Here is a 115,343-nt window from a genome sequence, read left to right on the forward strand (position 1 = left end):
GCGCCGAGATGGTCCATCCGGTCTACAAGATCGTCAACGAGGGCGCACCGCTGCCGAATGCCCTCACGCCGGTGTACCCGGCTGGCGAAGGCCTGTCGCAGACCGTGCTGCGGCGCGCGATCGCCGACGCCATGCGCCGCGTCGACTGGACCGATACGGTGCCGCAATCGGTGCGCACGCGCTTGAACCTGGCCGAGTTCCAGCCGGCGGTGCGCCTGCTGCACTACCCGCCGCCGGACGTCGACGAGCACGCGCTGACCGAGCGCACCCATCCGGCCTGGAACCGCGTCAAATTCGACGAGCTGCTGGCCCAGCAGCTGTCCCTGAAACGGGCGCAGCAGGCGCGCCGCGAAAAAGGCGCCCCTAGCCTGGCTGCGGTCGGTCAACTGTCGGAAGCGTTCCTGAAAGTGCTGCCGTTCGCGCTGACCGGCGCCCAGCAGCGCGTGGTCAAGGAAATCCGCGCCGACCTGGTCGAAGACTATCCGATGCAGCGCCTGCTGCAGGGCGACGTCGGCAGCGGCAAGACCGTGGTCGCCGCGCTGGCGGCCGCCCAGGCGATCGACAGCGGCTACCAGGCCGCGCTGATGGCGCCGACCGAGATCCTGGCCGAGCAGCACTTCCGCAAGATCGCCGCGTGGATGGAGCCGCTCGGCGTGAAGGTCGCCTGGCTGACCGGCAGCCTGAAGAAAAAGGAAAAGCAGGCCGCCAGCGAACTGGTCGAATCGGGCCAGGCCCAGCTGGTGGTCGGCACCCACGCGCTCATTCAAGACACCGTGCAGTTCGCGAAGCTCGGCATCGTCATCGTCGACGAGCAGCACCGCTTCGGCGTCGGCCAGCGCCTCCTGCTGCGCAACAAGGGCAGCGACGGCCTGGTGCCGCACCAGCTGATGATGTCGGCCACGCCGATCCCGCGCACGCTGGCGATGACCTACTACGCCGACCTGGAAGTGTCGATCATCGACGAGCTGCCGCCGGGACGCAGCCCGATCGTCACGCGCGCGATCGACCAGAACCGGCGCGACGAGGTGATCGAACGCGTGCACGCGGCCGCGCTCGAAGGTCGGCAGGCGTACTGGGTCTGTCCGCTGATCGAGGAATCGGAAGCGCTGCAGCTGCAGACCGCCACCGAGACCTTCGAGACGCTGGCGGCCTCGCTGCCCGACCTGGTGGTCGGCCTGGTGCACGGCCGCATGAAGCCGGCCGAGAAGCAGGCGATCATGGACGGCTTCTCGGCCGGCGAGGTGCACGTGCTGGTGGCGACCACCGTGATCGAAGTCGGCGTCGACGTGCCCAACGCTTCGCTGATGGTGATCGAGCATGCCGAGCGCTTCGGCCTGTCGCAGCTGCACCAGCTGCGCGGGCGCGTCGGGCGCGGCTCGGCGGCCAGCGTCTGCCTGCTGCTGTACCAGAGCCCGCTCGGTCCGGTGGCCAAGCAGCGCCTGATGACGATGCGCGAGACCACCGACGGCTTCGAGATCGCACGGCGCGACCTAGAAATCCGCGGCCCCGGCGAATTCCTCGGCGCGCGCCAGTCGGGCCAGGCGATGCTGCGCTTCGCCAATCTCGAGACCGACCAGTGGATCGTCGAGCAGGCGCGCGACGTCGCGGCCTGGCTGCTGGATGCCGGCACGCCCGAGTTCGATGCGATCGTCGATGCGCACCTGCAGCGCTGGCTGGGCGGGCGCGAGGAGTTCCTCAAGGTCTGATCGAGCGCCCCGGACGTGAAAAAGCCCGCATCGATGTGCGGGCTTTTTTATTACTGGCGCTGCCGGGCTTACTTGGCGGCGGTGGTGGTGCTGGTCGTGCTGGTGCTGGTGGCGACGCTGGCGTCCTTGGTTTCGCTGTTGGTCTCGGCCTTCACCTTGGCGCGGGTAGCCTTCTTGGCTTTGTGCTCGGCCTTGGCGTGCTTGACGTCGGCTTTCACTTCCTGGCCGGCGGCTTTCGCATCGGCTGCCACGACGGCGGTGTCGTGCTTGGCTGTGGCTTTCACGCCGGTCGGGGCAGCGACCGTGGTCGAGGTGGTGGTCGTGGTCGATGCCGGTGCGGTCGTGGTCTGGGCGAAGGCTGCGGTGGCGAACAGGGTAGCGATCAGGGTGGCGACGGTGCGTTTCATGGTGGTGTCCTCGAATTGGTCTGGGTAAGGTTGCTGCTTGTTTTGGATGGCGGCTTATTTGCTGCCCGCGCTGGCGCCGGCGCTGGTGCCGGTTTCGGCGACCGTGCTTTGCTCGCTGGTCTTGGTGGTGTCGCTGGCCGGCTTGGCTTTGGCTTTGGCCTTGTGCTTGCTCTTGGCTTTGGCCGGCTTGGTGTCGGTGGTGGTCTTGGCGTCGCTGCCGGCGTTGGAACCGGTGTTGTTGGCGTCGGTTTGTGCAGCTTGCTTATCGTGCTGGGCGGCGGCCTTGCCGACGGCCGGCGACATGGTGGATGCGGGCGCGGCGGTCGGCGCCGGGCTGGTCGGTGCGGGAGTCTGTGCAAACGCAGCGGTGGCGAACAGGCCGGCGATCAGGGTGGCGATGGTGCGTTTCATGATGAAGGGTCCTCGTTAGTTTTGGGGTTCAGTGCACATTCCCGTGTCACTTGATCCTAAAACGAGGCTCCCCTCTGCCCTGTTGACGGCCTTTACAATCGCTTACACCGCAGACAACTGCTTACAACTGGGCCGTATCCGGGGTCACTGGGTCCTGGTCAGCTCGACCCCGTCGACCGTCATCTTCCACTTGCCGCCCTCGCGGTGCGGCGGCTTGCTGACCACGAAGGTCGAGCGGAAGAAACTGGTGCCGACGTCGAAATTGTCGCCCGCGAAGCCTTGCAGGTCGACGTTCAGGTCGAGCTTCTTGCCGGGCCGGTCGCGCTTGTAGTCGACGTGGCCGTCCTGGCGGATGTTCAGGCGCATCTTGTCGCCCAGCCACTCGCCGGCATAGGCGGCCTTGTCGGCCGGGACCGGCACCGGATCGGCGTGGCTGGCTTGTGCGGCGAGCAGGCCGGCGGCCAGCAGAAAGGCGCGAAACACGGAGCGGAACGGTAGGGTGCGCGGCATGGCGGATCCTTTCGACGATGGACGTTCTGACCCGTCAAGTATCGAACGCCGCCGTCGCCGGCGTCAAACAAAAACGGATATGCATGCGCGGCGCAGAAACGACAAAGCCCGCAGGGCGCGGGCTTGTCGGGATGCCCGCGGCTGCGGGCCGGCGAAGACGATTACTTGGCGGCGGTGGCCGGCGCCACGGTGGTCGTGGTCGTGCTGGCGACGGTGGCGTCGTTCTTCACCATCGGGTTGTGGTGAGCGGCTTTCTTCTGCTCCTTGGCGTCGGCCTTGGCTTCCTTGACTTCGGCTTTTGCCTCTTTCTTGGCTTCCTTCGCGTCTGCCTTGGCTGCCTTCACCTCGGCCTTGCCTTCGGCCTTGACTTCCTTCTCGTTGGCCTTGGCAGCAGCCGGCGTGACGGTCGTGGTCTTGGCGGTGGTTGCGGTCGTGGTCGATGCCGGCGCCGGGGTCTGGGCGAAAGCTGCGGTAGCGAACAGGCCGGCGATCAGGGTGGCGATGGTACGTTTCATGATGAAGGGTCCTCAGTGAGTTTCGGGTTGTGGTACACGTCGTTTGCGTGTCACTCCCTCCCTTAACGAGGCCCCTGGCCCGGCTGTTGACGGGCTTTACAATCGCTTACGCGGCTGACACCCGCTTACATGGCCACCGAAGGCTCATAGCCGTGCCAGGCGTCGACCAGATGGCCGGCCTTGGCATCCCGCACATCCGGACGCGCACGTAGCCACTCGACGAGAGCGGCTACATCTTCCTCAGTGGCCGAGCCGCGCCCATCGCGGGTGACATAACCACCGGTCTCGAGCAGCGGCATCTTGCCACCGAAGCCGCCGCCCATCAGGTTGTGTGAGTCGAGGAACTCATAGAGAGCGTCAATAAAATCGTCATACGGCTCGCCATCCATTGGCGTGTTGAACACCAGGTCGACCTCGAAACCCAGTTCCTGGAACTCGCCGACGCGCTGCTTCTTGCGCTGGCGCGGCTTCAAACGCTTGATACGTCCCGCCGAACGCGGATCCTTCTTGTTGACTGCCATGCTCACTCCTCGGTCTTGGCCTGGTCGGCCGAATAGGTCACGCCGATCTGGCGCCGCACCTCGTCCATCACGCCCATCAGGGCCAGCGTATCGTCGTGGCTCATGCCCGGGCTTTCGATCAGGCCCGCGCGCCAGCAGCGCCCGGCCTCGATCGCCTCGTGCACGTAGCCGTTGCCGAGAAAGGGCGTCGGCACGGTGCGCGCGATGCCGGCGGCATGCACCACGGTCAGCGTATCCGTGTGGTGGAACTTGGTGTTCATGCGCACGTGCCCGCGCTCGCCGGCGATGGTCAGTTCGCTCGGCAGGTTGGCGCGCAGCGAGCAGCTGCACACCGACATGCCGCCGCCCGCGTGACGCAGCAGGAAGCCGGTCTGCTCGTCGACGCCGGTGGCGCCCAGTTCGGCCTGCGCCGTCACCTTTTCCACCGGACCGAGCAGCGCCACCGCGATCGACAGCGGATAGATGCCGATGTCGAGCAGCGCGCCGCCGCCCAGCTCGGGGTTGAACAGGCGATGCTCGGGGCCGGCGTCGGACTTGAAGCCGAGTTCCGCGCTGACGTGATGCACGGCGCCGATCTCGCCGGACGCGACGATGCGGCGCACCTCGGCCAGCGCCGGCATGAAGCGCGTCCACATCGCCTCCATCAGGAACAGCTGTTGCGCGCGCGCCAGCGCGACCAGTTCTTCCGCTTCCGCGCGGTTCATGGTGAACGGCTTCTCGCACAGCACGCCCTTGCCGGCTTCGAGCGCCATGCGCACGTTCGCCGCGTGCATCGGGTGCGGCGTGCCGACGTAGATCAGGTCGACGTCATCGGCGGACGCCAGTTCCTCGTACGAGCCATAGGCCTTGCCGCCGAACTCGTCCGCGAACGCCTGCGCATCCGCGAGCGCGCGCGAGCCGACGCCCGTCAGCACCGCACCCGGCGTGTCGCGCAATGCCGTCGCAAAGGTCTTGGCGATCCTGCCGGTACTCAGGATGCCCCAACGAACCACATCAGTCATGCTCCCTCCTTCGGGTTTGGGTGTTTGTCCGGCCGCTTCGGCCGGAATACGCTCTGATCCAGGTAAAACGCTTCATCCTGCCCGGGCCACCAGCCCGGCACGCCCAGCACCTGCAACGGCGTGAAGCCGGCCGTGCTCAAGCCTTCCCGCGCCAGCGTGGCGGCCACCTGCGCATCGATCCAGGCGCGGCGGGCGTCCCAGTCCAGGCCGAACCAGGCCGCGGGCGCGAACAGCACGCGCACGTGCGCCGTGATTGCCTTGCGCGGGGCCACCAGCTTTTCCATCAGCGCGTGGCCGAACAGCCAGCATTGGGCGTCGCGCAGGAAAGCGTCGCGCCGTAAGAATAATGTGTCGTGCCATTCATGGGCGCGCAGACCGTCGACCAGCGCCCGGCCGGCCTCGTCGTCGCGCGCCACCAGCAGCGCGGCGTTCTCATCGAAGATGGTGGCGGCGTCGCGCGCGGGCCCGCGCGCCTGCGTGACGCCCGCGCGCGCGATTTGGGCGGCCTGCAGGGCGTTCAGCTCGCGCTTGATGAGCGGGAAGGTCTGCCAGACCAGGCCGTTGAAGAAGTCGTGCAGGTTGTCGCGCGTGGGCACGCAGCCGGTGGCGCCGATGTGCGCTTCGTAGGCGACCCCTGGCGGCAGATCGTCCTGCGGGATGAAGCGGATCGGCTGGCCGGCCTGGTTATGCAGCGCCAGCCGGGCCGCGTTGATATTGAAGGCGTCGATGAAGAAGCCGTCCGCGCTCGCTTCCAGGCCGAGGCTGTCGAAGCTAGGGCGCACCGCGTCGTACCACGGGCGCGCCCAATCGATCTGCGCGAACGCCTCGAACATCGGCGCTTACAGCATCTTCCAGCCGAGCTGTTCGCCGCCGTTGAGCGGCACCAGCTGGTCCTCGCCCATCGGCACGCTCGGCGGGATGGTCCAGGCTTCGCGCTTGAGGGTGATCGTGTCCTGGTTGACCGGCAGGTCGTAGAAGCTCGGACCGTTCAGGCTGGCGAACGCTTCCAGCTTGTCCAGCGCGCCGGCCTGCTCGAAGGCGGTGGCGTACAGCTCCATCGCGTGCAGCGCGGTGTAGCAGCCGGCGCAGCCGCATGCCGATTCCTTGGCGTGCACGGCGTGCGGGGCCGAGTCGGTGCCGAGGAAGAACCGCTCGTCGCCGCTGGTCGCAGCGGTCACCAGCGCCAGGCGGTGCACCTCGCGCTTGAGGACCGGCAGGCAGTAGTAATGCGGGTTGATGCCGCCCTTGAAGATCGCGTTGCGGTTGTACAGCAGGTGGTGCGCGGTGATGGTCGCGGCGATCGGGCCTTCGGCCTCGGCCACGTACTCGGCCGCATCCTTGGTCGTGATGTGCTCGAACACGATCTTCAATTCCGGGAAGTCGCGGCGCAGCGGACGCATCACGCGCTCGATGAACACGGCTTCGCGGTCGAACAGGTCGATCTCGTGATCGGTCACTTCGCCGTGCACCAGCAGCGGCATGTCGAGTTCCTGCATCACCTCGAGCGTCTTGTAGCACTTGCGCAGGTCGGTCACGCCGGCCGCCGAGTTGGTGGTGGCGCCGGCCGGGTACAGTTTCACGGCGTGGATGAAGCCGGTGTCGACGGCGCGGCGGATCTCGTCCGGCTCCGTGTTGTCGGTCAGGTACAGCGTCATCAGCGGCTCGAAACGCATCCCCTCCGGCAGCGCGGCCAGGATGCGCTCGCGGTAGCCGATGGCGGCGGCGGCGGTGGTGACCGGCGGCTTGAGGTTCGGCATGACGATCGCGCGCGCGAACTGGCGCGCGGTGTGCGGCAGCACGCTGGCCAGCGTCGCGCCGTCGCGCAGGTGCAGGTGCCAGTCGTCGGGGCGGATGAGGGTGAGGGTGTCGGGGGATTCGATGGTGGACATGGCGGCTCTCGGATTGCGAACCCCGGCATTTTACCCGTGTCGCCCGGTGGCGGCACGCGTTACGAGCGCGTTTTGCCCTGGCTTGTCAGAGTGCTCAGTGAATGCTCAGTGAATGATTCGCGCCAAAAACTCGCGCGCCCGCTCCGACTGCGGCGCCGTGAAGAACGCCTCCTTGGCGCTGTCCTCGACGATGTGGCCGCGGTCCATGAACACCACGCGGCCGGCGACCTTGCGCGCGAAGCCCATCTCGTGGGTCACTACCATCATCGTCATGCCTTCCTGGGCCAGGCCGACCATCACGTCCAGCACCTCGCCGACCATCTCCGGGTCGAGCGCGGAGGTGGGTTCGTCGAACAGCATCGCCACCGGGTCCATCGCCAGCGCGCGCGCGATCGCCACGCGCTGCTGCTGGCCGCCCGAAAGCTGGGACGCGAATTTGTCCTGGTGCGCCAGCAGGCCGACCCGGTCCAGGTATTTGAGGCCGTTGGCGAGCGCCTCCTCGCGCGAGCGTTTCAATACCTTGACCTGGGCCAGCGTCAGATTGTCGCGCACCGACAAGTGCGGGAACAGCTCGAAATTCTGGAACACCATGCCGATGCGCGCGCGCAGCGCCGGCAGGTCCGTCCCGGGCGCGCCGACCGGGACGCCGTCGACGCGGATCGCGCCCTGCTGGAACGGCTCGAGGCCGTTGACGGTCTTGATCAGTGTCGACTTGCCCGAGCCGGACGGCCCGCACACGACGACCACCTCGCCGCGCGCCACCCGGGTGCTGCAATCCTGGAGCACTTGGAAGGTGCCGTACCATTTGCTGACATTGTCGATTTCGATCATTCGCGCACCGTTCCGTAAAACTGTATTGTCGTGTATTTGTAAGGACTTGAGCGTGCTTGACAGCACAATCGGCCCCTAGGATACTGCGGAACTTGTCAATATCTTCAGCATCGACCGGCGCCGCGAGTCAAACAACCCCTGTCTCGCGATTGTGCCCGAAGTCGGGGGCGAAAAGCTGGACGATCCCGGCCGCCGCCCTGCGGTCACCACAGAGGAACCCTATGAACAATCGAAACCGCCTGACCACCTGGATCCTCGTGGGCCTGGTGCTCGGCATCGCCGTGGGCTATGTGGCCAACGTCAGCATGAAGGACACGGCCGGCTTCGCCGATACGCTGTCGCTGGTGACGCAGTTGTTCCTCCGCCTGATCAAGATGATCATCGCGCCGCTGGTGTTCACCACGCTGGTGGTCGGCATCGCCAAGATGGGCGATGCGAAGGAAGTCGGCCGCATCGGCGTCAAGGCCCTCGGCTGGTTCGTGATCGCCTCGCTGCTGTCGCTGACCCTGGGCCTGATCCTGGTGAACCTGTTCCGCCCCGGCGACGCGATGGCGCTGGCCGGCCACCTGCCGGACGCCGGCGCCTCCTCGGGCGTGACCGCCTCCGGCCTGACGCTGAAGGACTTCATCACCCACCTGGTGCCGACCTCGATCATCGACGGCATGGCCAAGAACGAGATCCTGCAGATCGTGATCTTCGCGATCTTCTTCGGCACCGGCGCTGCCGCGGTCGGCGCGCGCGCCAATCCGATGATCGACGTGATCGACGGCGCCGCCCACGTGATGCTGAAGGTGACCGGCTACGTGATGAACTTCGCACCGTTCGCCGTGTTCGCGGCGGTGGCCGGCGTGGTCGCCACCAGCGGCGTCGGCGTGCTGAGCACCTACGGCAAGTTCATGGGCGAGTTCTACCTCGGCATCGCGCTGCTGTGGTGCGTGCTGATCGCGATCGGCGTGCTGTTCGTCGGCCCGCGCATCCTGAAACTCCTCGGCCTGCTGCGCGAGCCGGCCATCCTGGCCTTCACCTGCGCCTCGTCGGAAGCGGCTTACCCGAAGACGCTGGAAGGCCTGGAGCGCTTCGGCGTCAAGAACCGCCTGGCCGCCTTCGTGCTGCCGATCGGTTACTCGTTCAACCTGGACGGGTCGATGATGTACTGCACCTTCGCGACGCTGTTCATCGCCCAGGCCTACGGCATCGAGGTGCCGCTGTCGACCCAGATGACGATGATGCTGGTGCTGATGCTGACCTCGAAGGGCATGGCAGGCGTGCCACGCGCCTCGCTGGTCGTGATCGCCGCCACGCTGAACCAGTTCCACATCCCTGAAGCGGGCCTGCTGCTCCTGCTCGGCATCGACCACTTCCTCGACATGGGCCGCTCGGCCACCAACGTGATCGGCAACGGCATTGCCACCGCCGTGGTCGCGAAGTGGGAAGGGGATCTGTCAAATCCGACAGATCCGGTCGATCCGGCCAACGCCGACAAGGACGTGGCCACCGCGCCGCTGCGCTGAACCGATATTCCGTATCACAAGGCTTTCCGTCTCAGGAAAGCCTTTTTTGTTTGCCTTCCAATCGTTAGGAGATCGCATGTACCTGAAGTCCGCACGCGCGCTGGCCGCGCTGTTCCTGTGCGTGTTCGCCCTCGGCTCCCAAGCCCAGAACACCGCGCCTAAACTCCCGAACGTGGTGATCCTGGCCACCGGCGGCACCATCGCCGGCACCGGGGCCACCAGCACCACCACGGTCGGCTACACCGCCGCCACGGTCGGCGTCGACGCACTGATCAAGGCCGTGCCCGAGCTGCAGAAGGTCGCCCACGTGAGCGGCGAGCAGACCATGCAGATCGCCAGCGAGAACATGGGCGACGCCCAGTGGCTGCTGCTGGCCAAGCGCGTCAACACCCTGCTCGCGCGCGCGGACGTGGACGGCGTCGTGATCACCCACGGCACCGACACCATCGAAGAAACCGCCTACTTCCTCGACCTGGTGGTCAAGAGCAAGAAGCCCGTGGTGGTGGTCGGCGCGATGCGTCCGTCGACCGCGATGTCGGCCGACGGCCCGATCAACCTGTACAACGCGGTGATCACGGCCGGCAGCCAGGAAGCCGTCGGCAAGGGCGTGCTGGTGGTGATGAACGACCAGATCAACGCCGCGCGCGAAGTCACCAAGACCAACACCACGACGCTGGACACCTTCAAGACGCCGGAATTGGGCATGCTGGGCTACGTGATCGGCGGCCAGCCGCACTTCTACCGCGCCTCGACCCGCAAGAACACGGTCGACACCGAGTTCGACGTCACGAACCTGAACGCGCTGCCGCGCGTGGACATCGCCTACACCTACGCCAACGTCGACCCGACCGCGGTCAACGCCTTCGTGGCAGCCGGCGCCAAGGGCATCGTGCACGCGGGCGTGGGCGACGGCAGCCTGCCGATCAAGGTGCGTCCGGCCCTCTCCGCCGCGCACGACAAGGGCATCGTGATCGTGCGCTCGAGCCGCGTGGGCCAGGGCATCGTCGCGCGCAACGGCGAGGCCAACGACGACCAGCTGGACTTCGTGGTGGCCGATACGCTCAATCCGCAGAAGGCGCGCATCCTCCTGATGCTGGCGCTGACCAAGACCAGCAATACCAAAGAGATTCAGCGGATGTTCTACACCTACTGATCTGCGTTTCCGCGCACGAAAAAGCCGCCCGAGGGCGGCTTTTTTTTATCGGCTCATGCTGCCGCCATCAGATCAACGCATGCCCCTGCAGCCGCGTCAGGATCGCCAGCGGGCTCGCATCCTTGTCGTACTGCTGCATCGGCGACAGCTGCAGCGTGTGCTCCATCATGTACTGGCCCGCCATGACGCCGTGCGAGGCCTGGTCCGAGAAGCACACCCAGGCGCAGCCCGGCGGGAAGTTGAAGGTCACCTGCGGCGCGTTCTTTTGATAATCGAGATCGGCCTTCATGGCGTCGTGCAGCTGCAGCATCAGGTGATCGTACTCGCTGCGCAGCGACTTGGTCACGCCCAGTGCGTTGAGCGCCTTGGCCTGCCACGGCACGTATTTTTTCACGCGCGGCAGGAAGCGCTTGGCGACATCCTCGAACGGCTCGCCGACGCGCCACACGCGCGGCGCGCCTTCCAGGTTGACGTTGGTGAACACGCGCAGCAGGCGCTCGCCGCGGTTCGGACGCGACGGGAAAGCGTCGACGTGCATGCGGCGGTCGTCGGCGCGCCAGGACTGCACGCGCGTCTCGACCTTGGATGGGCGGAAGCTCACGGCGCCGCGGCGCAGGTGCTCGCCGTAGCGCGGCACCAGGTTGCCCAGCAGGCCCTCGGCCTCGGCGCGGAAGCGCCCGATCATCCCGGCCATCATCGTCTGCACGTCGTCGCCGCCGACCGCGCCTTTCAATTTGCCGCTCGAATCGAGGCTGATGTTGCGGCTTTTCGGGTCGCGGATATCTTCGCGAAACAGCGCCAGCTCTTCCTTCTGCGGCTTGAAGCCGTGCTCGGCGAAGTTCGGGAAGTACAGCACCTTGCCCGCTTCCAGAGCGGCGATCCAGGCCGGGTTGCCGTGCCCCACGTTCGCCATGTCGATCTCGACGATCTGGTTTTCCATCTTGTTTATGTCCTAGTCTTGTTCGAGTTCGACCGACGGCGACGCCAGCGCTTCGTCCTGCCTTGCCTGCTGCCGGTCCCACATCTGCTTGTAGAGCCCATCTGCCGCGAGCAGCGCCGCGTGCGTGCCGCGCTCGACGATGCGGCCGTGGTCCAGCACCAGGATCTGGCCGGCATCGGCGATGGTCGACAGGCGGTGCGCGATCACCAGCGTGGTGCGCTGCTTCGCGATTTCCTTGAGCTCGGCCTGGATCGCCTGCTCCGACTTCGAGTCCAGGGCGGACGTCGCTTCGTCGAAGATCAGGATCGCGGGATTCTTGAGCAGCGTGCGCGCGATCGCCACGCGCTGCTTTTCGCCGCCGGACAGCTTCAGGCCGCGCTCACCCACCATTGTCGCATAGCCATCGGGCAGGCTTTCGATGAACTCGTGGATCGAGGCTGCGCGCGCCGCCGCGACGATATCCGCGCGCGAGGCGCCCGGGCGGCCGTAGGCGATGTTGTATTCGATGGTGTCGTTGAACAGCACCGTGTCCTGCGGGACGATGCCGATCGCGTGGCGCAGCGAGTCCTGGGTCACGTGGCGCAGGTCCTGGCCATCGATGCGGATCGAGCCCTGCTGCACGTCGTAGAAGCGGTACAGCAGGCGCGACAAGGTCGACTTGCCCGAGCCGCTGTGGCCGACCACGGCGGTGGTGGTGCCGGCCGGGATGGTGAAGTCGACGTCGAACAGGATCTGGCGCTTCGGGTCGTAGCTGAATTCGACGTGCGAGAACTCGACCTGGGCGCCGTGCGTGACCAGCGGTTTCGCGTCCTTCGAGTCGGCCACTTCGCGGTTCTGCTCGAGCAGTGCGAACAGGCGCTCCATGTCGGCCAGGCTCTGCTTGATCTCGCGGTAGATCACGCCCAGGAAGTTCAGCGGGATGTACAGCTGCAGCATGAACGAGTTCACCAGCACCAGGTCGCCCAGGGTCATGGTCCCGTCGATCACGCCGGAGGTGGCGCGCCACAGGATCGCGGTGACGGCCGCCGCGATGATCAGGGACTGGCCGCTGTTGAGCATCGACAGCGACGTCTGCGAGCGCACCGCGGCCGCTTCGTAGTTCTGCAGGCCTTCGTCGTAGCGCTTGGCTTCGTAGTCTTCGTTGCTGAAGTACTTGACCGTCTCGTAGTTGATCAGCGAATCGACCGCGCGCGTGTTGGCCTTGGAATCGAGCTCGTTCATCGTGCGCCGGAAGTGGGTGCGCCACTCGGTCACGACGATGGTGAAGACGATGTAGGTGGCCAGCGCCGCCAGGGTGATCAGCGCGAACGATTTATCGTAGTGCAGCGCCAGGTAGCCCAGCACCAGGCTGATCTCGACCAGCGTCGGCAGGATCGAGAACAGCGAATACGACACCAGCGAGCTGACGCCGCGCGTGCCGCGCTCGATGTCGCGCGTCATGCCCCCGGTCTGGCGGTTCAAGTGAAAACGCAGCGACAGCGCGTGCAGGTGGCGGAACACGCGTAGCGCGATCGTGCGCACCGCGCGCTGCGTCACGCGCGCGAACAGGAACTCGCGCAGCTCGGTGAACAGCGTGGTCGAAAAGCGCAGCAGGCCGTAGGCGACCAGCGCCGCGAGCGGCAGCACCAGCAGCGCGCGCGGGTGCGTCGGCGTGATGCTGAGCTGGTCGATGATCTTCTTCATCACCAGCGGCACGCCGATGTTGGCGACCTTGGCGCCGACCAGGCAGACCAGCGCGGCGATGGCGCGCCATTTGTAGACCCACAGGTAGGGCAGCAGCGTGCGGATGGTGGCCCAGTCGTTGCGCTGGGCGTTGGGGTCGTTCGGGGGCGGGGTGGAACTAGGAGATGAGCGTCGCATGACAAGATTTCAAAATGTATGGTTCAATCCACGGTTGATTGTAGCTTTTAACGAGATTTCAAGATGACTCAGCCAGAAAACCAGACCCCATCCACTGTTCGCCTGCCCGAAGGAAAAATGCCGGTGCTGCGGATGATGCCCTCCCCGGCCGACGCCAACGTCTACGGGGATGTGTTCGGGGGCTGGATCATGGCCCAGGTCGACGTCGCCGGCTCGCTGCCGGCCGTACGCCGCGCCAATGGCCGCGTGGCCACCATCGCCGTCAATTCCTTCCTGTTCAAGAATCCGGTGTTCGTCGGCGACCTGCTTTCCTTCTACGCCGACGTCGTCAAGGTCGGCAACACCTCGATCACCGTCTACGTCGAAGTCTACGCCGAACGCAACCGCCTGCAGACCCACGTGGTAAAAGTCACCGAGGCGACGTTGACCTATGTCGCCACCGGCGAGGACCGCAAGCCGCGCCAGCTGCCGCCGCTGGATTCGCTGATCGTCGAATAAGCCGCGCCCGCAGACGATCGAGCGCCGTCTTTTCCTGTTGAACGCGGCGCGCACCTCGGCTGCGTTTGCGGCCGCCGGCGCCGCCTCGATCGTCCGTGCGGCGCCTTCCTCCGGCGCCCCGCTGCAGCGCACGCGCGAGTACGTGGCGATGAACCCGCACATCAAGTACGGGCGCAGCGACAAGCGTGGCTACATGTTTTTGGAGATCACGCCCAGGGAAACGCGGGCGCGCTTCATGGGGCTGGACGAAGTGCACGACCCGCACACCGCGCAGCGCGAGCTGGCGGCATTCCGGGTCGCGGATGGGAAGCCGGGCGTGGAGGTCTAAGCCGTCTGCTTCTCATCCCGCAGCTCGCGCCGCAGGATCTTGCCGACGTTGGTCTTGGGCAGGGTCTCGCGGAACTCGATGTACTTCGGCCGCTTGTAGCCGGTCAGCTGCTCGCGGCAGTATTCGACCAGCACGTCCTTGTTCAGGCCCTTGTCGCGCTTGACCACGTACAGCTTGACCGCCTCGCCCGAATGCTCGTCCGGCACGCCGACGCAGGCCACTTCCAGCACGCCCGGGTGCGCCGCGACCACGTCCTCGACTTCGTTCGGGTACACGTTGAAGCCGGAGACCAGGATCATGTCCTTCTTGCGGTCGACGATCTTGACGTAGCCCTGCTCGTTCATCACGCCGATGTCGCCGGTCTTGAAGTAGCCGTCCGCGGTCATGACCTTGGCGGTTTCGTCCGGGCGGTTCCAGTAGCCGGCCATCACCTGCGGGCCGCGCACCGCAATTTCTCCCGGCGTGCCGAACGGGACGTCCTGGCTGGCTTCGTCGAGGATGCGCACCTCGGTCGAGGGCAGAGGCAGGCCGATGGTGCCGGTGAAGTCGGTGATGTCGCAGCGGTTCGCGGTCACCACCGGCGAGGTCTCGGACAAGCCGTAGCCTTCGACGATCGGGATGCCGGTGAGTTTCAGCCACTTGTCGGCCACCGCCTTCTGCACCGCCATGCCGCCGCCCGGGCACACCGCCAGGCCGGAAAAGTCCAGGTTGGCGAAGTCGGGGTTGTTCAGCAGGCCGTTGTACAGCGTGTTCACGGCCGGGAAAATGTTGATGCGGTAGTTTTTCAGCTCCTTGATGAAGCCGGGGATGTCGCGCGGGTTCGGGACCAGCAAATTCATGCCGCCCACGCGCAGGCCGAGCAGCGCGCACACGGTCAGGGCGTAGATGTGGTACAGCGGCAGCGCGCACACGAACTGCGGCGGATGACCGGCCGGCAGCTTCGCCAGCGTCGGGCCGAACCAGGCTTCGTTCTGCAGCACGTTGGCGATCACCTGCTTGTGCTTGAGCACCGCCCCCTTCGACACGCCGGTGGTGCCGCCGGTGTACTGCAAGAAGGCGACATCCTCATGGCCGACCTCGACCGGCTTGAGCTGCAGGCGCGCACCTTCGGCCAGCATGCGCTTGAACGGCACCGCGCCCGGCATCGACCAGGCCGGCACCATCTTCTTCACGCGGCGCACGACGAAGTTGACGATCGCGCCCTTGGCGCCCAGCAGGTCGCCCATGCTGGCCACGATCACCTGCTTGACCTGGGTGTGGCCCAGCACCTCGGCCGCGACGTGGGCGAAGTTTTCCAGCACCACCAGCGCCTCGGCGCCCGAGTCGGCCAGCTGGTGCTGCAGCTCGCGCGGCGTGTACAGCGGATTGACGTTGACGATGGTGTAGCCGGCGCGCAGCACGGCGGCCATCGCCACCGGATACTGCAGCACGTTCGGCAGCATGATCGCCACGCGCGCGCCTGGCTGCAAACCGCGCGATTGCAGCCAGGCGCCCATCTGCCCGGACAGGCGATCGAGTTCGGCGAACGTCATGGACTTGCCCATGCAGGCGTACGCCTTGCGATCGGCGTATTTGTGGAAGGCTTCTTCCAGCAGGTGCGTCAGCGAGCGGTATTGCGTCCAGTCGATCTCCGTCGGCACGCCCGCCTCGTACGACTTCAGCCAGAATTTGTCCATTGTTTTGCCTCGTTTCTTGTCTTGTCTTGATGTGTCGTTCGACGAAAAAACCGCCCGGCTTGGCGGGCGGTCCTTGTCGTCGCATTGCCGTTACGTTTTATGCCGCCTGCTTTTCCTCGCGCAGCGCGCGGCGCAGGATCTTGCCGACGTTGGTCTTCGGCAGCTCGTCGCGGAATTCGATGTACTTCGGTCTCTTGTAGCCGGTGAACTCCTGCTTGCAGTAGTCCATCAGCTGTTCGGCCGTGAGGTCCGGGTCCTTCTTGACCACGAACACCTTGACCGCCTCGCCGGAATGCTCGTCCGGCACGCCGATCGCCGCGCATTCGAGCACGCCCTCATGCTGCGCGATCACCGCTTCCAGTTCGTTCGGATAGACGTTGAAGCCGGAAACCAGAATCATGTCCTTCTTGCGGTCGACGATCTTGACGTAGCCCTGCTCGTCCATGATGCCGACGTCGCCCGACTTGAAGAAACCATCGAAGGTCATGACCTTGGCGGTTTCGTCCGGGCGGTTCCAGTAGCCCGTCATCACCTGCGGGCCACGGATCGCGATCTCGCCGACGCTGCCGACCGGCAGCGGCTTGCCGTCGTCGTCGACGATGGCGATGTCGGTCGACGGCACCGGCAGGCCGATGGTGCCGGTAAAGCCGGGCGCGTCGCAGCGGTTGCAGGTCGCCACCGGCGCGGTCTCGGACAGGCCGTAGCCCTCGATGATGTGGGTGCCGGTGATCTCGTGCCACTTGTCGTCGACCGCCTTCTGCACCGCCATGCCGCCGCCGTTGCTGACCTTCAGCCCGGAAAAGTCGACGTGGCGGAAGCCGGGGTGGTTGACCAGCGCGTTGTACAGCGTGTTTACCGCCGGCAGCATGTTGATCTTGTACTTGGCCAGCTCCTTGACGAAGCCGCCGATGTCGCGCGGATTCGGGATCAGGATGTTCAGCGCCCCCACGCGCATGCCCCACAGCGCGCAGGCCGTCAGCGCGAAGATGTGGTACAGCGGCAGCGCGCAGACGATGGTCGGGAAGTCGACGATCGGCGGCTGGCCCATCGCCGGGGCGGACCAGGCTTCGGTCTGCAGCACGTTGGCGATCACGTTCCGGTGCGTCAGCGTGGCGCCTTTCGACACGCCGGTGGTGCCGCCGGTGTACTGCAGGAAGGCGACGTCGGCGCCGCTCAAGGCCACCGGCTTGAACGGCATCTTCGCGCCCTGCGCCAGCGCATCCTTGAAGCGCACCATGTGCGGGATCGTGAAGTCCGGCACCATCTTCTTGACGTTGCGGACCACGAAGTCGACCAGCATGCCCTTCACGCCGCCCAGCAGCTCGCCCATGCTGGCCACGACCACGTGGCGCACCGGCGTCTTGCCGAGCACCTGCTGCACCGTGTGCGCGAAGTTCTCGAGCACGATGATGGCTTCGCTGCCCGAATCCTTGAGCTGGTGCTCGAGCTCGCGCGGCGTGTACAGCGGATTGACGTTGACGACCGTGTAGCCGGCGCGCAGGATCGCGGCCAGCGCCACCGGGTATTGCAGCACGTTCGGGATCATCACCGCGACACGCGCGCCCTTGGCCATGCCGCGGCTTTGCAGCCAGGCCGCCAGGCGCTTCGACATGGCGTCCAGTTCCGCATAGGTCAGGAACTTGTCCATGCAGACGAAGGCATTGTTGGCGGCGTACTTCTGGAACGACTCTTCCAGAATCTGCACCAGCGAACCGTATTGATCGGGATCGATGTCGGCGGGAACGCCGGGTGGGTACGACTTCAGCCAGATCTTGTCCATCGGGTGCCTGTCTCGAGTGTCTTTATCTTCTGTATTGGCTGCCCGACCGAAAAAAAACGCACGGTCGTGCTGTGCTGCTAATTATGATGCTATCGGGCACGGCTCCCGATAGCAAGCATTTTCAGAGCGATTCGAACACGAATTCTAGCGCCCGACAGGTAGCGGCGTTTCGCTGCGCTGCACCATCAGCGGCGCGTTCAGCATCGGCCTGGACATTGCCTTCAGGATGCGGTGCCGGTCGGCGCGATCCAGTTCGGACAGGCGCTTGACCTCCTTGTAGAAGCGCGGGAAGCTGCCTTCCCTCTGCAGCAGCGTGCGGAAGGCCGGCACGAAGTCTTCGTAGGTCGCGATCGAAGCCAGGTGGGCGTTCGACAGCGGCTGCTCGAAGAAGCGGTCGTAGCCGACGTAGCCGCCCCAATTGCCTTTCAGGACCTGGTACTCGTCCTTCAGCTCCTGGAACAGGCGCGCCTTGACCACGCGCTTTTCGGCGTCGCTGCGGTCGATCAGCGCATAGTTCTGCTCGAGCGCCTTGCGGTACTTCATCAGCAAGGCGAGAAAATCCTTCTTGCGGCTCTGGTAGCGCGCGTAGGCGTCGCGCATCTGCTGGTTGCCGAAGCGCTCCATCCAGCGCTCGACGCCGACCTCTTCCACCGTCGAGGCGAACGATTCGTTGAACTGCGAGTCACCCGGCGCGTACACGACCTGGTGCGCCAGTTCATGAAAGATCATGCGCGCCAGTTCGCCGTCCGGGTAGTTGATGAAGGTGGAGATGAGCGGGTCGCTGAACCAGCCGAGCGTCGAATACGCGGCCACGCCGCCGACTTCGACGTCGTCGCCCTCGGCGCGCAATTGCTTGGCGTACGCCATCGCGGCGTCCTTGCTGTAGTAGCCGCGGTAGTCGACGCAGCCGGCCACCGGGAAGCACCATTCGAGCGGACGCAGCGACAGCTCGGGCGTGGCGACCACGTTCCACAGCACATAAGGCCGTTTGAGCGCGGTGTAGGTCTTGTAGCTGTTGTTATCCGGTAAAGCCATTTCGCTAACGGCGAAGCGGCGGATCTGGCGCGCCGTCTCGAGCCGATGGCGCAGTTTGGTACTGGTGCCGGGGTCGGCGATCCAGTCGTCGATCGGACGTGAGTCCGACAGGAGTTCAAGCTGGCCTTGCGCCGCCTGGGTGTAGTAGCCCAGCGTCGAGCAGCTGGCCAGCAGCCCCGCCGCCGTGCCTGCAAGCAGCACGGTGCGGAACCACGGGGTGATTCGCATAAGTTTCATTTGTCGGGTTCATGGTGCAGCCTTTTCGACTTGCACCAGGGTGTCGTAGAAAGTGGGCGCCCGCCCCATGTCGGTCAGGCGCTGGCTGGTGACTTCGTTGGCGTTCTTGCCGTCGCTGGCGAGCTTCTTCCACCAGATCGACAGGCCGACCACCAGGCCGGCCCGCGCTCTGGCGGTGACGCGGGCGCGCGCGACGAACGAGCCCCGGTCGTTGAAGATGCGTACCATCTCCTTGTCCTGAATGCCGCGTTCTGCGGCGTCGAGGGGATGGATGTCCAGGTGCGGCTCGCCTTCCGTTGCACGAAGGCTCTGGACATTGACAAAAGTTGAGTTGAGGAAGTTCCGTGCCGGCGGCGAAATCATCGCCAACGGGTACCTGGCCGCCAGTTCGGGATTCGAGGCCACGGATTCGTAATTCGCGATGTAGGCCGGCAGCGGGTCGAGGCCATCGGCCAGCATCGACGCCGAGTAAAACTCGCACTTGCCCGACGGCGTCGGGAAACCGCCTTCGGCAAACGGCGCCGCCGGCATGTTCAGCTTTTCCCAGCCCTTCTGCTTGAGCGATTCCCAGTCGAAGTGCACGGCGCGCTGGTGCTTCTTGTCGAAGGCTTGCGCGGCCAGCTGGTCATCCGTCTCGAGGAAAGCCGGATCGGTAAAGCCCATGCGCTGCGCGAGCAGACGGAAGATCTCGGTATTCGGCTTCGATTCGCCCAGCGGCGCAATCGCTGCGTTATTCGCCATCATGTACAGGTGGCCGTAGGCCAGGTGCGCATCGACGTGCTCGAGCTGGGTGGTGGCCGGCAGCAGGATGTCGGCGTAGTCGGCGCTGTCGGTCTGGAAGTGTTCCAGCACCACGGTAAACAAATCTTCGCGCTCGAAGCCGCGCTGCACCTTGTTCGAATCCGGCGCGATCGCCAGCGGGTTGGCGTTGTAGACGATCACGGCTTCGACCTTCGGGCCGAATTCGGGCGAGGCTTCCTTGAGCAGGTCGTCGCCGATGGTCGTCATGTTGATCGTGCGTGGCAGGCGCCCGCGCAGCAGGTCCGGGCGCTGCAGCGCCAGCTTGTTCGACGGGAACGAACCCGAGGTCGACAGCTGGATGCCGCCGGCCGCATGGCGCCAGGCGCCGACCAGCGCCGGCAGGCAGGCGATGTTACGCACCGCCATGCCGCCGCCGCGCACGCGCTGCAAGCCGTAGTTGACGCGGATCGCCACCGGTTCATTGCGCCGCGCCGTTTCGCCATATTCGCGCGCCAGGTTGACGACTTCGTCGACGCTGATGCCGCAGGTTTCGGCGGTGCGCTCCGGCGTCCATTCGGCGATGCGGTCCTTGAGCTGGCCGAAACCGAGCGTGTGGCGTTCGATGTAGTCGTGGTCGACCAGGTTTTCCTTGACCAGCACGTGCATCATGCCCAGCGCCAGCGCGCTGTCGGTGCCGGGCAGCACGGCGATGTGCTGGTGGCACTTCTCGGCGGTTAGCGAGCGGTACGGGTCGATCGCGATCAGCTTGGCGCCGCGGCGCTTGGCTTCCTGCGCGCGCATCCAGAAGTGCAGGTTCGAGGCGATCGGGTTGCCGCCCCAGATCAGGATCAGCTTGGCGTCCTGGAAGTGTTCGAGGTCGGTGCCGATCGAGCCGCCGATCGTGTATTTGTAGCCGGTAAAGCCGGCGGTGGCGCACACGGTGCGGTCCAGGAAGGAAGCGCCGAGCTGGTTGAAGAAGCGCATCGCCATCGCCTCGCCCTGCACCAGGCCCATGGTGCCGCAATAGCTGTAGGGCAGGATGGCTTGCGGATCGCGTTCGGCGATCGGCTTCAGGCGCGCGGCGATCTCATCCAGTGCCTGGTCCCACGTGATGCGTTCGAATTTTCCTTCCCCCTTCTTGCCGACGCGGCGCATCGGGTGCAGCAGGCGGTCGGGGTGATAGGTGCGGTCGACGTAGCGCGACACCTTGGTGCACAGCACGCCGGCCGTGGTCGGGTGGTCCGGATCGCCCTTGACCTCGGTCGCCACGCCATCCTCCACGGTGACGAGGATGGCGCAGGTATCGGGGCAGTCATGCGGGCAGGTGGCCCTGACGAGGGTCTTGGTCATTAAATCAATCCGGGAAAAAACGTCGAGAAACCAATACTTTATACGATTCCTGAGACTGCCGTGAGGGGTCTGGTCAGCGCCCTGGCGGAAGGACTACAATAGTTCCAAACATGCATTGCCAGGTCGGCAAAGCGCCAACAGGGAGAACATGAATGAGAATCGTCGAACCCATTCTCGCATTCCAGTCCGAGCTCGAAGCGATCCGGCGCGACATCCACGCCCATCCCGAACTCTGCTACGAAGAACAACGCACGGCCGACGTCGTCGCCGCCCGCCTGACCGAATGGGGCATCCCGGTCGTGCGCGGCCTGGGCGTCACCGGCGTGGTCGGCATCATCAAGAATGGCACATCCGGCAAGGCCATCGGCTTGCGCGCCGACATGGATGCGCTGCCCATGCAGGAACTCAACACATTTGAGCATGCGTCGCGCCATGCGGGCAAGATGCATGCATGCGGCCACGACGGTCATACGGCAATGCTGTTGGGCGCAGCCCACTATTTGTCGCGTCATCGCAACTTCGACGGCACCGTGTATCTCATCTTTCAACCCGCCGAGGAAGGCGGCGCCGGCGCGCGCCGCATGATCGAAGATGGGTTGTTCGACAAGTTCCCGATGGACGCGGTGTACGGCATGCACAACTGGCCGGGCCTGCGCGCCGGCAGCTTCGGCGTGGTCGAAGGGCCGATGATGGCATCCAGTAACGAGTTCCGCCTGGTCGTGAAAGGCAAGGGCGCGCACGCGGCCCAGCCGCACCGCGGCATCGACCCGGTGATGACGGCGGTGCAGATCGCGCAGAGCTGGCAGACCATCGTCTCGCGCGAAAAGAACCCGCTCGACACCGCCGTGCTGTCGATCACGCAGATCCACGCCGGCAGCGCCACCAACGTCATCCCCGACGAAGCCGTCATGATCGGCACCGTGCGCACCTTCTCGACCGTCGTACTCGACCTGATCGAGCGCCGCATGGGCGAGATCGCAAGCGGCGTGGCGAGCGGCTTCAACGCCAGCGTCGACTTCACGTTCAAGCGCAATTACCCGCCGCTGATCAACCACCCGGCCGAGACGGCGTTCGCGGTCGAGGCGATGCGCGCGACCGTCGGCGCGGACAACGTCGACACGGATGTCGAGCCGACCATGGGCGCCGAAGACTTCGCGTTCATGCTGCAAGCCAAGCCGGGCTGCTACGTCTTCCTCGGCAACGGCGACGGCGAGCACCGCATGGGCGGCCACGGTCTCGGGCCTTGCCAGCTGCATAACGGCAGCTACGACTTCAACGACCAGTTGCTGCCGATCGGGGCCAGCTTCTGGGCGCGGCTGGTGGAGATGAGCCTGCCGGCGGCTTAAGTTTCGGCGCCGGGCAGGCGGTCGGGCGCATCGCCGACCCGCTTGCCCGGATTCAGGCGCTCCAGCCCGATCAGGGCGGCCGCATGGTCGGCCTGCGGCAGGTCGCCGACGATCGTTGCATAGTGTCGCGTCACCAGCTCGGTCACCGGCAGCGTCACGCCGGCGCCCTCGGCGGCAGCGAGGATGTTGCGCTGGTCCTTCAGCTGCGTCTTGACCTGCCCGCCCGGCACGAAATTCCTTTCCAGCATGCGCTGGCCATGCACCTCCAGCACGCGGCTGCCGGCGAAGCCGCCACGGATCGCCTCGCGCACCGCGGCCGGGTCGGCGCCGGCCGCCTGGGCCAGCAGCAGCGCCTCGGCCACCACGTTGATGGTCGCGCCGACGATCAGCTGATTGCACAGCTTGGCAACCTGCCCGCTGCCGACCGGCCCCACGCGCACCGGCGTACCCAGCGCGCGCAACACCGGCTCGGCCTGCGCAAAGTCTTCCGGTGCGCCCCCGGCCATGATCGCCAGCGTGCCGGCTTCGGCGCCGAGCACGCCGCCCGACACCGGCGCGTCGACGAAGCGGCAGCCGCGCGCGTGCAGGCGCGCGGCAAAATCCAGCGCCTCGTCCTGGCGCGTCGAACTCATGTCGATCCACAGCGTATCGGGCTGCAGCGCCGGCAGCGCCGCGTCGATGACGGCGCCGACCGTCGGCCCGTCCTGCAGCATCGAGATGACGATGCCGGCGCCGCGTACGGCATCGGGCAGGCCGGCACAGGGCCGGGCGCCGCTTGCCCGCAGCGCCTCGGCTTTTTCATGGGTACGGTTCCAGGCGTTCAAGGCCAGGCCGGCCTCGGCCAGCCGGATCGCCATCGGCCGGCCCATCAGGCCGATGCCGAGGAATGCGAGCCTCGGTGCGTTCATGATCTGTCCATTTAATCCAACACCGGGCCATTTTAGCAATTAGCGGACTGACCACCCGATTGCTCCGACCTCGCTACAATAGCGGCTTGGCCGCGATGCTTACTCATTTCCGCGGCCTTAATTCCAACACTAAAGGCGTCTCATGAAGAAAATCCTCAGTTCCCTCGCAGCCGCAGCCGCGCTGTTCGCCGCACAAGCCGGTCACGCGCAGACCACCGGCCTGGTCGATTCCGTGTCCGTGGAAGGCGGCGGCGGCGAGCACATGCAGCTGGTCCGCTTCGCGGCCCAGAAAGACTGGAACCAGAACTGGCTTCCGTACGGCGGCTACCACCTGTCGGGCTATTGGGACGCCAACGTCGCCTACTGGCGCGCCAACCAGTGGCTGGACGTCAAGGGCAACCACAAGAACCTGGCCGTGATCGGCATCACCCCGGTGTTCCGCTGGGAAGCCGACGACAAGCTTGGCTTCTACGCCGACGCCGGCATCGGCGCCGCCCTGTTCTCGAGCGTCTACCGCAACACCCACCGCCAGCTGTCGACCGCCTACGAGTTCGCGGACCACGTCGGCGTCGGTTACGTGTTCGCCAACAAGTGGGAAGTCGGTGCGCGCATCCAGCACTACTCGAACGGCGGCATCAAGCACCCGAACGGCGGCGTCAACCTGGCCGTGCTGAAGGTCGCGTACCACTTCTGAATCGCCTCGGCGCCGCGTGCGTGCGCGTACGCGGGACGGTTGAAGTCGGGCTCACGTGATTTATGTAACAATCGGGGCGGGCGGCGCCTGCCCCGAGCGTCGCGAACGATGGATCAGCGATGGATCACCGATGAGCGATAACCCCTCCGTCAAGAGCTACCTGCCGTGGCTGGTGGCGACTGCCCTGTTCATGGAGCAGCTCGACGCCACCATCGTCAACACGGCCGTCCCCAGCATCGCGGCCAGCTTGAACGTCACGCCGCTGTCCCTCAAATCGGTCGTCACCAGCTACATCCTGAGCCTTGCTGTCGGCATTCCGGTCAGCGGCTGGATGGCCGACCGCTTCGGCACGCGGCGCGTGTTCGCCAGCGCCATCGCGGTGTTCACCCTGGCCTCGGTACTGTGCGGCCTGTCGGTCAGCGCCCCGATGATGGTGTTCGCGCGCCTGCTGCAAGGCCTGGGCGGCGCGATGATGATGCCGGTCGGGCGCCTCGCCATCATCCGCACCTTTCCGAAAAACGAACTGCTGGGCGCGATGAATTTCGTGATCCTGCCGGCGCTGATCGGGCCCCTGCTCGGACCGACCGTCGGTGGCCTGATCGTGCACTGGCTGTCGTGGCGCGTGATCTTCTTCGTCAACGTGCCGGTCGGCCTGACCGCGCTTTACCTGGTGCTGCGCCACATGCCGGACTACCACGGCGCCGAACAGCGCCCGCTCGACGTCATCGGCCTGATCCTGTTCAGTTCCGGCACCGCCATCCTGTCCTGGTTGCTGGAGATCTTCGGCGAGCACACGCTCGACGGCGTCACCGCGCTGCTGATGCTGGGCATGTCGGTGGCGCTGCTGACGGCCTACGTCTGGCACGCGCGCTCGAACACCTATCCGCTGCTGCGCCTGTCGCTGTTCAAGGTGCGCACCTTCCGCATTTCGGTGCTGGGCGGCTTCATCACGCGCCTGGGGATCGGCGGCCTGCCCTTCCTGCTGCCGCTGCTGTACCAGCTCGGGCTGAAGCTGCTGCCGTGGCAATCGGGCCTGTTGATGATGCCGACCGCCGCCGCGGCAATGGGCATGAAGCTGATCGCGCCCAAGGTGCTGGCGCGCTTCGGCTACCGCTCGGTGCTGCTGGTGAACACGATCTGCATCGGCATCACGATCGCACTGTTCTCGCTGGTCGGGCCGAGCACGCCGTGGTACCTGATCGCCGGCATCGGCCTGCTGCAGGGCTTCTTCAATTCCCTGCAATTTTCCAGCATGAACACGCTTGCCTACTCGGACATCGAACCGCGCGACTCGAGCATGGCCAGCACGATCGCCAGCTCGTTCCAGCAGCTGTCGATGAGCTTCGGCCTCGCGGCCGGCACCCTGGTCACCGCCTGGTTCCTTGGGCGCGTGCCGCAAACCAACCAGGCGATGGTGACGGCCGCCCTGCACCATGGCTTCCAGTTCCTGGCCGTGATGACGGTGCTGTCCTCTCTCGTATTCTGGCGCCTGCGGCGCGGCGATGGCGAAAGCATCAGCAAGGGCAAGACCGCGACGGCGGTGGCGCAGGATCCGACGCCGTTGTCTCAGGCTTGAGTACGCAGGCCGATTCGACCTATTTCAACGATGGGAACAACCATGCGATTGCCTGGCGTATCGATGGCAGCGAGTTCGGCGACACCGCCGCGGCGATCCATATCGCGCATAACGCCTGGAGCGCTCAAGTCAACTTCACGTTGCCCTGGCCGGGCAATGGCAAGAGCTGGTATCGCGTGACCGATACCAGCAGCTGGGCGGAGGGTGTAAATCAGGTGCGCTCACCAGTATCCGAAGACGCGTTTGGCGGCGAGAACAGCAGTTATGGGGTGTGCGGACGCGGGACGATGGTTTTGATCCCCAAATAAAAGGGTCCGCTGGCGGCGGCGCAGCCGCCGCCAGCGTATTGGCGCCGTCGAGGCGTATTTTCCGGTCGCGGCATTCCGGCTTTGGAAAAGCAAAAAGCCCGCCCAGTATCAACTGGACGGGCTTCTGCGAATAATTAGCCTGACGATAACCTACTTTCACACTGGTTGCAGCACTATCATCGGCGCAAAGTCGTTTCACGGTCCTGTTCGGGATGGGAAGGGGTGGTACCGACTTGCTATGGTCATCAGGCATGACTTGTACGGGCGTCGCGTTTGCGTTGGCTTGGCGCCGCCCTGAATCTGGAAGAAGTAGTTTTATCTGTTGTATCGAACTGCTGAACTCGTTGGCATGACTGCCAAGGTTATAGGGACAAGCCGTACGGGCAATTAGTATCGGTTAGCTTAATGCATTACTGCACTTCCACACCCGACCTATCAACGTCCTGGTCTCGAACGACCCTTCAAGGAGCTCAAGGCTCCGGGAAATCTCATCTCAAGGCGAGTTTCCCGCTTAGATGCTTTCAGCGGTTATCTCTTCCGAACTTAGCTACCCGGCAATGCCACTGGCGTGACAACCGGTACACCAGAGGTTCGTCCACTCCGGTCCTCTCGTACTAGGAGCAGCCCCCTTCAAATTTCCAACGCCCACGGCAGATAGGGACCAAACTGTCTCACGACGTTTTAAACCCAGCTCACGTACCACTTTAAATGGCGAACAGCCATACCCTTGGGACCGGCTACAGCCCCAGGATGTGATGAGCCGACATCGAGGTGCCAAACTCCCCCGTCGATATGAACTCTTGGGAGGAATCAGCCTGTTATCCCCAGAGTACCTTTTATCCGTTGAGCGATGGCCCTTCCATACAGAACCACCGGATCACTATGTCCTACTTTCGTACCTGCTCGACTTGTCGGTCTCGCAGTTAAGCACGCTTATGCCATTGCACTATTAGCACGATGTCCGACCGTACCTAGCGTACCTTCGAACTCCTCCGTTACACTTTAGGAGGAGACCGCCCCAGTCAAACTGCCTACCATGCACTGTCCCCGATCCGGATCACGGACCAAGGTTAGAACCTCAAACGAACCAGGGTGGTATTTCAAGGTTGGCTCCACGGGAACTGGCGTCCCCGCTTCAAAGCCTCCCACCTATCCTACACAGATTGGTTCAAAGTCCAATGCAAAGCTACAGTAAAGGTTCATGGGGTCTTTCCGTCTAGCCGCGGGTAGATTGCATCATCACAAACATTTCAACTTCGCTGAGTCTCGGGAGGAGACAGTGTGGCCATCGTTACGCCATTCGTGCAGGTCGGAACTTACCCGACAAGGAATTTCGCTACCTTAGGACCGTTATAGTTACGGCCGCCGTTTACTGGGACTTCAATCAAGAGCTTGCACCCCATCATTTAATCTTCCAGCACCGGGCAGGCGTCACACCCTATACGTCCACTTTCGTGTTTGCAGAGTGCTGTGTTTTTATTAAACAGTCGCAGCCACCAGTTTATTGCAACCCTTTCGCCCTCACACAGTAAAGTGATCAAGCTACCGGGGCGTACCTTTTCCCGAAGTTACGGTACCAATTTGCCGAGTTCCTTCTCCCGAGTTCTCTCAAGCGCCTTAGAATACTCATCTCGCCCACCTGTGTCGGTTTGCGGTACGGTCTCGTATGACTGAAGCTTAGAGGCTTTTCTTGGAACCACTTCCGATTGCTTCGCAGCTTAAAGCCGCTCGTCTCGACCCCTTGAATTACGTGCCCGGATTTGCCTAAGCACCTTCTATGAGTCAAAAACCAACTATTCCAACAGTTGGACAACCTTCCGCGATCCGTCCCCCCATCGCATCATACGACGGTGCAGGAATATTAACCTGCTTCCCATCAGCTACGCATCTCTGCCTCGCCTTAGGGGCCGACTCACCCTGCTCCGATGAACGTTGAACAGGAAACCTTGGGCTTTCGGCGAGAGGGCTTTTCACCCTCTTTATCGCTACTCATGTCAGCATTCGCACTTCTGATACCTCCAGCATCCTTTACAAGACACCTTCGCAGGCTTACAGAACGCTCTCCTACCATATAGATCAAGTGATAAATCACGAGAAATATATCCGCAGCTTCGGTGACTGGCTTAGCCCCGTTACATCTTCCGCGCAGGACGACTCGATCAGTGAGCTATTACGCTTTCTTTAAATGATGGCTGCTTCTAAGCCAACATCCTGACTGTTTTAGCCTTCCCACTTCGTTTTCCACTTAGCCAATCTTTGGGACCTTAGCTGGCGGTCTGGGTTGTTTCCCTCTTGACGCCGGACGTTAGCACCCGACGTCTGTCTCCCAAGCTCGCACTCATCGGTATTCGGAGTTTGCAATGGTTTGGTAAGTCGCAATGACCCCCTAGCCATAACAGTGCTCTACCCCCGATGGTGATACTTGAGGCACTACCTAAATAGTTTTCGGAGAGAACCAGCTATTTCCAGGTTTGTTTAGCCTTTCACCCCTACCCACAGCTCATCCCCTAATTTTTCAACATTAGTGGGTTCGGACCTCCAGGGCGTGTTACCGCACCTTCATCCTGGCCATGGGTAGATCACCTGGTTTCGGGTCTACACCCAGCGACTGTCGCCCTATTCGGACTCGATTTCTCTACGGCTCCCCTACTTGGTTAACCTCGCCACTGAATGTAAGTCGCTGACCCATTATACAAAAGGTACGCCGTCACCCCACGAAGAGGCTCCGACTGTTTGTATGCACACGGTTTCAGGATCTATTTCACTCCCCTCCCGGGGTTCTTTTCGCCTTTCCCTCACGGTACTGGTTCACTATCGGTCGATTACGAGTATTTAGCCTTGGAGGATGGTCCCCCCATCTTCAGACAGGATTTCACGTGTCCCGCCCTACTTATCGTACGCTTAGTACCACCGATCAGATTTCGCATACGGGACTATCACCCACTATGGTTCCTATTTCCAGAGGACTTTGCTATCTGTTCGACTATCACGTACAGGCTCATCCCATTTCGCTCGCCACTACTTTGGGAATCTCGGTTGATTTCTTTTCCTGCAGCTACTTAGATGTTTCAGTTCGCCGCGTTCGCTTCGCATACCTATGTATTCAGCATGCGATGACCTAAAAGGCCGGGTTTCCCCATTCAGACATCTACGGATCAAAGCTCGTTTGCCAGCTCCCCGTAGCTTATCGCAGGCTACAACGTCTTTCATCGCCTGTAATCGCCAAGGCATCCACCATGTGCACTTATTCACTTGTCCCTATAACGTTGGCCCCTGCATGAGTGTCAGGGAACGTCATAGTTAAAGTTCAGCTTACTTTGTTTGATACATACAGATTTTCTACCCTAAGTGTGCATTTGATCGTTGGATCAACTACACGCTTAAAGAAAACTTTACTTCTTCCAGATTGTTAAAGAACGAGAACTACACTTATCAAAAGATAGCGACGCTATGTTTTGATAAGGATAGTCTGAACAGTCGATGGTGGAGGATGACGGGATCGAACCGACGACCCCCTGCTTGCAAAGCAGGTGCTCTCCCAGCTGAGCTAATCCCCCAAACTTCATCACAAAAAAGTACAAACCTACTTTTTTGTGGGTCGAGGTAAAAATCCCTGGCAGAGCCAGATGATTTTTACGGATCAAACACGATGAAGGCAACGTGGTAGGGCTGGTTGGACTCGAACCAACGACCCCCGCGTTATCAACACGGTGCTCTAACCAGCTGAGCTACAGCCCCGAAACTGTTCTCTCTGTTCAACAGCCGATAAGCGTAGGCGCTTGATGATTGAGCGTTAGCCCAGGTGCCACTCTAGAAAGGAGGTGATCCAGCCGCACCTTCCGATACGGCTACCTTGTTACGACTTCACCCCAGTCACGAATCCTACCGTGGTAAGCGCCCTCCTTGCGGTTAAGCTACCTACTTCTGGTAAAACCCGCTCCCATGGTGTGACGGGCGGTGTGTACAAGACCCGGGAACGTATTCACCGCGGCATGCTGATCCGCGATTACTAGCGATTCCAACTTCACGCAGTCGAGTTGCAGACTGCGATCCGGACTACGATACACTTTCTGGGATTAGCTCCCCCTCGCGGGTTGGCGGCCCTCTGTATGTACCATTGTATGACGTGTGAAGCCCTACCCATAAGGGCCATGAGGACTTGACGTCATCCCCACCTTCCTCCGGTTTGTCACCGGCAGTCTCATTAGAGTGCCCTTTCGTAGCAACTAATGACAAGGGTTGCGCTCGTTGCGGGACTTAACCCAACATCTCACGACACGAGCTGACGACAGCCATGCAGCACCTGTGTTCAGGCTCCCTTTCGGGCACACCCGGATCTCTCCAGGCTTCCTGACATGTCAAGGGTAGGTAAGGTTTTTCGCGTTGCATCGAATTAATCCACATCATCCACCGCTTGTGCGGGTCCCCGTCAATTCCTTTGAGTTTTAATCTTGCGACCGTACTCCCCAGGCGGTCTACTTCACGCGTTAGCTGCGTTACCAAGTCAATTAAGACCCGACAACTAGTAGACATCGTTTAGGGCGTGGACTACCAGGGTATCTAATCCTGTTTGCTCCCCACGCTTTCGTGCATGAGCGTCAGTCTTGACCCAGGGGGCTGCCTTCGCCATCGGTGTTCCTCCACATCTCTACGCATTTCACTGCTACACGTGGAATTCTACCCCCCTCTGCCAGACTCCAGCCTTGCAGTCTCCAACGCAATTCCCAGGTTAAGCCCGGGGATTTCACGTCAGACTTACAAAACCGCCTGCGCACGCTTTACGCCCAGTAATTCCGATTAACGCTTGCACCCTACGTATTACCGCGGCTGCTGGCACGTAGTTAGCCGGTGCTTATTCTTCAGGTACCGTCATTAGCCCAGGGTATTAACCCAAGCCGTTTCTTCCCTGACAAAAGAGCTTTACAACCCGAAGGCCTTCTTCACTCACGCGGCATTGCTGGATCAGGCTTGCGCCCATTGTCCAAAATTCCCCACTGCTGCCTCCCGTAGGAGTCTGGGCCGTGTCTCAGTCCCAGTGTGGCTGGTCGTCCTCTCAGACCAGCTACTGATCGTCGCCTTGGTGAGCCTTTACCTCACCAACTAGCTAATCAGATATCGGCCGCTCCAAAAGCATGAGGTCTTGCGATCCCCCACTTTCATCCGTAGATCGTATGCGGTATTAGCGTAACTTTCGCTACGTTATCCCCCACTTCTGGGTACGTTCCGATATATTACTCACCCGTTCGCCACTCGCCGCCAGGTTGCCCCGCGCTGCCGTTCGACTTGCATGTGTAAAGCATGCCGCCAGCGTTCAATCTGAGCCAGGATCAAACTCTTCAGTTCAATCTCTGTTTGCGACACTTTCGTGTCATTCGCTATCGCTAGCGAAGTCGCCCACTCAAAATACTGACCGTCGCCTCATTGCTGAGACAACGTATTTCTTTTGCGTGAACATTTGATAATTTAAGTATTCAGCAGCCGCTTACGCGACTGCCGGCACCTCATCAAACGCCCACACTTATCGACTGTTTATTGTTAAAGAACCGTGTTCTGTACTGCCTTGCTGCGTTGTGCGAATCGTTTTGTTCGTCAGCAGCAGAGGAATAAGATTATGCAGTGTTTCGCGTTACTCGTCAACCCCTTCGTTTTCTGCAGTGCGCTCGATGTTGCTGAGATAAAAGGCTTAACTCCTTGTTTCGGTTAAACTTTTCGTGCGCTGCAGAAGCAGGCGGCGAACTATAGCAAATCCTCGCCCACCTTTGCAAGCCCCTTCGGTTTGTCCCTCTGGCACACCGATGCTACATTATCGAATAGTCGACTTCCACCGATAGAGCCGCAACCCAGGGCCAGCCAGGAGACATGGAATGACGCTTCAAACCGCTTCGGCGATGATCGCCGATTCGCATCAGCGTTCCGAACACTACGGCTTGCGCGCCCACGCACGGCCCGACCTCGATCCACTGGCCGGTTCGGCGCTCACGGCGCTGGTCGAGCGCAACCGCATGCTGTACAGCCACGCGTTGCCGGCGATGGAAACGCTGTACCAGCAGATCGTCAACACGCACAACATGGTGTTGCTCACCGATGCGGACGGCGTCATCCTGCACTCGCTCGGCGATGCCGACTTCCTGGCCAAGGCCAACCGCGTCGCCCTGGCGCCCGGCGTCGACTGGTCCGAAGCGCGCCGCGGTACGAATGCGATCGGCACCGCCATCGCCGAGCAGGCCCCGGCCACGGTCCACGCCAGCCAGCACTACCTGACCGCCAACCACTTCCTCACCTGTTCCGCGGCGCCCATTCTCGACCATCGCGACCAGGTGGTCGGCGTGCTCGACGTCAGCGGCGACCGGCGCAGCTTCACAAGCACACGATGGCCCTGGTGCGCATGTCGGCGCTGATGATCGAGAACCACATGTTCGCGGCGAATTTCGAAGATGCGGTCACCCTGCACTTCCACACCCGCCCCGAATTCATCGGTACCCTGATGGAAGGGATCGCCTCGTTCACGCCCGGCGGCCGCTTCCTCGCAGCGAACCGGAATGGCCTGTTCCAGCTGGGCTTGTCGACAGCCGCCCTGCAGAGACACACCTTCAGTTCGCTGTTCGGCCTGCCCTTGTCGTCCCTGTACGATCACTACCGGGCGGCGGCGCCCGGCCTGCTCGACCTGTGCATGCACAACGGCGTACGCGTGCGCGGGCGCGCGGAGCTGCGCCTGACGCATGGCGTGCACGTGCTGACCGCGGCGCCGGCGCCACCATCCCGACCGCAACTGGCCGAGCCAGCGCCCGGCAAGGCGCTGCGCGCGCTGGACAGCGGCGATGCCCGCGTCGCCCAGGTCGTCGCCAGGATCGAGCGCGTGCTCGGACGCGCGGTGCCGATCCTGATCATGGGCGAGACCGGTACCGGCAAAGACCTGCTGGCCCAGGCGATCCACCACGACTCGCCGCGCGCACAAGGTCCGTTCGTCGCCGTGAACTGCGCATCGATTCCGGAATCGCTGATCGAATCGGAACTGTTCGGCTACGAGGAAGGCGCGTTCACCGGCGCGCGCAAGAAGGGCGCGGTCGGCCGGATCGCCCAGGCCAGCGGCGGCACGCTGTTCCTCGACGAGATCGGCGACATGCCGCTCGCCCTGCAAGCGCGCCTGCTGCGCGTGCTCGAGGAGCGCAAGGTGACGCCGCTCGGCGGCGCCCGCGCGATCCCGGTCGACATCGAACTGGTGTGCGCGACGCGCCGCAACCTGCGCCAGCGGATCGCCGATGGCCTGTTCCGCGAAGACCTGTACTATCGGCTGAATGGCCTGGTGGTGAAACTGCCGGCGCTGCGCGAACGCATCGACCTCGAGGTGCTGGTGAGCCGGCTGCTGGCCTGCACGCACGGTCCGCGCTGCCGCGTGTCCGACCCGGTGCTGCAGCTGTTCCGGCGCCATGCCTAGCCGGGCAACCTGCGCCAGCTCGGCAGCCTGCTGCGCACCGCCGCGCTGATGGCCGGCGACGGCGCCGAGATCGGCCTGCAGCACCTGCCCGACGACTTCCTCGATGACCTCGACGCACCGGCGCCGGTCAGCACGCCACCCGAAGCCCGGCAAGCACACCAAGCGCAACCGGGTCCCAGGCTGCAAGACCTGGAACTGGGCGCCATCCAGCGCGCGCTCGCCACACATGGCGGCAACGTCTCGGCCACCGCGCGCGCCCTGGGGGTCTCGCGCAACACCATCTACCGCAAGCTGCCGCAGACGGCGCCGTAAACGCAGCGCGCCGGCCGCTCAACCGCCATGCCGGCGCGGCGGCTGCGCACGCAGCAGCTCGGACTCGGCATCGCTGAACAGGCGCGAACGCGTCAGGAAGCGCTTGCCCGTGCCGTTATCGAGCGAGAACATGCCGCCGTTCCCCGCCACCACGTCGATGATCAGCTGGGTGTGCTCCCAATAGGCGAATTGCTCGCTCCCCATATAAAAAGGCACGCCGTCCAGGCTGCCCAGGCAAACGTCGGCGTCGCCCAGGGCGAATTCGCCGGCCGGATAGCACATCGGCGTGCTGCCGTCGCAGCAGCCGCCGGACTGGAAGAACATCAGCGCGCCGTGGCGCTGCCGCAGCGCGCCGATGAAGGCCAGTGCGGCAGGCGTCGCGGTCACGCGTGCGATCTCGTCGCTCATCGCTTGGCCGTCAAAAGAAGCCGAGCGCCTTCGGGCTGTAACTCACCAGCAGGTTCTTGGTCTGCTGGTAGTGGTCGAGCATCATCTTGTGATTCTCGCGCCCGATGCCCGACTGCTTGTAGCCGCCGAAGGCCGCATGCGCCGGATACAGGTGATAGCAGTTGGTCCAGACCCGGCCCGCCTGGATCGCCCGGCCGACGCGGAAGGCGCGGCTGCCGTCGCGCGTCCACAAACCGGCGCCCAGGCCGTACAGCGTGTCGTTGGCGATGCGCAGCGCATCGGCTTCGTCCTTGAAGGTCGTCACCGAGACCACCGGACCGAAGATCTCTTCCTGGAAGATGCGCATGCGATTGTCGCCCTTGAACACGGTCGGACGCACGTAATAACCGCCGGCCAGGTCGCCCTCGTGCTGTGCGCGCTCGCCTCCGGCCAGCACCTCGGCGCCTTCCTGGCGGCCGACGTCGAGGTAGGACAGGATCTTTTCCAGCTGCTCCTGCGAAGCCTGGGCGCCGATCATCGTGCCCTCGTCGAGCGGATTGCCGGCCTTGATCCTGGCGACGCGCGCCAGCGCCCGCTCGATGAACTTGTCGTAGATCGATTCCTGCACCAGCACGCGCGACGGGCAGGTACACACCTCGCCCTGGTTCAGCGCGAACATGGCGAAGCCCTCGAGACACTTGTCGAAGAAATCGTCGTACGCATCCATCACGTCTTCGAAGAAGATGTTCGGCGATTTGCCGCCCAGCTCGAGCGTCACCGGGATCAGGTTCTGCGCGGCGTACTGCATGATCAGGCGCCCGGTGCCGGTCTCGCCGGTGAAGGCGATCTTGGCGATGCGCTTGCTCGACGCGAGCGGCTTGCCGGCCTCCAGGCCGAAGCCGTTGACCACGTTGACCACGCCGGCCGGGAGCAGGTCGCCGATCAGGTCGATCAGCACCATGATCGAGGCCGGGGTCTGTTCGGCCGGTTTCAGCACCACGCAGTTGCCGGCGGCGAGCGCCGGCGCCAGCTTCCACACCGCCATCAGGATAGGGAAATTCCAGGGGATGATCTGGCCGACCACGCCCAGCGGCTCGTGAAAGTGGTAGGCATAGGTTTCGTGGTCGATGGTCGAGATCGCGCCTTCCTGGGTGCGGATGCAGCTGGCGAAGTAGCGGAAGTGGTCGATCGCCAGCGGCAGGTCGGCGGCCATGGTCTCGCGGATCGGCTTGCCGTTGTCGATGGTCTCGGCGGTCGCGAGCATCTTGAGGTTCTGCTCCATGCGATCGGCGATTTTATTCAGGACGTTGGCGCGCTCGGCCGGCGAGGTCTTGCCCCAGGCCTCCTTGGCGGCGTGGGCCGCGTCCAGCGCCAGGTCGATGTCTTCTGCGGTCGAGCGCGCTACTTCGCAGAAGGGCTGGCCGGTGATCGGGGTCACGTTGGCGAAGTACTCGCCCTTGGTCGGCGCGACGAATTGGCCGCCGATGTAGTTGTCGTAGCGCTGGCGGAACGGATTGGCGACGCCGAGTTTGCCGATGTCTGCAAGATTCATGTCATCCTCTTCTATCTCTGGTGATGGGCGCGTGGCCGGATGGGTGTTGCTGCGCTTGGGTATCGCAAGCGGCGTGCCAGGCCCGAATGGTGCTTCTCCGCAGGGCGGATGCCCGCATTCCCCAGCGGCGCTGTCTCGCAGCGGAACAACTGCGCCAAAACGTGACAACCGGGCGCAACACTTCCGCTCAAGCGGACAGCAGCTTCCCTGCGCCAGGGGTATAGTGCGTGCCAAATTATTGGAGAGATAATGAAACGACATGCTCTTGGTTTGAACGTTCTCGCGGCGCTGTCCGCCATGGCGCCGTTGCTCGCCCAAGGCCAGGACGCGTCGGCCACGCCCGCCAACGTGGTCGTGGTGACCGGCAGCCGCACCGAGCACGCGGCGTTCGATCTGCCGGCTTCGGTCGACGTGGTCGATGCCAGCCAGATCGGCGCGGCCCAGCCGCGCGTCAACGCGTCCGAAGCGCTGGCGGCGGTGCCGGGCGTGGTGGTCCAGAACCGCCAGAACTATGCGCAGGACCTGCAGATCTCGTCGCGCGGCTTCGGTGCGCGCTCGCAGTTCGGCGTGCGCGGCGTGCGCCTGATCGCCGACGGCATCCCGGCCACCATGCCCGACGGCCAGGGCCAGGCCGCCACGTTCGACCTCGACCTGGCCGACCGCATCGAGGTGCTGCGCGGTCCCTTCTCTGCGCTGTACGGCAACCACTCGGGCGGCGTCATCCAGCTCTTTACGCGCGATCCGTCGGCGACGCCGACGGTGGACGTCGACGTCAGCGGCGGCAGCTACGGCATGCACAAGACCGACGTCAACGCGAGCGGCACCAGCGACGGTCTCGGCTACCTGATCGACGCCTCGCGCTTCGATACCGATGGCTACCGCGCCCACAGCGCGGCCCGGCGCGACCAGGGCTACGCCAAGCTGGTCACCGCGCCGACCAAGGACAGCCGCCTGACCATCGTCGCGGGCGGCTTGTCGCAGCACGACACCCAGGATCCGCTCGGCGTCACCTACGCTACCTGGCAGCGCGACCCGCGCGCCGGCGAGACCGACACCACCGATCCGCAAAACCCGCAGCGCACGCTGGCGGACCGCTACAACACGAGAAAAAGCATCGACCACGAGCAGGCCGGCGCGACCTGGGAACAGCGCTTCGGCGGCGACCGGCTGCGCATCACCGCGTACGGCGGCGAGCGCCACGTGGTGCAGTACCAGTCGTTCTCGAAAGCCTTCCAGGCCCCGCCCGGCAGTTCCGGCGGCGTGGTCGACTTCGACCGCGACTTCGAAGGCATCGACGCCAACTGGTATATGGCGCGCCCGCTGCTGGACGGCACGCTGCGCACCACGGTCGGCCTGGAGCTCGGCCGCTCGAGCGATGCGCGCACCGGCTACGAGAACTTCGTCGGCAACCAGTTCGGCGTGAAGGGCAAACTGCGCCGCGACGAGACCGATGACGTCAACAACACCGACCCGTACGCGCAGTTCGAGTGGGAGATCGACCGCTGGCTGCTGACCGCCGGCCTGCGCTACAGCCAGGTGCGCTTCGACGTCGAAGACCACTATCTGGCCAATGGCAACGACAGCGGCAGCGTCGACTACCGCCACACGACACCCCTGCTCGGCGCGCTGTACAAGATCAATCCGAATCTGAACGTGTACGCCAGCGCGGCGCGCGGCTTCGAGACGCCGACGCTGAACGAGGTGTTTTACTCCGGCACCGGCGGCGGCTTCAATTTCGGGCTCGCGGCGGCCAAGAGCACGCACCTGGAGGTGGGCGCCAAGGCGATCCTCGGCGAGGCGGTGCGCGTGAACGCGGCCGTGTTCCAGGTGAAGACGAGCGACGAGCTGGTGGTCGACAGTTCGTCGTCGGGCCGCACCAGCTACCGCAATGCCAGCTCGACCCTGCGCCAGGGCCTGGAAGTGGCGGCCGACGCGCAATGGTGGCGCAACTGGAATGCCCGGCTCGCACTGACCCTGCTGCGCGCCGTGTATGACGCGCCGTTCACGAATGTGCTGGAGGGCAGCCGCCTGCCGGGCGTGCCCAACGCCACCCTGTACGGCGAATTCGGCTGGAAGGATTCGTTGGAACACTTTGGCGCGGCATTGGAGACGGTCGCCAACACCAAGATGTACCCGGACGACGCCAACCAGGCGCAGCCCGCGCCCGGCTATGCGATCGCCAACCTGCGCGTGCAGGCGCAACAGCAGTTCGGCCCGTGGCACCTGAAAGCGTATGGCCGGGTGAACAACCTGTTCGACCGCGACTATATCGGCTCGGTCATCGTCGGCGACAGCAACCGCCGCTATTACGAAGGCGCGCCGGGGCGCAACTGGGTACTCGGCGCCAGCGCGCGCTACGCGTTCTGATCAAGCGGTTCGGGCCGCGCGTCGATGACGGCGCGCGCGCCCGGATACAGGCGTTCGAAGACGGCGCCGATCACCTTGGCAAGCGTATCGGTCACGGCCTGGGCGGCTGCGGCCGGGTCGGGCGCGGCGCGCACGGTCTGCCACAAACGTTCCGGGTCGGGGCAATGCATCTGCACCGCATCCTCGACCGCCGCCTGCCAGAACGGCGGCGCCTCCCCTTCGACGAAGTTGCCGCGTCCGCGTCCGAAGTGGGCGACGGCCAGGTAGCGCAGCACGCTGCTGATCAGGAGTGTCCGCAGGAAGGCGGGCGCGAACTGCACGCTCGGCTGGTTGCGGTCGGTCGTGGTATTGAACCCCCAGGCGGCGCCGGCCATCGTCAATGCGCCGACGATGGCGCCCAGCAGCGCACCGCCGCCGAGGGTCAGTCCGCCTGCCATCAGGTCGGCGCCCAGCCCCGTTGCCGCACCCGAGACCACCGCGCCGAGCAGCCCGGCCTGGGTCTTGTCGAGCGGCGCGCGGACGCTGAAATTGTCGCGCACGCGCGCGTTGATGCGGCCGGCTTCGCCCGGATCGAGGCGGTGCAGCTTCAGCAGCTGCGTGGTCGCCTGCGCGATGCCGGTGTCGAGGCGCTCGACCAGCTGGGCCATCGCCGCTTCCTGGCGTTTGGCTTCGTTTTTACCGAGACGGATCGCCTTCATCGCCGTCTGCAGCAGGCTGCCCTCCTCGTCCGGCACGGCTTGGCTGTCGCGTGCGGCGTTTGCAAGCTGGTCGGCGATCACGTCGAGCGAGGCTCGATAACGGCGCAGGTTATGCGCGCGCCAGGCGGCCAGCAGGCGTCCATAGCCGGGCCGTTTCGCGTCCGGCAGCAGCGCGCCGATCGCTTCGTAAAAGACATGCTCGTGCACCCAGCAGCGCGCGAACGCGTCCAGTGCGAGCACCTGGCGCACGATCGGATACTGATCGAGATGCTGGCGCCACAACGTCTGCTCGGCTTGTTCTTCGCTCGAGGGGCGCGGCCGCCCGAGCTGGTTCAGCAGGACGACCACCGGTTTGCCCAGCCACTCGAGGATGCGCATCTCGGCCGGCAGATAGCCGGCGTCGCGCGGCGGCTCGCTCGAATTGACCAGGTAGAGGATGACGTCGGCTTCATCGCGCGCCGCGCGCAGCGCTTGCTGGCTGAGCCAGAACGGACGGTCGCGGTAGCGGTCGAACACCTCGCGCAGGAACCAGCCGATCGGATTGCCGGCCATCGCCAAGCGCTTGAGCAGGCGGACCGAGTCGCCGAAGCCGGGCGTATCCCACAGCAGCAGGCGGTCGCCGTGCGGCGTCTCCTGCAGCAGGTGCGCTTCGGCGAAGCTGGTGACGTGGGCGGCGTCGCGCACTTCGCCGACATCGATGCCGACCAGAGTGCGCGCGAGCGTCGTCTTGCCGTTGTTGGTGTGCGAGACGAGCGCGAACTGGATCGTGGCCGGTGCGTTCATCATGCTCCCGTCACGGCCTTGGCGCTGTCCTGATCGAGCGGGTATTTGTCGGGTTGCAGCAGGTTGACCACGCTGACCGGCACGCCGTAATAGGCGCAGAACTGGCGCCACAGGGCGATCCGCTCCGACACGCGCACGTCGTCGCCGGCCGGGTTCAGCGAGCGCTCGAGCATGCCGGATTTGTCGACCAGCACGAGCAGGCCGTCCGGCAGCTGGCGCTTGATGGCATCGAGGAAGACGCCATGGTTTTCCTTTTCCGGCGTGGCGGACAAGTTGAACAGGACGGCGGTGACGGTGCCGTCTTCTTCGCCGCCGCTGCGCAGGTCGGCCATGGCGGTGTGGGCATCGTCGCCATAGGCAATGGGCGGACGCAGCATCACGCGCGCCTGCTCGCCGAACATCCGGACCGCCACGGCGGACAGGCCGCGATCGCGCGTTTCGTCGAGCGTAAAACTGTAGGGCAGCACGCGCAGCAGCGTCGGTCCCGTGCCCATGCCGATCTGGTCGGCCAGCGTGCGGTAATACGGCTGTTGCAGGTCGAGCGCGAAGCGGTGCGACAGGCGCGACGCACGCCAGCCCGAGAATGCCGCCAACAACAGGCGCGGCAGGACGACCAGCAGAAACAGCGTGGCTGCATACAGGTGGACCCAGCGCGCTCCGCCGGCTGGCGACGGCTCCTGCACGAAGCGCAGCGCCTGCACGTCGGCGAGCGTGAAGCCCTGGATCGGGAACACGGCCAGGGCCGGCGCGAACAGCCAGGACAGCAGGGCGTGGACCTGGCCGGCATCGAGGAACGTGCTCTCCCAGCCGGCCGCATATTGTGTCATCAGGCCGCGCGCGTACAGCGACAGGATGGCGCCGATGGCGAAAGCAGCCGCCGCCAGGTGAATCGCGCGCGCGAGACGCGCGTGCGTGAGACGCCAGGACAGCTCGGTCCAATCGACGGCGTACTGGCGCAGCGCCTCGGCCAGCGCGCCGGGCAGCTTGCGCGGCAGCCTGGCCTTGCCGACGCTGAGGCGGCGCATCATCTCCGGGCTCACCCAGCCGGCGCGGCGCGATGGCACGAACATCCAGATGAACAGGAGCAGGTAGACCAGCAGGTTCCAGCCGACGATCAGCAACAGCGGCGCGGACAGCAGGTCGATGCGGTGCGGGTCGGCGATGTGGTCGATGGCGGCGCCGAGGATGAGCGCGGCGAGCGGCAGCAGGATCGAGAGCGCAGGCAGCAGCGTGCGCCGCTGCAGCCAGCTCTTGAGCGCCGGGGTGCGCTCGGCAAGGCGTTTCAGGATCTGTTCGGCGCGGTGCTGCAGGAAGTGGTCGACCGTGACCGGCGATTTCTGGTCGGACGCCGACCATTGGGCGAGTTCGCGGGCGCTGCGGCTCGCATACATGCGGTCGTCGTCGCTGAGGATTTGACGCTCGGTGTCGGCGCTTTCGATGGCGCGGACCAGCACTACGTTTCTTGCTACCTGTTCGTTCATGTCGTTCGCTTTTAATGGTTAGACAACACGCACAGGTGCATTGTGCCCCAAGTTGCGTTTGGTCGACGGACGAACGGGTCAGGTATGTTTCCGGCCCTGGAAAGCAAAAAGCCCGCCCAGTATCAACTGGACGGGCTTCTGCGAATAATTAGCCTGACGATAACCTACTTTCACACTGGTTGCAGCACTATCATCGGCGCAAAGTCGTTTCACGGTCCTGTTCGGGATGGGAAGGGGTGGTACCGACTTGCTATGGTCATCAGGCATGACTTGTACGGGCGTCGCGTTTGCGCTGGCTTGGCGCCGCCCTGAATCTGGAAGAAGTTGTTTTGTCTGTTGTATCGAACTGCTGAACTCGTTGGCATGACTGCCAAGGTTATAGGGACAAGCCGTACGGGCAATTAGTATCGGTTAGCTTAATGCATTACTGCACTTCCACACCCGACCTATCAACGTCCTGGTCTCGAACGACCCTTCAAGGAGCTCAAGGCTCCGGGAAATCTCATCTCAAGGCGAGTTTCCCGCTTAGATGCTTTCAGCGGTTATCTCTTCCGAACTTAGCTACCCGGCAATGCCACTGGCGTGACAACCGGTACACCAGAGGTTCGTCCACTCCGGTCCTCTCGTACTAGGAGCAGCCCCCTTCAAATTTCCAACGCCCACGGCAGATAGGGACCAAACTGTCTCACGACGTTTTAAACCCAGCTCACGTACCACTTTAAATGGCGAACAGCCATACCCTTGGGACCGGCTACAGCCCCAGGATGTGATGAGCCGACATCGAGGTGCCAAACTCCCCCGTCGATATGAACTCTTGGGAGGAATCAGCCTGTTATCCCCAGAGTACCTTTTATCCGTTGAGCGATGGCCCTTCCATACAGAACCACCGGATCACTATGTCCTACTTTCGTACCTGCTCGACTTGTCGGTCTCGCAGTTAAGCACGCTTATGCCATTGCACTATTAGCACGATGTCCGACCGTACCTAGCGTACCTTCGAACTCCTCCGTTACACTTTAGGAGGAGACCGCCCCAGTCAAACTGCCTACCATGCACTGTCCCCGATCCGGATTACGGACCAAGGTTAGAACCTCAAACGAACCAGGGTGGTATTTCAAGGTTGGCTCCACGAGAACTGGCGTCCCCGCTTCAAAGCCTCCCACCTATCCTACACAGATTGGTTCAAAGTCCAATGCAAAGCTACAGTAAAGGTTCATGGGGTCTTTCCGTCTAGCCGCGGGTAGATTGCATCATCACAAACATTTCAACTTCGCTGAGTCTCGGGAGGAGACAGTGTGGCCATCGTTACGCCATTCGTGCAGGTCGGAACTTACCCGACAAGGAATTTCGCTACCTTAGGACCGTTATAGTTACGGCCGCCGTTTACTGGGACTTCAATCAAGAGCTTGCACCCCATCATTTAATCTTCCAGCACCGGGCAGGCGTCACACCCTATACGTCCACTTTCGTGTTTGCAGAGTGCTGTGTTTTTATTAAACAGTCGCAGCCACCAGTTTATTGCAACCCTTTCGCCCTCACACAGTAAAGTGATCAAGCTACCGGGGCGTACCTTTTCCCGAAGTTACGGTACCAATTTGCCGAGTTCCTTCTCCCGAGTTCTCTCAAGCGCCTTAGAATACTCATCTCGCCCACCTGTGTCGGTTTGCGGTACGGTCTCGTATGACTGAAGCTTAGAGGCTTTTCTTGGAACCACTTCCGATTGCTTCGCAGCTTAAAGCCGCTCGTCTCGACCCCTTGAATCACGTGCCCGGATTTGCCTAAGCACCTTCTATGAGTCAAAAACCAACTATTCCAACAGTTGGACAACCTTCCGCGATCCGTCCCCCCATCGCATCATACGACGGTGCAGGAATATTAACCTGCTTCCCATCAGCTACGCATCTCTGCCTCGCCTTAGGGGCCGACTCACCCTGCTCCGATGAACGTTGAACAGGAAACCTTGGGCTTTCGGCGAGAGGGCTTTTCACCCTCTTTATCGCTACTCATGTCAGCATTCGCACTTCTGATACCTCCAGCATCCTTCACAAGACACCTTCGCAGGCTTACAGAACGCTCTCCTACCATATGCTTACGCATATCCGCAGCTTCGGTGACTGGCTTAGCCCCGTTACATCTTCCGCGCAGGACGACTCGATCAGTGAGCTATTACGCTTTCTTTAAATGATGGCTGCTTCTAAGCCAACATCCTGACTGTTTTAGCCTTCCCACTTCGTTTTCCACTTAGCCAATCTTTGGGACCTTAGCTGGCGGTCTGGGTTGTTTCCCTCTTGACGCCGGACGTTAGCACCCGACGTCTGTCTCCCAAGCTCGCACTCATCGGTATTCGGAGTTTGCAATGGTTTGGTAAGTCGCAATGACCCCCTAGCCATAACAGTGCTCTACCCCCGATGGTGATACTTGAGGCACTACCTAAATAGTTTTCGGAGAGAACCAGCTATTTCCAGGTTTGTTTAGCCTTTCACCCCTACCCACAGCTCATCCCCTAATTTTTCAACATTAGTGGGTTCGGACCTCCAGGGCGTGTTACCGCACCTTCATCCTGGCCATGGGTAGATCACCTGGTTTCGGGTCTACACCCAGCGACTGTCGCCCTGTTCGGACTCGATTTCTCTACGGCTCCCCTATTTGGTTAACCTCGCCACTGAATGTAAGTCGCTGACCCATTATACAAAAGGTACGCCGTCACCCCACGAAGAGGCTCCGACTGTTTGTATGCACACGGTTTCAGGATCTATTTCACTCCCCTCCCGGGGTTCTTTTCGCCTTTCCCTCACGGTACTGGTTCACTATCGGTCGATTACGAGTATTTAGCCTTGGAGGATGGTCCCCCCATCTTCAGACAGGATTTCACGTGTCCCGCCCTACTTATCGTACGCTTAGTACCACCGATCAGATTTCGCATACGGGACTATCACCCACTATGGTTCCTATTTCCAGAGGACTTTGCTATCTGTTCGACTATTACGTACAGGCTCATCCCATTTCGCTCGCCACTACTTTGGGAATCTCGGTTGATTTCTTTTCCTGCAGCTACTTAGATGTTTCAGTTCGCCGCGTTCGCTTCGCATACCTATGTATTCAGTATGCGATGACCTAAAAGGCCGGGTTTCCCCATTCAGACATCTACGGATCAAAGCTCGTTTGCCAGCTCCCCGTAGCTTATCGCAGGCTACAACGTCTTTCATCGCCTGTAATCGCCAAGGCATCCACCATGTGCACTTATTCACTTGTCCCTATAACGTTGGCCCCTGCATGAGTGTCAGGGAACGTCATAGATCAAATTCAGCTTACTTTGTTTGATACATACAGATTTCTACCCTAAGTGTTCACTACATCTTTCAATGTATTGAACGCTTAAAGAAAACTTTACTTCTTCCAGATTGTTAAAGAACGAGAACTACACTTATCAAAGACTGAACAATAATTTGTTATGTCTTGGATAAAGGTAGTAGAAACAGTCGATGGTGGAGGATGACGGGATCGAACCGACGACCCCCTGCTTGCAAAGCAGGTGCTCTCCCAGCTGAGCTAATCCCCCCATGCCGCCTTTGTCATCTAAAAATGATCCGGCTCTGCCGGGCATTTTTAGCTAACGCAGTTCCAAACGAAAGTAGGTTTTTACTTTCGTTTGAAAGGGGCTTGGTAGGGCTGGTTGGACTCGAACCAACGACCCCCGCGTTATCAACACGGTGCTCTAACCAGCTGAGCTACAGCCCCGAAAACTGTTCTCTCTGTTCAACAGCCGATAAGCGTAGGCGCTTGATGCTGAGCGTTAGCCCAGGTGCCACTCTAGAAAGGAGGTGATCCAGCCGCACCTTCCGATACGGCTACCTTGTTACGACTTCACCCCAGTCACGAATCCTACCGTGGTAAGCGCCCTCCTTGCGGTTAAGCTACCTACTTCTGGTAAAACCCGCTCCCATGGTGTGACGGGCGGTGTGTACAAGACCCGGGAACGTATTCACCGCGACATGCTGATCCGCGATTACTAGCGATTCCAACTTCACGCAGTCGAGTTGCAGACTGCGATCCGGACTACGATACACTTTCTGGGATTAGCTCCCCCTCGCGGGTTGGCGGCCCTCTGTATGTACCATTGTATGACGTGTGAAGCCCTACCCATAAGGGCCATGAGGACTTGACGTCATCCCCACCTTCCTCCGGTTTGTCACCGGCAGTCTCATTAGAGTGCCCTTTCGTAGCAACTAATGACAAGGGTTGCGCTCGTTGCGGGACTTAACCCAACATCTCACGACACGAGCTGACGACAGCCATGCAGCACCTGTGTTCAGGTTCCCTTTCGGGCACACCCGGATCTCTCCAGACTTCCTGACATGTCAAGGGTAGGTAAGGTTTTTCGCGTTGCATCGAATTAATCCACATCATCCACCGCTTGTGCGGGTCCCCGTCAATTCCTTTGAGTTTTAATCTTGCGACCGTACTCCCCAGGCGGTCTACTTCACGCGTTAGCTGCGTTACCAAGTCAATTAAGACCCGACAACTAGTAGACATCGTTTAGGGCGTGGACTACCAGGGTATCTAATCCTGTTTGCTCCCCACGCTTTCGTGCATGAGCGTCAGTCTTGACCCAGGGGGCTGCCTTCGCCATCGGTGTTCCTCCACATCTCTACGCATTTCACTGCTACACGTGGAATTCTACCCCCCTCTGCCAGACTCCAGCCTTGCAGTCTCCAACGCAATTCCCAGGTTAAGCCCGGGGATTTCACGTCAGACTTACAAAACCGCCTGCGCACGCTTTACGCCCAGTAATTCCGATTAACGCTTGCACCCTACGTATTACCGCGGCTGCTGGCACGTAGTTAGCCGGTGCTTATTCTTCAGGTACCGTCATTAGCCCAAGGTATTAACCCAGGCCGTTTCTTCCCTGACAAAAGAGCTTTACAACCCGAAGGCCTTCTTCACTCACGCGGCATTGCTGGATCAGGCTTGCGCCCATTGTCCAAAATTCCCCACTGCTGCCTCCCGTAGGAGTCTGGGCCGTGTCTCAGTCCCAGTGTGGCTGGTCGTCCTCTCAGACCAGCTACTGATCGTCGCCTTGGTGAGCCTTTACCTCACCAACTAGCTAATCAGATATCGGCCGCTCCAAAAGCATGAGGCCCGAAGGTCCCCCACTTTCATCCGTAGATCGTATGCGGTATTAGCGTAACTTTCGCTACGTTATCCCCCACTTCTGGGTACGTTCCGATATATTACTCACCCGTTCGCCACTCGCCGCCAGGTTGCCCCGCGCTGCCGTTCGACTTGCATGTGTAAAGCATGCCGCCAGCGTTCAATCTGAGCCAGGATCAAACTCTTCAGTTCAATCTCTGTTTGCGACACTTTCGTGTCATCTGCTATTGCTAGCAGAGTCGCCCACTCAAAATACTGACCGTCGCCTCATTGCTGAGACAACGTATTTCTTTTGCGTGAACATTTGATAATTTAAGTATTCAGCAGCCACTTACGCGACTGCCGGCACCTCATCAAACGCCCACACTTATCGACTGTTTATTGTTAAAGAACTGTGTTCTGTACTGCCTTGCTGCGTTGTGCGAATCGTTTTGTTCGTCAGCAGCAGAGGAATGAGATTATGCAGTGTTTCGCGTTACTCGTCAACCCCTTCGTTTTCTGCAGTGCACTCGATCTTTTCGATCAAGCAAGTTTAACCCCTTGTTTCCGTTAAACATTTCGTGCGCTGCAGAAGCAGGAGACGAACTATAGCAAACATGAGCACACCCATGCAAGTGGCATAAAACCACATTAAGCCTGGCCTCAGAATTTCTCCGCGCTGGCCGGACCGCTCAAGGGCTTGATTTCGATATTGCGGAAAAACGCTTCCGATCCTTCCGACTGGATCGAAAACTTGCCGCGCGTGAGCGGCACCGCTTTGCCATCGACCACCTGGCGCGAGTTCTCCATCCGCAGCACCTCATGGCCGTTGACGATGTGGATCAGCGTTTTCCCATCGGCGATGATTTCCATCGTATTCCATTCACCCGACGGTTTCTCGTAATTGCCCTGCCTGAGGATGCGCGTCTGGAGGTCGGTGACCAGGGGCATCGAAGCATCGTAGCGATGGAACTTCCAGTTGCCCTGGTTGGCGTCGCCGGCGTGGGCGTCGACCATCACGTGGTCAAGGCTGTAGTAATCGCCACAGAACCCCTCCTGCAGCTGGAATTCGTGGCTGCGCATCCAGTTACCGTCCTGCGCGCCCGCCGGACCGGTTGCGTAATACAGCATGCCGCTGTCGCGCGCGATGCTCAGGCGCGGCGCCCATTTCTTTTCACCCCACTTGAAATCGAACTTCAGGTGGAAATTTTCATATTCTCCAGTCGTCGAGACCGCGCCCCACTCCTCGCCGGACACCCGCAGCATGCCGTCGACGACCGTGACAACCTTGAGAGGATCCGTATTCAAGCCGCGCACCGAGGTCGGCACCTTCATGTTGTCGACCGGTGGCTGCATGGTGATCCAGGTGCTCCAGCCCGACAAATCCTTGCCGTTGAAAAGCGGGGTCCATCCATTGTCGGCGGCATGCAACGGTGCGTTCAGCGCGAAAACAGCACTCAACACGCCCAATCGGGCGAGGCGGCTCAAGCAGGTCATTGGGTATCTCCATGGTGTGGTAACCCGTCTTTGCGGGCCGCGCTCAATCTAGCATGGCGCATTTGGCAAGGCTATCAGCGCGGACCAGCTTGCCGAATTCGTTATAAATTTTTCCGATTTCCTGACATGGGCCAACTTTTCCGAATGCTAATATCACTGCATAAGGGAACCGAAAACCACTGCGTTTTTAGAGTTCCCGTCAAGGAGACGGAGGCAACGCGGGATGAGCACACTGATCATCGGCATGGGCATGGTCGTCGCCCACGGTTCGGAAAAAGACCAGCGGGACAGCAGCCAGGCACGTCTGGCGCATGCGGCGGCCTATAAAGCCTGTGCGAGCTTTTTCGACGACCACGGCATCTCCACGCCCAGCACGCTGTTCGATACCCTCTCCGATACCTATTACTTTGCGAAGAACACCGCCGGCCAGTTCGTCTGGGGCAATCGTCTGCTGCAGGAACAGAACAAGCTTGCCAACGTCAACGACATCCTCGGCAAGACCGACCACGATTTCTTCCGGCGCGACATCGCCGACCGCATCCGCGCCGACGATCTGGAAGTGATCAATACCGGCGTCACGGTCAAGAACAAGCTGGAGGTGATCGACAGCGGCAATGGCGAATTGACCTGGCTGTTCACGACCAAGGCGCCGATCCGCAACCGGGACGGCGATATCGTCGGCATCGAAGGGTTTTCGCGCGATGCGCGCCGCTCGCAGGACACGATCGCGCCCTTCCACGAATTCAAGGCCTGCATCGAATACCTGCAAGAGCACCTGATGGAAAACATCGGCATCGATCATCTGGCGAAGCTGTCCTGCATGTCGCTGTCGACCTTCGAGCGCAAATTCAAGCAGCATTTCTCGCTCACGCCCAAGCAATACATCCTGCACATGAAAGTGCACGAAGCCTGCCGCATGCTGCCCACCGCGAGCAGCATCGCGCGCGTGGCGGTGGAGACGGGATTCGGCGGCCAGAGTTATTTCACCAAGCAGTTCCGCAGCGTCGTCGGGATCACACCCAAACAATATCTGCTGTCGCTGGCCAGCCGGTCAGGCGGCACCCGGCGCCGCACCTCGGCCGCGGCCTGACACGCCCGCGCACCGATTCCCTGTCGTCTTTCTTGGAGGAGAGGCATGTCAATCACTGTAGATAGCGCGCGCCGCCAGGCCCTGCTGCGCCTGGGCGCCCTGTGCGGGCTGGCCTTGGGCGGCGACGTCCTGGCCGCCGTGGCCGCGCCCAAAACCGCATCCGGTGCGGACGCGCGTCCCGAATGGCTGACGCCCGATGAACTGGCGCAGACGGCCGTGCTGGCCGACCTGATCATCCCGCAGACCGACACCCCGGGCGCGCTGGCGGCCGGCGCCCCGCGCACCGTCGACCACCTGCTGGCCGTGTGCACGCCGGCGCCGGCCCAGGCGGCGTTTCGCACCGGCCTCGCGCGCATCGACGCGGTGGCCAAGGCGCAGGCAGGCCAGCGTTTCGCCAGCCTGCCGCCGACCCGCCAGGTCGCGCTGCTGCAGGCGCTCGACAACGGGACGGCACCCTTCACGGCGGGCGACATGCATTTCTTCCGCCAGCTGAAGGGGTATGTCGCGTTCGCCTACTACACCTCCGAACCCGGCGCCACGCAGGAGCTGGCTTACCTCCCGATCCCCGGCGGCTACAAAGGCAACGTCAAGGTCACCCCGTCCACCCGCACCTGGGCCATCTAGCCGATAGAGGAAGAACCCCGCAATGGAACCGGTCTCATCGTTTTATATCAAGAGCAGCCCCGAGCGCTTCGACGCGATCGTGGTCGGCTCGGGCATCACCGGCGGCTGGGCCGCCAAGGAACTCACCGAACGCGGCCTCAAGGTGCTGATGGTGGAACGCGGCCGCCCGGTCGAACACGGCGTCGACTACATCGGCGAGAACCACGCCGAGTGGACCATGCCCAACCGCGGCAAGGTCGACGAAAAGATCGCGCAGGAGCAGTTCCCGATCCAGCGCCAGTGCTACGCCTTCGACGAGCACACCAAGCAGTTCTGGAACAACGACCGCGACATGCCCTACTCCACGCCGGACGGGCGCCCGTTCAGCTGGATCCGGGGTAACCAGGTGGGCGGCAAGTCGCTGATGTGGGCGCGCCAGTCCTACCGCTGGAGCGACCTCGATTTCGAAGCGAACCTGAAAGATGGCCATGGCACCGACTGGCCGATCCGCTACGCCGACCTGGCGCCCTGGTACAGCCACGTCGAGCGCCACATCGGCGTCTCCGGCAGCAAGGAAGGCATGGCCGTGCTGCCCGATGGCGAGTTCCTGCCGCCGTTCGAGTTCAACACGGTCGAACAGGCGATGAAGCAGAAGTTCGACGCCAAGTACGCGCCGGCGCGCATGATCATCGGCCGCACCGCCAACCTGACCCGGCCGAGCGAAGCCCAGCTGGCCCAGGGCCGCGCCCAGTGCCAGGCGCGCAGCGAGTGCCAGCGCGGCTGTTCGTTCGGCGCGTATTTCTCGACCCAGAGCTCGACGCTGCCGGCCGCGATCGCGACCGGGCGCCTGCGCATCGCCACCAACAGCATCGTGCACAGCGTGCTGTACGATCCGAAGACCAACCGCGCGACCGGGGTGCGCGTGATCGATGCAGAAACCCGCGACACGCGCGAGTACCACGCGCGCGTTGTGCTGCTGTGCGCCTCGACGCTGGGCTCGACCGCGGTGCTGCTCAACTCCAAGTCCGCGGCCTTCCCGAACGGCCTGGCCAACTCCTCCGGCGTGCTCGGGCACTACCTGATGGACCACCTGTGGTCGGCCGGCGCTTCCGGCCGCGTCGAGGGCTTCGAGGACGATTACTACCAGGGCCGGCGCCCGACCGGCGCTTACATCCCGCGCTTTCGCAACGTGGTCGACAAGCACCCGGACTTCGTGCGCGGCTACGCCTTCGGCGGCGGCGCGTCGCGCGAGGGCTGGCAGTCGGCTGCCGGAAAGCCTGGCTTCGGCAAGGACTTCAAGGCCATGCTGCGAAAGCCGGGGCCCTGGCACTTCAACCTGTACGGCCAGGGCGAGATGCTGCCGCGCTACGAGAACATGGTCAGCCTGCACCCGACCAAGACCGACAAGTGGGGCATGCCGCTGCTGCACATCGACGTCACCCACGGCGACAACGACCACCGGATGCGCCAGGACATGGCCGACTCCGCCGCCAACATCCTCGAGTACCTGGGCGTCAAGGACATCAAGGCGACCATCGCGACCGACCAGGAATATCCGCCGGGCCTGGCGATCCACGAAGTCGGCACGGCGCGCATGGGGCGCGATCCGAAGACCTCGATCCTCAACGGCCACAACCAGGCCCACGACGTGCCGAACCTGTTCGTCACCGACGGCGCCTCGATGGCGTCCAGCGCCTGGCAAAACCCTTCGCTGACCTTCATGGCGCTGACCGCGCGCGCCTGCGCGTATGCGGTCGACCAGATGAAGGCCGGCACCATCTAATAAAACATCGAATACCGGAGACACGATGAACAACAATCTGAAACGCCTGGCCCTGCTGGCCGCCGCTTTGGGCGCCGGCGCCGCCTCGCTGCAGGCGCACGCCGCGCCGACCGATCCGCGCGTCGGTTTGCAACTGTGGTCGGTCAAGGACGAGATCAAGCAGGACTTCGAGGGCACGATGACGAAGATCGGCCAGCTCGGCTTCCAGGGCGTGGAGTTCGCCGGCGAGTTCGGTCCGTACAAGGACAACCCGGCCGGCCTGAAGGCCTTCATGGACAAGCACCACCTGCAGTGCGCCGGCGCCCACATGCACTTCGACCAGCTCGAGGGCGCGAGTTTTGAAACCACCACCGCGTTCTACAAGACGCTGGGGTGCTCGAACCTGGTGATCTCGATGGACAAGCGCGGCGCCAGTACCGAGCAGAGCGCGCAGATGAGCAAGGAGCTCACCGAGCTATCGACCAGGCTGGCCGCCAAGGGCATGCGCATCGGCTACCACAACCATGCGCAGGAGATGGCGGGTCCGGTCGGCAAGACGCCGTGGGACGTGATCGCGCACGGCACGCCCTCGGTGGCGATCATGCAGCAGGACGTCGGCTGGACCACCTATGCCGGCAAGGACCCGGTGGCCTACACCAGGACCTACCCGGGCCGTACCCGCACCACCCACTTCAAGGCCAAGCTGGTGCAGGGCTCGACGGACGGCGCCCCGATCATCGGCCAGGACAAGACCGACTGGGTGGCCCTGACGCGCGCGGTGCGCCAGGTCGGCGGCACCGACTGGATCATCATCGAGCAGGAAGAGTACCCGAACGGGATGGGCCAGCTCGAGACGGTGGCGGCGTCCATGAAAGGCTTGCAGGCGGTGCTGGCCAATCCGGCGGCGCGCTGACACGACGATTGATATGAGCCTGTCCGTCCGCTTCAACCACATCGTCAAGGACTTCGGCCCGGTGCGCGTGCTGCACGGGGTCGACTTCGCGCTGGAGCCGGGGCGCGTGGTCGGCCTGCTCGGCGAGAACGGCGCCGGCAAGTCCACGCTGATGAAGATCCTGGCCGGCTACGAGCGTCCCAGCGGCGGCCAATTGATCGTCGACGGCGCCGAGCGCCACTTCGCCGACGCACGCGACGCGGAAAGCATGGGCATCGCGCTGATCCACCAGGAGTTCAACCTGGCCGAGCACCTGAGCATCGCCCAGAACATCTTCCTCGGCCACGAAAAGACCCGCGGGGGCCTGCTGGACAAGCGCGCCATGCTGCGCGAGGCGGCAGCTTACCTCGAACAGGTCGGACTGGACGTCGATCCAGGCACGCGCGTGGCCGACCTGATCGTCGCCGAAAAAGCAGCTGGTCGAAATCGCCAAGGCGCTGTCGCGCCAGGCGCGCCTGCTGATCATGGACGAGCCGACCGCCAGCCTGTCGCCGGGCGAAACCAGAAAACTGTTCGCGCTGATGGCGCGCCTGAAGCGCGAAGGCGTCACCATCGTCTACATCTCGCACAAGCTCGACGAGATGGAAGCGCACACCGATGAAGTCGTCGTCATGCGCGACGGTAAATTCGTCACGCGCGCGCATACGGCGGACGTCAACCGCCAGCAGATGGCCAACCTGATGGTCGGCCGCGACGTGTCCGACATGTTCCAGCCCAAGCGCTTCGTCGCGCCCGACGCGCCGGTGCGATTAAGGGTATCGAACCTCGAGGTGCCGGGCTGGATCGAGGCCCTGTCGTTCGAGGTGCGCGCCGGCGAGATCCTCGGCTTCGCCGGCCTGGTCGGCGCCGGCCGCACCGAAGCCTTCGAGGCCATCCTCGGCTTGCGTCCGCGCAGCGGCGGCGCGGTCGAGATCGACGGCCAACCCGTCATCATCCGCAATCCGCGCGACGCCATGCGCCTGGGCCTGACCTACCTGAGCGAAGACCGCAAGGGCAAGGGCCTGCACGTCGACCTCGGCCTGCGCCAAAACCTGACGATGATGACGCTCGAGCGCGACGCCCGCCCCTGGCTCGACATCAAGGGCGGCCGCGCCGCGCTCGACAAGGCCATCGCCGACTTCGGCATCCGCCTGCGCGATCCGGACTGCGCTGCGCGCTCGCTCTCGGGCGGCAACCAGCAGAAGCTGGCGCTGGCCAAGTACCTGCATTCCGACCCGCGCGTGGTGGTGCTGGACGAGCCGACGCGCGGCGTCGACGTCGGCGCCAAGCGCGACATCTATTCTCTAGTCCACCGCCTGGCCAGTGAAGGCCGTGCGGTGGTCGTCATCTCGTCCGAACTGATCGAACTGATCGGCCTGGCCCACCGGGTGGCGGTGCTGCACGGCGGCCGCCTGCAGGCCGTGCTCGGCCCCGACCAACTCAACGAAGAAAACCTGATCGCCCATGCAACCGACACCCACCAGTAAGCCCAACAAGAGCGCCGCTTCCCTGGCGGGGCTCGAACGCCTGAAGGGCATCGGGCCGGTCATCGCGCTGGTCCTGCTGTGCATCGCCGGCGCCCTGCTCAACCCGGATTTCGCCACGCTCGACAACATGATGAACGTGCTGACCCGCACCGCCTTCATCGGCATCATCGCGGTCGGCATGACCTTCGTGATCGTCTCGGGCGGCATCGACTTGTCGGTCGGCTCGATGGCGGCGCTGATCGCCGGCGTGATGATCGTGGCGATGAACGCGCTGGTCGCGGGTGCGCATCCGATGGCGGCGCCGGCGGTGATTCTGGTCGGCGTCGCGCTGGCGCTGGCGCTGGGCGCGCTGTTCGGCACCGCGCACGGCCTGTTGATCTCGCGCGGGCGCATCGAAGCCTTCATCGTCACGCTCGGCACGCTCGGCATCTTCCGCGCGGTGCTGACCTGGCTGGCCGACGGCGGTGCGCTGAGCCTCGATTTCAACCTGTCCGAATCGTATGGCCCGGTGTACTACCAGAGCGTGCTTGGGGTGCCGATCCCGGTGTGGGTGTTCGCGCTGGTCGCGATTGGCGGCGCCGTGATCCTGAACCGCACCGCTTACGGCCAGCACGTGCAGGCGATCGGCTCGAACGAGCAGGTGGCGCGCTATGCCGCGATCCGCGTCGACCGCGTAAAAGTGCTGACCTACCTGCTGCTGGGCGTGTGCGTGGCGATCGCCACCATCCTGTACGTGCCGCGCCTGGGCTCGGCCACGCCGACCACCGGCATCCTGTGGGAACTGGAAGCGATCGCCGCGGTCGTCGTCGGCGGCACCTCGCTGCGCGGCGGCGCGGGCCGCGTGATGGGCACCGTGATCGGCGCGATCCTGCTGTCCGTGATCGGCAACATCCTCAACCTCACCAGCATCATCAGCGTGCACCTGAATCCGGCGGTGCAGGGCGTGGTGATCATCGCCGTGGCCTACCTGCAGCGCGGCCGCCGCTGATTTTTTATTCTTTGACCAGGAAATCCGTATGCGTTCATCTTCCTCTTTCACGCGGCGCTCGGCTTTGATCGCCGCATGCGCCCTCGCCCTTGGCGCCGGCCCGGCGTTCGCCGCCGCCCCTGCTCCACTCACGCTCGGCGTCGCGATTCCGACCGCGACCCACGGCTTCACCGCCGGCATCGTCTATTGGGCCAACCAGGCCAAGCGCGAGCTGGAAGCGGCCAACCCCGGCATGAAAGTCATCATCAAGGCTGCCGGCAGCACGCCCGAGCAGGCCAACCAGGTGCAGGACCTGCTGGTGGTGAACAAGATGAACGCGCTGGTGCTGCTGCCGCTCGAATCGGCATCGCTGACCCAGCCGGCGGCACAGGTGAAGAACAAGGGCGTGTACGTGACCGTGGTCGACCGCGGTCTCACCAATCCGGCGGCGCAGAACGCGTATGTCGCGGGCGACAACGGGGCGTTTGGCCGCCTGGCTGCGGGCTACCTGGCCAAGCAGTTGAACGGCAAGGGCAACGTCGTGGTCCTGCGCGGCATGCCGAGCACGATCGACAACGAGCGCGTGAACGCCTTCAACGACGAGATCAGGAAGACCCCGGGGATCAAGGTGCTCGACGCGAAGTACGGCAACTGGAACCGCGACGACGCTTTCAAGGTCATGCAGGATTACCTGACCCGCTTCAGGCAGATCGACGCGGTCTGGGCTGCCGACGACGACATGGCGATCGGCGTGCTCAAGGCGATCGAACAGGCCAAGCGCACCGACATCAAGGAAGTGTTCGGCGGCGGCGGCGCCAAGCTGGCGGTCAAGCGTATTCTTGATGCCGACAAGCTGGTGCAGGCCGACGTGTCGTACTCGCCCAAGTTCATCTACGACGCCATCAAGATGACGGCCAACGCGCGCCTGAAGGGCCAGGCCCTGCCCCCGAAGACGATCGTGCCGTCGGTGCTGATCACGCGCGACAACGCCAAGCAGTTCTACTTCCCTGATTCACCCTATTGATTACGCCTACTGATCATCGAATTAAAGGAAACGCATGAAGACCATCAAGGGACCGGCGATCTTCCTCGCCCAGTTCATGGGCAAGGACGCACCGTTCGACACGCTGGCCAACCTGGCCGGCTGGGCCAGGAGCCTCGGTTACGAGGGCATCCAGCTGCCCACCGACAAGCGCCTGATCGACCTCGATATCGCGGCCGACAGCCAGACCTACTGCGACGAGATCAACGGTGTGCTGGCCGAGAACGGCGTCGCGCTGACCGAGCTGTCGACCCACCTGCAGGGCCAGCTGGTGGCCGTGCATCCGGCCTACGACCAGCTGTTCGACGGCTTCGCGGCGCCCGAAGTGCGCGGCAATCCGCAGGCGCGCCAGGAGTGGGCGGTCGGCCAGGTCAAGGCGGCCGCCAAGGCCTCGCGCCGCTTGGGCGTCACCACGCACGCGAGCTTTTCGGGCGCGCTGGCCTGGCCCTACCTGTACCCGTGGCCGCAGCGCCCGGCCGGCCTGGTCGAGGAGGCGTTCGGCGAGCTGGCACGACGCTGGAAGCCGATCCTGGACACGTTCGACGATGCCGGCGTCGACGTCTGCTACGAGCTGCACCCGGGCGAAGACCTGCACGACGGCGTGACCTTCGAGCGCTTCCTGGAGGCGGTCGGCAACCACCCGCGCGCCAACATCCTTTACGACCCGAGCCACTTCGTGCTGCAGCAGCTCGACTACCTGGAATTCATCGACATCTACCATGAGCGCATCAAGGCCTTCCACGTGAAGGATGCCGAGTTCCGCCCGAACGGCCGCCAGGGTGTGTACGGGGGCTACAGCGGCTGGCTCGAGCGCGCGGGGCGCTTCCGCTCGCTGGGCGACGGCCAGATCGACTTCACCTCGATCTTCTCGAAGATGGCGCAGTACGACTACGCCGGCTGGGCCGTGCTCGAATGGGAGTGCTGCCTCAAGCATCCGGAAGACGGCGCGCGCGAAGGCGCCGACTTCATCCGCCGCCACATCATCCGCGTGTCCGAGCGCGCCTTCGACGACTTCGCCGGCAGCGGCGCCGACCGTGAACAGCTGCGCAAGCTGATGGGGATCCCGGCATGAGTGCGATCGGGGCCAACAGCGGCGGCACTGGCGCGGGCCGCAAGCTGCGCCTGGGGATGGTGGGCGGCGGCGACGGCGCCTTCATCGGCGCGGTGCACCGCATCGCCGCACGCCTCGACGATTGTTACGAGGTGGTGGCCGGTGCGCTATCGAGCGACGCGGAGCGCGCGCAGCGCAGCGGTGCGGCGATCGGACTCTCTTCCGATCGCGTCTACAGCGACTATCGCACGATGGCGCGGCTGGAAGCGGCGCGCGAAGACGGCATCGACGTGGTGGCGATCGTCACGCCGAACCACCTGCATGCGCCGGTGGCGACCGCCTTCCTGGAGGCCGGCATCCACGTCATCTGCGACAAGCCTTTGGGGATCTCGCTGGCCGAGGGGCAGGCGCTGGCCGACCTCGCGCACGCGCGCCAGCGCGTGTTCGCGCTCACGCACACGTACACCGGCTACCCGATGGTGCGCCATGCGCGCGAGCTGGTCGAATCCGGCGCGATCGGCGACGTGCGCCTGGTGCACGTCGAGTATGCGCAGGACTGGATGGCGGAAGCGGACAATCAAGCGGCCGAGTTCCAGTCGACCAACTGGCACAACGATCCGAAGCGCGCCGGGCCGACCGGCTGCACGGGCGACATCGGCACGCATGCCTTTCAGATCGCCGGCTTCGTCAGTGGCATCCAGCCGAACCAGATCATGGCCGAGCTGCACTCGTTCACGCCGAACCGCATCTTGGACGACCATGTGCAGGTGATGCTGCGCTATCCGAACGGCGCGCGCGGTATGTTGTGGGCCAGCCAGATGGCGACCGGCTGCGAGAACGGGCTCAAGCTGCGCGTGTTCGGCACCAAGGCCAGCCTGGCGTTCGACCAGGAGAATCCAAACGAGTTGTGGCTGACGCCACAGGGTGGCAGCGCGCAACGGCTGACGCGCGGACGGGTGCGCGGCGCCGCAGCGGAAGCGGCGACACGTGTGCCGAGCGGGCATCCGGAAGGCTACCTGGAAGCGTTCGCGCAGCTGTACCGCGACGCGGCCGCGCAAATCCATGCCGTGAATGCCGGGTTGCCGGTGCCGGCGGCGAGTGCGTGGCTGCCGACGGTGGTCGATGGTGTCGCCGGCATGAAGTTCATCGATGCGGTGCTGGCCAGCGATGAAGCCGGGTCGCGCTGGGTCGATCTGGCGGTGTAAGCGCGTCAGCGTGCTACGGGCGCTTGCGCCTCGTTGCGGATGAAGTCGACGAACGCGCGCAAGGGCGCCGGGACCAGCCGGCGTCCCGGGTAGTAGAGGTAAGGGCCGGAAAACGTCGGCCACCAATCTTCGAGTACCGGCTCCAGCTCGCGGCGTTCGAAATACGGGCGCAGCCAGTCTTCGAACAAGTGGACGACGCCAAGACCGGCGACCGCGGCTTCGACAGCCAGGTCGACGGCGCCGCCGATCTGCACCTGCAGCGGCCCATCCGGTTCGATCATCAGCCGCTCGCCGTCGCGTTCGAACTCGTACGCGACCACCGCCCCGCTGGGGAAACGTCCCCGCATGCACCTGTGGTTCAGCAGATCGCGCGGGTGCTCGGGACGGCCGTGCCGGTCGAGGTAGGCCGGCGACGCCGCGGCGGCCGCACGCTGCGTGCGCGGACCGATCGGCACCGCGATCATGTCCTGCTCGAGCCGCTCTTCATACCGGATACCCGCATCGCAGCCGGCGGCGAACACGTCGATGACGCTTTCCTCGGCCGTCACCTCCATGCGGATTTCAGGGTAGGCGGCCAGGAAGCGCGGCACGATCGACGGCAGTATCAGGCGCACCGCGGCGAGCGGCACGTTCAGGCGCAGGGTCCCGACGGGCGTATCGCGAAATCCGTTGACGACGTCGAGTGCGGCGTCGACCTCGTTCAGTACCGGGTCCAAGCGTGCAAGCAGCACGCGACCGACCTCGGTCGGCACGACGCTGCGCGTGGTGCGGTTCAGCAGACGCACGCCGAGACGTGTCTCGACACGGCGCACGGCGTCGCTCAGGCCGGAGGCGCTGCCGTTGGTGATACGCGCGGCTTCGCGAAAACCGCCGGCGCGGGCGACGGCGACGAAGGCGGACAAATCGCTGAGGTCGAATTTCATTGTTTATTCATGGTTTGCTGATTGTCCGTTTTCACGTACAGGGTGTGCTGACTATACCGGATTGCCTTGCACTGCGTCCCGTTCTATCGTTGACATACTGAACAACCAACAGGAGAACAGCATGTCCAGTATCGATCAAGCCGGCACCTACCTGCTCGGCGACCGCACGGTGCGCCGCCTCGGTTATGGCGCGATGCAACTCGCCGGCCCCGGCGTCTTTGGTCCGCCCAAGGATCCGGATGCGGCGCGCGCCGTGCTGCGCGAAGCGATTGCGCTCGGTGTGAATCACATCGACACCTCGGATTTCTATGGACCGCACGTGACCAACCAGCTGATCCGCGAGGCGCTGCGGCCGTATCCCGACGATCTGGTCATCGTCACCAAGATCGGTGCACGGCGCGATGCGCAGGGCGCCTGGCTACGTGCCGATTCGCCGGACGAGCTGCGTCAGGCGGTCCACGACAACCTGCGCAATCTGGGTTTGGAGACGCTGGACGTGGTCAACCTGCGCAGCATGCTGGATGTGCACGGTCCCGCCGAGGGCTCGCTCGAGGAACAGGTGACGGTGCTGGCGGAGATGCGGCAGCAGGGATTGGTCCGCCACGTGGGCTTGAGTAACGTGACGATGACGCAGGTGGAAGAAGCGTGCCGTATCGTACCGGTCGCGTGCGTGCAGAACATGTACAACCTGGCGCATCGCGGCGACGATGCACTGATCGACGCCCTAGCGCGCGACGGTATTCCTTATGTGCCGTTCTTTCCATTGGGAGGCTTTTCGCCGTTGCAGTCCGATGCGTTGTCGAGCGTCGCCTCGAATCTGGATGCGACGCCGATGCAGGTGGCGATCGCGTGGCTGCTGCAACGCTCGTCCAATGTGCTGCTGATTCCCGGGACCTCGTCGGTTGCGCACCTCAGAGAAAATCTGAAGGCGGCTGATCTCCTGCTGCCGAACGATGCGCTGGCGGTACTCGATGGGATTGGTCAGCCGGCCAAAGGGACACACTGAAATCGGGTTGTCCTGCACGCTGGCGGCGGCGCAGCCGCCGCCAGCGTATTGGCGTCGTCGAGGCGTGTTTTTCGGTCGGGGCATTCCGGCTTTGGAAAAGCAAAAAGCCCGCCCAGTATCAACTGGACGGGCTTCTGCGAATAATTAGCCTGACGATAACCTACTTTCACACTGGTTGCAGCACTATCATCGGCGCAAAGTCGTTTCACGGTCCTGTTCGGGATGGGAAGGGGTGGTACCGACTTGCTATGGTCATCAGGCATGACTTGTAGGGGCGTCGCGTTTGCGTTGGCTTGGCGCCGCCCTGAATCTGGAAGAAGTAGTTTTATCTGTTGTATCGAACTGCTGAACTTCATTGGCATGACTGCCAAGGTTATAGGGACAAGCCGTACGGGCAATTAGTATCGGTTAGCTTAATGCATTACTGCACTTCCACACCCGACCTATCAACGTCCTGGTCTCGAACGACCCTTCAAGGAGCTCAAGGCTCCGGGAAATCTCATCTCAAGGCGAGTTTCCCGCTTAGATGCTTTCAGCGGTTATCTCTTCCGAACTTAGCTACCCGGCAATGCCACTGGCGTGACAACCGGTACACCAGAGGTTCGTCCACTCCGGTCCTCTCGTACTAGGAGCAGCCCCCTTCAAATTTCCAACGCCCACGGCAGATAGGGACCAAACTGTCTCACGACGTTTTAAACCCAGCTCACGTACCACTTTAAATGGCGAACAGCCATACCCTTGGGACCGGCTACAGCCCCAGGATGTGATGAGCCGACATCGAGGTGCCAAACTCCCCCGTCGATATGAACTCTTGGGAGGAATCAGCCTGTTATCCCCAGAGTACCTTTTATCCGTTGAGCGATGGCCCTTCCATACAGAACCACCGGATCACTATGTCCTACTTTCGTACCTGCTCGACTTGTCGGTCTCGCAGTTAAGCACGCTTATGCCATTGCACTATTAGCACGATGTCCGACCGTACCTAGCGTACCTTCGAACTCCTCCGTTACACTTTAGGAGGAGACCGCCCCAGTCAAACTGCCTACCATGCACTGTCCCCGATCCGGATTACGGACCAAGGTTAGAACCTCAAACGAACCAGGGTGGTATTTCAAGGTTGGCTCCACGAGAACTGGCGTCCCCGCTTCAAAGCCTCCCACCTATCCTACACAGATTGGTTCAAAGTCCAATGCAAAGCTACAGTAAAGGTTCATGGGGTCTTTCCGTCTAGCCGCGGGTAGATTGCATCATCACAAACATTTCAACTTCGCTGAGTCTCGGGAGGAGACAGTGTGGCCATCGTTACGCCATTCGTGCAGGTCGGAACTTACCCGACAAGGAATTTCGCTACCTTAGGACCGTTATAGTTACGGCCGCCGTTTACTGGGACTTCAATCAAGAGCTTGCACCCCATCATTTAATCTTCCAGCACCGGGCAGGCGTCACACCCTATACGTCCACTTTCGTGTTTGCAGAGTGCTGTGTTTTTATTAAACAGTCGCAGCCACCAGTTTATTGCAACCCTTTCGCCCTCACACAGTAAAGTGATCAAGCTACCGGGGCGTACCTTTTCCCGAAGTTACGGTACCAATTTGCCGAGTTCCTTCTCCCGAGTTCTCTCAAGCGCCTTAGAATACTCATCTCGCCCACCTGTGTCGGTTTGCGGTACGGTCTCGTATGACTGAAGCTTAGAGGCTTTTCTTGGAACCACTTCCGATTGCTTCGCAGCTTAAAGCCGCTCGTCTCGACCCCTTGAATTACGTGCCCGGATTTGCCTAAGCACTTTCTATGAGTCAAAAACCAACTATTCCAACAGTTGGACAACCTTCCGCGATCCGTCCCCCCATCGCATCATACGACGGTGCAGGAATATTAACCTGCTTCCCATCAGCTACGCATCTCTGCCTCGCCTTAGGGGCCGACTCACCCTGCTCCGATGAACGTTGAACAGGAAACCTTGGGCTTTCGGCGAGAGGGCTTTTCACCCTCTTTATCGCTACTCATGTCAGCATTCGCACTTCTGATACCTCCAGCATCCTTCACAAGACACCTTCGCAGGCTTACAGAACGCTCTCCTACCATATGCTTGCGCATATCCGCAGCTTCGGTGACTGGCTTAGCCCCGTTACATCTTCCGCGCAGGACGACTCGATCAGTGAGCTATTACGCTTTCTTTAAATGATGGCTGCTTCTAAGCCAACATCCTGACTGTTTTAGCCTTCCCACTTCGTTTTCCACTTAGCCAATCTTTGGGACCTTAGCTGGCGGTCTGGGTTGTTTCCCTCTTGACGCCGGACGTTAGCACCCGACGTCTGTCTCCCAAGCTCGCACTCATCGGTATTCGGAGTTTGCAATGGTTTGGTAAGTCGCAATGACCCCCTAGCCATAACAGTGCTCTACCCCCGATGGTGATACTTGAGGCACTACCTAAATAGTTTTCGGAGAGAACCAGCTATTTCCAGGTTTGTTTAGCCTTTCACCCCTACCCACAGCTCATCCCCTAATTTTTCAACATTAGTGGGTTCGGACCTCCAGGGCGTGTTACCGCACCTTCATCCTGGCCATGGGTAGATCACCTGGTTTCGGGTCTACACCCAGCGACTGTCGCCCTATTCGGACTCGATTTCTCTACGGCTCCCCTACTTGGTTAACCTCGCCACTGAATGTAAGTCGCTGACCCATTATACAAAAGGTACGCCGTCACCCCACGAAGAGGCTCCGACTGTTTGTATGCACACGGTTTCAGGATCTATTTCACTCCCCTCCCGGGGTTCTTTTCGCCTTTCCCTCACGGTACTGGTTCACTATCGGTCGATTACGAGTATTTAGCCTTGGAGGATGGTCCCCCCATCTTCAGACAGGATTTCACGTGTCCCGCCCTACTTATCGTACGCTTAGTACCACCGATCAGATTTCGCATACGGGACTATCACCCACTATGGTTCCTATTTCCAGAGGACTTTGCTATCTGTTCGACTATTACGTACAGGCTCATCCCATTTCGCTCGCCACTACTTTGGGAATCTCGGTTGATTTCTTTTCCTGCAGCTACTTAGATGTTTCAGTTCGCCGCGTTCGCTTCGCATACCTATGTATTCAGTATGCGATGACCTAAAAGGCCGGGTTTCCCCATTCAGACATCTACGGATCAAAGCTCGTTTGCCAGCTCCCCGTAGCTTATCGCAGGCTACAACGTCTTTCATCGCCTGTAATCGCCAAGGCATCCACCATGTGCACTTATTCACTTGTCCCTATAACGTTGGCCCCTGCATGAGTGTCAGGGAACGTCATAGATCAAGTTCAGCTTACTTTGTTTGATACATACAGATTTTCTACCCTAAGTGTGCATTTGATCGTTGGATCAACTACACGCTTAAAGAAAACTTTACTTCTTCCAGATTGTTAAAGAACGAGAACTACACTTATCAAAATATAGCAGCGCTATGTTTTGATAAGAATAGTCTGAACAGTCGATGGTGGAGGATGACGGGATCGAACCGACGACCCCCTGCTTGCAAAGCAGGTGCTCTCCCAGCTGAGCTAATCCCCCCATGCCGCCTTTGTCATCTAAAAATGATCCGGCTCTGCCGGGCATTTTTAGCTAACGCAGTTCCAAACGAAAGTAGGTTTTTACTTTCGTTTGAAAGGGGCTTGGTAGGGCTGGTTGGACTCGAACCAACGACCCCCGCGTTATCAACACGGTGCTCTAACCAGCTGAGCTACAGCCCCGAAAACTGTTCTCTCTGTTCAACAGCCGATAAGCGTAGGCGCTTGATGATTGAGCGTTAGCTCAGGTGCCACTCTAGAAAGGAGGTGATCCAGCCGCACCTTCCGATACGGCTACCTTGTTACGACTTCACCCCAGTCACGAATCCTACCGTGGTAAGCGCCCTCCTTGCGGTTAAGCTACCTACTTCTGGTAAAACCCGCTCCCATGGTGTGACGGGCGGTGTGTACAAGACCCGGGAACGTATTCACCGCGGCATGCTGATCCGCGATTACTAGCGATTCCAACTTCACGCAGTCGAGTTGCAGACTGCGATCCGGACTACGATACACTTTCTGGGATTAGCTCCCCCTCGCGGGTTGGCGGCCCTCTGTATGTACCATTGTATGACGTGTGAAGCCCTACCCATAAGGGCCATGAGGACTTGACGTCATCCCCACCTTCCTCCGGTTTGTCACCGGCAGTCTCATTAGAGTGCCCTTTCGTAGCAACTAATGACAAGGGTTGCGCTCGTTGCGGGACTTAACCCAACATCTCACGACACGAGCTGACGACAGCCATGCAGCACCTGTGTTCAGGTTCCCTTTCGGGCACACCCGGATCTCTCCAGGCTTCCTGACATGTCAAGGGTAGGTAAGGTTTTTCGCGTTGCATCGAATTAATCCACATCATCCACCGCTTGTGCGGGTCCCCGTCAATTCCTTTGAGTTTTAATCTTGCGACCGTACTCCCCAGGCGGTCTACTTCACGCGTTAGCTGCGTTACCAAGTCAATTAAGACCCGACAACTAGTAGACATCGTTTAGGGCGTGGACTACCAGGGTATCTAATCCTGTTTGCTCCCCACGCTTTCGTGCATGAGCGTCAGTCTTGACCCAGGGGGCTGCCTTCGCCATCGGTGTTCCTCCACATCTCTACGCATTTCACTGCTACACGTGGAATTCTACCCCCCTCTGCCAGACTCCAGCCTTGCAGTCTCCAACGCAATTCCCAGGTTAAGCCCGGGGATTTCACGTCAGACTTACAAAACCGCCTGCGCACGCTTTACGCCCAGTAATTCCGATTAACGCTTGCACCCTACGTATTACCGCGGCTGCTGGCACGTAGTTAGCCGGTGCTTATTCTTCAGGTACCGTCATTAGCCCAAGGTATTAACCCAGGCCGTTTCTTCCCTGACAAAAGAGCTTTACAACCCGAAGGCCTTCTTCACTCACGCGGCATTGCTGGATCAGGCTTGCGCCCATTGTCCAAAATTCCCCACTGCTGCCTCCCGTAGGAGTCTGGGCCGTGTCTCAGTCCCAGTGTGGCTGGTCGTCCTCTCAGACCAGCTACTGATCGTCGCCTTGGTGAGCCTTTACCTCACCAACTAGCTAATCAGATATCGGCCGCTCCAAAAGCATGAGGCCCGAAGGTCCCCCACTTTCATCCGTAGATCGTATGCGGTATTAGCGTAACTTTCGCTACGTTATCCCCCACTTCTGGGTACGTTCCGATATATTACTCACCCGTTCGCCACTCGCCGCCAGGTTGCCCCGCGCTGCCGTTCGACTTGCATGTGTAAAGCATGCCGCCAGCGTTCAATCTGAGCCAGGATCAAACTCTTCAGTTCAATCTCTGTTTGCGACACTTTCGTGTCATTCGCTATCGCTAGCGAAGTCGCTCACTCAAAATACTGACCGTCGCCTCATTGCTGAGACAACGTATTTCTTTTGCGTGAACATTTGATAATTTAAGTATTCAGCAGCCACTTACGCGACTACCGGCACCTCATCAAACGCCCACACTTATCGACTGTTTATTGTTAAAGAACTGTGTTCTGTACTGCCTTGCTGCGTTGTGCGAATCGTTTTGTTCGTCAGCAGCAGAGAAGTGAGATTATGCAGTGTTTCGCGTTACTCGTCAACTTCTTTCAAGCAGCGTATCTTTTCGACACGCTCCTCATCATCACTCGCCGCGCTGTTTCGCGCCGACTTGTTTCCGAAGAGGGAAGCTATTATGCCAGCATAAAATCGCCTTCGCAAGGCCCTGATGGCGGACGGCACCGCACGGCCTCGGCGTACAATGCTCGCTTCATCCGCCCGCCTCATCCTATAGATCCGCACCATGACCATCCTGCTCTCGACCCTGAATGCCCGCTATGCCCACGCCTCGCTCGGCCTGCGCTACCTGCTGGCCAACATGGGGCCCTTGCAGGAGCAGACGACGCTGATGGAATTCGTCATCGGTGCGAAGACGACCGAGCTGGTCGAACGCCTCCTGGCGAAGCAGCCGCGGATCGTCGGCTTCGGCGTCTATATATGGAACGTCGAAGAAACGACCAGGGTCGTCGCGATGCTCAAGCGGGTCGCACCGGAGGTCGTGATCGTGCTGGGCGGCCCGGAAGTCTCGCACGAGACCGACAAGCAGGAGATCGTGCGCCTGGCGGACTACGTCGTCACCGGCTGGGGCGACATCACCTTTCCCAAGCTGTGCGGCGAGATCCTGCACGGCCCGAAGCCGCTGATGAAGATCCACGCCGGCGTCCAACCGCCGATGGCCGACATCCAGCTGCCCTACGCTTTATATAGCGACGACGATATCGCGCACCGCACGATCTACGTCGAAGCTTCGCGCGGTTGCCCGTTCAAGTGCGAGTTCTGCCTGTCCTCGCTCGACAAGACCGCCTGGCCGTTCGGCATCGACAGCTTCCTGGCCGAGATGGACAGCCTGTATGCGCGCGGCGCGCGCCTGTTCAAGTTCGTCGACCGTACCTTCAACCTGAACGTCAAGACCAGCCAGCGCATCATGCAGTTCTTCCTCGAGAAGATCGCAGCGCACCCCGATGAGCCGGTCTACGCTCACTTCGAACTGGTGCCCGATCACCTGCCCGAAGCGCTCAAGGCCACCATCGCCCAGTTCCCGCCGGGTGCGCTGCAGTTCGAGATCGGCATCCAGAGTTTCAATCCCGAGGTACAGACGCTGGTCAGCCGGCGCCAGGACAATGCCAAGGCGGCCGAGAACATCCGCTGGCTGACCACGCAGTCGCATGCCCACCTGCACGTCGACCTGATCGCCGGCCTGCCGGGCGAAGACGTCGACAGCTTCGCGCGCGGCTTCGACCAGCTGGTCGCGCTGGGACCGCACGAGATCCAGTTCGGCATCCTGAAACGCCTGCGCGGCACACCGATCATCCGCCACACCGAACCGTTCGGCATGGTCTACGACCCGTATCCGCCCTACACCGTGCTGGCCACCGACCGCATCGACTTCGCCACCATGCAGCGCCTGGTGCGCTTCGCGCGCTACTGGGACCTGGTGGCCAACTCGGGGCGCTTCAACCACACCGTCAAGGCGCTGCTGGCGGACAGCCCGTTCGCCAGCTTCATGGCGTTCTCTGATTGGATCTACACGCGGACCGACGCGACCCACCGCATCGCGCTGGAAAAGCTGGCCAGGCTGGTCCAGCAATGGCTGCAGCTGCGCGGCATGGCGCCCGCGGAGGCGGCCGCGCTGCTCGCCAGCGACTATGCCGGCAACGTCGACAAGCCGGCAAGGCAAGCCGGCAAGCCGCCCCACAGCGCCGCCGAACCGCGCAAGCCGGCCGCACCGGAACGCCAGGTCCGCCACCTCGCCGCCTGAACGCAGTTCGCGGGCGGCCTGAAAGCAGGCCGGGCGCCGATCCGTCGCGCACCCGCACAAGCACGCACCTGCGCACGCACCGGCGCACGAGCTCGCGCGGCGGTGCGTGTGGCAGCCACTGCGATTCTCTTTTACACTGCCGTAATGCGGATTGAAAATGCGCCAACATTAACTATCGAACATGCGAGTGCCGGCACGGAGCGATCCGTGGTGGCGCGCGGCGTATGGCAGGTCCATGCGCTGGCCGCGCGTGGGGCGCTCAAGACCATCAACAAGACCTTCAAGTCGCTGTCCGGCCAGGCGCTGGCCTGGGATCTGTCCGAGGTCGCCAGCCTGGATCACATCGGCGCGCAGATGTTCTGGAATGCCTGGGGCAAGCGGCGCCCGCAGCAGCTCAAGCTCGCCGCCAGACAGGAAGAGCTGTTCACCCGCGTCGAGCAGGCCGGCGCCATCACTCTGCCGCATACCCATACCAGCCCCCTGAACGGGATCATCATGCTGGGCCGCGGCGTATTGACCTTCTTCCAGCACCTGAACGACGCGATCTCGCTGGTGGGCCAGGTGGTGCAGGACCTGTGGCGCTTCGTCCGCCACCCGGGCACCGGTCCGTGGCGCGAGATCTCGGCCAACATCTACCATTCCGGCTTCCAGGCGCTCGGCATCACCGGCCTGGTGGGCTTCCTGATCGGCGTGGTGTTCTCCTACCTGTCGGCGCAACAGCTGCGCATGTTCGGCGGCGACATCTACCTGGTCAACCTGCTCGGCATGGCCGTGATCCGCGAACTCGGGCCGCTGCTGGCGGCGATCCTGGTGGCGGGCCGCTCCGGCTCGTCGATCACCGCCCAGCTGGGCGTAATGCGCGTGACCGAGGAACTCGATGCGATGCTGGTGATGGGCATCTCGCACGGCTACCGCCTGATCATGCCGAAGGTGCTGGCCCTCGCCCTGGCGATGCCGCTGCTGGTGGTCTGGACCGACGCCATCGCCCTGATCGGCGGCATGGTCTCGGCCAAGGTCGAATTGCACCTGGCGGCGCGCTACTTCATCCAGAAACTGCCGTCCGCGGTGCCGGTCGTGAACTACGGAATCGGCCTGGGCAAGGGGGTGGTGTTCGGCATGCTGATCGCGCTGGTGGCCTGCCACTTCGGCCTGCGCATCCAGCCCAACACGGAAAGCCTGGGGCGCGGCACCACCGCCTCGGTGGTCACCGCGATCACGGTGGTGATCCTGGCCGACGCCGTGTTCGCGATCGTCTTTTCGGGCGTGGGGTTCACATGACGGCCCGTGAACAGGTCGGCGCGCCGGTGGTCCAGATCCGCAATCTGTGGACGCGCTTCGGGCGCACCGTGGTGCACCAGGACCTGAACCTGGACATCTACGCCGGCGAGATCCTGTCGATCGTCGGCGGCTCCGGCACCGGCAAGACCACGCTGCTGCGCCAGATGCTCAGCCTGGAGCGCCCGAGCAGCGGCAGCGTGACCGTGTTCGGCGAAGACGTCAGCAGCGCCAGCCCGGAGCAGCTGCAGCGCATGCGCAACCACTGGGGCATGCTGTTCCAGCAGGGCGCGCTGTATTCGGCGCTGACCGTGTTCGACAACATCGCCCTGCCGCTGCGCGAGCTGCGCTCGCTGCCCGAGGACGTGGTGCGCGACGCCGTGCTGCTGAAGATGAACATGGTCGGCCTGACCCCGGCCGACGCCAGCAAGATGCCGTCCGACCTGTCCGGCGGCATGGTCAAGCGCGCTGCCCTCGCGCGCGCGCTCGCGCTCGAGCCGCAGCTGCTGTTCCTGGACGAGCCGACCTCCGGCCTGGACCCCGACCTGTCGGATGCCTTCGTGGCGCTGATCCAGACGCTGCACAGCGAATTGAACCTGACCGTGGTGATGGTCACGCACGACCTCGACACGCTGTTCGCGCTGTCCACGCGCATCGCGGTCCTGGCCGACAAGCACGTGATCGCCCTCGGTCCCTCATGCGACGTGATGCGCGTCGACCACCCCTTCATCAAACAATTTTTCCTCGGGCCGCGCGGCCGGCGGGCAGTCGAAGTGCTCGAACAACGCCTGGCCCGGAAGGACTCGGAAAGCTGATATGGAAAACAGATCCCACGCCCTGATGACCGGCTTCTTCACGGTCGCGCTGCTGGTCGCGGCGATCCTGGTCGGCCTGTGGCTGAACCGCGACCGCGCCAAGTCGGTGCCGTTCGAGATCGTCACCACCCAGACCATCCCCGGCCTGAACCCGCAGGGCACGGTGCGCTACCGCGGCCTGGAAGTCGGGCGCGTCGACGACATCCTGTTCGACCCGCGCGTGACCGGCCGGATCCTGATCCGGCTCTCGATCGACCAGGGCACCCCGGTCACCACCACCACCTTCGCCTCGCTCGGCTACCAGGGCGTGACCGGCATCGCGTTCGTGCAGCTCGACGACCAACGCACCGGCTCGCCGCTGCTGGCCAGCGATCCCGACCACCCGGCGCGCATTCCGCTGCACCCCGGCCTGATCGACCAGCTGGAAACCCGCGGCCTGGCGATCCTGGAAAAGAGCGAGCGCATCACCGACAGCCTGAACAACATCCTCAGCAAGGAAAACCAGGACAAGCTGACCGGCGCTTTCGACAGCATCAACAAGGCGGCCGCCGCCTACGCCGAGATCCCGCAGCAGCTGCAGCCGACGCTGGCGCGCCTGCCGGCGCTGACCGACAAGATCGACCAGAGCCTGAACTCGGTGAACCAGCTGGCCGCCAGCGCCACCGGCACCGTCCAGAGCTACGGCCGCCTGGCCGACAGCCTGCAGGCGCCGGGCGGACCGATCGAGCGCGCCACCAACGCCATCGGCTCGCTCGAAGCCGTGACCTCCGACCTCGAGCTGCAGACCCTGCCGCACGTGGTCGAGATGACCGACGAGGCCAGGACCTCGCTGCGCGCCGTGCGGCGCACCGTGACCGGCCTGGGCGAGCGCCCGCAGAGCATCCTGTTCGGCGCCCCGGCGCCCCAGCCCGGCCCCGGCGAACCCGGCTTCGTTCCCCCGACCAAATGAGGACTTCAGTGACCCTGTATCCGCGCCTGCACCCGACCGTGCGCCCGACCCGTCTTCTGATCGCCGCCGTCTGCGCGCTGGCCATCGCCGGCTGCGCCTCGAACAAGGGCGAGCCGGCCACGCAATTCGACTTCGGCCCGGCGGCGCCGGCCAGCGCTTCGGCATCGACGGCCGCGGCGCCCAACGCCAACCCGCTCGGTGCGCTGGTGGTCACCGACGTCACCGGCTCGAGCGCGCTGGACAACGAGCGTATTTATTACCGCCTGAGCTACGCCGACCCGCTGCAGGCGCGCACCTACGCCAACAGCCGCTGGAGCGCGTCGCCGCTGCAGCTGCTGACCCAGCGCCTCAAGACGCGCATCGGCCAGGCCGGCGCCAAGGTGCTGTCCGAAACCGACGCCTCGAGCGGCATTCCGATCCTGCGCATCGACGTCGACGACTTCGTCCACGACTTCAGCGGCGCCACGCAAAGCGCCGGCGTGGTGGCGCTGCGCGCCTCGGTGTTCAAGGGCCATGCGCTGGTCGACCAGAAAACCTTCGTGCGCCGTACCGATGCGGTCAGCGCCGACGCGGCCGGCGGCGCGCGTGCGCTGGCCGGCAGCACCGACGCCGTCGCCGCCGACATCGCAGCCTGGCTGGCGTCGCTCGACCTGGCGCATCGATGACCAGCCAGGAAGACGACGCAGCATTACGCGAGGCGGGACCGCGCGCCTCGCCGGTGGCGCGCGCGGCGCTGCTGGCGTATTTCCTGCTGATCGTCTACGCCAGCTGGTTCCCGTTTTCCGGCTGGCGCAATACCGGGCTGTCGCCGTTCGCTTTCCTGAACCTGCAGCCGCAGCGCTACTGGACCGGCTTCGACGTGATGGTCAACGTGGTCGGCTACGTCCCGTTCGGCGCACTGCTGGTGCTGTCGCTCTATCCGCGCGTGCGCGGCGTGTGGGCGGTGCTGGTGGCAAGCATCATTGGCCTGTTGGTGTCGGGGACCATGGAAACGGTGCAGAACTTCCTGCCGACCCGGGTGCCGTCGAATCTCGACCTGACCACGAATGCGCTGGGCGCCCTGATCGGCGCGCTGGCCGGCCCCTGGCTGGCCCCGGTCCTGCTCGACCGCGGCCGCCTGTACCAGTTGCGGCGGCGCTGGTTCGCCGCGCATGCCAGCCAGGGCCTGGTGCTGATCGCCCTGTGGCCGCTGTCCCAGGTCTACCCGCAGAGTTTCATGTTCGGCAATGGCCAGATCCTGCCGACGCTGTCGGAATGGCTGAGCGAGTGGCTGGACAGCGACATCGACCTGGTCGCCATGCTGCGCCCCGGCGCGGAGATGATGAGCGTCGAACAATACTGGCTGTCCGAGACCATCATCACCGCCTGCGGCATGACCGGCGCCGCCCTGACGCTGCTGTGCCTGACCCGCCGCAGCGCGCCCAGGATGTGGCTGATGCTGGCGCTGGTCGGCACCGGCCTGGTGGTCAAGACGCTGGCCAGCTCGCTGTTCTTCGCGCCCGAGAACGCGCTGGCATGGATCACGCCGGGCGCCGAGGGCGGCTTCCTGATCGGCCTGATCATGCTGGCCGGACTGGCCTTCGCGCCGCAGGTGGCGCAACGGCGCCTGGCGGTGGTGACGCTGGTGCTGTCGCTCATCGTGGTCAATACGATCCCCGCGAATCCGTATTTCGTGTCGACGCTGCAGGCCTGGCAGCAAGGCAAGTTCCTGAACTTTAACGGGGCCGCCCAGTTCCTGGCCATGGCCTGGCCGCTGTTCGCCCTGTGGTTCCTGCTGCTGCCTTCGCACCGGCTGAATCGGCCGTGACGGCGTATCATAGCGAGCATCCTGAACTCCCACCGAGAACGACATGAGCGACGATAAACCCTTCTACGAACACCACGTCTTCTTCTGCCTGAACGAACGCGAAGGCAAGGATTGCCGCCCCAGCTGCGGCAAGCACGGCGCCGAGAAGGCGCAGAAGCACGCCAAGCAGCGCATCAAGGAGCTCGACCTGTCGGGCCAGGGCAAGGTGCGCATCAACAAGGCCGGCTGCCTCGACCGCTGCGAAGAGGGCCCGGTGGTGGTGATCTACCCGCAAGGCACCTGGTACACCTACGTGGACAATTCGGACATCGACGAGATCATCGACCGCCACATCGTCAAGGGCGAGATCGTCGAGCGCCTGAAGATCTGAACCTGCAAGCGTCCATGAACAAGAATTCGCAAAAGTTTTATTTGACCGGTCACGCCGGCCGCATGGAATGCCTGCTGGACGAACCCGAAGGTGCGCCGCGCGGCATCGCGCTGGTGGCGCACCCGCACCCGCTGTTCGGCGGCACGATGGAAAACAAGGTCGCGCAAACGTTGGCGCGCGCCTTCGTCGGCCTGGGTTACGTGGTGGCGCGCTTCAACTTCCGCGGCGTGGGCGAGTCGGAGGGCGCGCATGACGAAGGCCGCGGCGAAGTCGACGACATGGAAGTCATGCTCGAGCACATGCTGCGCACCTACCCCGGCCTGCCGTTCGCGCTGGCCGGCTTCTCGTTCGGCACCTTCGTGCAAGCCCAGCTTCAGCAGCGCCTGGCCGCGCAGGGCATGCCGGCCGAGCGCCTGGTGCTGGTCGGCGCCGCCGCCGGCAAGTGGGCAATGCCGCCGGTCCCGGCCGACACCATCCTGATCCACGGCGAACTCGACGATACGATCCCGCTGCAGCACGTGTTCGAATGGGCGCGCCCGCTCGACACCCCGGTCACCGTGATTCCCGGCGCCGATCACTTCTTCCACCGCAAGCTGGTCCTTGTTAAAAACTTGGTCACACAATTGTGGCGACATGGTGTGTAAGTAGGCTGCTGACACATTTAAGTGGCGCTTCGCGTGACAATTCGCGCGATCGCTGGCCTATAATGGCCCCATCTTTTTTCTAAGCAATTCCCGTCGATAACTTCCGGCGGGCTTTGCCTGTCCCGCACCGCCCACTGACTCATCATTCGCTTCCCCATGAAAAAGTTATTCGCGGCTCTCGCCGCCAGTGCCTGCCTGATGTCGGCCGCCCATGCACAGCAAGTGCCGGCGCCGCAAATCGCCGCCCGTTCGTGGCTGCTCCTGGATGCCACCAGCGGCCAGGTCATCGCTTCGCAAGATCCGGACATGCGTATCGAACCGGCTTCGCTCACCAAGGTCATGACGGCCTACGTCGTGTTCGAAGCGATCCGCGACAAGAAGATCGCGCTCGACCAGATGGTGACGGTCTCGGTGCATGCGTGGAAGGTCGACAACAGCAGCTCGAAGATGTTCATCGACCCGGCCACCCCTGTGAAGGTCCAGGACCTGCTGTACGGCCTGATGATCCAGTCGGGTAACGACGCCGCGGTGGCGCTGGCCGAAGCCGTCGGCGGCGACGAAGCCACCTTCGTCACCCTGATGAACCGCGCCGCCGAGCGCATGGGCATGAAGAACACCCACTTCGCCAACCCGCACGGCCTGCCCAGCCCGGAGAACTACTCGACCGCGCGCGACCTGTCGATCCTGGCTTCGCACGAGATCCAGGACTTCCCGCAGTTCTACAAGATCGACTCGATCAAGGAATTCACCTACAACAAGATCAAGCAGCAGAACCGCAACCGCCTGCTGTGGATCGACCCGACCGTCGACGGCCTGAAAACCGGCCACACCGACGCCTCGGGCTACTCGATGATCGCGTCGGCGCACCGTCCCAACGGCCCGTCGGGCGAGCGCCGCCTGATCTCGGTGCTGTCCGGCGCCACTTCGGACGGCAACCGCACCGCCGAAAGCCAGAAGCTGCTGAACTGGGGCTACCAGAACTTCGACACCGTCAAGCTGTACTCGAAGGGCCAGGCGATCGCCACCCCGGAAGTCTGGAAAGGCTCGAAGTCGAACGTCAAGATCGGCTTCCCGAACGACGTGCTGGTGACCGTGCCGAAGGGCGTGGCGCAGAAGATGAAGCCGGTCCTGGAACGCAAGGACCCGCTGGTCGCGCCGCTGGCCCGGAACGGCCGCGTCGGCACGCTCAAGATGGTGGTCGACGGCAAGCCGCTGCTGGCGCTGCCGGTGGTGTCGCTGGAAGAAGTCTCGCAAGCCTCGATCTTCGGGCGCGCCTGGGACTCGATGCGCCTGTGGATGAAATAAACCGCCTCCACGCGTGAACGGCCCCGCCCCGGCGGGGCTTTTTCGTTAACCGGACCGCAAACGGCGCTGTTGCTGAGGCTATAATCTGGCGACCTGACCAACCGGAAATCCACGATGACCCACGCCCTGCCCCAAGACCTGTCATGCCCGCGCGTCGCCCTGCGCAAGAACCGCAGCGGCAGCCTCGAACTATCCCGCATCGTCGCCGGCATGTGGCGCATGGTCGACTGGAACATGACGGTCGAGGAGCGCATCGCCTTCATCGAGCAATGCATCGAGATGGGCGTGACCTCGTTCGACCACGCCGACATCTACGGCAACTACGGCGTCGAAGGCCAGTTCGGCGAAGCGCTGCGCGCCCAGCCCGGCCTGCGCGAGCGCATGCAGCTGGTCAGCAAGTGCGGCATCAAGCTGCTGTCGAACAAGCGCCCGCAGCACACCATCCAGCACTACGACACCACGGCCGGCCACATCATCGCATCAAGCGAGGAATCGCTGCGCCAGCTGCACACCGACCGCCTCGACCTGCTGCTGATCCACCGTCCGGACCCGCTGATGGACTTCGACGAGATCGCCGAAGCCTTCACGCGCCTGAAACAGGACGGCAAGGTGCTGCACTTCGGCGTCTCGAACTTCAGCCGCCACCAGTTCGAGGTACTGAACCGCCGCATCGAGCTGGCCACCAACCAGGTCGAGTTCTCGCCGCTGTACGTGGCGCCGATGTTCGACGAGACCTTCGACGGCCTGCAAGACCTGGGCGTGGCGCCGATGATCTGGTCGCCGCTGGCCGGCGGCCGCCTGTTCACCTCGAACGACGCCAACGCCGAGAACCTGCGCCTGGTGATCAAGGAGATCGCCGACCGCCTGCAAAAGCCGTTCGCCAGCGTGGTGTTCGCGTGGATCATGCAGCTGCCGTCGAACCCGATCCCGCTGACCGGCAGCGGGCGCATCGAAGCGATCCAGGTGGCGGTGGCCGGCACCACCTTCGAGCTGTCGCGTACCGACTGGTTCACGATCCTGCGCGCCGCGCGCGGGCACGAGGTCGCGTAACGCGTACGCGCGGGCGCACGCACGATGGCGGAACCGTTAAAGATCGTCGAGGGACGCGCCCTCACCGGGCAGCAGAAGAAGGACCTGCTGAACCGGCTGGCGCGCGTCGAAGGCCAGCTGCGCGGCATCCAGAAGCTGATCGGCCTGGCCGACGCGCCGTCCGATTGCGACGCGGTGGCGCAGCAGATGGCGGCCGCGCGCAAGGCCCTCGACCGCTCGTTCGTGCAGCTGCTCACCGCCAGCATCGTCACCCATACCGGCAACGCGGCCGACCTGGCGCAGGCAAAAGAAATCGCCGCTCATCTGGCGGCGCTGTTCGATAAATTTGCCTGAACGCGTCCATCAGGCCCACGGACTGATTTACTCGGCGTCGTAAACCTTGGGTGGCGCGATCCCCTTCCAGCCGCCCTGCCAGGCCAGGTTCAGCAGCAGGGTCGCGCCGATGTACAGCACGAAGAACAGCGCGAAAAAGCGCGTGCGCAGCAGCACCAGCAGCACCACGCCGATGACGATGCCGGCCACGGTCAGCTGCGACATCTTCTGCTTGGAGCTGGGGAAGCGCACCGTCGACACCATCAAGGTGCCGACCGCGATCATCAGCAGCATCACCAGGAAGGCGCCGCCGATGTCGGCCACCGGTTCGGGCCAGGCCACCACCACCGAGGCCACGCAGGCCGCGCCGGCGGTGATCGGCATGCCGACGAAATAGCGCGGATCGGTCTTGCCGACCATGACGTTGAAGCGCGCCAGGCGCAGCGCGCCGCAGGCCACGAACACGAAGCAGGCCAGCCCGCCCATGCGCACCAGGGTCGGATGCGCGGCGCCCATCTGGGCAAAGCCGTAGCAATACAGCAGCAGGCCGGGCGCGCAGCCGAAGTTCATCACGTCGGCGATCGAGTCGAGCTGCACGCCGAACGCCGATTGCGTGTTGGTGGCGCGCGCCACCATGCCGTCGAGCGCATCGAAGACGCCGGCCAGCACCAGCAGGATCGCAGCCAGGCGGTAGGCGGACGGATCGCCGACCGGCGCGTTATCGACCGAGATCACGATGCTGCCGAAGCCGCAGGCGATCGACAGCAGGGTGACGAAACTGGGCAGGGCGAACTTGGCGCGCGCGAGGCGCTGACGGCTGGGCTTCACTAATTATGCACTCGACAATACGAAAGATTGGCTTATTTTACATGGACTTAGGCCATCGTCACATTTATCGGCGGCGGGCGTCATGACTATCGGTTTTCGCCTAAAATAGAGGACCTTTTACCCCGTATTGACGGAAGTTGGAGTTTTATCTATGACGATTCGAATGCACCGCGCCTCAACCCTCGCTGCTGCCTGCATCACCGCCTGGGCGCTGGTCGCCTGCGGCGGCGGCGGCGGCAATGGGAACGGCAATGCCGTCGGCGCGAGCGACATGAATGCAGTACCGTCGACGGGGACCACGAGCCAGGGGCAGGACGTTGCGGCGCCCAAGCTGACCAACAACACGGCGGTGGATGGGCGCGTCTGGCTGAACTACCGGCGCACGCAGCTCGGCCTGCCCGAGCTGACCGAGAATGGCATGATCGACCAGGCCGCGCAGCGCCACTCGGATTACCAGGTCGTCAACGGCATCACCCACACCGAAGACCCGGCCAAGCAGGGCTTCACCGGGGTCACGCTGGACAAGCGCATGAACGCCGCCGGCTACACCTTCCGCGGTTCGAACGCGATCGGCGAAGTCATCGCCGCCAGCACCAGCACCTCGGGCTTCTACAACGCCGAGCAGCTGATCACCGCGATCTACCACCGCTTCGTGATCTTCGAGCCGGTGTTCAAGGAAATCGGCAGCGGCGCGGCGACGGCGTCCGGCGCCAACGGCTACACTTACTTTACCGCCGACATGGCGGCCAACAATGGCCTGGGCCAGGGTCTGGTGCGCGGCACGGTCGTGACCTGGCCGTTCAGCGGCCAGACCCAGGTGACGCCGAACTTCTTCAGCAACCAGGAAGAGCCGGATCCGGTCCCGGACCGCGACGAAGTCGGCTATCCGATCAGCGTGCACGCCAACATGAGCAGCACCCTGACCGTCAAGAGCTTCACGGTGCGTCCGCACGGCGGCAGCGACTTGCCGGTCAAACAGATCGGCAACCAGACCACCAACGCCCAAGGCCAGGCGGTGGCGCCGACCGCGGTCGCCATCATCCCGCTGTCGCCGCTGGCCGGCAAGACCACTTACGACGTCAGCTTCAACGGCACGGTCGACGGCACGCCGGTCAGCAAGAGCTGGTCGTTCACGACCAAGTGAGCACCTAGTGAGCGCCGACGCCGACGACGCCACGCCGGCCGTCGACCATGCAGGCGGCATCGCGCGCCTGATGGGCGACGGCCCCCTGTTCGCGCGCGTGCTGGCGCGCTTTCGCAAGGAGTACCGCGAGACCGCTGCCGGCATCCGCGCCGCGCTCGATGGCGGCGACACGCCGCTGGCGCTGCGCCTGGCCCACACGCTCAAGGGCGCGGCCGGCATGATCGAAGCCTTGCCGCTGCGCCGCGCCGCCCAGTCGCTGGAACAGGCGCTGCGCGGCGGCGGCGGCGATCCGTATGCGCAGCTGGAACGGCTGGAACGCGGGCTGGAACGCGTGCTGCGCGAACTCGACGAGGAGGCGCTGAGCCTGGCGCCGCCCGTTCCAGTGCGCATCGCGCCATCGGCATTCGGACACGACGCGCGCGCGCGCCTGTGCGCACTGCTCGACGAGGGCAATGGCGATGCGGTCGACCTGGTGCGCGAGGCCGAAGCGTCGCTGAGGACGGAGATGGGAGACGCGGACTATGAGCGGCTCGCCGACGCGATCGAATCGTTCGACTTCGATCGCGCGCTGGCGCAGCTGCAGGACGAATGCGGGGACGCGGCGTCCTGATACGGCGACTTCGAGAATACGCGTCGTCCGGGCCGGCGGCGCCGTCAGACGATCAGCGGGTGTATTCCGCTTCTTCGTCGAAGGCGTCGGCGCACGACTTGCCGCAAAAGCGGCGTACGCTGTCGAGTGGCTTTTCGCAGTACCAGCACGAGCCTTTGGGCGGCAGGCTTTGGCGGGTGGGCAGCGGCGCCGCGCCCATCGACGACGCCATCGAGACCGCGGCGGACGCGGTCGCCGAAGCGACGGCTGCAGTCACGACGAGCGGCTCGGCAGGCACGCTCTTGTCGGCAGAACTTTCCTGTATCGTTTCCAAGCTTACCCCCTTACCGGCAGCACGTCAGTAACGCAGAGATTACTTTAGTGGAACACCACGAGCATGAGAAAGCGCAAGCGCCATTGCTGACTCATGCGGTTGCGTTTGTGCAGACCAGCCCAGTGTGCGCCGATTGCGCCAGCCGTGCAACATACCCCCATGGCATGGTCTACGCCAAGCAACAGTCATGGTCTTGCCAAAGCGATCGATGCTGACCGACGCCGACCATCGAACTGCGAAAAATAATAGCAGTTATGCCAACAGGCGCGCGGGACCTTTCAATCGTGCGCATGCGCCGTCTCGGATTTGCGACGCGCGGCCAGGGGCGCTTATTTTTGGGGTTCGAGCGTGACGACCAGCGCGCCCGGCGCGGTATGCAGACTGGTCGGCACGAACTGGATGCCGGCGTAGCGCAGGTCTTCGGGGCGGAAGGTATAGACCGGCATGTCGCGCACCATCTGGCTGACCAGCAGGTCGGCGGCATGGCCGAGGTCACGCGCGCGCGAGCCGTCGATGCCGTTGACGTCGAAGCGGTCGAGATGGGTGTCGGTCAGCAGCACGGCGTTGCGCGGCGCGTCCAGCAGCAGGCGCCCCGACAGCGCCATCGTTCCGCTCCAGGACTGGCGCAGGAACGGCGGCGCCACCGACACGTCGAGCGTGAGCGCGATGCGGTCGGTCTCGGGCTGGATCGCCAGGCGCGGCCGGGTGAGCTGCACGTCGAACAGCTCGAGCATGCGGTTGTGCAGCGGGAAGCGGCGCTCGAGGCCGGCCTGCAAGCGCGCCTGCGGCAGTTCGACGCGGCGCGGGCCGACGATGTTGGCGCAGGAGGCCAGCACCCCACCCAGCGCCAGCGCGCCCGCCGCCTCGAGTAGCCGCCGCCTCGCCGTCACCGCATGTTCCACCGCATGGTCCACCTCGTGCCCTGCCGCCATATTCGCCTCGCCTCGTCGATCTGATGGGGCAAGCCTAGCACATCCGCGTCACAGCACCATGCCGCCCGAGACTTCGATACGCTGGCCGGTGACCCAGCCATTGTCCTCGGCCAGCAGGGCGGCCGCCGCGGCGCCGATGTCGTCCGGCAGGCCGGGCCGGCCCAGCGCCGTCATCGACGACACCATGCGGTTCACTTCCGGATTGTCGCGCACCATGCCGCCGCTGAAGTCGGTCTGCACGGCCCCCGGCGCCAGCACGTTGACGCGGATGCCGCGCGCCGCCAGTTCGCGCGCCTGGTAGCGCGTGAGCACTTCGACCGCGCCCTTGGCCGCGCCATACACCCCGGAACCCGGCAGAGACACGCGCGCCAGGCCACTGGAGATGTTCAGGATGCGCCCGCCATCGTCGAGCAGCGGCGCCAGCGCCTGGGTCAGGAACACGACCGCCTTGAAATGTACGGCGACGATGGCGTCGAACTGTGCTTCGGTGACTTCCATCAGCGGCACGTGCAGGCTGGTGCCGGCGTTGTTGACCAGGATGTCGAAGCGCTCGCGCTGCCAGCCGCGCAGCAGCTCGGCGACCTGGCCGGCGAATGGTTTGAAAGCGGCGCTGTCGGCCACGTCGAGCCGCAGTGCGGCGGCGCGCCGTCCCAGAGCCTCGACCTCGGCCACGACCGCGCGCGCGGCCGCTTTGTTGTTCTGCCAGGTGATGACGATGTCGACGCCGGTGCGCGCCAGGTGCAGGGCCATGCTGCGGCCGAGTCCGCGGCTGCCGCCGGTGATGAGTGCGATGCGGTTGGATGGGGTCGGATTCGATGCGGTCATGCTGGGCTCCTTGTTGGGTTCACATTGGTTCACAGTAAAAGCCCAGTATATTTTTCAGGAATTCAGCAATAAACTAGCCGGGTCTGCATGCACTTTGCAGGAATCGCGAAAAATCGCATTTTACCGGCCGGCAATGAACGAACTCGACACTATCCGCATCTATTTGAAGGTCGCCGAACTGGAAAGCTTCAGCGGCGCCGCGCGCCAGCTCGGCTTGCCGAATGCGACCGTTTCGGCGGCGGTGCGCCAGCTCGAGCAATCGCTCGGCACGCGTCTGCTGCAACGGACCACGCGCCGCGTCCAGATGACGCAGGAAGGATCGGCGTTCTACACGCGCAGTCTCGGCCTGCTGGGCGACTTCGAAGATTTGCGGTCGATGTTCCGCGGCGCCGCCGATGGCTTGACGGGCCGTCTGCGCATCGACATGTCGGTCGGCCTGGCGGCCAAGCTGGTGCTGCCGCGCCTGGGCGAATTCATGGCGCGCCATCCGCGCCTGGCGATCGACCTGGGCACGGCCGACCGCCGCGTCGACGTGATCCGCGAAGGTTACGATTGCGTGCTGCGCTCCGGGGCGCTGTCCGATTCGAGCCTGGTCGCGCGCCCGCTCGGCAGCTACCGCATGGTCAACTGCGCCAGCCCCGACTACCTGGCGCAACGCGGCACGCCGGCGAGCCTGGACGACCTGTCCCGGCATGCCGTCATCCATTACGATGCGCTGCTGGGCGGCAGTGCGCCCGGCTGGGAATGGTTCGACGGTACGCAGACGCGGCTCGCCGCGGCGGGCGGCCTGTTGAGCGTGAACGGCACCGCGGCCTACGAGGCGGCCTGCCTGGCCGGGCTCGGGATCATCCAGGTGCCGGAGGCCGGCGTGCGCGAGCATCTGCGCAACGGCGTGCTGGTCGAGGTATTGCCGGCGTTCCGGCCGGCGCCGATGCAGGTGGCCTTCGTCTACCCGTCGCGGCGCCATGTGCCGGCCAGGACGCTGGCGTTCATGGCATGGGCGCAGGCGTTGCTGGCGCCGTATCTCGATTGAAAACCGAGATCACTTCCCGATACAGAACCGGCTGAAGATCACCCCCAGCAAATCATCCGGCGTGAACTGCCCGGTAATGCTGGACAGCTGGTCCTGCGCCAGCCTGAGCTCTTCCGCGAACAAGTCGAGCGACTGGTCGTCCTGGGCCGCGTGCTGGCCCGCGACCTGCAGGTGCTCGCGCGCCGCGCGCAAGGCGATCAGGTGGCGTTCGCGCGCCAGGTACAGCGACTCGCCGGTCTGCTGCCAGCCGGCGATGCGCAGCAGTTCGCGGCGCAAGAGATCGACACCGATCTTCTCGTTGGCCGACAAGTAGATGTGGGTGGCGTCGCCGGCCAGGTCGACGCTCGGCTTGTGGCCGGAGAGGTCGATCTTGTTCCAGATGCGCAGCACCGGCACGCCCTTCGGGAAGGCGGCGACGATGTCCTCGTCGGCTTCGCTCGGCCCGAGGTTGGCGTCGAGCAGGTGCAGGATCACGTCGGCCTTGCCGACCTCGCCCCAGGTACGCTCGATGCCGATGCGTTCGACCACGTCGATGCCGTCGTGGATCGCGCGGATGCCGGCGGTGTCGACGATGTTCAGCGGGATGCCCTCGACCTGGATCGTCTCGGTGACCTTGTCGCGCGTGGTGCCGGCGATCGGTGTGACGATGGCGACGTCGGAACCGGCCAGCGCATTGAGCAGCGACGATTTGCCGACGTTCGGCTGGCCGACCAGCACGACATTCAAACCCTCGCGCAGCAGCGCGCCCTGGGCCGCCTGGCGGAACACGTGTTCGAGCGACTCGACGATGCCGGCCAGCTGGCCGCGGGCGTTGGACTTTTCGAGGAAGTCGATCTCTTCTTCCGGGAAGTCGAGCGTGGCCTCGACCAGCATGCGCAGGTTGATGGTCTTCTCGACCAGCTGGTGCACGACTTTCGAAAACGCGCCGGACAGCGATTGCGTCGCCGACCTGGCCGCCGCCTCGGTCGACGCGTCGATCAGGTCGGCCACGGCTTCGGCCTGGGCCAGGTCGAGCTTGTCGTTCAGGAAGGCGCGCCGGGTGAACTCGCCCGGTTCGGCGAGGCGCAGCCCATGTTCAGCGCCGGCTTCGAGCACGCGCGCGAGCAGCATGCGCAGCACCACCGGGCCGCCGTGGCCCTGCAGTTCCAGCACGTCTTCGCCGGTGTACGAGTGCGGGCCCTTGAAGTACAGCGCCAGGCCTTCGTCGATGACGGCGCCCTGCGCATCCTTGAACGGCAGATAAGTGGCGTGGCGCGGCGCCAGCGTGACGCCGGGGAACAGCGCGTCGATCAGCGGCACCAGCGACTTGCCGGAAGCGCGCACGACGCCGATGCCGCCGCGGCCGGGGGCGGTCGCGATCGCGGCGATGGGGGAGGTATCGAGTTTCATAATGAGGAATTGTACTCACCAAAGAAAAACCCGTGCAGGGCACGGGTTTTTCAATCACAAGCGCAAACGGCTTACTTGGCCGGCGGCGCGAACTTCTTGGTGATGATGTACTGCTGCGCCATCGAGATCAGGTTGTTGACCACCCAGTACAGCACCAGGCCGGACGGGAAGAACAGGAACATGACCGAGAACGCCAGCGGCATGAACATCATCATCTTGGCCTGCATCGGATCGGCCGGCTGCGGGTTCAGCTTCTGCGTCACCAGCATCGAGATCGCGTACAGCACCGGCAGGATGAAGAACGGATCCTTCAGCGTCAGATCAGGCAGCCACATCCAGGTCGCGCCGCGCATCTCGACCGCGCCCTGCAGCACCCAGTACAGCGCCAGGAACACCGGCATCTGGATCAGCAGCGGCAGGCAGCCGCCCAGCGGGTTGATCTTCTCGGTCTTGTACAGCTCCATCGTGGCCTGCTGCATCTTGGCCGGATCGTTTTTAAAACGCTCGCGGATCGCCTGCATCTTCGGTGTCACCGTCTTCATCTTGGCCATGCTGCGGTAGCCGGCCGCCGACAGCGGGAAGAACAGCAGCTTGATCAGGATGGTGAAGGCGATGATGGTCCAGCCCCAGTTGCCCAGCATGCTGTGCAGCCAGATCATCACGGCGAAGATCGGCTTGGCGATGATCGCCGCCCACGAGTAGTCGCGCACCAGGTCCAGGCCCGGCGTCACGTTCGCCAGCAGGCTTTCTTCCTGCGGGCCCGAGTACAGGCGGGTCTCGTTCGAGATGGTGGCGCCCGGCTGCACGGTGCCCATCGGCAGGACGGTGCCGATCGCGAACAGGTCGTTGCCCAGCGCCTTGGTGTAGATGTCGCGCTGTACCTTTTCCGGCGGGATGAAGGCCGAGACGAAGAAGTGCTGCGTTATCGCGATCCAGCCGTCGGTGGCCTTGGTCGAGTGCTCGGCGCTGCCCTTGCCGATCTTCTCGAAGGTCAGCTTCTGGTACTTGTCCTGCGAGGTGTACAGGGTCGGACCGGTGTACGTGCTCTGGAACATCTTGTCGGTTTCCGGCTTCTGGCCGTCGTGCTCGAGCTGCAGGTACAGGGACGGGACGACCGGGGCCGTGCCGATGTTGGTCACGTCATGGCGCACGCCGATCACGTAGTCGCCGCGGTGGAAGGTGAAGGTCTTGGTCAGGCGCACCCCACCGGCTTCCGCATCCAGCACCAGTTGCACCTGGTTGCCGTTGTCGAGCACGCGCGCGCCCGGACGCGCGGTGAACGCGGTGTAGTGGTTCGGCATCGCGCCGGTCAGGCCGGTCTGGGCCAGGTACAGGCGGTTCTTGGTCGAATCGACGTTGAACAGCACCTGGTTCCTGGTCGTGTCCTGCTGGTCGCGGTACTTCAGCAGTTCCAGGCGGCGGATCACGCCGCCGTTGGTGTCGATGTCGGCCTTGACGACGTCGGTCGTGATCGTGATGACCTGGGTCTGGACCGCGGCCGGGGTGCCCGGCGTGCCAGGGACCGCGCCCGGCGTGCCCGCGGCTTGCGTCTGGACGGCGGGCAGGTCGTTGACCTTGGGCTGGGCGGCCGGCGCCTGCGCCGTCTTGACGGGCGGCTGGGCCGAGAACATCGATCCACGGCCGTGGTCCATCATCCAGTCGTTCCACAGGAACACCAGGGAGACGGCGAACACGATCCAGAGGATGGTACGTTTATTGATTTCCATTGGTCTTATTCAGGAATGCCTGCACTTGCAGGCGGTGGGTGAAGATGGCGACGCGGCCGCGGGTGATACGCCGGGCACGGGATCGACGCCGCCGGCATGCCACGGATGGCAGCGGCAGACGCGGCGCAGCGCCAGGTAACCGCCGCGCACGGCGCCATGGACCTCGAGGGCTTCGATTGCGTAGCTGGAGCAGCTCGGATAGAAACGGCAGTTCTGTCCGAGCATCGGAGACACCAGCAACTGGTAGCCGCGCAACAGCCAGACGAACAGCCGCTTCATGATGGCCTCGGTCCCGATCCGGAAGACTGGGCGTCAGGCGCTGATGCGGTCGAGGCGGCGCTCGCGCGACCGCCCGCCTCGCGCGCGCGCGCGCGCGGCGCCTGCGAGGCGAACAGACGCGCCAGCTCGGCGCGCAACAGCGCCTTCAGGGCGCCGGTGGTGGCCGGACCGTCCTTGCTGTTGACCGGGCGCGCCAGGCGCACGATACAGTCGACGCTTGGCATCGGCGTGGTGCGGAACAGTTCGCGCGTGACGCGCTTGATGGTGTTGCGCGTGACGGCGCGCGGCGCAAACCGTTTGGCCGCGACAACGCCCAGCCGCGCATGCGGCAGGTCGGTCGGGCGGGTGTAGAGCACGAAATGCGCGGTCTTGAATGCGGGGCGCAAACGAAAAACGGATGAAAACTCATCCGTTTTTACGATACGCCGAACGCGCGCGAAGTCGTGCGAACCTTCGCCTGTCATTGCGCAGTGAATACTATGCGGCGGGCGACAGAGCGCTGCCCTGGCTTAGACGACGGCCAGGCGCTTGCGGCCCTTGGCGCGGCGTGCGTTCAGGACTTGACGGCCACCACGGGTAGCCATACGTGCGCGGAAGCCGTGCGTGCGCTTGCGACGAACGACGGAAGGTTGGTAAGTACGTTTCATGGTGGTCTCGCTTAAAGCAAAAGAGTATGCAAATCGGGGGCTCGGCCATCCGGGCCGGGCAGTACGCCAATGACATTTCGCAGTTGTTAAGCCAGCGTCACGCCTCAGCAAAGCTTGTTCATCCCCTATGCCGTTTGTTGGACAAACAAAGCATGGGAACGGGGAACCCTGAATTAGACAGCATTTCGCGTCCAACTGTCAAGGCGACTGTTGCGCCCGAGCCGCCTCCGGCGATTGCGCAAACGGTTGCGCCAGCATGTCAACCCTGTTGAGATTCGGTGGAAAAATCACGACGCGCCTGTGGATAACTTCCGAGAACACAGGTAAAATAGAGTGTTACGCTTACTTTAGTCGATGTATGGAAAACTTTTGGCAAGCCTGCTCCAATCAGTTGGAGCTGGAGCTGACGCCGCAGCAATATACCGCGTGGATCAAACCGCTGATCGCCCTCGACTACGAGGACGGTAAGCTGCGCATTGCGGCGCCCAACCGCTTCAAGCTCGACTGGGTCAAGTCGCAGTTCGCCAACCGCATCACCGCCCTCGCCTCGGATTACTGGGAGCGCCCGGTCGAGGTGCAGTTCGTGCTTGACCCGAAGAACAGCGCCCCGAAAAAGCCGGTCGAGCCGGCCAGCGCCCCGTCGTTGCCGACCGGGGGCGTATTGGGCGTGAACGCCGCGGCCGACACGACCGTGCCGGCCACACCGGTCGTGACGCCGGACAACGTCATCGCGAACAATCCGCGCCGCGAGCAGAGCCGCGTCAACCCGGACCTGACGTTCGAGAATTTCGTGACCGGTAAAGCGAACCAGCTGGCGCGCGCCGCCGCGATCCAGGTCGCCAACAATCCGGGCGTGTCGTACAACCCGCTGTTCTTCTACGGCGGCGTCGGCCTCGGTAAGACCCACCTGATCCATGCGATCGGCAACCAGGTGATGGCCGACCAGCCGGGCGCGCGCATCCGCTACATCCATGCGGAACAATATGTGCGCGACGTGGTGACGGCGTATCAGCGCAAGGGTTTCGACGACTTCAAGCATTACTACCACTCGCTGGACATGCTGCTGATCGACGATATCCAGTTCTTCGGCGGCAAAAGCCGCACGCAGGAAGAGTTCTTCTATGCGTTCGAAGCGCTGATCGCCGCCAAGAAGCAGATCATCATCACGTCGGACACCTATCCGAAAGAGATCACCGGCATGGATGACCGCCTGATCTCGCGCTTCGATTCCGGCCTCACCGTCGCGATCGAACCGCCGGAACTCGAAATGCGCGTGGCCATCCTGATGAAGAAAGCGGAATCGGAAGGCGTCGTGCTGAACGACGACGTCGCCTTTTTCGTCGCCAAGCACCTGCGCTCGAACGTGCGCGAGCTGGAAGGCGCGCTGCGCAAGATCCTGGCCTATTCGCGTTTCCACGGCAAGGACATCACCATCGACGTGGTGAAGGAAGCGCTGAAGGATCTGCTGTCGGTGCAGAACCGCCAGATCTCGGTCGAAAACATTCAGAAAACCGTCGCCGACTTTTTCAACATCAAGGTCGCCGACATGTATTCGAAGCGCCGTCCGGCGAATATTGCCCGTCCGCGCCAGATCGCGATGTATCTCGCCAAGGAGCTCACGCAAAAGAGCCTGCCCGAGATCGGCGAACTGTTCGGCGGGCGCGACCACACCACGGTGCTGCACGCCGTACGAAAAATCGCCCAGGACCGGACCAAGAACGCCGAGTGCAACCACGAATTGCACGTGCTGGAGCAGACGCTGAAAGGCTGACCTGAGGGAGATCGATCCGCCGCCTGAAAGAGTGCACAAAGGCGGATTTTTCTCTCTCACTCTGGCAAAATATTGCGCAGAAAACACTTTTTATAGATCACAAAACGACTGAGGATATTTATGCAACTGGTCAAATCCACCCGAGATACGCTTCTCCGGCCACTGCAGATCGTGAGTGGTATTGTCGAGCGTCGGCACACCATGCCGATTCTGGCCAATATCCTCATCCGCAAGAATGGCGCCAGCGTGTCTTTCCTGTCGACCGACACTGAAGTGCAGATCACGACCCTGGCCGATATCGGCTCCGGCGATGACGTGACGGGCACTACGGTTGCCGCGCGCAAGCTGCTCGACATCCTGCGCGCGCTGCCGGAATCGGGCGACGTCACCATGACCCTGCTGAACAAGCGCCTGACCGTCCAGAGCGGCAAATCGCGCTTCGCGCTGCAGACTTTGGCCGCGGAAGAATTCCCGACCGTCTCGGTGGCCGACACCTACAACGCAACCGTCACGCTGCCGCAAAAGACGCTGAAGCACCTGTTCAACATGGTGCACTTCTCGATGGCGCAGCAAGACATCCGTTATTACCTGAACGGCCTGCTGCTGGTTTTGGATGGCAATAACGTGATCGCGGTCGCGACCGACGGCCACCGCCTGGCATTCGCGCAAGTGGAAGCCGAGCAGACCTTCGAGCGCCAGGAAGTCATCATCCCGCGCAAGACGATCCTCGAGCTGCAGCGCCTGCTGGAAGAAAGCGACGACACGGTTCAACTGGACATCGCCGCTTCGCAAGTCAAACTGACCTTCGCCGATATCGAGCTGGTCTCGAAGCTGGTCGAGGGTAAATTCCCGGATTACACCCGCGTGATCCCGAAGGGTTATAAAAACGACTTCACGATCGGCCGCGAAGAATTGCTGCGTTCGCTGCAGCGCGCGGCGATCATGACCAGCGATAAATTCAAGGGCGTGCGCTGCCTGATCGCGCCGGGTTCGATGAAGATCAGCTCGACCAACGCCGACCAGGAAGAAGCGGTCGAGGAACTGGAAATCGACTACGGCGGCGATGCGATCGACATCGGTTTCAACGTGACCTATCTGCTGGACGTGCTGAACAACCTGAAGTGCGACCAGGTGAACATCTCGCTGGGCGACGCGAATTCGTCGGCGCTGATTTCGATTCCGGAAAATGGCGACTTCAAGTACGTCGTCATGCCGATGCGTATTTAATTAGGGCACAGGCGCCCACATATACGTTTGTTGCCGCCCGCTCTTTCGAGGGCGGCAGTGGCTGTGGAAAGGGTGATGATTCATCCTACCACAGTCGACCGACGGCGCTGAGCGCAGCACGCGTACAGCACGTATGCAGCACTGAGCGGCCGTCCGATTTACACGTTATTTGAGAAAGCAGTCATGTCCGAGAACACTCAAGCAGTATTGGAATCCTCTGCCGCCAAGGCGGAAGAGTACGGCGCATCGTCGATTCAGATCCTGGAAGGCCTGGAGGCCGTACGCAAGCGTCCGGGCATGTACATCGGCGATACCTCGGACGGCACCGGCCTGCATCACCTGGTGTTCGAGGTGCTGGATAACTCGATCGACGAGGCCCTGGCTGGCTTTTGCACCGAAATCCACGTCACGATCCACTCCGACAATTCGGTCTCGGTCACCGATAACGGGCGCGGCATCCCTACCGGCGTCAAGATGGACGACAAGCACGAGCCGAAGCGCTCGGCGACCGAGATCGCCCTGACCGAACTGCACGCCGGCGGCAAATTCAACCAGAACGCCTATAAGGTGTCGGGCGGCCTGCACGGCGTCGGCGTATCCTGCGTGAACGCACTGTCGAAACTGCTGCGCGTGACCGTACGCCAGAACGGCAAGGTGCACCAGATGGACTTCGAGCGTGGCGTCCCGCTGAACCGCGAAATCGAAATCCGCGACGGCTTCGAAGTTTCGCCCATCAAAGTCATCGGCGAAACCGACAAGCGCGGCACCGAAGTGCATTTCTGGGCCGACGAACAGATTTTTACGCACGTCGAATTTCACTACGAAATCCTGAGCAAGCGTATTCGCGAACTGTCGTTCCTGAATAACGGCGTCAACATCAAGCTGACCGACCAGCGCACCGGCAAGGAAGAAATCTTCGCATTCGAAGGCGGCACCCGCGGCTTCGTCGAATACATCAACAAGGCCAAAACCGTCCTGCACCCGACCGTATTCCAGGCAACCGGCGATCGCATGTCGGACAACAACACGAATATCTCGGTCGACGTGTCGATGCAGTGGAACGACGCCTACAACGAGCAGGTGCTGTGCTTCACCAATAACATCCCGCAGCGCGACGGCGGTACTCACCTGACCGGCCTGCGTGCGGCGATGACGCGCGTGATCAACAAATACATTGACGAGAACGATTTCGCCAAGAAGGCGAAAGTCGAGATCTCGGGCGACGACATGCGCGAAGGCTTGACCTGCGTGCTGTCGGTTAAAGTGCCGGAGCCGAAGTTCTCGTCGCAGACCAAGGACAAGCTCGTGTCGTCGGAAGTGCGCGGTCCGGTCGAGGAAATCGTGGCGAAAACGCTCACGGACTTCCTGATGGAGAAGCCAAACGACGCCAAGATCATCTGCGGCAAGATCGTCGAAGCCGCGCGCGCGCGCGAGGCTGCCCGCAAGGCGCGCGACCTGACCCGCCGCAAGGGCGTGATGGACGGCCTGGGCCTGTCCTCGAAGCTGGCCGACTGCCAGGAACGCGACCCGGCGCTGGCCGAGCTGTACATCGTCGAGGGTGACTCGGCAGGCGGCTCCGCCAAGCAGGGCCGCGACCGCAAGTTCCAGGCGATCCTGCCGCTGCGCGGCAAGGTACTGAACGTGGAAAAGGCGCGCTTCGAGAAGATGCTGTCGTCGGAGCAGATCACGACCCTGATCGCGACGCTCGGCACCTCGATCGGCCCGGACGAGTTCAACGTCGACAAGCTGCGCTACCACCGCATCATCATCATGACCGACGCGGACGTCGACGGCGCCCACATCCGCACCCTGCTGCTGACGCTGTTCTACCGCCAGATGCCGCAGCTGGTCGAGCGCGGCCACATCTACATCGCCCAGCCGCCGCTGTACAAGGTCAAGGCGGGCCGCGACGAGCGCTACCTCAAGGACGATGTCGAAGAAGCGAGCTACATGATGCGCTTCGCCCTGAATAACGCCGCGCTGGTACCGCAGGATGGCGCCGAGCCGATCACCGACGGCGCGCTGGGCGACCTGGTCGACAAGTACAACAAGGCCAACGCGATCATGATGCGCCTGACGCGCGTGATCGACCGCGCCGCCCTGTCGGCCATCATGACCGGCGTCAAGCTGGACCTGTCGACCCAGGCATCCGCCGAGCAAGCGGCCCAGGCGCTGGCGGACGCGATCCACGACCCGAGCGTAAAGGTCGGCGTGCGTTCCGACGAGCTGTCGGACAAGCACAGCCTGCGCATCGAACGCATCCACTACGGCAACGTGCAAGTGACGTCGATCGACGCCGACTTCGTCGCCGGCGCCGACTACAAGACACTGGAAGACTCGGCCGCGACCTTCCAGGGCCTGATGGGCAAAGGCGCCCTCATCCGCCGCGGCGAAGGCGACAAGATGAAGGAATTCGCCGTGCGCGACTTCCAGCAGGCGATGGAATGGCTGCGCGACGAGGCGGAACGCGGCGTGTCCAAGCAGCGCTATAAAGGTCTGGGCGAGATGAATCCCGAGCAGCTGTGGGAAACGACGATGGATCCGACCGTGCGTCGACTGTTGAGGGTGCAGATCGAGGATGCGATTGCGGCGGATCAGATCTTTACGACGCTGATGGGGGATGAGGTCGAGCCGCGTCGTAATTTCATTGAGACGAATGCGCTGCAGGCGGGGAATATCGACGTTTGATTGGCGTCGTTGTCACTGCCTAAAAAACCAGCCTCCGGGCTGGTTTTTTTATTGGCAACCGCCAGTGTATTGAATCGAGGGTCGTGGTTGCGCTCAGGTATGATAAGAATGAGCAACTTAATCAGCAGCCAGAAAAAGAGACTCATTTGAGAATTGCGCTTTTCACCCAACGCGATCCCAGGCGGATGAGCACAGCGGTCACGCTGTCGCTCTTGGCACACGCGTTGCTGTTGAGCGTGGCGCTGGGTGGCCAGAAATTCGGACTGCCTACGTTTTCCTTTCCCTGGAAAGACAAGCGCCAGGAGGCCAGTGATCTGCAAATCGTGCTGGCGCCTCGGCCAGCATCGCCGAAAGCGTCGGCATCGACGGACGCGCCCGGCACGATGCCCGCCGCTCCGCAAACGCCCGAGGTCACGCATCCCGTCCTATCGATGCCGTCCTCATCTCCTCGCGCAACGCAGCGAGGCATGCCGGCGGCACCGGCACCTGCGGCAAAGCCGCGTCAAAGCCATGGCAAGACCAAAAAGGCGAAAAAGCCGGCCTCAAAAACGGCGTCACGCCAGCCCGACGTGAAAGCGGTGGCGGAGCAGGCAGCGCCGCAACCCATTCCCACGCCACCACCACTTCCCCGGCAGGCTGATCGCCCTGCGCCGCCACAAGCGTCCGAAAAGATTGCCCAGGGCGACGAAACACATCCGGACGTCATCCGCGCTGAAACCGAGCGGACCGATACCTTCCGCGTGGCGGAGGCCGAGCAGGCGAAACAAGCGGCACAAGCCGCACAACGCGAAGCTGCCCGGCAAGAACAACTGAAGCAGGAAGCCGAGCGCGTCGAGCGGCAGGCGCAAGAGGCAGCCCAGCAGGAAGCCGAACGCCAGGAACTCGCCCGCCAGGACAATCTGCGGCTGGAAGCACAGCGCCAGGCGCAGGCGAGGCAGGAAGAGCAGGCCCGCCAGGATGCAGCTCGCCAGGCCCAGGAAAAAGCGGCGCAGGACAAGATGGCAGCAGACAGGGTGGCGGCAGAGAGGGCAGCTGCGGAAAAGACCGACGCCGCCCGCGCCGAAGCGGCACGGGTAGAAGCCGCCCGCCAGGAAGCCGCTCGTCTGGCGCAGGAAAAGCAGTCTCAGGAAAAACAAGCGCAACTCGACGCCGCCCGCGATGCGCAGCGCCGCCAGGCAGCCTTGCAGGCCGAGCAACAGGCGCGCGAGAGCGCACGCAAGGACGCCGAGCGTGTCGAGCTGGCGCGTCAGGAAGCGCAACGACAGGACGCAGCGCGTCAAGAACAGGCGCGACTGGCGGAAGCGGCGCGCCTCGACGCCGCGCGCAAAGAGCAGGAGCGCCTCGCCGCCGCGCGCCAGGAAGCCGCGCGACAAGAATCCGCTCGCCAGGAAACAGCCCGGCAAGCGCAGGCGCAGGAACAGGCGCGGCAGGACCAGGTACGCCAAGCCCAGCTCGAAGCGCAGCGTCAAGAGCAGGCTCATCAGGCACAGCTCGAAGCCCAGCGCCAGGAGCAAGCTCGTCAAGCGAAGCTGGAAGCAGATCGGCAAGAACAGGCGCGCCAGGCCCAAGCCCAAAAAGACGCCCAACAACGCCAAAAAGCCAAGGACGACGCCGACCACGAAGAACGCCTGCGCGCCATCGCCCAGCAAATGAAACAGGAAGCCGATCCATCCCGCTCCCTGTTGCCCACCCAAAGCAGCCAGCGCCGCGGCTGGCTGTTCGGCCGCGTCGACCCGAATGTCGACATCGTCGCCTATGCGGAAGCGATGGGCAGGAAGATCGAGATGAACACGCTGCTCGACGCCACGCACAACACCGTGCTCAAGCAGCCGCACACGCCGCCGGTCGTGACGGTGGCGGTGCGCGCCGATGGGTCGATCGAAAAGATCACGTTCGTGACGTCGAGCGGGGTGCCGGCCATCGACGAGGCGGTCCGCAGCATCGTCGCCAGCCAGGCGCCCTACGGGCCCTTCCCGCCCGCGCTGGCGCACCAGTACGACGTGATCGAGATCCGCCGCACCTGGATCGTCGACACCGCGGTCCGCCTGCAATAACCGGGCAGCCGCGCAGAACCCATCGAATCAGTGCTGCCGCACCGCCTTCGCAGGCACACGCGCGGGCGAGCGCACCTGCAACCGCGCGGGCGCGCGCACGACCGGCGCTTTCGCTTTGGTGAACCCGGCCAGCATCTGGCCCAACGGCGCTTCCACCCAGCGGCAGAACGCCGCGCCGGCCGCCAGGCTGGCCAGCCAGGCCGTCACCGCGCCCAGCGCCTGCAGGTTCGCCTGCTCCGGCACGAAGCGCGTGAACGCCGCGTTCACGACCAGGCACACCGGGAAGTGAACCAGGAAGACGGAATACGAAATCTTGGCCAGGTAGTTGACAACGGTCCAGCCGTGGCTCGAGCACGACGCCAGGCGGGTGCGGCCGAACAGGAACAGCACGCAGGCCACGACCAGGGCCACGGCGATGCGGATGCGGAAGTCGATCGCCAGCGCGAGCACGGCCGGCGCCAGCATCATCAGCAGCAAGGCGGTCACGCCATGCGGATGACGCTTCGGGTCGCTGGCCCACCAGGCCAGCACGCCCAGGCCGTAGCTGCCAAAGAAATAGGCGCCCCAGTTGTCGAAATCGGCGTCGCGGTTGAAGTAGAACAGCGAGATGCTCATCGCCACGCCGATCACGGCCGGCGTCAGCCACGGCCAGCGGCGCGCATCGGCGATGCGGCCGCAGGCCCACAGCAGCAGGGTCAGCAGCGCATACAGCTGGAAGTCGATGGCGACGTACCAGGCGCCGGCCGACAGCGATTCATAGCCGAGCACACCGTGCAGCAGCAGGACGTGGGCGGCGAACTGGGAGGGATTGGCGGGCGCGGAGATCGACTCGTGGTCCATCCAGTGGCGCGCGACTTCGGACGCGATCATCGCCAGCAGCATCGCCACGATGAAAGGGGGGGCCAGCTTGATGTAGCGCCGCCAGATCGTGCCGATCGGTTGATCGATGCCGGGACGGCCCTGCGGCGACAGCGATTTGGCCGCCAGGAAGCCGCCGATGACCAGGAACACCTGCACGGCGATGCGGCCGTATTCGTCGAGCCAGTCGACCAGCGACGGCATCAGCGGACGTGCGTAATCCATCATCGGACCGTAGAAGGCCAGATGATGCAGGACGATCAGCTGGGCCGCGCCGGCTTTCAGCAGATTGATCAAACCAAATTGTCGCGAGACCGTTGCGTTCGGTCCAAGCGCTCCTGTATCTTTCATAAGCAAGTTGTCTACATGGCTGAGCGCCGCCATCTTAGCCGAGCTGACTTGTATAGGCCCGCCCTTTACATCTCGTCACATTTTGCGCATTGCTAGCAAGGCAGTCAGCCGATCCGTCATCAAACCGTCATGGTCAAGTAACAGGCTGGTCATTTGATCAAGCTAATCTGCGGGCACTTTTAACTGCCCAGTCCTTAGCTGACCGATGAAACCGACGACGCACGCTGCCGCACTCCGCCCTTCCCTGATCGCCTTCGCCGCCGCGCTGATGTGCGCTTCGCTGGCCCACGCCGCACCGGACGACGCCACGCCGGCCGCCGCCAACGATGAAACGGCAACCGCGCCGGCCGTGCAGGACACCACCCCCGCCGGCGCCATCGCCACGGTCGAGATCTCGACCCGCAAGACGCGCTCCTCGGTCGCCATCTCGGGCGCCGAAATCCAGAAGGTGCTGCCGGGCGTGAACCCGCTCAAGGCGCTGCAGACGCTGCCGGGCGTGAGCTTCCAGACCGCCGACCCGTGGGGCAACAACGAGCAGAACCTGTCGCTGTTCGTGCACGGTTTTAACGCCCAGCAGCTCGGCTTCACGATGGATGGCGTACCGCTCGGCGACCAGAGCTACGGCAACTACAACGGCCTGGCGCCGCAGCGTGCGCTCACCAGCGAGAACGTGCGCAGCGTGGTGCTGTCGACCGGCGCCGGCGAACTCGGCACGCCGTCGACCAACAACCTGGGCGGCACCATCGAGACCTATTCGAGCGACCCGCTGCAAAGCCGTAACTTCAACGCGCAGGAGACCCTGGGCAGCCACAGCGCGACGCGCACCTTCCTGCGCTTCGATTCCGGCGATCTGGGCAACGGCAACGCCTTTTATATCTCGGGCCTGCATCACGAAGCCAAGGCCTGGGATTTCAACGGCCGCCAGAGCAACGACCAGGTCAACGCCAAATTCGTGCACGATGGCGACGCCGGCAAGCTGACCGTCTACGCCGACTGGTCCGACAAGACCGAGCCGAACGAAGACTCCTCGCTGCACCAGGCCGGTTTGAATTCGCCTTACACGCGTCCCTTCCTGTACCCGGATTTCGCAGGCGCGCTGGCCTACCTCGACAAGAACGGCGCGCCGCCCGCCGCCGTGGGCGCCAACTTCCGCAACTACTACAGCGACGCGCAGCGCACCGACAAGCTGGCCTACGTCAAGTACGACCTGTACCTGAACCCGGACGCGACCTGGAGCAACCAGTACTACTTCCACCACAACGACGGCGTCGGCGTGGTGGCCGGCCCGATCAACCAGGCCGGCCTGCCGGCGCTGTTCAAGGTCTACTTCCCCAACCAGGACCTGAAAACCGTGTTCGGCGGCTCGGGCTATGCGACCCGGACCACCGAGTACGAGATCGACCGCCAGGGCTGGATCTCGACGCTGCGCTGGGACCTGGGCGCGCACCGCGTCGAGGCCGGCCTGTGGTTCGAGCACAATAAGTCGGACGCCTACCGCCGCTGGTACGCCTTCGACGTCAACAACCCGAGCACGCCGTACCAGCGCCCGAGCAACCCATTGATCACGCAGTACGGCAGCCACATCGACAACAAGGTCGTGCAGCTGCACCTGCAGGACGAGTTCAAGCTCCGTCCGGACTTCACGCTGCAGGGCGGTTTCAAATCCAGCCTGCAGTTTGCGGAAGGCACCTTCCCGGTCAACGAGCTGCCGGCGGCGATCGGCGGCGGTTCGACCGGTCTGCCGCAAGGGAAGATCGACACCAGAAAATGGTTCCTGCCGCAGATCGGCGCGCGCTGGGACCTGTCCCCGCAAGACCAGCTGTTCGCCAACATCCAGAAGAACATGCGCCAGTTCATGACCTACGGCGGCGGCGGCAATTCGCCGTGGAGCGTGTCGTCGCAGGCTTCGTTCGACTACATCAAGGCCAACGCCAAGCCCGAGACCTCGACGACGTACGAGCTCGGCCTGCGCGATTCGCGCAACCTGAACGCCGGCCCGTTGACCGCCTTCGACGGCCAGGTCGCCGTCTACCACGTCGACTTCCACGACCGCCAGCTGGCCGTCAGCTCGAACCCGATCATCACCTCGTTCGTGGGCGGCACGACCATCCTGTCGAACGTCGGCGACGTGAAAACCGACGGCGTCGACCTGGCCGGCACGCTGCACTTCGGCCGCGCCTTCTCGTTCTACGATGCGGTCTCGTACAACCGTTCCAAGTACCAGGACAGCTACACCTCGGGCACGACCCTGGTGCCGACCGCCGGCAAGACCGTGCCGAACACGCCCGAGTGGATGAACAAGTTCGTCGCCACCGCCAAGCTGGGCACGAGCGCCGACATCGAGGCCCAGCTGTCCGGCGACTACGTCGGCAAGCGCTACGCGACCTACACCAACGACCTCGACGTGCCGGGCTACTTCCTGATGGGCGCCACGGTCTCGGGTAAAGTACCGTTGTCGCTAGGGTGGGTGAAGAACCTGCGCTGGACCCTGAGCGTGACGAACCTGCTGAACCGCGAAGGTCCGCTGCAGCCGGTGGTCGGCCAGCCGAGCGGCAGCTACGCGACGTATCCGATCCCGCCGCGCATGGGCTTCATCACCATCAAGGGAGATATTTGATGTCTGGACTGATTCTTCCCGACAGCGTCATGCGCCGCCGCCTGCTGAAAGGCGTGGCCGCCGGCGCGGCGCTCGGGCTGCTGCCCGGCCTGGGCCGTGCGCAAGGCGCCAGCCTGCGCCTCGACCCGTCCAGCAAACCGACCCTGTTCGCGCACCGCGGCGCCAGCGCGCTGCGGCCCGAACACACGCTCGGCGCGTATGCGAAAGCCATCGCCGACGGCGCCGATTACGTCGAACCGGACCTGGTGGCCACGCGCGACGGCGTGCTGGTGGCGCGCCACGAGAACGCGATCACGGACACGACCGACGTCGCCACCCGTCCCGAGTTCGCCAGCCGGCGCAACCGCAAGGTCATCGATGGCGAAGCGCATGATGGCTGGTTCGTCTCCGACTTCACGTTTGCCGAACTGAAGACCTTGCGCGCCGTCGAGCGCCTGCCCAAGATGCGCGGCACGGCCTACGACGGCCAGTTCCAGATCCTCTCTTTTGAGGAGATCATCGACTTCGTCGCCGCCGAGTCGAGCGCCCGCGGGCGCACGATCGGCATCATCCCCGAGCTGAAGCATTCGACCTGGTTCGCCGCCAACGGCCTGCCGCTCGAGGACCGCTTCGTGTCGATCCTGAAAGCGCACGAGTACACCCGGCGCGCGCCGGTCGAGATTCAGTCGTTCGAGGTCGCCAACCTGAAAGCCTTGCGCAAGACGCTGGGCAAGCCGGCCAACGTGCGCCTGATGCAACTCGTCATCGCGGGCGGCAGGTACGACGCGGTGCGCCCGGCCGACGTCGCGGCCGCGGGCGGCACGCTGACCTTCGGCGAGATGGTGTCGCCGCGCGGCCTGCGCCAGATCGCCTCGTATGCCGACGTGGTCGCTCCGATCACGCGCGCCGTGATCCCGCTCGGTCCGGACGAGCGCCTGGCCGCGCCGACCTCGCTGGTGGCGGACGCGCACAAGGCCGGCCTGCTGGTGCACGTCTGGACCTTCCGCCCCGAGAACGCCTTCCTGGCGGCCGACTTCCGCAACGATGCCGGCCCCAACGCGCGCAACGAGGCGGGCTCGGTCGCCGAGATCCGCCGCTATCTCGAGACCGGCATCGACGGCTTGTTCTCGGACGATTCGGCGGTGGCGCGCAAGGCGATCGACGGCTGACCCATCGACGACCGGGCTCACGCGCGCACGCACTCGCGTCGCGCGCGCGGGCGCACGCGGACGATGTGCGATGATGGCAGCAAGACCACGCCGCCGTCACACTTTACCAACCGCATGCGCTACCGACTCGCCATCTTCGACTTCGACGGGACCCTGGCCGACTCCCTGCCCTTCTTCCTCTCGGTGTTCAACACGATCGCCGACCGCCATGGTTTCCGCCGCATCGACACCAGCCGCGCCGAGCAGTTTCGCCACTACAGCGTGCGCCGGATGATGGCCCATGTCGGCATGCCGGCCTGGAAATTGCCACTGGCCTCGAAGACCTTCACCAACATGATGCGCGAGCACGCGGCGACGATCCCGTTGTTCGACGGCGTGCCCGAGACCTTGCGCCAGCTCGCGGCGCAGGGCGTGCGCCTGGCGGTGGTGTCGTCGAACGCCGAGCACAACGTGCGCACCGTGCTCGGGCCGGAGCTGACCGGCCTGGTCTGCTGTTTCGAGTGCGGCATGTCGATCTTCGGCAAGGCCAGCCGCATCCGCGCCGTGCTGCGCGCCCAGGGCGTGATGCCGTCGGACGCGATCTACATCGGCGACCAGGGCACCGATGCCGACGCCGCCAACAAGGCCGGCGTCGCCTTCGGCGCCGTGCACTGGGGCTACGCGACGATCGAGGCGCTGCGCCAGCATGGCGTCGCCGAGGAATTCCTGGCGCCGCGCGATTTAGGGCGCATTGCGGGGGCGGTGTAGCCTGGGCTGCTGGCCCGCAAGCCGCCGTTCGATATCCCTACCGTGACATCGCTTTGTACGCTCGCTTGAAGGAAAATACTTCGCATGCTAAACTTTCGTCTGCAAACATTAGCCAAACGAAGTATTTACGGACGCATCCGAGCCCATGCCTCTTCCCGACCAGACCCTGAGCAGCCTGACCGCCGCCCTGACCTACGCCTCGCGCGCCTACCGCGCCGCCGCCGACAAGGTCGCCGCCGACTTCGGCCTGTCGCAGGCGACCGGCCTGCCCGTGCTGATCATCAACCGCTTCGGCGATGAAGGCGTGCGTCCGGGCGTGCTGGCCGAGATGCTGAGCCTGGAGCCGTCGTCGCTGGTGCGCATCGTCGACCAGCTGATCGGCAACGGCCTGGTGGTGCGCCACGAAGATCCGCAGGACCGCCGCGCCAAGATCCTGCACCTGACCGACGACGGCCAGAAGACCGCCGCGCGGATGGAACAGGCGCTGCGTCCGTTCCGCCGCAAGCTGTTCGGCGACTTTGCCGAGGCCGACGTCGAGGCCTGTCTGCGCGTGCTGTCCGGCCTGCCCAACGTCATCGCCAACATCACTGCAGACCTGGGCGCAGAGCGCAAGCAGGCATGAAGTTCGCAACCCGTGCGGAGATGCTGTTCTCCGTCAAATCTTTCGCGGCAGCGATGCTCTCGGTGTATATCTCCCTGCGCATCGGACTGCCGCGCCCGTTCTGGGCGATGATGACCGCCTACATCGTCGCCCAACCGTTCGCCGGCCCGACCCGTTCCAAAGGCCTGTACCGCGCCGGCGGCACCATCCTGGGCGCCACCGCGGTGGTGGTCCTGGTGCCGCGCCTGGTCGACGCGCCCGAGCTGCTGTCGCTCGCGCTGGCGCTGTGGATCGCCGGCTGCCTGTACTTCTCGCTGCTCGACCGCACCCCGCGTTCCTACATGCTGATGCTGGCCGGGTACACCGCCGGCCTGATCGGCTTCCCTGCCGTGAACAACCCGGGCGCCATCTTCGACATCGCGCTGGCGCGCGTGGAAGAGATCGTGCTCGGCATGACCTGCGCCACCGTGGTCCACAGCCTGGTGCTGCCGCAGTCGTTCGGCCCGGTGCTGCTGGCGCGCCTGGACAAGGCGGTCGACGATGCGCACCGCTGGATCCGCGACGCGCTCAATCCGGCCGGCGACGCACGCAGCGTAGGCGATCGCCGCAAGCTGGCCACCGACATCACCGACCTGCGCCTGATGAGCACCCACCTGCCGTTCGACACCTCGCGCGTGCGCTGGACTTCGCAGGCCGTCAACGCGCTGCAGGAACGCCTGGCGATGTTCGTGCCGGTTGTGTCGGGCATCGAGGACCGCCTGGGCGCGCTGCGCGAGCTCGGCGCGACGGAGGTGACCGACCACTGGCGCGCGCTGCTGGACGACGTGGTGGCGCTGGTCGAGACGCCCAAGGAAACCGACCTCGCGCGCGCGGGCGAGCGCCTGCATGCGCGCATCGACGAACTGGCGCCGCCGCTGGTCCACGCGCTGCGCTGGGCCGGCCTGATCGAGCTGAACCTGGCCGCGCGCCTGCGCCGCCTGGTCGACATCTGCGTCGAGACGCGCGCGCTGCGCCATCGCATCGACGCCGGCGTGCACGGCCGCCTGCCGCCCGAGCTGCGCCAGCTGCCGACCGTGCCGCCCAGCGTGCTGCACCAGGACCGCGGCATGGCGCTGCTGTCGGCGTTCGCCGCCGTGATTGCGACGCTGTCGTGCTGCGCATTCTGGATCCTGAGCGGCTGGCCGGCCGGCGCCGCCGCGCCGATGATGGCCGCGGTGCTGTGCTGCTTCTTCTCGACCCAGGACAACCCGGTTCCGTTCATCAAGGGCTTCCTCGAGTACACCATCTACTCGATCCCGGCCTCGGCGCTGTACCTGCTGGTGCTGCTGCCTGCCGCGCACAATTTCGAGACGCTGGTGCTGCTGTGCGCGCCGACCTTCCTGGTGCTGGGCGTGTTCGTGGCGCGCCCGAGCACCTTCGGACGCGCCTTCCCCTTCCTGTTCGGCGTGGTCGGGACGCTGGCGCTGATGGACACCGACACGGCCGACATGGTCTCGTTCATCAATGGCATGCTGCCGCAGATCGCCGGCCTGGTCGCGGCCGCCGTGTTCACCGGCATCCTGCGCAGCGTCGGCGCCGGCTGGACCGCCCGCCGCCTGCTCAAGGCCGGCTGGCGCGAACTGGCGCGCCTGGGCAACGGCGAGCGCACCACGCTGCCGGCGTTCTCGGCGCGCATGGTCGACCGCGTCGGGCTGCTGGCGCCACGCCTGGCCGCGGCGACGGCGCAGGCGAACGCCGAAGACCTGCAGGCGGTCGACGCGCTGCGCGACCTGCGCATCGGCCTGAACATGACGCTGCTGCAGGACGTGCGTGCGCGCCTCGGTCACGCCGACGTCACGATCGCCCCGCTGATGAAGCAGCTGGCGCGCTATTTCAATCTGCGTCCGCAGGTCGACACCGAGTGCGCAGCAGGCCTGCTGGTGAGCGTCGACGACGCGCTGCGCGCCGTCTGTAGGCACGAGCGCGGCGACGATGCGCCGCGCGCCGAGGCGCTGGCGGCGCTGGCCGGCCTGCGCCTCGACCTGTTCCCGAAAGCGCCGGCCTATGAGCCCGCTGTTGTATCCAACGTTTAGATAAAGGAGATCCGATGATCGGCGAAGTCAGCATCTACGGCCTCTTCGTTCCTCCGCTCCTGCTGCTCACGCTGGCGGCGCTGGTGGTGTCGAGGCTGCTCAACCTGGTCCTGGGATGGACCGGCTTTTACCGCCTGGTGTGGCACCCGGCGTTGTTCGATTTTTCCCTGTTCGTGATCGTGCTGGGCGCACTCACGTTTTTTACTCGTAACTGGTCCTGACATGGCACTGAAAACTATTTTTGCGACGACTGGCCGGATCGGCATCACCTTGCTGGCAACCGCCGCCGCGGTCTATGCCGGCGTGCAGATGTGGCGCCACTACGAAGTCGAGCCCTGGACCCGCGACGGCCGCATCAAGGCTTACGTGGTGCAGGTCGCGCCCGACGTGACCGGCCTGGTGACCCAGGTCTACGTGCACGACAACCAGCAGGTCAAGGCCGGCCAGCCGCTGTTCGAGATCGACCGCGCGCGCTTCGAGCTGGCGCTGCGCCAGGCCGAGGCGCAAGTGGTCGCGGCGCAGGCGGCGCTGGCCCAGGCCGGCCGCGAGAACCGGCGTAACACCGAGCTGGACGACCTGGTCTCGCAGGAGACGCGCGAACAGGGCCAGACCCGCACCGACCAGGCGCGCGCCACGCTGGCCCAGGCGCAAGTCAACCTCGACACCGCCAAGCTGAACCTCGAGCGCACGCACGTGGCCTCCGCGGTGGACGGTACCGTCACCAACCTCGACCTGCGCGTGGGCGCGTACGCGACCGCCGCGCACCCGGTGATGGCCGTGGTCGACAGCCATTCGTTCTACGTCGAAGGCTATTTCGAGGAGACCAAGCTGCCCGGCATCGAGCTGGGCGACAAGGTCGACGTCACGCTGATGGGCACGCGCACGCCGTTCCGCGGCCACGTCGAGAGCTTCGCCGAAGGCATCGCCGACCGCGACCGCTCCACCGGCCAGAACATGCTGCCGAACGTGAACCCGACCTTCAACTGGGTGCGCCTGGCCCAGCGCATCCCGGTGCGCATCGCGATCGACACGGTGCCGGCCGGCGTGCGCCTGGTGGCCGGCCAGACCGCGACCGTCAAGGTGCTGCCGGCGACGCAAACCGCGCAGGCGGCCCCAGCACCGGCCGCTCCAGGCACGCCGGCTGCGGCGCCCGCCAAGGCTGCGCAGCCGGCCGTGGCGCCCGCCGCTCCCGCCGCGGTGACGCCGGCGCCTGCAACTTCGACCGTGGCTGCGACCGCCGCCACGACGCCGGCCGCAGCCGGCGCCGCCGCACCGTCAACCGTTCATACCGCCGCACATTGAGACCTTCATGATGACCCGTTTCCGCTCCATCGCCAACAAAGCCCTGCCGCTCACGCTGCTCGCGGCCGCGCTGGCCGCCTGCACGACGGTCGGCCCCGACTACCACGTGCCGAAGGAAGCCGTGGTGGAGCGGCCCGACGCCAACGCCCCGTTCATGGGCGCGGCCGAGACGCCCTACAAATCCGATCCGCTGCCGGCCGACTGGTGGCATTTGTACCAGGACCCGCTGCTCGACAAGCTGATCGCGAAAGCCTTCGCCAACAACGCCGACCTGCGCGTGGCCGAGGCCAACCTGGAACGCGCGCACGGCGTGCTGGAAGAAGTCGAAGAGAGAAAGCATCCGGAAATCGAGATGAGCGCGGCGCCGCAGTACGGGCGTATCGCCGGTTCCTCGATCGGCATCCCGGAACAGCTGCCGACCACCGGCATCTACGACGCCGACATCCGGATCGGCTACACGCTCGACCTGTTCGGCCGGGTGCGGCGCGCCATCGAAGCGTCGGAAGCCGACGTCGAAGCCACGCAAGCCGCCGCCGACCTGACCCACGTGATGGTCGCGGCCGACACCACGCGCGCCTACGCGGAAGCCTGCTCGGCCGGCTACCAGCTGAAGGTGGCGCAGCAGTCGGTCGATTTGCAGCAGCAGTTCGCCAAGCTGACCCTGGAGCGCGTGCAGCGCGGCCGCGGCATCGCGATCGACAACAGCCGCGCGCAGGCCCAGGTCGAGCAATTGAAAGCCAACCTGCCGCCGCTGGAGGCGCGCCGCCGCACCGCGCTGTACCGCCTGGCCGTGCTCACCGGCGAAGTGCCGAGCAAGTTCCCGGCCGAGGTCGCGCAATGCGCCACCCCGCCGCGCGTCAAGGCCGCGATCCCGGTCGGCGACGGCAAGGCCTTGCTGCGCCGCCGTCCCGACATCCGCCAGGCCGAGCGCCAGCTCGCCGGCGCCACGGCCCGCATCGGCGTGGCCACGGGCGAGCTGTACCCGAACATCAACCTCGGCGGCTCGGTCGGCATGGTCGGCCTGGCCAATCAATGGATGGACTCGAACACCTTCAAGTTCAGCCTCGGCCCGCTGATCAGCTGGAGCCTGCCGTCGCTCAGCTCGGCCCGTTCGCACATCGCCCAAGCCGAGGCCGGTACCAAAGGCTCGCTGGCGCACTTCGACTCGGTGGTGCTCAATGCCCTGCGCGAGACCGAAAGCGCATTGACGATCTATGCGCGTGAGCTCGACCGCAACGCTTCGCTGCGCGCGGCGCGCGACCAGAGCGCGCTGGCCGTACGGCAGACGGACAAGCTGTACCGCTTCGGCCGCACCGATTTCCTGTCGCAGCTGGACGCCGAGCGCACGCTGGCCAGCGCCGAGAGCGTGCTGGCGTCGTCGGACGCGCAGCTGGCGGCGGACCAGGTGCAGCTGTTCCTGGCGCTGGGGGGCGGCTGGGAGAATACCCACGGCGCCGGGCACGGCGAGGGCAAGGAAGGCAAGGCAGGCGCCGGCGAAGAGAAGGTCGCTCAGGCCAAAGAGGTCAAATAAACCCGCTAAACCGTTTATGAATCACGTAAAAAAGCCGGATCCGCCAACACGGACCCGGCTTTTTTTAACGCCTGCGGGGGCTTACAGTACCTTGTCGAGCGTCACCGGCAAGTCCCGCACCCGCTTGCCGGTCGCGTGATACACCGCATTCGCGATCGCCGCGCCGACACCCACGATGCCGATCTCGCCGATGCCCTTGGCGCCGAGCGGGTTGACGTGCGGGTCGTCCTCGTCGACGATCTGCACGTCGATCTCCTGAATGTCGGCGTTCACCGGCACGTGGTACTCGGCCAGGTTGCCGTTCACCGCACGGCCGTTGCGCGGATCGATCATCGTCTCTTCCAGCAGCGCCAGGCCGATGCCCCAGACCACCCCACCCATCAGCTGGCTGTAGCCGGTCTTCTCGTTCATCAGCTTGCCGACGCCGTACACGCCGACCGCGCGCGGCACGCGGATCTCGCCCAGGTCCTCGTCGACCGTCACCTCGACGAAGATCGCGCCGAACGAATGCATCGAATACTTCTTGTTCTCGTCGCCCGGCTCGGCCTTGGCGGTCGCCTCGACCGGGGCGCCGTGGCGCGCCGCGATCGCCGCCATCGATTCGCGTTTGCCGGCGTCGGCCAGCAAATAGATCTCGCCCTGCTCGAAGCCGACCTGGTCGGCGGTTGCGCCGAACAAGGGCGAGGCCTCATGCGCGACCGCGATCCCGACCAGCTTCAAACGCAGCGCATGGCCGGCCGCCTGCACCGCCGGACCGACGCTGGCCACGGTGGTCGAGCCGCCCGACACCGGCGACTCCGGCAGCTGCGAATTGCCCAGTTCAAAGCGCACGCGCTCGACCGGCAGGCCGATCGAATCCGCGGCGATCTGCGTCATGACGGTGTAGGTGCCCGTGCCGAGGTCCTGGGTGGCGGAGCGGAACAGCGCGCTGCCGTCGGGTTGCAAGCACGCCGAGCACTCGCCGGCCGAACGGTTGGTCGGGTAGGTCGCGGTAGCCATGCCCCAGCCGACCAGCTTGTTCCCGCGCTTCATCGAGCGCGGCTGCGGGTTACGGTCCTTCCAGCCGAAGCGCTCGGCGCCGATCTCGTAGCACTGGCGTAGCGATTTGCTCGACCACGGCAAGTCCTTGCCCGGGTCGCGCTCGGTGTAGTTCTTCAGGCGCAGTTCGAGCGGATCCATGCCCAGCTCGTAGGCCAGTTCGTCCATCGCCGACTCGAGCGCGAACGAGCCGGACGCCTCGCCCGGCGCGCGCATGAAGGTCGGCGTGCCGCGGTTCAGCTTGGCCAGGCGGTGCGTGGTCTCCTGGTTCGGGCTCTCGTACATCATGCGCGTCATGATGCCGCAGGGTTCGATCCATTTTTCCAGCACCGAGGTGTAGGCGATGGTGTTGTGCGCCGACGCCGTCAGCTGGCCGTCCTGCCTGGCCGCCAGGCGGAAGCGCTGCTCGGTGTTCGGACGCTGGCCGACCGGGCCGAACATCTGGTTGCGGTCGAGCGACAGCTTGACCGGACGGCCCAGCATCTTGGCCGCCATCGCGGTCAGCGGAGAATGCGACCACAGCGAACCTTTGGAGCCGAAGCCGCCGCCGGTGTACGGGCAGATCGCGGTGACGTTCTCGGGCGGGATGCCGAAGATCGCCGCATTGATGCGCTGCACGCCCTTCATGTACTGGGTCGACTCGTAGATCGTCAGCTTGTCGCCGCCCCCGTTGTCGCTCCATTCGGCGATAGTGGCGTGGGTCTCGATCGGGTTGTGGTTCTCGATCGGCGTGGTGTAGGTGTGGTCGAGGCGCACGCTGCCGGCCAGGAAGCCGTCGACGATGTCGCCGCGCCGGGTGTCGGTCGACTCGGTCAGCACCTTCTCGGGCACTTCCAGCTTTTCCTTGGCCTGCTCGAAGTCGAGCACCGCTTCCTTGTGCTCGTACTCCACGCGCAGGCGTGCAGCCGCCTCGCGCGCGTGCTCGAGGGTGTCGGCCACGACCACGGCGATCGGCTGGTTGTTGTAATAGACGTCGTCTTCCTGCAGCAGCGTCAGGCGGCGCCCGACCGGCGGCTGGATCTTGCCGTCCTTGTTCTCCTTGGGCAGGCGCATGACGTTCTGGGGGGTCATCACCAGCAGCAGGCCGGGCACCTGTTTGGCGTCCGTGTCGTCGATGCGCAGCACGCGGCCGCTCGGGACGGTGCTGGTAACCAGCACGGCGTGGGTCAGGCCTTCGACCTGGTGCTCGGCCGTGTACTTTGCTGCGCCGCTGACCTTGGCCCAGGCGTCGGTTCGGTTGAGGGGTGCGCCGATCGCGTTCATGCCAGTCCTCCTGCGGTTTGCAGTGCGCGGATCACCGCGCGCTGCGCCAGTTCGATCTTGAATCCATTGTGTCCGTAGTCCTTGGCGCCGGCCACCGCGGCCGCGCCCGCGCGCGCGAGGGCCTCGTCGGACAGCGTCTGCCCGCGCAGGGCGTCTTCGGCTTCCTGTGCGCGCCACGGTTTGTGGGCGACGCCGCCCAGCACGATGCGCACGTCGCGCACGGTATCGCCATCGAGGTCGATGGCGGCCGCCACCGACACCAGCGCGAACGCGTAGCTGGCGCGGTCGCGCACTTTGAGATAGTGCGAATGCTGCGAGAACGTCGGCGCCGGCAGCGCCACCGCGGTGATCAGTTCGCCCGGCTGGATCACGGTGTCGATCTCGGGGTGGTCTTCGGGCAGGCGGTGGAAGTCCTGCATCGGCACCTGGCGCTCGCCGTTCGGCCCTTGCAGGTGGACGATGGCGTCCAGCGCGGCCAGCGCCACGGCCATGTCCGACGGGTGGGTCGCGATGCACTGGTCGCTCGCGCCCAGGATCGCGTGGATGCGGTTGAAACCGTCGATGGCGTCGCAGCCCGATCCCGGATTGCGCTTGTTGCAGCGGGCGAAAGTCGGATCGGTGAAGTAGTAGCAGCGCGTGCGCTGCAGCAGGTTGCCGCCGGTGGTCGCCATGTTGCGCAGCTGGGTCGTGGCGCCGTTCAGGATCGCCTCGGACAGCATGCGGTAGCGCTCGCGCACCAGCGGGTGGGTCGCGACGGCGGTGTTGGTCGCCATCGCGCCGATGCGCAGGCCGCCGTCCGGCAGCTCGGTGATGTCGGCCAGCGGCAGGCGGTTGATGTCGACCAGGTGGATCGGCTTTTCGATGCCGCTCTTGTACAGGTCGAGCAGGTTGGTGCCGCCGCCGATGAATTTGGCGCCCGGCTGCTGCGCCAGGTCAATGGCCTGGCGTACGTCGGTGGCGCGGTCGTAAGAGATCGATTGCATGCGGGCGGCTCCTTATGTGCGCGCGTCGCGCAAGACGACGCTGTGGATCGCCTTGACGATGTTGGGATAGGCGCCGCAGCGGCAGATGTTGCCGCTCATGCGCTCGCGGATCTCGTCTTCGGTCAGGGCGCCGGGTTCGAGCTGGTCGGTATCGGTCAGCGAGCTGGCCTGCTTCTGCTTGACCTCGTCGAGCAGCGCGACCGCCGAGCACACCTGGCCCGGCGTGCAGTAGCCGCACTGGAAGCCGTCGCAGTCCATGAAGGCTTGCTGCATCGGGTGCGGCTGTTCCTGGCTGCCCAGGCCCTCGACCGTGGTGATCTCGCGGCCCTCGTGCATGATCGCCAGGGTCAGGCACGAGTTGACCCGCTGGCCGTCGACGATGACGGTGCAGGCGCCGCACTGGCCGCGGTCGCAGCCTTTCTTGGTGCCGGTCAGGTGCACGACTTCGCGCAGGGCGTCCAGCAGGGTCACGCGCGGTTCGATCGTCAGCTGGTGCTCGGCGCCGTTGATGCGCAAGGTGACCGGCTGGGGCGGTACATAGGGTGCGGAGGCTGGCGGCGCCGCGCTGGCGGCGGGCCGGTCGGTCAGGATCTGTTCGTCTTGTGGCATGGCGTGCGGGCTCCGGATAAATGACAACAAAGACATCGCCTGCCGTGCTACGGACTGCTGCCGGGCACGGTAGGCGATGCCGAACTCATATTCGTCATTTCATGATCGCCGAAATCAAAAAAACGCGGAGCGCGCAAGAATCCAATTCCTCCAAGAAATCAAAGGCTTACGATGAGGAAATGGAAGTTGTGGCAAGGGATGGCGTTGCAGCCGGGCTTTGAAGGGTTCTATACTCGCGTCAGTGGTGCAGATGAGCATCGCCAACCCAGGATGGATCCATGCGCTCTTCTTTGCTCCTGCTGACCCCGCTGTTATTGCTGACTGGCTGCGTCAACGAATCGGCCAGCTACCAGATCGACAGCAACGACCACGCACTGACCGTCGTCGTGACGCAGGATTATTTCTGGAGCAAGCAGGTGCGCCTGCAGGTGATCGCCTCGCGCATGCCGGATTGCCAGCGCCAGTTCGATCTCGGCAAGACTCCGCTGGCCGACCTGAACGTCGAACTGTTTTCGACCGGCGACGAAACCTTCCTGCTGCGCTCGGGCGACGAGATGTGGCAGGTGGAGACGCAGAATTGTACGCAGCTGGGCGATCCGGCCGCCGACGTGCAGGCCCAGCCGATCGGCGTGTTTCATCTGGACGCCAGGAAACGGCTGGTGTTCGAGCGCGCGGAAGGCGCGGTGGCGTCCAGCTGATCGAACCGGGCAGCGCGCAGGCGCCGCTTACGGGCGCAGCCAGCCTCGTGCGATCGGCGCGGCCAGCAGGCGGCGGTACAGCATCGCCAGCGTCGCCGCCAGCGCATCGCAGCGGCGCGTCGCGGCGGCGCTCTGGAACAGGAGCGTCACGCCCAGCGCCACGACGACGGCGCCCAGCATGTCCATCGGCCAGTGCACGCCCAGGAAGATGCGTGACCAGGCCACCACCACCGCCAGCGGCAGCATCGACACGCCGAAACGGCGCGCCGCCGGCGTCCGGCTGCACGCCAGCACGAGGGCCACCGTGAACATGATCGTGCCGTGGTCGCTCGGGAAGGAGCTGTCCGGCGCGTGCTGCAGGTAAGCGTGACCGGCGCCGATCGCAAACGGGCGCGCGTGATACCACAGCAAGCCGAACACGGCGTTCAAGCCAAGCGCGAACAGCGTCGCCGCCAGCGCCTTGGTCGCCGCTTCGCGCTGGCCGGAACGCCCGTTCATCCACATGCCGGCCAGGCCGATCGGCACCAGCAGGATCAGCCATTTGGCCGCGAAGATGCCGAGCGCGAGCCGCCAGCCTTGCAGGCCGGCGTCGGCGTTAATCAGGGAGAACCACAGCAAATTCAGGTGATCTAGCATGGCAAGGTGACGGCGCGATGACAAAGCGTCACTCTACCAGCTGCTGAGCGCGCTCCTAAACACGCGCTGAAGCGAAGGGCTGTGTTCGCTCAAAAAACCCACATGGCAAGGCGCATCGGCGAAGACTGTACGCGAGTACGGCGAGACGATGCAACGCAGCCACGGGCTTTTGTCAGGCGTCCTCAGCCCATCTCGCTGTCGAGGTGATTCATCTGGGCCGCGTTGTAGCGCTCGCCCGCGGCGGCGTCCGGCGGCACGATGCTTTCCAGACGCGCGATGTCTTCCGGCCGCAACTGCAGGTCGGCCGCGCCCAGCGCTTCCTGCAGGCGGTCGCGGCGGCGCGCGCCGACCAGGGGCACGATGTCCGCGCCCTGCGCCGCCACCCAGGCGATGGCAAGCTGGGCCACGGTCACGTCGAGCTCCTGCGCGAGCACGCGCATGCGCTCGACCAGGGCCAGGTTGGCGTCCAGGTTCTCGCCCTGGAAGCGCGGGCTGGCCAGGTTGCGGAAATCCTTCTGGCCGGTGCGCTCGCGGCTCCAGTGCCCGCTGATCAGCCCGCGCGACAGCACGCCGTAGGCGGTGATGCCGATGCCGAGCTCGCGCGCGGTCGGCAAGATCGCTTTTTCGATGCTGCGCGAGATGACCGAATATTCGATCTGCAGGTCGCTGATCGGATGCACGGCGCTGGCGCGGCGCAGCGTTTCGGCGCCGACTTCGGACAGGCCGACGTGCTTGACGTAGCCGGCCTTGACCAGGTCGGCGATGGCGCCCACGGTGTCTTCGATCGGTACGTTCGGATCCAGGCGCGCGGGGCGATAGATGTCGATATAGTCGGTGCCCAGGCGTTTCAGGCTGTAGGCGACGAAGTTGCGCACCGCCGCCGGACGGCAGTCGTAGCCGCTCCAGGAACCGTCCGGGCCGCGCAGGGCGCCAAACTTGACGCTGATCTGCACCTGCTCGCGGGTGCGTCCCTGCAGGGCGTCACGGATCAGCATTTCGTTGTGGCCCATGCCATAGAAATCGCCGGTGTCGAGCAGCGTGATGCCGGCGTCGAGGGCGGCATGGAGGGTGGCGATGCTTTCGTCGCGGTCAGCCGGGCCGTACAGGTCCGACATGCCCATGCAGCCCAGGCCGATGCGGGCCACCTGCGGGCCGTGTTGTCCAAGTCGAGTTTCTTGCATTTGCTATCTTTGTCCCGTCAATTGGCGCAATCGCGCGATCTCGTCGGTACGGCCGAGCCGGTCGAGCGCCTGCTCGAGCAGCGTGCGGTCCCCCTCGCGCAGCATAGTCCATTGGGTGAAATACTCGTGTACGGTTCGCCAGGGCGGGAATTCGGGCGGCATGCTGCGCCAGGCATTGCCGGAATGAAGAAAGTACAGGACCGCGCAAAACACGTCGTACAGATCGTGCTTGCGCGGGCGGGTCTTGCGGCGCGCCGCCTCCAGCATGTCGCGCACCGAATCGAACTGTTCTCGCGATACGTCGCTTGGGAATTGTGGCCTGGCCATGTCGATCGCCTCAAAATTACTTGGACATGCAGGATCTGGAACAGGTTCGCAGCAAACCTTTGATGAGCCGCTTTATCGGCCCTTCAAGCGCGCCTGTCCAACGCATGTATTGTAAATACCAATGTAACATGACGCACGAATTTGGGGCGCAAGATTCCACACACAGCGATATGTCGCGCGTGCGATGACAGGCCGTGGGAGGGAAAAGACAGGGCGGCGGGCGCCGCCCCGGAGATCAGCTGTCGCGGGCCAGCGCCAGGAATTCGGTGCGCAGCGCCAGGTTCGGCTGCAGCTCGCCCAGCATGGCGGAAGTGATGGTTTCTTCGCCGGGAGTGCGGATGCCGCGGCTTTCCATGCACATGTGGCGGCACTTGATGACCACGCCGACCGCCTTCGGTTCCAGCACTTCCATCAGCGTGTTGGCGATCTGCACCGTCAGGCGTTCCTGCACCTGCAGGCGTTTCGAAAACACGTCGACCAGGCGGGTCAGCTTCGACAGGCCGACGATCTTGCCGTTCGGCAGATAGCCGACGGTGGCCTTGCCGAAGAACGGTGCCAGGTGGTGCTCGCAATGGCTGTAGACCGGGATGCCACGCACCACGATCAGCTCGTTGTATTCCTCGGCGCCATCCTCGAAGGCCTTGAGGATGGCGACCGGATCCTGGTCATAGCCGGAAGTCCAGTGTTTCCAGGCCTTGGCGACGCGCGCCGGCGTCTCATGCAGGCCCGAACGGTTCGGATCTTCGCCGATGCTGGTCAAAAAGCGGCGCCAGTCGTGTTCGGTGAAGTCTTCTTTGTCAGACATGGTAAACCCTAAAATTTTCGAGAGGCTAGAGTATATAGAAAATGTGCTCAATCCACAGGCAGCTGGCCATTTCTTGAGCAAAAACAGCACATCCGTAGTGGCGTGGCGCTACGGTCATTGAGGTACTGACTGAAGAAGACCTCATCGCGTCGCAGGAGACCCATCATGCTCGGCAGCAGTGTTTTGGAAGTCGCGATCGGCCTGACGTTTTGCTATGGCACGGTTGCCCTGATCGTCACCACCTTGCAGGAAGCGTTGGCGGCGGCGTTCAGCCTGCGCGCCAACACGCTGTTGGCAGGTATCAAAAGCATGCTGAACGACCCGCGCTTCGACGGCCTGGCGCGCGCGGTGTACGCGCATCCGCTGGTCAACCCGCATGCGCTCGGCAGCGCAAGCGACGAGCACGACCTGCCCTCCAGACCATCCTACATCGAACCCGCGCACTTTGCGATTGCCCTGGTCGACAGCCTGTGGAAGACGCCGTGCCACTTCCTGCAGCTGGCCGGCGCCATCGATGCCATCCCCGACCCGCAGCTGCGCAAGGCGCTGCAAGGCCTGTACGGGCGCGCGCGCGACCTGCAGCACTTCCAGGACATGCTCGCCGGCTGGTTCGACAATGCGATGGCGCGCATGTCGGGCGCGTATAAACGCCAGCAGCTGCTGATCTCGCTGCTGCTGGCGCTGCTGCTGGCGATCCTGTTCAACATCGACAGCATCCACCTGTTCCGGGTCCTGTGGCAGCAGCCGGCCCTGGCCGAGCATCTCAAAGAAGCACCCGCCCAGCTCGACTCGGCGACGATGCAGGCCCTGCTCGCCCTGCCGGTCGGCTGGACCCATTTTCCGCCGGTGCTGGGCATCGACTTCGCGCTGCAGGTGGGCGGCTGGCTGGTCACCGCGTCGACTGCGCTGTTCGGCGCGCCGTTCTGGTTCGACCTGATGCAGCGCGTGGTGCGCATGCGCGGCACCGGAGAAAAGCCGGCCGAAGTGCCGCTCGCGCTGCGCCTGGAAAGCCGGGCCGCGGTCGGCTCGGCGACCCGCTGAGCCGGCGCGCGCTGAACCGGCGCGCGCTGAACCGGCGGTGGTTCAGCGGCCGGGCGGCCGGTTGGCGTCGACCAGCATGCTCGAGATCGACACATGCGGCACGCGTTCCGGCCATTCGTCGTCCGGGCCGAACCAGCGCGCCTCGGCGATCTCGTTGGGGTCGGTGCGGATCTCGCCGTCCAGGTAGTCGGCCGTAAAGGACAGCATCAGCGAATGCGGGAACGGCCACGACTGGCTGCCGAAATAGCGCAAGTTGTGCACGCGCAGGCCGACTTCCTCGAACACTTCGCGGTGCACCGCTTCCTCGACCGACTCGCCGGCTTCCAGAAAGCCGGCCAGCGGCACGAAGCGCTTGACTGCCGACTCCGTGTGCAGCGCCAACAGCACTTTGTCTTCCTTGCGGATCAGCACCATCATCGCCGGCGAGATGCGCGGATACGCCATGTGGCCGCAATTGACGCACTTGAAGCAGCGCTCGCCCGCCAGGCGCGCGGTGCCATGGCCGCAGGCGCCGCAGAAGCGGTGCGTGCGCGCCCATTCCGCGATCTGCGCCGCGCGCGCGGCCACCCCGAGCAGCGTCTCGTCGAACTCGCCGAACAGCGAGCGCAGCCCGCGCCAGGCGTAGCCGGCCGGCGCCAGCGTTTCATCGTCGACCCAGCCGGCCTGGCAATACGTGTCGCCGAGCAGGCCGACCGGCTGCAGCTGCTGCGGGTCGAGCGCCAGACCCTTCACCACCGCCGCATCCGGCAACGACAAACTGCCCTCGTGCACCAGCAGGCGGTTGGCGTGGAAGATGAAGGACAGCGGCGCGGCATCCTGTGCGGATGGGGGCGGCGCCATCAGGGGCGTGAACGAAGCGGGCGTCTGAAGCATGGCGGTGTTCGAGAATCGGCGATCGCCCGATGATACCGCCTTTCGCCGGAGCGCGAACTTATCCGACTCAGCACGCTCCAAGTCTTGGCTGGGCCATTGGAAGGAGGAGAAGACGATGATCGACGCACCCCTCGTACTCGGCGTCAACCGCACCCGGGACGCCAGCGTCTGCCTGATGCAGGGCGCGCACCTGCTGTGGGCGATCCAGAACGAGCGCCTGACGCGCCGCAGGCACCACCGGGGCCAGCTGGGGGATTTCCGCGAGTTCTACGGCCCGCGCCTGCCCTGGCCCGAGCGGCCGATCGACGTCGTGGTCGAATGCTTCTCGTCCGACGCCGACATGCGCAACCTGGCCCGGTACGACGAGGAGCTGGCCAGCACGCTGCGCCTGGCGCCCGATTGCCGGCGCGTGCGTATCTCGCACCACCTGGCCCACGTCTACAGCGTGTTCCACCCGTCGCCGTTTCGCGACGCCGCCGTGATGATCGTCGACGACCAGGGCAGCCAGGTCGCCGATCTGACCGACCACTGGAGCGGCGCCGCCTACGTGCCGGGCGACTGGCGCGAGGTCGCCTCGTTCTACCGCGCCGACCGCGAACGCGTGCTGTGCATCCGCAAGCAGCTGTGGGACCGCGACGACGCGCACCCGGTCGGCCTCGGCATGTTCTACTTCCTGCTGACCCAGGCCATGTTCCCCGGCGAAGGCAACGAGGGCAAGGTGATGGGCCTGGCCCCGCACGGCGACGCACGCGCGCTCGGACTGCCGCCGCTCGAGGTCGAATCGGGGCAGGTGCGCATCCCCGAGGGCTGGCGCGCGGTCCTGCGCGAGCGCGAACGCTTTCACTACGACCAGCCAGGCGTGGCGTTCACCGACTGCGCCAACCTGGCCGCGGCCGGCCAGCGCGCCTTCGAGGACGCCCTGCTCGAGGTGGCGCACTGGCTGCATCGGGAAACCGGCCTGCCCGACCTGTGCTTTGCCGGCGGCACCGCGCTGAACTGCTCGGCCAACGAACGCCTGCTGCGCGAGACGCCGTTCAAGGCCGTGTTCATCCCGCCCGCGCCGAGCGACGCCGGCACCGCCCTCGGCTGCGCCGTCTATGGACTGACCGAGGCCGCCGGCCGGAGCGGCGCCTACCGCTGGAGCCAGGACTACCTTGGACCGGCGCCCGAGCGCAGCGCGATCGACGCGGCGCTGCTCGAGCGCGACGACATCAGCATCGAACACCTGTCCGGCCGCGATGCCCTGTGCGCACGTATGCTCGACCACCTGCGCAGCCAGCGCGTGCTCGGCCTCTACCAGGGCGCCAGCGAATTCGGTCCGCGCGCGCTCGGCCACCGCAGCATCCTGGCCGACCCGCGCCATGCCGTCATGCGCGACTGGATCAACGCCCGGGTCAAGCAGCGCGAATGGTTCCGCCCGCTCGCATCGGCCGTTCTCGAGGAGCGCGCCGCCGCCTGGTTCGATTTGCCGGGCCCGTCCCCGTTCATGCAGTTCGCGGCGCCGGTGCGCCCGCAGATGGCGGCGCAGGTGCAGGCCATCACGCACGTCGACGGCACCGCGCGCCTGCAGACGGCCGGCCCGGAGGATGATGTGCTGCTGCGCAGCCTGCTCGGCGGTTTCGAGGCGCGCACCGGTGTGCCGATCCTGCTCAACACCTCGTTCCACGGCAAGGACGAACCGATCGTCGAAGCGCCGGCCGAAGCGCTGGCTGCGTTCCGCCGCATGCCGCTGCACGCGCTGGCGATGCCGCCCTTCCTGATCACCAAACGCGTCGAGCCGGAGTTGCCGTGATCCGCGCCTATCCGAGGGCGCCCAGCGTGGCGCCCGGCGCGGCGCTGTACCCGCATGTCGCCTCCGATCGTCCGCGTTTTCGCGTCGCCTT

Annotated in this window: 87 protein-coding genes, 6 tRNA genes, 9 rRNA genes and 3 pseudogenes (1 of these 105 only partly in view); 50 read left to right on the top strand and 55 right to left on the bottom strand. The window is 64.0% G+C overall.

Features of this window, described 5'->3' with window-relative positions; all coding sequences use genetic code 11:
- Positions 1-1,706, top strand: the 3' portion of a protein-coding gene (gene recG / locus FA90_RS17250) for an ATP-dependent DNA helicase RecG (RefSeq protein WP_036170712.1). 412 nt of this gene lie to the left of the window's left edge; only the last 1,706 of its 2,118 coding nucleotides appear in the window; its start codon lies off the left edge, out of view; the stop codon is at positions 1,704-1,706.
- Positions 1,707-1,774: 68 nt separating this feature from the next.
- Here recG and FA90_RS17255 read toward each other — a convergent pair whose 3' ends face one another.
- From FA90_RS17255 to FA90_RS17295, 9 genes are all read right to left on the bottom strand, one after another.
- A complete protein-coding gene (locus FA90_RS17255; RefSeq protein ID WP_036170716.1) occupies positions 1,775-2,113 on the bottom strand; it encodes a hypothetical protein in 339 nt (112 codons plus the stop codon).
- 54 nt (positions 2,114-2,167) lie between these two features.
- The gene (locus FA90_RS17260; protein ID WP_051971884.1) at positions 2,168-2,524 is read right to left on the bottom strand and encodes a hypothetical protein; all 357 of its coding nucleotides are present in this window, start codon (positions 2,522-2,524) and stop codon (positions 2,168-2,170) included.
- A gap of 144 nt (positions 2,525-2,668) precedes the next feature.
- Positions 2,669-3,034, bottom strand: coding sequence for a hypothetical protein (locus FA90_RS17265; protein WP_051971885.1), 366 nt, complete (start codon positions 3,032-3,034; stop codon positions 2,669-2,671).
- Positions 3,035-3,195: 161 nt separating this feature from the next.
- On the bottom strand, positions 3,196-3,549 hold the full coding sequence (locus tag FA90_RS17270) for a hypothetical protein (protein ID WP_036170719.1): 354 nt from the start codon (positions 3,547-3,549) through the stop codon (positions 3,196-3,198).
- A 125-nt stretch (positions 3,550-3,674) separates the two neighbouring features.
- Positions 3,675-4,070 (bottom strand): YggL family protein, encoded by a 396-nt coding sequence (locus tag FA90_RS17275; protein WP_051971886.1) that lies wholly within the window; start codon positions 4,068-4,070, stop codon positions 3,675-3,677.
- A 2-nt stretch (positions 4,071-4,072) separates the two neighbouring features.
- On the bottom strand, positions 4,073-5,071 hold the full coding sequence (locus FA90_RS17280) for a Gfo/Idh/MocA family protein (RefSeq protein WP_036170722.1): 999 nt from the start codon (positions 5,069-5,071) through the stop codon (positions 4,073-4,075).
- Positions 5,068-5,904 carry a DUF3025 domain-containing protein gene (locus FA90_RS17285; RefSeq protein WP_051971887.1) on the bottom strand — a complete coding sequence of 279 codons (837 nt, stop codon included), beginning with the start codon at positions 5,902-5,904 and terminating at the stop codon, positions 5,068-5,070. Before FA90_RS17285 ends, FA90_RS17280 begins: the two co-directional genes overlap by 4 nt.
- A gap of 6 nt (positions 5,905-5,910) precedes the next feature.
- On the bottom strand, positions 5,911-6,960 hold the full coding sequence (gene pyrC, locus FA90_RS17290) for a dihydroorotase (protein WP_036170725.1): 1,050 nt from the start codon (positions 6,958-6,960) through the stop codon (positions 5,911-5,913).
- A gap of 105 nt (positions 6,961-7,065) precedes the next feature.
- Positions 7,066-7,791: an amino acid ABC transporter ATP-binding protein gene (locus FA90_RS17295; protein WP_036170728.1), complete on the bottom strand. Its 726-nt coding sequence runs from the start codon at positions 7,789-7,791 to the stop codon at positions 7,066-7,068.
- 221 nt (positions 7,792-8,012) lie between these two features.
- On the opposite strand from FA90_RS17295, the gene FA90_RS17300 reads away from it, so the two are divergent.
- On the top strand, positions 8,013-9,302 hold the full coding sequence (locus FA90_RS17300; RefSeq protein WP_036170731.1) for a dicarboxylate/amino acid:cation symporter: 1,290 nt from the start codon (positions 8,013-8,015) through the stop codon (positions 9,300-9,302).
- A 76-nt stretch (positions 9,303-9,378) separates the two neighbouring features.
- Positions 9,379-10,455: a type II asparaginase gene (locus FA90_RS17305; RefSeq protein WP_036170735.1), complete on the top strand. Its 1,077-nt coding sequence runs from the start codon at positions 9,379-9,381 to the stop codon at positions 10,453-10,455.
- A 67-nt stretch (positions 10,456-10,522) separates the two neighbouring features.
- On the opposite strand, the gene FA90_RS17310 is transcribed toward FA90_RS17305, so the two are convergent.
- On the bottom strand, positions 10,523-11,395 hold the full coding sequence (locus tag FA90_RS17310; RefSeq protein WP_036170737.1) for a Kdo hydroxylase family protein: 873 nt from the start codon (positions 11,393-11,395) through the stop codon (positions 10,523-10,525).
- 12 nt (positions 11,396-11,407) lie between these two features.
- Complete coding sequence (locus FA90_RS17315) at positions 11,408-13,255, bottom strand: ABC transporter ATP-binding protein/permease (protein WP_036170740.1); 1,848 nt, start codon at positions 13,253-13,255, stop codon at positions 11,408-11,410.
- A gap of 63 nt (positions 13,256-13,318) precedes the next feature.
- On the opposite strand from FA90_RS17315, the gene FA90_RS17320 reads away from it, so the two are divergent.
- Entirely contained in the window at positions 13,319-13,753 is a 435-nt protein-coding gene (locus FA90_RS17320) for an acyl-CoA thioesterase (protein WP_036170743.1), read from the top strand.
- Positions 13,754-13,790: 37 nt separating this feature from the next.
- The gene (locus FA90_RS17325; protein WP_036170746.1) at positions 13,791-14,081 is read left to right on the top strand and encodes a hypothetical protein; all 291 of its coding nucleotides are present in this window, start codon (positions 13,791-13,793) and stop codon (positions 14,079-14,081) included.
- Here FA90_RS17325 and FA90_RS17330 read toward each other — a convergent pair.
- From FA90_RS17330 to FA90_RS17345, 4 genes are all read right to left on the bottom strand, one after another.
- A complete protein-coding gene (locus FA90_RS17330) occupies positions 14,078-15,757 on the bottom strand; it encodes a long-chain-fatty-acid--CoA ligase (protein WP_036170749.1) in 1,680 nt (559 codons plus the stop codon). The genes FA90_RS17325 and FA90_RS17330 overlap by 4 nt on opposite strands.
- A 97-nt stretch (positions 15,758-15,854) precedes the next feature.
- The gene (locus tag FA90_RS17335) at positions 15,855-17,537 is read right to left on the bottom strand and encodes a long-chain-fatty-acid--CoA ligase (RefSeq protein ID WP_036170752.1); all 1,683 of its coding nucleotides are present in this window, start codon (positions 17,535-17,537) and stop codon (positions 15,855-15,857) included.
- 144 nt (positions 17,538-17,681) lie between these two features.
- A complete protein-coding gene (locus FA90_RS17340) occupies positions 17,682-18,800 on the bottom strand; it encodes an aminopeptidase (protein WP_036170755.1) in 1,119 nt (372 codons plus the stop codon).
- Positions 18,801-18,818: 18 nt separating this feature from the next.
- Positions 18,819-20,900 carry a molybdopterin-dependent oxidoreductase gene (locus FA90_RS17345; protein WP_036170758.1) on the bottom strand — a complete coding sequence of 694 codons (2,082 nt, stop codon included), beginning with the start codon at positions 20,898-20,900 and terminating at the stop codon, positions 18,819-18,821.
- 152 nt (positions 20,901-21,052) lie between these two features.
- Between FA90_RS17345 and FA90_RS17350 the strand changes: the two genes are divergently transcribed.
- Positions 21,053-22,246, top strand: a complete 1,194-nt coding sequence (locus tag FA90_RS17350; protein ID WP_036170761.1) for a M20 aminoacylase family protein — start codon at positions 21,053-21,055, stop codon at positions 22,244-22,246.
- Here FA90_RS17350 and FA90_RS17355 read toward each other — a convergent pair.
- A complete protein-coding gene (locus FA90_RS17355; RefSeq protein WP_081933907.1) occupies positions 22,243-23,154 on the bottom strand; it encodes an NAD(P)-dependent oxidoreductase in 912 nt (303 codons plus the stop codon). The two genes, FA90_RS17350 and FA90_RS17355, sit on opposite strands and share 4 nt — an antisense overlap.
- Positions 23,155-23,296: 142 nt before the next feature.
- On the opposite strand from FA90_RS17355, the gene FA90_RS17360 reads away from it, so the two are divergent.
- The 3 genes from FA90_RS17360 (at position 23,297) to FA90_RS17370 (ending at position 25,732) form a co-directional block, all read left to right on the top strand.
- A complete protein-coding gene (locus tag FA90_RS17360) occupies positions 23,297-23,848 on the top strand; it encodes an acyloxyacyl hydrolase (RefSeq protein ID WP_036170777.1) in 552 nt (183 codons plus the stop codon).
- Positions 23,849-23,978: 130 nt separating this feature from the next.
- Positions 23,979-25,424, top strand: coding sequence for a DHA2 family efflux MFS transporter permease subunit (locus FA90_RS17365; protein WP_036170780.1), 1,446 nt, complete (start codon positions 23,979-23,981; stop codon positions 25,422-25,424).
- Positions 25,421-25,732 (top strand): hypothetical protein, encoded by a 312-nt coding sequence (locus FA90_RS17370; RefSeq protein WP_036170783.1) that lies wholly within the window; start codon positions 25,421-25,423, stop codon positions 25,730-25,732. The genes FA90_RS17365 and FA90_RS17370 overlap by 4 nt, the downstream gene beginning before the upstream one ends.
- A 137-nt stretch (positions 25,733-25,869) precedes the next feature.
- Here the strand turns inward: FA90_RS17370 and rrf (FA90_RS17375) are convergent.
- From rrf (FA90_RS17375) to FA90_RS17395, 5 genes are all read right to left on the bottom strand, one after another.
- Positions 25,870-25,982, bottom strand: a 5S ribosomal RNA gene (rrf, locus tag FA90_RS17375).
- Positions 25,983-26,098: 116 nt separating this feature from the next.
- Positions 26,099-28,990: ribosomal RNA gene (locus tag FA90_RS17380) — 23S ribosomal RNA — on the bottom strand.
- A gap of 223 nt (positions 28,991-29,213) precedes the next feature.
- Positions 29,214-29,289, bottom strand: a tRNA-Ala gene (locus FA90_RS17385).
- A 104-nt stretch (positions 29,290-29,393) separates the two neighbouring features.
- Positions 29,394-29,470 (bottom strand) — tRNA-Ile (locus tag FA90_RS17390).
- Between the two features lie 76 nt (positions 29,471-29,546).
- A 16S ribosomal RNA gene (locus tag FA90_RS17395) occupies positions 29,547-31,075 on the bottom strand.
- The 16S, 23S and 5S rRNA genes sit together here with 2 tRNA genes alongside, the layout of an rRNA operon.
- Before the next feature lie 545 nt (positions 31,076-31,620).
- On the opposite strand from FA90_RS17395, the pseudogene FA90_RS17400 reads away from it, so the two are divergent.
- Positions 31,621-33,479, top strand: a pseudogene (locus tag FA90_RS17400) (sigma-54-dependent Fis family transcriptional regulator).
- A gap of 18 nt (positions 33,480-33,497) precedes the next feature.
- Here the strand turns inward: FA90_RS17400 and FA90_RS17405 are convergent.
- Entirely contained in the window at positions 33,498-33,887 is a 390-nt protein-coding gene (locus tag FA90_RS17405; RefSeq protein ID WP_036170786.1) for a DUF779 domain-containing protein, read from the bottom strand.
- 10 nt (positions 33,888-33,897) lie between these two features.
- A complete protein-coding gene (adh, locus tag FA90_RS17410; protein ID WP_036170789.1) occupies positions 33,898-35,418 on the bottom strand; it encodes an aldehyde dehydrogenase in 1,521 nt (506 codons plus the stop codon).
- 249 nt (positions 35,419-35,667) lie between these two features.
- Here adh and FA90_RS17415 point away from each other — a divergent pair, with 249 nt between their 5' ends.
- Positions 35,668-37,785, top strand: a complete 2,118-nt coding sequence (locus FA90_RS17415; RefSeq protein ID WP_036170792.1) for a TonB-dependent receptor — start codon at positions 35,668-35,670, stop codon at positions 37,783-37,785.
- Here FA90_RS17415 and FA90_RS17420 read toward each other — a convergent pair.
- The 8 genes from FA90_RS17420 to FA90_RS17455 form a co-directional block, all read right to left on the bottom strand.
- Complete coding sequence (locus FA90_RS17420; RefSeq protein WP_051971889.1) at positions 37,773-39,269, bottom strand: DUF3482 domain-containing protein; 1,497 nt, start codon at positions 39,267-39,269, stop codon at positions 37,773-37,775. The genes FA90_RS17415 and FA90_RS17420 overlap by 13 nt on opposite strands.
- On the bottom strand, positions 39,266-40,747 hold the full coding sequence (locus tag FA90_RS17425; RefSeq protein ID WP_036170808.1) for a DUF2868 domain-containing protein: 1,482 nt from the start codon (positions 40,745-40,747) through the stop codon (positions 39,266-39,268). Before FA90_RS17425 ends, FA90_RS17420 begins: the two co-directional genes overlap by 4 nt.
- 151 nt (positions 40,748-40,898) lie before the next feature.
- A 5S ribosomal RNA gene (rrf, locus tag FA90_RS17430) occupies positions 40,899-41,011 on the bottom strand.
- A gap of 116 nt (positions 41,012-41,127) precedes the next feature.
- Positions 41,128-44,001, bottom strand: a 23S ribosomal RNA gene (locus FA90_RS17435).
- Positions 44,002-44,230: 229 nt separating this feature from the next.
- Positions 44,231-44,306 (bottom strand) — tRNA-Ala (locus FA90_RS17440).
- A gap of 102 nt (positions 44,307-44,408) precedes the next feature.
- A tRNA-Ile gene (locus tag FA90_RS17445) sits at positions 44,409-44,485 on the bottom strand.
- A gap of 76 nt (positions 44,486-44,561) precedes the next feature.
- Positions 44,562-46,090, bottom strand: a 16S ribosomal RNA gene (locus FA90_RS17450).
- Positions 46,091-46,540: 450 nt separating this feature from the next.
- The gene (locus FA90_RS17455; RefSeq protein WP_036170811.1) at positions 46,541-47,374 is read right to left on the bottom strand and encodes a DUF1080 domain-containing protein; all 834 of its coding nucleotides are present in this window, start codon (positions 47,372-47,374) and stop codon (positions 46,541-46,543) included.
- A gap of 223 nt (positions 47,375-47,597) precedes the next feature.
- On the opposite strand from FA90_RS17455, the gene FA90_RS17460 reads away from it, so the two are divergent.
- The 9 genes and pseudogenes from FA90_RS17460 (at position 47,598) to FA90_RS17500 (ending at position 57,512) form a co-directional block, all read left to right on the top strand.
- Positions 47,598-48,464, top strand: coding sequence for an AraC family transcriptional regulator (locus FA90_RS17460; RefSeq protein WP_036170813.1), 867 nt, complete (start codon positions 47,598-47,600; stop codon positions 48,462-48,464).
- Between the two features lie 45 nt (positions 48,465-48,509).
- On the top strand, positions 48,510-49,088 hold the full coding sequence (locus FA90_RS17465) for a gluconate 2-dehydrogenase subunit 3 family protein (RefSeq protein WP_036170816.1): 579 nt from the start codon (positions 48,510-48,512) through the stop codon (positions 49,086-49,088).
- A 22-nt stretch (positions 49,089-49,110) separates the two neighbouring features.
- Positions 49,111-50,850 (top strand): GMC oxidoreductase, encoded by a 1,740-nt coding sequence (locus FA90_RS17470; RefSeq protein WP_036170820.1) that lies wholly within the window; start codon positions 49,111-49,113, stop codon positions 50,848-50,850.
- 25 nt (positions 50,851-50,875) lie between these two features.
- Entirely contained in the window at positions 50,876-51,742 is an 867-nt protein-coding gene (locus FA90_RS17475) for a sugar phosphate isomerase/epimerase (protein ID WP_036170823.1), read from the top strand.
- Positions 51,743-51,755: 13 nt separating this feature from the next.
- Positions 51,756-53,247 (top strand): annotated as a pseudogene (locus FA90_RS17480) (sugar ABC transporter ATP-binding protein).
- Entirely contained in the window at positions 53,225-54,235 is a 1,011-nt protein-coding gene (locus FA90_RS17485) for an ABC transporter permease (RefSeq protein WP_036170839.1), read from the top strand. Before FA90_RS17480 ends, FA90_RS17485 begins: the two are co-directional and overlap by 23 nt.
- 28 nt (positions 54,236-54,263) lie before the next feature.
- On the top strand, positions 54,264-55,238 hold the full coding sequence (locus tag FA90_RS17490; RefSeq protein ID WP_081933908.1) for a substrate-binding domain-containing protein: 975 nt from the start codon (positions 54,264-54,266) through the stop codon (positions 55,236-55,238).
- Between the two features lie 34 nt (positions 55,239-55,272).
- Positions 55,273-56,328, top strand: a complete 1,056-nt coding sequence (locus tag FA90_RS17495) for a sugar phosphate isomerase/epimerase (RefSeq protein WP_036170845.1) — start codon at positions 55,273-55,275, stop codon at positions 56,326-56,328.
- On the top strand, positions 56,325-57,512 hold the full coding sequence (locus FA90_RS17500; RefSeq protein WP_239700795.1) for a Gfo/Idh/MocA family protein: 1,188 nt from the start codon (positions 56,325-56,327) through the stop codon (positions 57,510-57,512). The genes FA90_RS17495 and FA90_RS17500 overlap by 4 nt, the downstream gene beginning before the upstream one ends.
- Positions 57,513-57,517: 5 nt before the next feature.
- Here the strand turns inward: FA90_RS17500 and FA90_RS17505 are convergent, their stop codons facing one another.
- A complete protein-coding gene (locus tag FA90_RS17505) occupies positions 57,518-58,435 on the bottom strand; it encodes a LysR family transcriptional regulator (protein WP_036170848.1) in 918 nt (305 codons plus the stop codon).
- A 121-nt stretch (positions 58,436-58,556) separates the two neighbouring features.
- Here FA90_RS17505 and FA90_RS17510 point away from each other — a divergent pair, with 121 nt between their 5' ends.
- Entirely contained in the window at positions 58,557-59,441 is an 885-nt protein-coding gene (locus tag FA90_RS17510) for an aldo/keto reductase family oxidoreductase (protein WP_036170851.1), read from the top strand.
- Positions 59,442-59,588: 147 nt separating this feature from the next.
- Here the strand turns inward: FA90_RS17510 and rrf (FA90_RS17515) are convergent.
- From rrf (FA90_RS17515) to FA90_RS17535, 5 genes are all read right to left on the bottom strand, one after another.
- Positions 59,589-59,701 (bottom strand): 5S ribosomal RNA (gene rrf, locus FA90_RS17515).
- Between the two features lie 117 nt (positions 59,702-59,818).
- Positions 59,819-62,692 (bottom strand): 23S ribosomal RNA (locus FA90_RS17520).
- Between the two features lie 223 nt (positions 62,693-62,915).
- Positions 62,916-62,991, bottom strand: a tRNA-Ala gene (locus FA90_RS17525).
- 102 nt (positions 62,992-63,093) lie between these two features.
- Positions 63,094-63,170, bottom strand: a tRNA-Ile gene (locus tag FA90_RS17530).
- Positions 63,171-63,247: 77 nt separating this feature from the next.
- Positions 63,248-64,776: ribosomal RNA gene (locus FA90_RS17535) — 16S ribosomal RNA — on the bottom strand.
- A 494-nt stretch (positions 64,777-65,270) separates the two neighbouring features.
- On the opposite strand from FA90_RS17535, the gene FA90_RS17545 reads away from it, so the two are divergent.
- The 11 genes from FA90_RS17545 (at position 65,271) to FA90_RS17595 (ending at position 75,333) form a co-directional block, all read left to right on the top strand.
- A complete protein-coding gene (locus tag FA90_RS17545) occupies positions 65,271-66,785 on the top strand; it encodes a B12-binding domain-containing radical SAM protein (protein ID WP_036170857.1) in 1,515 nt (504 codons plus the stop codon).
- Between the two features lie 144 nt (positions 66,786-66,929).
- Entirely contained in the window at positions 66,930-68,063 is a 1,134-nt protein-coding gene (locus FA90_RS17550) for an ABC transporter permease (protein ID WP_036170860.1), read from the top strand.
- A complete protein-coding gene (locus FA90_RS17555) occupies positions 68,060-68,875 on the top strand; it encodes an ABC transporter ATP-binding protein (protein ID WP_036170863.1) in 816 nt (271 codons plus the stop codon). Before FA90_RS17550 ends, FA90_RS17555 begins: the two co-directional genes overlap by 4 nt.
- 1 nt (position 68,876) lies before the next feature.
- Positions 68,877-69,824 (top strand): MlaD family protein, encoded by a 948-nt coding sequence (locus tag FA90_RS17560; RefSeq protein ID WP_036170866.1) that lies wholly within the window; start codon positions 68,877-68,879, stop codon positions 69,822-69,824.
- Positions 69,825-69,832: 8 nt separating this feature from the next.
- A complete protein-coding gene (locus FA90_RS17565; RefSeq protein WP_307171820.1) occupies positions 69,833-70,489 on the top strand; it encodes an ABC-type transport auxiliary lipoprotein family protein in 657 nt (218 codons plus the stop codon).
- The gene (locus FA90_RS17570; protein WP_036170869.1) at positions 70,486-71,631 is read left to right on the top strand and encodes a VanZ family protein; all 1,146 of its coding nucleotides are present in this window, start codon (positions 70,486-70,488) and stop codon (positions 71,629-71,631) included. The genes FA90_RS17565 and FA90_RS17570 overlap by 4 nt, the downstream gene beginning before the upstream one ends.
- Positions 71,632-71,674: 43 nt before the next feature.
- Positions 71,675-72,001, top strand: coding sequence for a ferredoxin (locus tag FA90_RS17575; RefSeq protein ID WP_036170872.1), 327 nt, complete (start codon positions 71,675-71,677; stop codon positions 71,999-72,001).
- 14 nt (positions 72,002-72,015) lie between these two features.
- Positions 72,016-72,645, top strand: coding sequence for an alpha/beta hydrolase (locus FA90_RS17580; protein ID WP_036170875.1), 630 nt, complete (start codon positions 72,016-72,018; stop codon positions 72,643-72,645).
- Between the two features lie 156 nt (positions 72,646-72,801).
- Positions 72,802-73,950: a D-alanyl-D-alanine carboxypeptidase family protein gene (locus tag FA90_RS17585; protein ID WP_036170878.1), complete on the top strand. Its 1,149-nt coding sequence runs from the start codon at positions 72,802-72,804 to the stop codon at positions 73,948-73,950.
- 114 nt (positions 73,951-74,064) lie between these two features.
- Positions 74,065-75,000, top strand: coding sequence for an aldo/keto reductase family oxidoreductase (locus tag FA90_RS17590; protein WP_036170880.1), 936 nt, complete (start codon positions 74,065-74,067; stop codon positions 74,998-75,000).
- A 24-nt stretch (positions 75,001-75,024) separates the two neighbouring features.
- Entirely contained in the window at positions 75,025-75,333 is a 309-nt protein-coding gene (locus FA90_RS17595) for a metal-sensitive transcriptional regulator (protein ID WP_036170883.1), read from the top strand.
- Between the two features lie 27 nt (positions 75,334-75,360).
- On the opposite strand, the gene pssA is transcribed toward FA90_RS17595, so the two are convergent.
- The gene (gene pssA, locus FA90_RS17600; RefSeq protein WP_036170886.1) at positions 75,361-76,140 is read right to left on the bottom strand and encodes a CDP-diacylglycerol--serine O-phosphatidyltransferase; all 780 of its coding nucleotides are present in this window, start codon (positions 76,138-76,140) and stop codon (positions 75,361-75,363) included.
- A 163-nt stretch (positions 76,141-76,303) separates the two neighbouring features.
- On the opposite strand from pssA, the gene FA90_RS17605 reads away from it, so the two are divergent.
- A complete protein-coding gene (locus tag FA90_RS17605) occupies positions 76,304-77,284 on the top strand; it encodes a CAP domain-containing protein (protein WP_081933909.1) in 981 nt (326 codons plus the stop codon).
- Between the two features lie 7 nt (positions 77,285-77,291).
- Positions 77,292-77,894: an Hpt domain-containing protein gene (locus FA90_RS17610; RefSeq protein ID WP_051971891.1), complete on the top strand. Its 603-nt coding sequence runs from the start codon at positions 77,292-77,294 to the stop codon at positions 77,892-77,894.
- Positions 77,895-77,946: 52 nt separating this feature from the next.
- On the opposite strand, the gene FA90_RS17615 is transcribed toward FA90_RS17610, so the two are convergent.
- The 3 genes from FA90_RS17615 to FA90_RS17625 form a co-directional block, all read right to left on the bottom strand.
- On the bottom strand, positions 77,947-78,150 hold the full coding sequence (locus tag FA90_RS17615) for a hypothetical protein (protein WP_239700798.1): 204 nt from the start codon (positions 78,148-78,150) through the stop codon (positions 77,947-77,949).
- A 386-nt stretch (positions 78,151-78,536) separates the two neighbouring features.
- Positions 78,537-79,139 (bottom strand): DUF1439 domain-containing protein, encoded by a 603-nt coding sequence (locus tag FA90_RS17620; RefSeq protein WP_081933910.1) that lies wholly within the window; start codon positions 79,137-79,139, stop codon positions 78,537-78,539.
- A 48-nt stretch (positions 79,140-79,187) separates the two neighbouring features.
- Entirely contained in the window at positions 79,188-79,964 is a 777-nt protein-coding gene (locus FA90_RS17625; RefSeq protein WP_036170895.1) for an SDR family NAD(P)-dependent oxidoreductase, read from the bottom strand.
- A 133-nt stretch (positions 79,965-80,097) separates the two neighbouring features.
- Between FA90_RS17625 and FA90_RS17630 the strand changes: the two genes are divergently transcribed.
- Positions 80,098-80,997: a LysR family transcriptional regulator gene (locus FA90_RS17630; RefSeq protein ID WP_036170898.1), complete on the top strand. Its 900-nt coding sequence runs from the start codon at positions 80,098-80,100 to the stop codon at positions 80,995-80,997.
- A 9-nt stretch (positions 80,998-81,006) separates the two neighbouring features.
- On the opposite strand, the gene mnmE is transcribed toward FA90_RS17630, so the two are convergent.
- From mnmE to rpmH, 5 genes are all read right to left on the bottom strand, one after another.
- The gene (gene mnmE / locus FA90_RS17635) at positions 81,007-82,386 is read right to left on the bottom strand and encodes a tRNA uridine-5-carboxymethylaminomethyl(34) synthesis GTPase MnmE (RefSeq protein ID WP_036170901.1); all 1,380 of its coding nucleotides are present in this window, start codon (positions 82,384-82,386) and stop codon (positions 81,007-81,009) included.
- Between the two features lie 71 nt (positions 82,387-82,457).
- Positions 82,458-84,113 carry a membrane protein insertase YidC gene (yidC, locus tag FA90_RS17640; RefSeq protein WP_036170904.1) on the bottom strand — a complete coding sequence of 552 codons (1,656 nt, stop codon included), beginning with the start codon at positions 84,111-84,113 and terminating at the stop codon, positions 82,458-82,460.
- A gap of 9 nt (positions 84,114-84,122) precedes the next feature.
- Complete coding sequence (gene yidD, locus FA90_RS17645; protein ID WP_036170906.1) at positions 84,123-84,392, bottom strand: membrane protein insertion efficiency factor YidD; 270 nt, start codon at positions 84,390-84,392, stop codon at positions 84,123-84,125.
- Positions 84,389-84,856: a ribonuclease P protein component gene (gene rnpA, locus FA90_RS25840; protein WP_081933911.1), complete on the bottom strand. Its 468-nt coding sequence runs from the start codon at positions 84,854-84,856 to the stop codon at positions 84,389-84,391. Before rnpA ends, yidD begins: the two co-directional genes overlap by 4 nt.
- 45 nt (positions 84,857-84,901) lie before the next feature.
- On the bottom strand, positions 84,902-85,039 hold the full coding sequence (rpmH, locus tag FA90_RS25845; protein WP_078035393.1) for a 50S ribosomal protein L34: 138 nt from the start codon (positions 85,037-85,039) through the stop codon (positions 84,902-84,904).
- A 358-nt stretch (positions 85,040-85,397) separates the two neighbouring features.
- Here rpmH and dnaA point away from each other — a divergent pair, with 358 nt between their 5' ends.
- The 4 genes from dnaA (at position 85,398) to FA90_RS25850 (ending at position 92,779) form a co-directional block, all read left to right on the top strand.
- Positions 85,398-86,810, top strand: a complete 1,413-nt coding sequence (dnaA, locus tag FA90_RS17655) for a chromosomal replication initiator protein DnaA (RefSeq protein ID WP_036170909.1) — start codon at positions 85,398-85,400, stop codon at positions 86,808-86,810.
- Between the two features lie 120 nt (positions 86,811-86,930).
- Entirely contained in the window at positions 86,931-88,037 is a 1,107-nt protein-coding gene (gene dnaN / locus FA90_RS17660; RefSeq protein ID WP_036170911.1) for a DNA polymerase III subunit beta, read from the top strand.
- Between the two features lie 183 nt (positions 88,038-88,220).
- Positions 88,221-90,725: a DNA topoisomerase (ATP-hydrolyzing) subunit B gene (gene gyrB, locus FA90_RS17665; protein ID WP_036170914.1), complete on the top strand. Its 2,505-nt coding sequence runs from the start codon at positions 88,221-88,223 to the stop codon at positions 90,723-90,725.
- A 146-nt stretch (positions 90,726-90,871) separates the two neighbouring features.
- Positions 90,872-92,779: a TonB C-terminal domain-containing protein gene (locus tag FA90_RS25850; RefSeq protein WP_156116760.1), complete on the top strand. Its 1,908-nt coding sequence runs from the start codon at positions 90,872-90,874 to the stop codon at positions 92,777-92,779.
- Positions 92,780-92,806: 27 nt separating this feature from the next.
- Here FA90_RS25850 and FA90_RS17675 read toward each other — a convergent pair whose 3' ends face one another.
- On the bottom strand, positions 92,807-93,988 hold the full coding sequence (locus FA90_RS17675; RefSeq protein ID WP_081933913.1) for an acyltransferase: 1,182 nt from the start codon (positions 93,986-93,988) through the stop codon (positions 92,807-92,809).
- 205 nt (positions 93,989-94,193) lie between these two features.
- Between FA90_RS17675 and FA90_RS17680 the strand changes: the two genes are divergently transcribed.
- The 8 genes from FA90_RS17680 (at position 94,194) to FA90_RS17715 (ending at position 104,006) form a co-directional block, all read left to right on the top strand.
- Entirely contained in the window at positions 94,194-96,605 is a 2,412-nt protein-coding gene (locus FA90_RS17680; protein WP_036170920.1) for a TonB-dependent receptor, read from the top strand.
- Positions 96,605-97,753 (top strand): glycerophosphodiester phosphodiesterase, encoded by a 1,149-nt coding sequence (locus tag FA90_RS17685; protein WP_036170923.1) that lies wholly within the window; start codon positions 96,605-96,607, stop codon positions 97,751-97,753. The genes FA90_RS17680 and FA90_RS17685 overlap by 1 nt, the downstream gene beginning before the upstream one ends.
- 114 nt (positions 97,754-97,867) lie before the next feature.
- Positions 97,868-98,500 (top strand): HAD hydrolase-like protein, encoded by a 633-nt coding sequence (locus FA90_RS17690; protein ID WP_036170927.1) that lies wholly within the window; start codon positions 97,868-97,870, stop codon positions 98,498-98,500.
- 145 nt (positions 98,501-98,645) lie between these two features.
- Positions 98,646-99,122: a MarR family winged helix-turn-helix transcriptional regulator gene (locus FA90_RS17695; protein WP_036170930.1), complete on the top strand. Its 477-nt coding sequence runs from the start codon at positions 98,646-98,648 to the stop codon at positions 99,120-99,122.
- Positions 99,119-101,173 carry an FUSC family protein gene (locus FA90_RS17700; protein WP_036170933.1) on the top strand — a complete coding sequence of 685 codons (2,055 nt, stop codon included), beginning with the start codon at positions 99,119-99,121 and terminating at the stop codon, positions 101,171-101,173. Before FA90_RS17695 ends, FA90_RS17700 begins: the two co-directional genes overlap by 4 nt.
- Before the next feature lie 14 nt (positions 101,174-101,187).
- On the top strand, positions 101,188-101,394 hold the full coding sequence (locus FA90_RS17705; RefSeq protein ID WP_036170936.1) for a DUF1656 domain-containing protein: 207 nt from the start codon (positions 101,188-101,190) through the stop codon (positions 101,392-101,394).
- A gap of 1 nt (position 101,395) precedes the next feature.
- Positions 101,396-102,475 (top strand): HlyD family secretion protein, encoded by a 1,080-nt coding sequence (locus FA90_RS17710; RefSeq protein WP_081933914.1) that lies wholly within the window; start codon positions 101,396-101,398, stop codon positions 102,473-102,475.
- Positions 102,476-102,482: 7 nt separating this feature from the next.
- On the top strand, positions 102,483-104,006 hold the full coding sequence (locus FA90_RS17715) for an efflux transporter outer membrane subunit (RefSeq protein ID WP_081933915.1): 1,524 nt from the start codon (positions 102,483-102,485) through the stop codon (positions 104,004-104,006).
- Positions 104,007-104,087: 81 nt separating this feature from the next.
- Here FA90_RS17715 and FA90_RS17720 read toward each other — a convergent pair whose 3' ends face one another.
- The 3 genes from FA90_RS17720 to FA90_RS17730 are packed head-to-tail and all read right to left on the bottom strand — an operon-like array spanning position 104,088 to position 107,899.
- Positions 104,088-106,307 carry a xanthine dehydrogenase family protein molybdopterin-binding subunit gene (locus FA90_RS17720; RefSeq protein WP_036170939.1) on the bottom strand — a complete coding sequence of 740 codons (2,220 nt, stop codon included), beginning with the start codon at positions 106,305-106,307 and terminating at the stop codon, positions 104,088-104,090.
- Positions 106,304-107,290, bottom strand: coding sequence for a xanthine dehydrogenase family protein subunit M (locus FA90_RS17725; protein WP_036170941.1), 987 nt, complete (start codon positions 107,288-107,290; stop codon positions 106,304-106,306). Before FA90_RS17725 ends, FA90_RS17720 begins: the two co-directional genes overlap by 4 nt.
- A 12-nt stretch (positions 107,291-107,302) precedes the next feature.
- Complete coding sequence (locus tag FA90_RS17730) at positions 107,303-107,899, bottom strand: 2Fe-2S iron-sulfur cluster-binding protein (RefSeq protein WP_051971894.1); 597 nt, start codon at positions 107,897-107,899, stop codon at positions 107,303-107,305.
- A 278-nt stretch (positions 107,900-108,177) separates the two neighbouring features.
- Here FA90_RS17730 and FA90_RS17735 point away from each other — a divergent pair, with 278 nt between their 5' ends.
- Complete coding sequence (locus tag FA90_RS17735) at positions 108,178-108,597, top strand: hypothetical protein (protein ID WP_036170944.1); 420 nt, start codon at positions 108,178-108,180, stop codon at positions 108,595-108,597.
- Between the two features lie 27 nt (positions 108,598-108,624).
- Here FA90_RS17735 and FA90_RS17740 read toward each other — a convergent pair whose 3' ends face one another.
- From FA90_RS17740 to folE, 4 genes and pseudogenes are all read right to left on the bottom strand, one after another.
- The gene (locus FA90_RS17740) at positions 108,625-109,233 is read right to left on the bottom strand and encodes a phosphatase PAP2 family protein (RefSeq protein WP_036170947.1); all 609 of its coding nucleotides are present in this window, start codon (positions 109,231-109,233) and stop codon (positions 108,625-108,627) included.
- 182 nt (positions 109,234-109,415) lie between these two features.
- Positions 109,416-110,414, bottom strand: coding sequence for an aldo/keto reductase (locus FA90_RS17745; protein ID WP_036170949.1), 999 nt, complete (start codon positions 110,412-110,414; stop codon positions 109,416-109,418).
- A gap of 51 nt (positions 110,415-110,465) precedes the next feature.
- Positions 110,466-110,741 (bottom strand): annotated as a pseudogene (locus FA90_RS17750) (transposase); the annotation flags it as partial.
- Between the two features lie 235 nt (positions 110,742-110,976).
- Positions 110,977-111,546, bottom strand: a complete 570-nt coding sequence (folE, locus tag FA90_RS17755) for a GTP cyclohydrolase I FolE (RefSeq protein WP_036170955.1) — start codon at positions 111,544-111,546, stop codon at positions 110,977-110,979.
- Positions 111,547-111,711: 165 nt separating this feature from the next.
- On the opposite strand from folE, the gene FA90_RS17760 reads away from it, so the two are divergent.
- Entirely contained in the window at positions 111,712-112,587 is an 876-nt protein-coding gene (locus tag FA90_RS17760; protein ID WP_197065323.1) for a hypothetical protein, read from the top strand.
- A 42-nt stretch (positions 112,588-112,629) separates the two neighbouring features.
- Here FA90_RS17760 and nudC read toward each other — a convergent pair whose 3' ends face one another.
- Positions 112,630-113,460 (bottom strand): NAD(+) diphosphatase, encoded by an 831-nt coding sequence (gene nudC, locus FA90_RS17765; protein ID WP_081933916.1) that lies wholly within the window; start codon positions 113,458-113,460, stop codon positions 112,630-112,632.
- A 115-nt stretch (positions 113,461-113,575) separates the two neighbouring features.
- On the opposite strand from nudC, the gene FA90_RS17770 reads away from it, so the two are divergent.
- Positions 113,576-115,252: a carbamoyltransferase C-terminal domain-containing protein gene (locus FA90_RS17770; RefSeq protein ID WP_036170958.1), complete on the top strand. Its 1,677-nt coding sequence runs from the start codon at positions 113,576-113,578 to the stop codon at positions 115,250-115,252.
- The last annotated feature ends 91 nt before the right edge of the window (positions 115,253-115,343 follow it).

Origin of the sequence: Massilia sp. 9096, from assembly GCF_000745265.1 — a bacterium.
Lineage (GTDB): Bacteria > Pseudomonadota > Gammaproteobacteria > Burkholderiales > Burkholderiaceae_D > Telluria.

Coding starts and splice junctions, on each gene's coding strand:
- FA90_RS17355 (WP_081933907.1), bottom strand. CDS start 23,154: ATGAACGCACCGAGGCTCGCATTCCTCGGCATCGGCCTGATGGGCCGG.
- FA90_RS17425 (WP_036170808.1), bottom strand. CDS start 40,747: ATGAACGAACAGGTAGCAAGAAACGTAGTGCTGGTCCGCGCCATCGAA.
- FA90_RS17270 (WP_036170719.1), bottom strand. CDS start 3,549: ATGAAACGTACCATCGCCACCCTGATCGCCGGCCTGTTCGCTACCGCA.
- FA90_RS17420 (WP_051971889.1), bottom strand. CDS start 39,269: ATGATGAACGCACCGGCCACGATCCAGTTCGCGCTCGTCTCGCACACC.
- FA90_RS17620 (WP_081933910.1), bottom strand. CDS start 79,139: ATGGCGGCAGGGCACGAGGTGGACCATGCGGTGGAACATGCGGTGACG.
- FA90_RS17590 (WP_036170880.1), top strand. CDS start 74,065: ATGACCCACGCCCTGCCCCAAGACCTGTCATGCCCGCGCGTCGCCCTG.
- FA90_RS17625 (WP_036170895.1), bottom strand. CDS start 79,964: ATGACCGCATCGAATCCGACCCCATCCAACCGCATCGCACTCATCACC.
- FA90_RS17330 (WP_036170749.1), bottom strand. CDS start 15,757: ATGGACAAATTCTGGCTGAAGTCGTACGAGGCGGGCGTGCCGACGGAG.
- nudC (WP_081933916.1), bottom strand. CDS start 113,460: ATGCTTCAGACGCCCGCTTCGTTCACGCCCCTGATGGCGCCGCCCCCA.
- FA90_RS17740 (WP_036170947.1), bottom strand. CDS start 109,233: ATGCTAGATCACCTGAATTTGCTGTGGTTCTCCCTGATTAACGCCGAC.
- FA90_RS17725 (WP_036170941.1), bottom strand. CDS start 107,290: ATGCAATCGATCTCTTACGACCGCGCCACCGACGTACGCCAGGCCATT.
- FA90_RS17770 (WP_036170958.1), top strand. CDS start 113,576: ATGATCGACGCACCCCTCGTACTCGGCGTCAACCGCACCCGGGACGCC.
- FA90_RS17715 (WP_081933915.1), top strand. CDS start 102,483: ATGATGACCCGTTTCCGCTCCATCGCCAACAAAGCCCTGCCGCTCACG.
- FA90_RS17720 (WP_036170939.1), bottom strand. CDS start 106,307: ATGAACGCGATCGGCGCACCCCTCAACCGAACCGACGCCTGGGCCAAG.
- FA90_RS17345 (WP_036170758.1), bottom strand. CDS start 20,900: ATGACCAAGACCCTCGTCAGGGCCACCTGCCCGCATGACTGCCCCGAT.
- FA90_RS17255 (WP_036170716.1), bottom strand. CDS start 2,113: ATGAAACGCACCGTCGCCACCCTGATCGCTACCCTGTTCGCCACCGCA.
- FA90_RS17500 (WP_239700795.1), top strand. CDS start 56,325: ATGAGTGCGATCGGGGCCAACAGCGGCGGCACTGGCGCGGGCCGCAAG.
- FA90_RS17675 (WP_081933913.1), bottom strand. CDS start 93,988: ATGAAAGATACAGGAGCGCTTGGACCGAACGCAACGGTCTCGCGACAA.
- FA90_RS17730 (WP_051971894.1), bottom strand. CDS start 107,899: ATGCCACAAGACGAACAGATCCTGACCGACCGGCCCGCCGCCAGCGCG.
- FA90_RS17735 (WP_036170944.1), top strand. CDS start 108,178: ATGCGCTCTTCTTTGCTCCTGCTGACCCCGCTGTTATTGCTGACTGGC.
- FA90_RS17460 (WP_036170813.1), top strand. CDS start 47,598: ATGAGCACACTGATCATCGGCATGGGCATGGTCGTCGCCCACGGTTCG.
- FA90_RS17350 (WP_036170761.1), top strand. CDS start 21,053: ATGAGAATCGTCGAACCCATTCTCGCATTCCAGTCCGAGCTCGAAGCG.
- yidC (WP_036170904.1), bottom strand. CDS start 84,113: ATGGAAATCAATAAACGTACCATCCTCTGGATCGTGTTCGCCGTCTCC.
- FA90_RS17485 (WP_036170839.1), top strand. CDS start 53,225: ATGCAACCGACACCCACCAGTAAGCCCAACAAGAGCGCCGCTTCCCTG.
- FA90_RS17405 (WP_036170786.1), bottom strand. CDS start 33,887: ATGAGCGACGAGATCGCACGCGTGACCGCGACGCCTGCCGCACTGGCC.
- FA90_RS17260 (WP_051971884.1), bottom strand. CDS start 2,524: ATGAAACGCACCATCGCCACCCTGATCGCCGGCCTGTTCGCCACCGCT.
- dnaN (WP_036170911.1), top strand. CDS start 86,931: ATGCAACTGGTCAAATCCACCCGAGATACGCTTCTCCGGCCACTGCAG.
- FA90_RS17700 (WP_036170933.1), top strand. CDS start 99,119: ATGAAGTTCGCAACCCGTGCGGAGATGCTGTTCTCCGTCAAATCTTTC.
- rnpA (WP_081933911.1), bottom strand. CDS start 84,856: ATGACAGGCGAAGGTTCGCACGACTTCGCGCGCGTTCGGCGTATCGTA.
- rpmH (WP_078035393.1), bottom strand. CDS start 85,039: ATGAAACGTACTTACCAACCTTCCGTCGTTCGTCGCAAGCGCACGCAC.
- FA90_RS17760 (WP_197065323.1), top strand. CDS start 111,712: ATGCTCGGCAGCAGTGTTTTGGAAGTCGCGATCGGCCTGACGTTTTGC.
- dnaA (WP_036170909.1), top strand. CDS start 85,398: ATGGAAAACTTTTGGCAAGCCTGCTCCAATCAGTTGGAGCTGGAGCTG.
- pyrC (WP_036170725.1), bottom strand. CDS start 6,960: ATGTCCACCATCGAATCCCCCGACACCCTCACCCTCATCCGCCCCGAC.
- FA90_RS17570 (WP_036170869.1), top strand. CDS start 70,486: ATGACCAGCCAGGAAGACGACGCAGCATTACGCGAGGCGGGACCGCGC.
- FA90_RS17745 (WP_036170949.1), bottom strand. CDS start 110,414: ATGCAAGAAACTCGACTTGGACAACACGGCCCGCAGGTGGCCCGCATC.
- FA90_RS17275 (WP_051971886.1), bottom strand. CDS start 4,070: ATGGCAGTCAACAAGAAGGATCCGCGTTCGGCGGGACGTATCAAGCGT.
- FA90_RS17560 (WP_036170866.1), top strand. CDS start 68,877: ATGGAAAACAGATCCCACGCCCTGATGACCGGCTTCTTCACGGTCGCG.
- FA90_RS17465 (WP_036170816.1), top strand. CDS start 48,510: ATGTCAATCACTGTAGATAGCGCGCGCCGCCAGGCCCTGCTGCGCCTG.
- FA90_RS17585 (WP_036170878.1), top strand. CDS start 72,802: ATGAAAAAGTTATTCGCGGCTCTCGCCGCCAGTGCCTGCCTGATGTCG.
- FA90_RS17320 (WP_036170743.1), top strand. CDS start 13,319: ATGACTCAGCCAGAAAACCAGACCCCATCCACTGTTCGCCTGCCCGAA.
- FA90_RS17575 (WP_036170872.1), top strand. CDS start 71,675: ATGAGCGACGATAAACCCTTCTACGAACACCACGTCTTCTTCTGCCTG.
- adh (WP_036170789.1), bottom strand. CDS start 35,418: ATGAATCTTGCAGACATCGGCAAACTCGGCGTCGCCAATCCGTTCCGC.
- FA90_RS17685 (WP_036170923.1), top strand. CDS start 96,605: ATGTCTGGACTGATTCTTCCCGACAGCGTCATGCGCCGCCGCCTGCTG.
- FA90_RS17595 (WP_036170883.1), top strand. CDS start 75,025: ATGGCGGAACCGTTAAAGATCGTCGAGGGACGCGCCCTCACCGGGCAG.
- mnmE (WP_036170901.1), bottom strand. CDS start 82,386: ATGAAACTCGATACCTCCCCCATCGCCGCGATCGCGACCGCCCCCGGC.
- FA90_RS17285 (WP_051971887.1), bottom strand. CDS start 5,904: ATGTTCGAGGCGTTCGCGCAGATCGATTGGGCGCGCCCGTGGTACGAC.
- FA90_RS17300 (WP_036170731.1), top strand. CDS start 8,013: ATGAACAATCGAAACCGCCTGACCACCTGGATCCTCGTGGGCCTGGTG.
- FA90_RS17580 (WP_036170875.1), top strand. CDS start 72,016: ATGAACAAGAATTCGCAAAAGTTTTATTTGACCGGTCACGCCGGCCGC.
- FA90_RS17550 (WP_036170860.1), top strand. CDS start 66,930: ATGCGGATTGAAAATGCGCCAACATTAACTATCGAACATGCGAGTGCC.
- FA90_RS17505 (WP_036170848.1), bottom strand. CDS start 58,435: ATGAAATTCGACCTCAGCGATTTGTCCGCCTTCGTCGCCGTCGCCCGC.
- FA90_RS17630 (WP_036170898.1), top strand. CDS start 80,098: ATGAACGAACTCGACACTATCCGCATCTATTTGAAGGTCGCCGAACTG.
- FA90_RS17295 (WP_036170728.1), bottom strand. CDS start 7,791: ATGATCGAAATCGACAATGTCAGCAAATGGTACGGCACCTTCCAAGTG.
- FA90_RS17310 (WP_036170737.1), bottom strand. CDS start 11,395: ATGGAAAACCAGATCGTCGAGATCGACATGGCGAACGTGGGGCACGGC.
- FA90_RS17710 (WP_081933914.1), top strand. CDS start 101,396: ATGGCACTGAAAACTATTTTTGCGACGACTGGCCGGATCGGCATCACC.
- FA90_RS17315 (WP_036170740.1), bottom strand. CDS start 13,255: ATGCGACGCTCATCTCCTAGTTCCACCCCGCCCCCGAACGACCCCAAC.
- FA90_RS17265 (WP_051971885.1), bottom strand. CDS start 3,034: ATGCCGCGCACCCTACCGTTCCGCTCCGTGTTTCGCGCCTTTCTGCTG.
- FA90_RS17470 (WP_036170820.1), top strand. CDS start 49,111: ATGGAACCGGTCTCATCGTTTTATATCAAGAGCAGCCCCGAGCGCTTC.
- folE (WP_036170955.1), bottom strand. CDS start 111,546: ATGTCTGACAAAGAAGACTTCACCGAACACGACTGGCGCCGCTTTTTG.
- gyrB (WP_036170914.1), top strand. CDS start 88,221: ATGTCCGAGAACACTCAAGCAGTATTGGAATCCTCTGCCGCCAAGGCG.
- FA90_RS17680 (WP_036170920.1), top strand. CDS start 94,194: ATGAAACCGACGACGCACGCTGCCGCACTCCGCCCTTCCCTGATCGCC.
- FA90_RS17690 (WP_036170927.1), top strand. CDS start 97,868: ATGCGCTACCGACTCGCCATCTTCGACTTCGACGGGACCCTGGCCGAC.
- FA90_RS17510 (WP_036170851.1), top strand. CDS start 58,557: ATGTCCAGTATCGATCAAGCCGGCACCTACCTGCTCGGCGACCGCACG.
- FA90_RS17365 (WP_036170780.1), top strand. CDS start 23,979: ATGAGCGATAACCCCTCCGTCAAGAGCTACCTGCCGTGGCTGGTGGCG.
- FA90_RS17305 (WP_036170735.1), top strand. CDS start 9,379: ATGTACCTGAAGTCCGCACGCGCGCTGGCCGCGCTGTTCCTGTGCGTG.
- FA90_RS17495 (WP_036170845.1), top strand. CDS start 55,273: ATGAAGACCATCAAGGGACCGGCGATCTTCCTCGCCCAGTTCATGGGC.
- FA90_RS17280 (WP_036170722.1), bottom strand. CDS start 5,071: ATGACTGATGTGGTTCGTTGGGGCATCCTGAGTACCGGCAGGATCGCC.
- FA90_RS17455 (WP_036170811.1), bottom strand. CDS start 47,374: ATGACCTGCTTGAGCCGCCTCGCCCGATTGGGCGTGTTGAGTGCTGTT.
- FA90_RS17360 (WP_036170777.1), top strand. CDS start 23,297: ATGAAGAAAATCCTCAGTTCCCTCGCAGCCGCAGCCGCGCTGTTCGCC.
- FA90_RS17705 (WP_036170936.1), top strand. CDS start 101,188: ATGATCGGCGAAGTCAGCATCTACGGCCTCTTCGTTCCTCCGCTCCTG.
- FA90_RS17415 (WP_036170792.1), top strand. CDS start 35,668: ATGAAACGACATGCTCTTGGTTTGAACGTTCTCGCGGCGCTGTCCGCC.
- FA90_RS17555 (WP_036170863.1), top strand. CDS start 68,060: ATGACGGCCCGTGAACAGGTCGGCGCGCCGGTGGTCCAGATCCGCAAT.
- FA90_RS17475 (WP_036170823.1), top strand. CDS start 50,876: ATGAACAACAATCTGAAACGCCTGGCCCTGCTGGCCGCCGCTTTGGGC.
- FA90_RS17490 (WP_081933908.1), top strand. CDS start 54,264: ATGCGTTCATCTTCCTCTTTCACGCGGCGCTCGGCTTTGATCGCCGCA.
- FA90_RS17695 (WP_036170930.1), top strand. CDS start 98,646: ATGCCTCTTCCCGACCAGACCCTGAGCAGCCTGACCGCCGCCCTGACC.
- yidD (WP_036170906.1), bottom strand. CDS start 84,392: ATGAAGCGGCTGTTCGTCTGGCTGTTGCGCGGCTACCAGTTGCTGGTG.
- FA90_RS17605 (WP_081933909.1), top strand. CDS start 76,304: ATGCACCGCGCCTCAACCCTCGCTGCTGCCTGCATCACCGCCTGGGCG.
- FA90_RS17335 (WP_036170752.1), bottom strand. CDS start 17,537: ATGGACAAGATCTGGCTGAAGTCGTACCCACCCGGCGTTCCCGCCGAC.
- FA90_RS17340 (WP_036170755.1), bottom strand. CDS start 18,800: ATGCGAATCACCCCGTGGTTCCGCACCGTGCTGCTTGCAGGCACGGCG.
- FA90_RS17545 (WP_036170857.1), top strand. CDS start 65,271: ATGACCATCCTGCTCTCGACCCTGAATGCCCGCTATGCCCACGCCTCG.